Here is a 111,979-nt window from a genome sequence, read left to right as displayed (position 1 = left end):
TTCGCAAATCGCCTCCGGCCACGGGGGAGTAGGGCGCGATCAAAGGCGCCAAGATCGCCACGAGGACCAGCAGGATGACAATGGCAAGGCCAAGGACCGCAAGCGGATTCTTCGTAAAGGCTCGCCAGCCGAGATAGCCGCGTCCAAGACGCGCCTGCCAGCGGGAGGCGGGCTCGGAGGAGAGAAGCCAGGCCTGGAGCCCGGATGGTTGGGGAAGGGGAGGGGCGCCGGCCATTAGCGGGTCCTCGGATCGAGCAGACGATAAAGCAGGTCGGACACGAGATTGAGCAGCACGAAGACGGTGCCGATCACGATTGTTCCGCCGAGAACGGCGTTCATGTCCGCATTCTGCAGGGAGTTGGTGATGTACTGGCCAAGACCTGGCCACGCGAAGACCGTCTCGGTGAGAACGGAGCCTTCGAGCAGGTTGGCATAGGAGAGCGCAATCACCGTGATGAGAGGCACCGCCGCATTGCGCAGAGCATGACGCCAGATCACCCGAAATTCCGACAATCCTTTGACCCGTGCGGCGATCACGTATTCCTGCGCGAGCTCGTTGAGCATGAATGAACGCGTCATGCGGCTGATATATGCCAGCGAGAAGTAGCCGAGCAGGCAGGCGGGAAGAAGCACGTGCGAGACCGCATCCCAGAATGCATCCATCTGGCCCTGCAGAAGGGTATCGATGAGGACGATGCCTGTGACGGGGGTATAGAGATAGGAATAAGTGACATCGATGCGTCCGGGACCCGCAACCCACCCGAGCTTCGCATAGAAGAACAGAAGGCCCATGAGGCCGAGCCAGAAAATAGGGATGGAATAGCCGACGAGACCCAGGAAGCGGACGACCTGATCGATGAGCGTTCCACGTCTCACGGCTGCCAGAACACCGAGCGGAATGCCGATGAGGGTGCCGATGATGGTACCGAGGGTCGCCAGTTCAAGGGTCGCCGGGAACACATTGGCAATATCCGTCATCACCGGATTGGTCGTGAGAACGGAATTGCCGAAATCACCCGTCACCGCTTTCTTCACGTAGATGGCGAATTGTTCGATGAGCGGCTTGTCGAGGCCGAGTTCAGCGCGCGCTCGCTCATAGACCTGCGGCGGAGCCCGATCGCCCACGATGGCGATGACCGGATCGATGGGAACCACGCGCCCGATAAAGAACGTGACGGCGATAAGCCCCAGGAGTGTCGTCACCAGAACGACGACGAACTGAGCGGCTCTCTTAAGGAAGGAGCGGAGAGCACTTGCGTGCTCTCCGCCCCGGCTTGTGACTGCAGAAACCATTTCGGCGTCAGTTCTTCTTTGTCTGAGACACGTCGTTGTCGCTGAAGGACGGACCGAGGATGAAGTTCTGCACGTTCTTGCGAACGGCTGCGACCTCGGTCTGCTGCAGGAAGATCACGAACGGGCCATCGTCAAGCACAGCCTTCTGGAGTTCCTTGTACATCTCCGCGCGCTTCTCCGCGTCACGCTCCATGACAGCCGCGCGGGTCTTGGCCGTCAGCGGGCCGGGATCCCACGCATTGCGCCATGCCAGCGGCTTGGCCTTCGCGTTGTCGGAGTTGTCGTCATTGGCCGCGAAGGTGTCGGCGTTGGAGTTCGGATCCTGATAGTCGGAGCCCCAGTTGCCGATATAGATATCGTGCTGGCGGGCACGGTACTTCGTCAGAGCCTGCTTGCTGTCCATCGGAAGGATCTCAAGCTTGATGCCGGCTTGCGCGAAGGTCGACTGCATGGCCTGAGCAATGCCGGTGATTTCCGCGGTCGAGCGCGTGTCCATGGTGACGGAGAAGCCGTCCTTCAGGCCGGCCTTGGCAAGAAGCTCCTTCGCCTTGGCGACGTCGAGCTTATACGGATTGGTGGTCGTGGCGCCGAGGAAGCCCTTGGGCAGGAAGTTCTGGTGCACGACACCCTTGTACTTCATGATCGTGTCGGCGATGGCGGCATAATCCACCAGGTACTTGAGGGCCTGCCGGACCTCAGGCTTCGCCAGATTGGGGTTCTTCTGGTTCAGGCCGAGATAATAGACCGTTCCTTTCGGGGCGCTCTGAATCTTGACGTCCGGGTTCTTGGCGACCGCATCGATCTCTTCCGGGTTCAAGCTACGGGCCACGTCGATGTCGCCCTTCTCGAGCAGAAGACGCTGGCTCGCCGTTTCCTTGATGTGGCGGAAAATGACGCGGGCGAGAGGCGTCTTCTTCTCGTAGTTCGGGTTGCGCTCGAGAACGATAACCTCGTTCGCCTTCCAGTCGCGCATGATGTACGGGCCGGAGCCGGCGTAATGGGTCTTCAGCCAGTTGTAACCGTAATCGCTGTCCTTCTCGTTCTGCACGAGGAGCTTCTTGTCGACGATGGAGGCGACGGAATTGCCCAGGCAGTAAAGAACGAGCGTCGGAGCGTAGGGTTTATCCACCTCGATGGTGAGCTCGAGCGGGCCCGTCTGCTTGATCTTGTCCTTCACGTTGTCCTTCGTCAGGCCGAACTGACCCAGGATGAAGGCGGGAGACTTATCGAGAGCAACCGCCCGTTGAAGCGAGTAGACGGCGTCTTCCGCGGTGATCGGGTTGCCCGAAGCGAACTTCCTGTTCGGGCGGAGCTTGAACGTATAGGTCTTGCCGTCGTCGGAGACGGTCCAGGATTCTGCCGCCTGCCCGGAAATCTTGGAGACGTCCGTGATGTCGTACTGGATCAGGCGCTCATAGGTGTTGCCAAGGATCTCAGACGCGCTGAGCTCGAACACTTCGGCCGGATCCAGCGAGATGATGTCGTCGCTTTGCCAAGCCTGAACCAAAGTGTCCGGAGGTGTCGCGGCCTTCACGGCGGTGAAGGAGGTCGCCATGGCAGTGACCATGGCGGCCGAGAGGATGAATTTGGGGAGACGTTTCATTAGCCAATTCCCTTGCGGCGCTGTTTTGCACCTGTTGTGCCGAATTTAAGAATGCAGATCAGAACGGCGCTGTCGAGTCCACCAACTGGTTTTGAAGTGGTAAACGCTGCGCACCATGCTCAATGGACAGGCAGCCTGTCAATGCGACTTGGCCTTGGGCCTTATTCTGTGGCAAAGGCGAATAGCCTTTACGTTTGGATGAAACACCGTGTCAGAAGAAGCCAAGAAATCCGGCGCCAATTCCATGTGGGGTGGTCGCTTCTCGTCCTCGCCCAGCGCTCTCATGGAAGCCATCAATGCTTCCATCGATTTCGACAAGCGTCTGGCTTCGGAAGATATTCAGGGCTCCATCGCCCACAGCTCTATGCTGGCGCGGCAGGGGATCATCGCGGAAAGTGACCGTGACGCGATCCACCAAGGTCTGCAGCGGGTGCTTGGGGAAATCGAATCCGGTTCCTTTACCTACTCCACGGCGCTTGAAGACATTCATATGAATGTGGAAAGCAGGCTCAGGGAAATCGTCGGCGATCCGGCCGCCCGGCTGCACACGGCTCGGAGCCGCAATGACCAGGTGGCCGCCGATGTGCGCCTCTGGGTACGCAACGCGCACGACCGGGCCGACGAGCAGATCACCAATCTGATCAAGGCGCTCCTCGACAAGGCCGAGCCTCATGCCGCCACGGTGATGCCGGGCTTCACCCACCTTCAGGGCGCTCAGCCCGTAACGTTCGGTCATCATCTCATGGCCTATGTGGAGATGTTCGGGCGTGACCGCGGGCGCTTCAGGGACTCACGCGCCCGGCTGAACGAATGCCCGCTCGGCGCTGGAGCCCTCGCGGGTACCTCATTCCCGATCGATCGACACATGACCGCCAAGGCTCTGGGCTTCGACGGGCCGACCCGCAACTCCCTGGATTCCGTTTCGGACCGGGACAGCTTGCTCGAGTTCATGTCGGCCGCCGCCATCTGCGCGATGCACCTGTCCAGGCTGGCCGAGGAAATCGTGATCTGGATGTCGGCGCCCTTCGGCTTCGTGCGCCTCCCGGACCGCTGGACGACGGGCTCCAGCATGATGCCGCAAAAGCGCAATCCCGATGCCGCGGAGCTCGTTCGCGGCAAGACCGGGCGGATCTTCGGCTCGCTCATGAGCCTGCTCACGGTCATGAAGGGGCTTCCGCTCGCCTACGCCAAGGACACTCAGGAGGACAAGGAACCGCTCTTCGACGCGGCCGACACCCTGGAGCTCGTTCTTGCCGCCATGACCGGCATGGTTCAGGACCTGGAGCCCGTGCCGGCGCGCATGGCGGCAGTCGCCGGCGCCGGGTATTCGACCGCGACGGACCTTGCCGACTGGCTCGTGCGGAGCCTGAATATTCCTTTCCGGGACGCGCACCACATCACGGGCCGGATCGTGTCGGAGGCGGAAAAGCGCGGAAGCCCGCTGGAAGACCTGCCCCTCGACGTCATGCAGGCCATCGAACCGCGCATCCATCAAGACATCTACGATGTGCTCAGCGTCGAGAATTCCGTGCGCTCGCGAACGAGTTTCGGCGGCACATCGCCGGCGCGGGTCTCGGAACAGATCGCCTGGTGGCGTGAGAGAGCGTAGGGCGGGACGGAAAACCCATTTCGATGAATGGCTTAGCGGCCGCAAGCGCGGCCGCTCTGCGGAGCCCTTGATAGCGGTCGGGTGAGCCTCCATATTGATGTCAGCGCCTGGAAGCAGGTGCCTGAGTGCCGCATCTGCGGGCTCAAATCAAACGAAGTGCCTCTTCAACTCTGGGCTTCGAATATGTCGCGTCAATCGCCCTTTGGGCATCCGTTTCTTCTGGGCTTCGACGAGATCGAGCAGGCGCTCGATCGGGTCGCAAAGGCCGCGGGAGATGGGTATCCTCCTTATAATATCGAGCGTTTGGCACGCACCGCGCAGGATCCCGAGCGCCTCCGCATCACCCTGGCCGTTGCGGGATTTACCCGGGATCAGCTTGAGGTGACGCTGGAGGAAAACCAGCTCGTCATCCGGGGGCGACAGATCGAAGACAAGGCGAGACACTTCCTGCATCGCGGCATTGCCGCCAGACAGTTCCAAAGGGCATTTCTCCTCGCCGATGGCATGGAGGTGCTGGGGGCTGACCTGTCCAATGGGCTTCTGTCGATCGATCTCGCCCGGCCCGAGCCGGAACGGATCATCCGTAAGATCGACATCAGCGCTCCGGACAAGGTGTAACGGCATCCGCCAAGGAGAAGTTCTCATGAACAACAACTTCAAGATCTTGAACGACGGGCTCCTGGACAAAGCCGAACTGGCCGCTCTGGGTGAGGGCGAGATGGCCTATGTCAAGCCCGTCCTGTCGGACGACATCGTCCGGCTTTTCCCCCAGGCCCCTGAAATTCAGCCCGGTCTGCAGCTTTTCGCGCTTCTGTCCGCCAGCGGCGAGCCGATCGTCCTGACCGATACCCGCGATGCGGCAGTGGCCAATGCCTGGGCTCACGACCTTGAGACGGTGAGCCTTCATTAAGGCTCACTTTCCACTCCTTCAGCTCATCGCCTCGATAGCCCGGATCAGGCGTTCCAGGTCTTCCGGCCGCGACAATCGGTGATCGCCGTCATTGATCAACGTAAGGGAGACGCTGTCGCCCGGCAGATGCTCCACCAGCTTCAAAGCGTGGCTCCAAGGTACATCCGGATCCTCCATGCCCTGCAGGATATGAACCGGGCATCCCGCGCGGATGGGAGAACCGAACAGCAGGTGGTTGCGCCCGTCCTCGATCAAGCGCTTCGTGATCGGATAGGGATCGGGAGAATAGGCAGATGGCAGGAAATAGCTGCCCTTGACCTCGAGCGCCTGACGAATCTCCTCGGGAAATCGGTCCCACATCAGTCGCTCCGTGAAGTCCACCGCGGGCGCGATCAGAACCATCCCGACAGGCGCAAGCTCAGGGCGCGTTCGCAACAGTTCGCGGGCTGCCAGAAGGGCTATCCATCCCCCCATGGACGAGCCGACGAATAGGGGCCGGGCGCTCAGGAACCGCCCGAGGACGGCAAGGGTGTCCTCAAGCCATTGGGATATGGTCGCTTCTGCGAATTCGCCGCCGGAAGCGCCATGGCCGCTGTAGTCGAAACGCAGGAAAGACCGCCCCGTTCTTTCGGCCCAGGCATCCAGCGCCTCGGCCTTCATGGAGCGCATTTCGGACTTGAAGCCCCCGAGCCAAACCACGGGTGTCCCCTTGCCGCTGCGCGAAAGAACGGCAATCTGACGCGTATCCGCAGCGGTCCCGACGGCGACGGCTTGTTGCATGGTTAACTCATCCTCAACTGCTTTAAAGCAACGTTCAGTCGATTTCCTGGAGAAGGCTCTTACATCGGTGAATTTTTCAAAGCGAGCCAGCGGAGGAGCTCCGTTCCCGTCGTCCAACGTTCATCCGCTGGCGGGACGGACGATCCTCCAGATCATTCCCGAGCTTGAGGCCGGCGGCGCCGAACGGACCACGGTCGACGTTGCCGAGGGCTTGGCCCATGTCGGGGCCAAAGCACTCGTGGCCACCGAGGGAGGGCGGCTGGTCGGGGAGCTGCAAGCCAAGGGCGGAATTTGGATTCCCTTTCCGGCGGCGACGAAAAATCCTTTCTCCATGCTGATCAATGTGAGGAGGCTCGCGCGGATCTGCCACCAGGAGCGGGTGGCGTTGGTTCATGCTCGCTCCCGCGCTCCGGCCTGGGTGGCCCTCGGCGCCGCGCGATCTCTCAACATTCCCTTCGTGACCACCTATCATGGCAGCTATGCCGGGCGCTCGTCCGTCAAGGTTCTCTACAACTCCGTCATGGCGCGCGGAGACGCGGTGATCGCCAACTCCCACTATACGGGCGATCTTATCCGTTCTCTCTACCCTCAAGCCGGCGACCGTATCAGGGTCATTCACAGAGGAACGGATTTCACGACTTTCTCGCCTTCGGCCGTATCTCCGGAACGGGTGGAGAATCTCAGGAAGGCCTGGAACGTCTCGCCCCATGAGCGCATGGTTCTTCTGGCGGCCAGGTTGACGGGCTGGAAAGGCCAAAGGGTCCTCATCGAGGCGGCCGCCAAGCTGCGCGATGCGGGCCTCGCCGACGTGACCTATATCCTGGCGGGTGATCCGCAGGGCCGCGATTCCTATGTCAAGGAGCTCGACGGCCTGATCGAATCCCGCAAGCTTACCGGAATCGTGCGCCGGGTCGGCCATTGCACGGACATGCCGGCCGCCTTTCTGGCCGCATCCGTCGTGACCGTGCCTTCGACGGAGCCGGAAGCCTTCGGCCGATCCGCCGTGGAGGCTCAGGCCATGGGGACCCCCGTTGTGGTGTCCGATCTCGGGGCTGTTCCGGAAACGGTTCTCTCGCCGCCATCGGTTCTGCCGCAGGAGCGAACGGGATGGCGGATTGTGCCGGGAGACGCCGATGCCCTCGCCGACGCCCTCGGAGCGGCTCTGGCTTTGGGCGCGAGTGCCCGAATCGCGCTCGGGACCCGGGCAAGAAGCCATGTGGAGCAGCATTTTTCCCTCGAACGGATGGTGTCGAGCACCCTTGATGTCTATTCCGCCCTCCTGGAGGGCCAATTCCCGCGCAGAACAAGTTGACTTCCCGCGCGTTTGCGCGAAATGTCAGAGCATTCGCGGTGCCGTGAGAGAGTCGGGGAGGGCAGGTTGCCCTACGGCTGCTTTCGGGCCGCATAACAGGAGATACGAGCCATTCGCAGACCAATGAGACCTATGCCGGTTCCGCAGAAGGACGGACCGCGCGCCAACCGGGACATTCGCGGCGTTCGCGAAGTGCAACTGATCGACGACACCGGCCAGAATCGCGGCGTCATGCCGTTCTTCGATGCCCTGCGCATCGCAGAGGATGCGGGCCTGGACCTTGTCGAGATTGCACCGAACTCAGCCCCGCCCGTCTGCAAAATTCTCGATTACGGCAAGCACCGCTTCCTCGAGCAGAAGAAGGCGGCCGAAGCCCGCAAGAAGCAGAAGACAGTCGAAGTCAAGGAAATCAAGCTCCGCCCGGGCATCGATGACCATGATTACGACGTCAAGATGAAAGCCATGAAGGGCTTCTTCGAGGAAGGCAACAAGGTCAAGATTACCTTGCGCTTCCGCGGCCGCGAAATGGCCCACCAGGATCTCGGCCTTAAGGTTCTCGACCGCGTGAAGTCCGATGTAGGCGAACTCGCCAAAGTCGAGATGGAGCCCAATTTCGAGGGCCGCCAGGTCGTCATGGTGCTGGCCCCGCGCTGATCGGCCCATGGCCTTCGCGGGCTCGAAATGCCTTTAAGTGCTTTTGGCCGTCGCATCGTCGACGGCCATTGCTTTTTTGCCCGCCCTCTGCCATAAGCCCCCCTTCATCGAACCGCCCGGCTGTTAGGGCTGCCGTGGCGGTTCGTTTTGCTCAATGCAGCAATGACAAGGCTTCCAAGGCGGTTCGCCGCGTGGAGGCTTGACCAAAGGAGAGCCAAATGCCCAAGCTGAAGACGAAATCGAGCGCCAAGAAGCGCTTTAAGATCACTGGCACCGGCAAGGTCGTTTACGCCCAGGCCGGCAAGCGCCACGGGATGATCAAGCGGACCAACAAGCAGATCCGCAACCTGCGCGGCACCACCACCCTGTTCGCGGGTGATGCCTACAACGTGAAGAAGTACTTCCTGCCCAACGGCTAAGGCGGTCTTCCACATCCCGGATTTTGAAGGAGTTTCTTAAATGGCCCGCGTCAAACGGGGCGTAACCGCCCACGCCAAGCACAAAAAGGTTTTCAAGGCTGCCAAAGGTTTCTACGGCCGCCGCAAGAACACGATCCGCATCGCCAAGCAGGCGGTCGAGAAGAGCATGCAGTATGCTTATCGCGACCGTAAGAACAAGAAGCGCACGTTCCGCGCTCTCTGGATTCAGCGCCTGAATGCGGCGGTTCGCGAGCACGGCCTGACCTATTCCCGATTTATCGACGGTCTCGGCAAGGCTGGGATCGAGATCGATCGCAAGGTTCTGTCCGAAATGGCCATCCACGAGCCGGCGGCATTCGCCGCTTATGTGGAGCGCGCCAAGGCTTCGCTGCCGCAGCAGCAGGCCGCCTAAACGACGACCTGGCTCCGGCGCGGCTGGTTTTCCCCCAGCCGCGCCGCCATCTCCCGCCACCGAGACCCTCCGCAACGATGGCCCAGAGGCCGTCGATCGGCATTTCGCGGCTCGGACGGCTTGACGGTTCCCGCGCCGCGCATCACTCAAGCGCTTGAAATCTGGCAAGGGACCGATGACCGATCTCAACGAACTCGAACGTGACCTGCTTTCCCAGGTCGAGGCCGCCGGCGACGAGGCGGCCGTGGAAGTCGTGCGCGTGGCTGCGCTCGGCAAGAAGGGCTCTGTTTCCGATCTGCTGAAAACGCTCGGAACGATGACGCCGGAGGAGCGCAAGGAGCGCGGTCCGCTGATCAACGGTCTCCGCGACCGGGTGCAGAGCGCCATCGCGGCCCGCAAGGACGTTCTGGCCGAGGCTGCGCTCGATGCGCGCCTTGTCGCCGAGCGGGTGGACGTGACCCTTCCGGTGCAGGAAAGCCCGGAGGCCCGTGGCCGGATTCACCCCATCAGTCAGGTCATCGAGGAACTGACGGCGATCTTCGCCGACATGGGGTTCTCCGTGGCCGAAGGTCCGGATATCGAGACCGACTACCTGAATTTCACCGCCCTGAATTTCCCCGTCGGTCATCCGGCCCGGGAGATGCACGATACGTTCTTCCTCGCTCCCGATGAAAATGGCGAGCGGAAGGTGCTTCGCACCCATACGTCCCCGGTGCAGATCCGCACCATGACGTCTCAGAAGCCGCCGATCCGGGTGATCATCCCCGGCCGGACCTATCGTCACGACTCGGACCAGACCCACACCCCGATGTTCCATCAGGTGGAAGGCCTCGTCATCGACCGTCAGGCCAACATCGCGCACATGAAGTGGATCCTGGAAGAGTTCTGCAAGGCCTTCTTCGAGGTCGAGCAGGTAAAGATGCGCTTCCGCCCGTCGTTCTTCCCCTTCACCGAGCCGTCGGCGGAGGTCGATATCCAGTGTTCGCGCAAGGGCGGAGAAATCCGCTTCGGCGAGGGCGAGGATTGGCTCGAGATCCTCGGCTGCGGCATGGTTCATCCGAACGTGCTGCGCAATTGCGGGCTCGATCCCGATGAGTACCAGGGCTTCGCATGGGGCATGGGGATCGACCGCATCGCCATGCTGAAATACGGCATGCCCGATCTTCGTCCCTTCTTCGAGGCGGACGTGCGCTGGCTCAATCACTATGGCTTCCGTCCCCTCGACATCCCGTCCCTCGTCAGCGGTTTGACATCGTAAAAGGAGAGCACCCATGAAATTCACTCTCTCCTGGCTGAAGGATCACCTGGACACGGCCGCCTCCCTGGACGAGATCGTCGAGACGCTCACGCGCATCGGCCTCGAAGTGGAAGGGGTCGAGGACAAGGCGAAGAGCTTGGCGCCTTACAAGGTGGCCTACGTGATCTCGGCCGAGCAGCACCCGAATGCCGATCGCCTGCGCGTCTGCATGGTCGATACGGGTGAGGGAGCGCCCATTCAGGTTGTTTGCGGCGCCCCGAATGCCCGCACCGGCATGAAGAGCGTCTTCGCCCCCCCCGGAACCTACATTCCGGGAAAGAACATCACCCTCGGCGTCGGCACCATCCGTGGGGTCGAGAGCAAGGGAATGCTGTGCTCGGCCGCGGAACTCGAGATCTCGGACGACCACGACGGCATCATCGATCTGCCGGCGGACGCGCCGGTCGGCGAAGCCTACGCGGCCTATGCGAAACTTGACGATCCGGTCATTGAGATCAATCTGACGCCCAATCGACCCGATTGCACGTCGATCTACGGGATCGCCCGCGATCTGGCGGCGGCGGGTCTCGGCACTCTCAAGGCCGAGCCGATCGCGCCTATCCGCGGAACGGGGCCCACGCCCGTTTCGGTGACCCTCGATTTCAGTGCGGATGACCGGAAACTCTGCCCCTTCTTCGGGCTTCGCCTCGTGCGCGGCATCAAGAATGGTCCTTCGCCCGACTGGATGCAGCGTCGCCTGCTGGCGATCGGTCTGCGGCCGATCAATGCGCTGGTCGACATTACCAACTACCTGACCTTCGACCGGGGCCGTCCGCTCCACGTGTTCGATGCGCGCAAGGTCAAGGGCCACCTCACCGTCCGCCGCGCGAAGGAGGGGGAAGAGGTTCTGGCCCTCGACGGGCGTACCTACAAGCTTGATTCGGCAAATGTCGTGATCGCCGATGACAACGGCGTCGAGTCCATCGGCGGCATCATGGGTGGCGAGCACTCGGGCTGTGACGAGAACACCACCGACGTGCTCATCGAATCGGCCCTTTGGGATCCGCTCAATATTGCCCAGACCGGCCGGAAGCTCGGGATCATCACGGATGCCCGCTATCGCTTCGAACGGGGCGTCGACCCGGCCTTCACCTTGCCGGGCCTGGATCTCGCCACGCACATGGTCCTTCAGCTGTGCGGTGGGGAAGCCTGCGAGGCAATGGTTGCCGGACAGGCGCCCGATCCCCGGCGGACCATCACGTTCCCGTGGTCCGAAGTGCCACGCCTGTCGGGACTCGACGTGAAGCCCGCCGAGGCACGGCAGATCCTGGAGAAACTCGGGTTCCAGGTGGAAGGCGAGGGCGATGCCGTATCGGTCGTCCCGCCGTCCTGGCGCCCCGATATCGAGGGCAAGGCGGATCTGGTCGAGGAGGTCATCCGCATTGCCGGGCTCGACCGCATCGCGCCGCAGCCTCTGCCGCGTCTCGAGGCTGCCGTCGCCAAGCCGATTCTGACCCTGATTCAGAAGCGCACGATCCTGGCCCGCCGTGCCCTGGCGGTGCGCGGCTTGGTGGAAGCCGTTACCTGGTCGTTCATCGGAAAGGGCGAGGCCGAGCTGTTCGGTGGAGGCGACGGAAGCCTGGCCCTTGCAAACCCGATCGCGGCGGACCTGTCGGACATGCGGCCCAGCTTGTTGCCGGGTCTGCTGAAGGCGGCCCAGCGGAATGCCGATCGCGGTTTCGGCGATGTGGCTCTTTTCGAGATCGGCCAGACCTTTGCGTCCGATGCGCCGGAGGGGCAGGCCGTCAAGGCCGCTGCCGTCCGCAGAGGAACGGCCCGGGCCGAGGGTATCGGCCGCCATTGGAACGGCGGCGCCACATCGGTCGATGTGTTCGACGCCAAAGCCGACGCCATGGCTCTGCTGTCGGCCCTCGGTATCCCGGCGGGCGGACTTCAGGTCGTGCCGGGGGGACCATCCTGGTTCCATCCCGGCCGGTCGGGGACCCTCCAGTTCGGCCCGAAGAACATCGTTGGTGTCTTTGGCGAGATCCACCCGAAGATCCTGAAGGCTCTCGACCTGAAGGGGCCGCTGGCGGCGTTCGAGCTCAATCTGAACGTTCTGCCGCCTCCGAAGGCCAAGGCCACCAAGATGAAGGCGAAGCTGACGCTGCCGGACTTCCAGCCGATCAGCCGCGACTTCGCCTTCGTGGTGGGGCGCGATGTGGCCGCCGGCGACATCGTCAAGTCGGCTCAGGCGGCTGAACGCCAGCTGATCACCGGCGTCAATGTCTTCGACATCTATGAAGGGCCCGGGATCGATGGCGACAAGAAGTCGGTCGCGATTGCCGTGACCCTCCAGCCGACGGAAAAGACCCTGACGGACAGCGAAATCGAGGCCATCTCGGCCAAGATCATCGCCGAAGTCGGAAAGAAGACCGGCGCTGTGCTGCGCAGCTGATCAGCCTGAACTCACCCTCTCCCGTTCGCGGGGGAGGGTCCTTGGGGCTTTGTTCCGTTCAGCGGATTGGTTTCGTCCCACCCATAGCAGATCGTGTCGAACCGCATGGCGCGGGCATCGACCATGAGCAGGCGCCCCACGAGGCTGTCTCCGAAATCCACGATCTCGCGCATCACCTCCATGGCCATCAGGCTGCCCATGACCCCGGCGAGTGCGCCCAGGATACCGGCTTCCGCGCAGGTCGGGACTGCTCCGGGAGGGGGCGGGGCGGGGAACAGGCAACGATAGGTGGGATTGGGCTTGCCGTCCGGGCCGGTCTCATGAGCCCGGATCGTCGTCAGCGAACCGTCGAATTGGCCGAGTGCCGCAGTCACCAGTGGCTTTCCTTCCGCATAGCAGGCGTCCGACACCGCGTAGCGGGTCTCGAAGTTGTCCGATCCATCGGCCACGATGTCGTAGGACGCAACGAGATCGCGGGCGTTCTCGCCCGTTATCCTAACGGAATGACGGTCGACGACGACATGGGGGTTGAGATGACGGACCGCTCTGGCGGCACTTTCGACCTTGAGCTCATCCACATTCGGCGTGCCGTGAATGACCTGACGCTGCAGATTCGACAGGGACACCCGGTCGTCATCGACGATGCCGATCCTGCCGATGCCGGCGGCGGCGAGATACTGGATCAAAGGCGCGCCCAGCCCGCCGGCGCCGATGACCAGGACACTGGCGGCCTTGAGCTTCATCTGCCCCGGGCCGCCCACGTCCCGAAGGACCAGATGGCGGGCGTAGCGGTCGATTTCGTCCGGGGTCAGCGACATGGGTGCGACCTTATAGACATCTCCCCCGCTATCAACCATTCCTTGTACGAAAGATGACAGGCTGCTTGACAGGATGCTTGGCGGCATGGCCCATCCCATGCCATCGTCAATCCGCAACCGGGTAACAGCCCGGGTGAAACAGGGAACTATGCCGATGACAGCAACCAAACTTGGCCTCGCGCTCGCGGGCCTCGCTCTTTCCGCCTCGGTGGCTTTCGCGCAGGATGCGTTCAAGCCGGCCGTTGTTTACGACCTCGGCGGCAAGTTCGATAAATCCTTCAATGAAGGCGTCCATATGGGAGCCGAGAAGTACAAGAAGGATACCGGGACGGATTACCGCGATTTCGAGCCCCAGAACGATGCTCAGCGGGAGCAGGCCCTGCGCCGCTTCGCCCGCGACGGCTACTCGCCCATCGTTGCAGTGGGCTTCAGCCAGGAATCGGCGCTGAAGAAGGTTGCCGACGAATTCCCGAAGACCAAGTTCGCCATCATCGACGCCGTGGTCGAGAAGCCGAATGTGGAATCCATCGTTTTCAAGGAGCATGAAGGCTCGTTCCTGGTTGGCCTGCTGGCCGCCAAGGCATCCAAGTCCGGCAAGGTCGGCTTTGTCGGCGGCATGGACATTCCGCTCATCCGCAAGTTCGCCTGCGGTTACGTCCAGGGCGCGAAATACGCCAACAAGGATGCGGAAGTGTTCCAGAACATGACCGGCACCACGGGCGCGGCCTGGGCCGATCCGGTGAAGGGCGGAGAGCTCGCAAAGAGCCAGATCGATCGTGGCGCCGACGTGATTTATCACGCGGCCGGCGGCACCGGCATCGGTGTGCTTCGCGCGACCGCCGATGCCGGCAAGCTCGGGATCGGTGTCGATTCAAACCAGAACGGCCTGCATCCGGGCAAGATCCTGACCTCGATGGTCAAGCGTGTGGACGTTGCGACCTACAACGTCTTCGATCAGACCAAGAAGAACAGCTTCAAGCCTGGCGTTGCAGTGCTCGGCCTCAAGGAAGACGGGGTCGCCTGGGCGCTCGACGACAACAACAAATCTCTCATCACCGCCGACATGAAGGCCGCGGCCGACAAGGCTGCCGCCGATATCAAGTCCGGCACCATCCAGGTCCATGACTACATGGCCGATTCCAAGTGCCCGATGTGACAAGCAAGACTTGTCATTCTGCGGCGACGCCATAACGTTGAAAGGGATCCGGGCCGGGAAACTTCGGCCCAGGATCCCTTTCTCCTTGTTTCGACCAGCGAGGGATGACGTCCGAGCTTTCTGATGAATTCAGCCATTCAGCTTATTGCGATCGACAAACGCTTCGGCGCGGTTCACGCCAACAAGGACGTCAATCTCGACATCGAGCGTGGGACGATCCATGGGATCGTCGGAGAGAACGGCGCGGGCAAATCGACGCTCATGTCGATCCTGTACGGCTTCTATGAAGCCGATTCCGGCGAAGTCCGCGTCGGCGGACATCCCGTATCCATCCGCTCGCCGGCCGACGCCATCCGTGTCGGCATCGGAATGGTCCACCAGCATTTCATGCTGGTGGAGACGCTCTCCGTGGTCGAGAACGTCATGCTGGGTGCCGAGGGCGGAGCCTTGCTCCGCAAGGGCGAGGCGAAGGTCAGGGCCGAGCTTGCGCGGCTGTCGCGCGACTACGGATTGCAGATCGACTTGGATGCCGTTGTCGGCGATCTGTCGGTTGGCCTGCAGCAGCGCGTCGAAATTCTGAAGGCGCTTTATCGCGGCGCCGATATTCTCATTCTCGATGAACCGACGGCCGTGCTCACCCCCGCGGAGGCGGATGCTCTCTTCGAGCTTCTGAGGGCTCTGAAGGCACAAGGCAAAACCGTCATCCTCATCACGCACAAGCTGCGCGAGATCATGGCAGCGACCGATCGTGTCTCGGTGATGCGCCGCGGCGAGATGGTGGCGACACTCGCGACCGAAACCACGTCGCCGCCCGAGCTGGCGGAGCTCATGGTCGGGCGGCGCGTCCTGCTGCGCGTCGAAAAAGCGGAGCGTAAGCCGGGCGCTCCCCTTCTCCAGGTCCATGACCTGTCGGTGGTGGACGCGCGCGGAGTTCTTCGCGTCGCCAACGCGTCATTCACGATTCATGCGGGCGAGATCGTGGGGATCGCGGGCGTTTCGGGCAATGGGCAGAGCGAACTCCTGGAGGCTCTTGCGGGGATGCGGCGGCCGGTGCTCGGAAGCATGCGGCTCGATGGGCAGGAGATCGCCTTCAGCGAGCACAATCCGCATCGCATGCGCCAATTGGGGCTCCTTCATGTGCCGGAGGATCGCTTGCGCATGGGCCTGGTGCCGGCTTTCCCGGCGTTCGAAAGCGCTATTCTCGGCTTCAGCGATGAGGTCGCCCTTGGACGAGGCCCTATCCTCGATCACGACCGCATGATCGCGGACCTGACGGATAAGATGAAGCAATACGATGTGCGCCCTCCGGCGCCGCGGCTGAAGACATCGAAATTCTCGGGAGGCAATCAGCAGAAGATCGTGCTGGCGCGCGAGATCGAGCGCAAGCCCAAGGTTCTCCTCGTCGGCCAACCGACGCGGGGTGTCGACATCGGGGCGATCGAGTTCATCCATCGGCGGTTGATCGCCCTGCGCGACGAAGGTGTCGGCATTCTCCTGGTTTCGGTGGAGCTTGATGAAATCATGAATTTGTCGGACCGAATTCTGACCATGTGCGGCGGCCATATCACGGGCGAGCGCAGGGCATCGGAAACCAACGAGCGGGATCTCGGCCTTCTCATGGCCGGCGTGACGGACGAGGCCGCGTGATGCAACCCCGTTTGTCCCTTGTCACTCTTGGCGTGTCGGATGTCGCGAAGTCGCGGGCCTTTTACGAGGCCTGGGGCTGGAAGGCGTCCTCGGCCAGCCAGCCTCAGGTAACGTTCTTCCAGGCCAACGGCCTTGCGCTTGCTCTCTTCGGTCGTGCCGATCTTGCAAAGGACGCGGGGGTGAACGATCAGCCGACAGGTTTTGCAGCCATCACACTTGCCTACAACGCTCGCTCGAAAGCTGAGGCGGATGCGGTGTATGACTGCGCGATCGCCGCAGGAGCAAAGCCGGTCAAGCCGCTGCAGGATGTGTTCTGGGGCGGCTATTCCGGATACTTTGCCGATCCAGACGGCCATCTTTGGGAAGTTGCCTGGAATCCATTTTTCCCTCTCGATGAGCAGGGTCATCTTTTCCTGCCGGATAGCCTGACGTGAGCGCGCCGATCGACTTGCCCAAGTGGGCTGATACCATCCTGGTGCCCGCCGTATCGGTGGTGGCCGCCTTTCTCGTTGCCGGGCTTGTGGTCCTGGGCATCGGCGAGAATCCCCTGACGGCCACACGCCTGTTGTTGCAGGGGAGCCTCGGGACCGGCGAGGGACTTGGCTTTACGCTGTTTTACATGACCGACTTCATCTTTGTCGGTCTTGCCGTGGCGGTCGCCTATCATGCCGGGCTGTTCAATATCGGCGGAGAAGGGCAGGCGACGCTGGCGGGCTTGGGCATCGCTCTCGTGCTCAACAACCTCACGTTCCTGCCAGGCTTTCTTCTGATCCCGCTCGGCATCCTCGGCGCGGCAGCCTTCGGCGCGGCGTGGGCCGCGGTTCCGGGCTACCTGCAGGCCAAGCGCGGCAGCCATATCGTGATCACGACGATCATGTTCAACTGGCTCGCGAGCGTGCTGATCGTCTATCTCCTAGTGAATGTCCTGCGTGCGCCGCAGAACATGAATCCGGAAACGCCGGCATTCCCGCCGCAATCCCATATCCCGTTCATGCATGAAGCCTTTGCGGCTTTCGGGATCGAGATACCATCATCCCAACTCAACCTCACACTGCTTCTGGCGCTTGCGGCAGCCTATGGCGTGTGGCTTCTCATCTACCGCTCCAGGCTCGGCTATGCGATCCGCGTGGTCGGTTCCAATCCGACGGCCGCCGTCTATGCGGGCATTTCTCCCGCGCGCATTATCGTGATCGCCATGGTTCTGTCAGGTGCGCTGGCGGGCGGCCTCGCGGTCAACGAGCTGATGGGCTACCAGCATCGTCTGTTGCTCGAGTTCACCTCCGGCTACGGCTTCGTCGGCATCGCGGTCGCGCTGATGGGGCGCGCGCACCCGGTGGGCATTATTCTCGCATCGCTGCTGTTCGGAATTCTCTACCAGGGCGGCGCCGAGCTCGCCTTCGAGCAGCCGGCCATCACCCGCGACATGGTGGTCGTCATCGGAGGCATCATCATTCTGTTCGCCGGTGCGCTGGATGGCCTGTTCCGGCGCCTTGTCGCCCGGGTGATGCTGCGTCCAACGCTCGCAAAGGCTTGACCATGAATCCCGGTGATCTCGTCACACTTTTCGATTCCAGCCTGCGCCTCTCGATCCCGCTTCTCGCGGCGTGCCTCGCCGGGCTGTGGTCCGAGAAGTCGGGCGTGGTCGATATCGGCCTCGAAGGCAAAATGCTCGTGGCCGCCTTCGCGGCGGCAGCGGCCGCCTATGCGTTCAACTCCGCCTGGATCGGTCTTCTGGCCGGCATCGCGGCATCCGTGATCTTCGCCCTCATCCATGGTTTTGCGGCCATCAGCCAGCGGGGAAACCAGATCGTCTCGGGAGTCGCCATCAACATGCTGGCGGCCGGCCTGACGGCTATCGTCGGAAATGCATGGTACGGGCAGGGCGGGCGCACACCACCCCTCGAAGGCGATCAGCGGTTTGCGGATGTGCTCTTCGGCCATTCGGTCCTGGTCTATCTGGCACTGCTCGCCGTGCCGGTGACGTGGTTCGTTCTCGGCCGAACCCGTTTCGGACTTCGGTTGCGGGCCGTGGGCGAAAATCCCGCCGCGGTGGATACGGCTGGTATTTCGGTTGCAGGGCTGCGTTACACGGCCGTCGTGATCGCAGGTGCCTTGTGCGGGATTGCGGGTGCCTATTTGTCCGTCGGGCAATCCGCAGGGTTCCTGCCCAACATGACAGCCGGTAAAGGCTTCATTGCGCTCGCGGCTCTGATCTTCGCCAAATGGCGCGCGTGGCCGGCCCTTGGAGCATGCTTCCTGTTCGGGCTTCTGGAGGCGATTTCCATTCGCCTGCAAGGTATTGCGCTTCCGGGACTTGGTGAGGTGCCCGTGCAAGCCATCCAGGCACTACCCTATCTCATGACGGTGATCCTGCTCGCCGGGGTGATCGGAACGGCCATCCCGCCTCGGGCCTCGGGCGTGCCTTATGTGAAGGAGCGGTGAAATGGCCTCCCTCGATGAACTCTTCTCCGCCGCAAGAGCCATCCAGCAGAAGGCATATGCGCCATATTCCCGCTTCAAGGTAGGGGCGGCGATCATGACGCCCTCCGGGCAGATCTTCGCAGGCTGCAACGTAGAGAATGCGGCCTATCCGATCGGCACCTGTGCGGAGGCTGGAGCCATTGCGGCCATGGTGGCGGCCGGTGAAAGCCGCATCGCCGCCATTGTGGTCATGGGAGAGGGAGAAAGTCTCGTGACGCCCTGCGGAGGATGTCGCCAGCGCATTCGCGAATTTGCTTCCCCCGAGACCCCAATCCATGTTGCGGGTCCCGAAGGAATTCGCAAAAGCTTCACGCTCGATGTGCTTTTGCCCTTTTCCTTCGGCCCCGAGAATCTCACTGCGCGATAGAATGATGACACACCTGGATATTCAAGAAGCCGTTGCATGCGTGCGAGCAGGAGGAGTCGAAGGACCGTTCGATGCAGCCATCGTGCTCGGTACAGGGTTGGGTTCGCTCGTCGATGAACTGACGGATGTGGTGAGCCTGCCCTATGCGGATATTCCGCTTTTCCCGAGAAGCGGCGTTTCCGGTCACGCGGGGCGTCTTGTTGCGGGAACGCTCGAAGGGAAGCGCGTTTTGCTTTTCCAGGGTCGGGCGCACTATTATGAGACAGGGGATGCCGGAGCCATGCGGGCTCCGATCGCACTGGTGAAGGAACTCGGTGTTCCAGTTTTGGTGCTGACGAATGCTGCCGGATCCGTTCGTGCTCATATCCGTCCAGGAAATCTTGTGGCCATTGGTGATCATCTCAACCTGTCGGGCTCCAACCCGCTCCTGCGCGATCATACGGAGCAGCGCTTCGTCTCGCTGACCGGCGCTTATGACGCACCATTGCGTCAAACACTTCAGAAAGCAGCCGGCAAGGCCGGCATCGAGCTGCCTGAAGGCGTCTACGCATGGCTCTCGGGGCCGAGCTTCGAGACTCCCGCCGAGATTCGCATGGTGCAGATCCTGGGTGGAGACCTCGTCGGAATGTCGACGGTGCCGGAAGTCATCCTCGCGCGCTATTACGGTCTCAAGGTTGCAGCCGTCTCCGTCGTGACCAACCTTGCGGCGGGCATTGAAGGGGCTTCGCCTTCGCACCAGGAAACGAAGGATACGGCGGCCGAGGCTTCCGAGAAATTCAAGCGTCTCATTCGCGGCTTTGTTGCGGAGCTTACCGATGTCTGATGTCACTCTTGCTCAACGCGCCCTGCGCAGTCTCGATCTGACGGACCTGACCGACAATTGCACGGATCAGGCCATCGATACCCTCTGCGCCAGGGCGACCGACCCCCGCGGGCCGGTTGCCGCCGTTTGCGTCTGGCCGCAATTCGTCGTGCGCGCACGTGAGGCGCTGAGGGGATCTCCGGTCCGGATCGCAACGGTGGTGAATTTTCCCAGCGGGGGCGAAGACGTAGAACGCGTGACGGACGATGTGCGCGAGGCTTTGAGCGACGGCGCCAACGAAATCGACTTGGTTCTTCCCTATGAGGCTTTGCGCCGCGGCGATATCGCCGTTGCCACCGAAATGGTCGAGGCTGTGCGCGACGTGGTCGATCAGGGGCGATTGCTCAAGGTCATTCTCGAAACGGGTGTGCTGTCCGATCCGGCTTTGATCGAGGCGGCAAGCCGTCTGGCCATCGATGCCGGTGCCGATTTCATCAAGACGTCGACGGGAAAAACGCCCCTGTCCGCGACACCGGAGGCGGCCGAGATCATGCTCGGCGCCATCAAGGCATCCGGACGTTCCGTCGGCCTGAAGCCGTCGGGCGGTATTCGCAGTGTCGCCGACGCCAAGATCTATCTCGACCTTGCGGATCGGATCATGGGGCCGGACTGGGCCACGCCGAAGACGTTTCGTATCGGTGCGAGCAGTGTTTTCGACGCTCTGATTGCAGCCATCGAAGGACGCGCCGGCAGCGCCGCCGTCGGAGCCTATTGATATGTCTCTTCTGCCTCAGGAAATCATTCGTCGTAAACGTGACGGCGGCGCTCTCGATTCCGAGCATATCCACGATTTCATCGAAGGAATGACCTCTGGAAGGGTAACGGAAGGCCAAGCGGCGTCGTTTGCCATGGCGATCTTCTTTCGCGGCCTTTCCGTCAAGGAGCGCGTGGCGCTCACACGCGCGATGATGCAGTCCGGCGAAGTTCTCGCATGGGACCTGCCGGGGCCCGTGCTCGACAAGCATTCGACGGGCGGTGTCGGTGACACGATCAGTCTTGCGCTCGCGCCTGCCGTGGCCGCGTGCGGCGGCTATGTTCCGATGATTTCCGGCCGTGGCCTCGGGCATACGGGCGGTACGCTCGACAAGCTCGATTCCATTCCGGGCTATGTGTCCCAACCCGATATCGAGACCTTCCGGCGTGTCACCCGGGAGATCGGCTGCGCGATCATCGGTCAGACGGCGGATCTCGCGCCGGCCGACAAGCGGCTCTATTCCATCCGTGACGTGACGGCGACGGTGGAATCCGTCGATCTTATTACGGCCTCCATCCTGTCGAAGAAACTCGCGGCGGGGCTTCAGGGGCTCGTCATGGACGTGAAATGCGGTTCAGGAGCCTTCATGGACAATCCTGCCGATGCACGGGCATTGGCGGAAAGCCTCGTGCTCGTTGCAAATGGTGCGGGCTTGCCGACAAGCGCGCTTCTCACGGACATGAATGAATCGCTTGCATCCGCGGCCGGGAACGCCGTCGAGATTGCGTACATCGCGGACTACCTGACCGGCAGGCGCCGGGAACCGCGCTTCCATGACATCAATGTCGCACTCTGCGCCGAGATGCTCGTTCTCGGAAAGATCGTCGACAATCTGGCGGAGGCGCGTGCACGTGTCGAGCAGGCCATCTCTTCCGGCAAGGCCGCGGAGATCTTCGCACGGATGGTGGTTGCGCTGGGCGGGCCGGCCGATCTGCTGGAGCGTCCTGACAAGTATCTGTCCAAAGCCCCTGTCATTCGCGCGATCCACGCGGAAAAGGCCGGGATCGTGCAGCGCGTTGCGACGCGCGATGTCGGCATCGCGGTGGTTGCCCTCGGGGGCGGGCGCACCCGTCCGCAGGATCCCGTTGATCACGCAGTAGGGCTGACGAACTTGGCGGGCATCGGAGATGCCGTCGATCACGATCATCCGCTCGCCATTGTCCATGCGCAAACGGAAGAAGCGGCCCAGGCGGCCGAGCGGGCTGTGCATGCTGCCTATACGATTGGGGATAGCGCACCACATCCCGGACACCTGATTCTCGAGCGCATTGGAGTGCCGACGTGACCTTGCTCGTTGCCCTGACATGGGATCCAAAACCATGGGTCGACCGGTTCGAGCTTCATCTGCCGGAATATCCTGTTGCCGTGCTCGGAAACGAGTTCGACCGGAGCGCCGTGCGCTACGTGGCAACCTGGGGGCCGAAGCCAGGGAGCCTCTCCGATCTGCCGGCGCTCGAAGCGATCTTCTCGCTGGGAGCCGGCGTGGATCACCTGATGGGATATCCCAACCTTCCCGACGTGCCGATCGTGCGGGTTTCGCAGGATGACCTCACGCATCGCATGAGCGAGTACGTCGTGATGCACTGCCTGCTGCATCTGCGTGATCAGCGCCGTTACGATGCGGCCCAGCGTGCCAAGCAATGGGATGCGGATCGCACTCCTCCGATTGCCGGCGATGTGCGTGTGGGCGTCATGGGTTTCGGTGTTCTGGGACAGGACGCGGCCCGTAAGCTGCAACTCATGGGCTTTGATGTCGCCGGCTGGAGCCGTACGCCGAAAACAGTTCAGGGCTTCGAGATCTTTTCCGGGCCTGAGGGCCTCGAAAAGTTTCTCGCCCGCACGGATATCCTGGTCAGCCTCATGCCTCTGACGCCTGAGACCAGAGGGATCCTGAACGCTTCTCTCTTCGCGAAGCTCGCGCGGGACGGGCAGCTCGGCGGACCGATCCTGATCAACGTGGGCCGCGGCGGATTGCAGGTGGAAAGCGACATTCTCGCCGCTCTGGATCGCGGCATTCTGAAAGCTGCAACTCTCGACGTGTTTCAGGTCGAGCCGCTGCCGACGGATTCCCCGCTCTGGACACATCCTCGCGTCACCGTGACGCCTCACAACTCAGCCGTCAGCGATCCGGACAAGACGGCGCGTTACATTGCGCAGCAGATACGTCGGCATGAGGCCGGTGAGCCTTTCCAGAACATCGTGGAGCGCTCTCGCGGCTATTGAAGACAGGCCGAGCGGTCGGACGCCCGCGGCACCGACCTCGGCATCGCTGCGGTGATCGGCGCTCCTATCGCGACAGGCGCTTGATGGCGCTGATCGGTCCATAGCTCGTGCGGCGGATCCGTTCTTCCGCGACGGAGAGGGGCTCCACGGTCACGGTCATGGTGTGCCCGGTCGCATGAAGCAGATGCGTTTCATCCGTCATCAGACCAACATGGCCTTTCCAGAATATCAGATCGCCGCGTCGCAGGCCTGACAGATCGGGCAGGATGGCGACCGGGGTTCCGAGCTGCTCCTGCATGTCGCTGTCCCGCGGCGCCTTGATGCCGGCAGCGGTCAACGCCGTCTGTGCAAGGCCGGAGCAATCGAGCCCGAGACTCGTCTTGCCGCCCCACAGATAGGGCGTGTGAAGAAGCCGCTCCGCGACAGCGACGTAGTCGGCATCCCATTCACCGAGGGTGCGGAGATGGGCACCGAAGACGAAGCCGCCTGTGGCCAGCCGGGCGTAATCCCCTTCAAAACCCGACACGGCGACCTTGGCGTTGAGGGTGAGCCATGTCTCGTGAGGCTGCTTCAGGTTGGGACCAGGATAAACGAAGGTACGGACGGCGCTCACCCGGTGGGTAGGCTCCGCTCCCTGCGGTCCCAGGTCGGCGCTGCGGACATAACCCACGTAACCGTCGTCGTGCAGCTGGACCCAGGCCCACCCTTCATGCTCGTCATAAACCGTGACGCCTTCGCCCCAGATCGCCTGAGTGTCGACCGGCGCGTCAGGGGAGGGATTGCGATGCACGGCGGTGCAGGAGGCCAGGACGCGCCGCGCCGTTCCGGCGGAAAATCGCTCCGCGTCCACTTGGCCGCGCAGCTTCTCGTCGGCCAGGTCGGCCCGCACGGGGGTGATGCGGCGGTCGAAGGTCATAGGGGCAGTTCCTTTGCACGGGCGATGATCATGTCTCCTAGCCGCTCCACGGCCAGAGCGCCAGCAACCGTGCGCTGGATGACCACGTTGCGCCGATCGGCCTCATCCCTGCGGCGGGAAACCAGGTCGAGCTTGCCCATGGTGTCGAGGGCACGGGTAATGACAGGCTTGGTGACCTGCAGCTTTCTGGCCAGGCCTCGGACCGTGTGGGGCGGCGGTTCGAGATAGATGGTCAGGAGGATGGCGATCTGCCTGGAGGAGAGATCGCTGCCTTCGTGCACGAGGTCCAGGTGAACGTCGTGCCAGAGCTTGAGGGATTGGATCGCACGCAACTCGACCGGCATCGCTGCACCCATCGTTTCGGAGGCGGATTATTCGGCCTCGAACCGACGGGTGCAACGCCATTCTGGCGGTATGCTTTAGGAAGCGTAGCGCTTCTTCAGCAGCGCATACATCAGGCGGGCCGCCTGGACCTCGGCGCCTTCGGGCCGGCCCGGACGCGTCGTGTTGTTCCAGGCGAAGATGTCGAAGTGCACCCAGGCCTTCGCGGCAGCCACGAAGCGGCTCAGGAAAAGCGCTGCCGTCACGGATCCGGCCATCGGCCCGCCCGTGTTGTTCATGTCCGCATATTTTGAATCGAGCTGGCTGTGGTAGGGCTGCCAGAGAGGCATGCGCCAGACCGGATCGTTCACGGCCTCTCCCTGCTGCGCAATGTCGACCGCAAGGGCATCGTCATGCGTATAGAAGGGAGGCAGATCCGGTCCGAGCGCTACGCGGGCGGCACCCGTGAGAGTGGCGAAATCCACCACCAGATCAGGGTTCTCCTCATCGGCCAACGCCAGAGCGTCCGCCAGAATGAGCCGGCCTTCCGCATCCGTGTTGCCGATCTCGACCGTCAGCCCCTTACGGCTGTGAAGGATGTCGCCGGGTCGGAATGCATTGGCGGAGATCGCGTTCTCGACGGCGGGAATCAGCACCCGCAGGCGCACCGGGAGCTTGGCTCCCATGATCATGTCGGCGAGGGCGAGCGCGGCGGCCGAGCCGCCCATGTCCTTGCGCATCATCAGCATGGAGGAAGCGGGCTTGATGTCGAGGCCGCCGGTGTCGAAGGCCACACCCTTGCCGACAAGGGTAATGCGCGGAGCGTCAGCCTTGCCCCAGGTGAAATCGATCAGGCGCGGCGGCGTCGCCGAGGCGCGCCCGACCGCGTGAATCATGGGAAAGTTCTGCGTCAGCAGATCGTCGCCGACGATGCTCGTGAAAGCAGCGCCATGCTTCTCCGCGATCTTGCGCGCGGCTTCCTCGATTCCATCCGGTCCCAGGTCGCTCGTCGGGGTGTTGATGAGGTCGCGACTCGTGGCGACCGCCTCCGCAATGCGCGAAACCTCGTCTCCGTCGACGCCGCGAGGAAGAGCAAGGCGAACCGCTTTATGCGAGCGCTTGCGGTAGCGGTCGAATGAATAAGCTCCCAGGAGCCAGGCCAGAGTGGCAAGCGCCGGATCGGCGGCGTCCGTCTCGAACCGATAGGTTCCCTCAGGCAGGATCGACACGAGCTTGCCGGGCAGGAAGGGATCGCCGCGCTTGGCGTCCGTCCCATCGAGGCCAAACGCAACCCCGAGGATCTTGCCGTCCGGGTCCGGGAGGAAGCAGTGGGTTCCAGCCTTCGCCTCGAACCCTTGCGATGCCGCGAAGGCTTGCGCCTGAGCCGGAAGCTGCGCGGCGACAGCAGGCCAGCTTTTGTCGTTCACCAACCAGATCGGGAGGGACGGGGTGTCGGATGCGACGAGCAGAGGATGAGGCATGAAGGGAAATCTCTGAAGGAGAAGCTTTAAGACGAGGAAAGGATTATCGGGCACCCATGAGCGGGGTGCCAGTCCCGGTGGAGCAGACCACGTCGTCGCCGATGCATGCCTGATCGGCGGCATGAGACGGAGGGACGCTGTCCCGCGGTCACGGTGGCGCGCTTGCCGTCACAGGGACCGGACATGTCTGACGATCCGGAAAAGGCCCGCGATCAAAGCGTTTCTCGACGTCTTCGCTTCCGCGGCAACGCCATGGCGGGCCAAGGCCCGGATATACAGTTCGGCGCGCTGCGCGTCGGCCAGAATGGTCACTTTGGAAGGGCGTGGTGACTGCGCGAGGGCGCTGTTGACTTCATCGCCCGTCAGCAGACCCGAAAGGTAAGGGCCGAGAAGGTTCGTCTCCATGCGTCCGGAGACGACGGCGGCGCGAGCCTCGAAGAGCAGGTGCAGGAGCCCCGCAGGTTGTCCTTTGTCCGGATTGTTCCGCTCCGCCGCATCAAGACCCAGATCGAACCCGCGCGGATCCTCCGGTTCCGTGGCCGGCCGACCGATCATCGAATGCTCGCGTAGGAGGGCGTACATTTCCCCCGTCATCGAGGTGGCGAAGCGCTCGATGCGGCCGCCCTTCATGACGATCCACTTGGGATGGGTGCCGGCCGCGCAGACGATCCCATCGTCAACGCCGGATCCGAGGGCCAGCGTTTCCTCCCCCCGCATGACATCCGCCGCCCCCGGCGCGGGCTCGCAGAACAGGCCGGGCACGATGTGTCCCTGGCGGCCGTCGCTCAGATCGACCGGGATCATGGCCTTGGCGATCTCGGCCGGGCCCGCCGGACAGGACGCATAGGGCGCCACAACCCAGCCTTCGCGGCTCCCGACCATTCCCACGAGCAGAACCGGTGCGTCGGGCTCAGCCCTGAGCCAATGTCCGCACCGGTCGAGAAAGACGTTCCGGTGCTGGCCCGCCTCGAGGACCGACACGCCTTCATCGGACGACACGGTGTCGAGAACGGTCTCATTCTCGACCAGATAGGCGCGGAAGCGGGTCGTTCCCCAGTCGGCGACGATGAAGCGCAAAGCCTGAATCCGTTCGTGAAAGTTGCCCGGCGAATGATCCTCAGCGCGTGCCGTACATGCGGTCGCCCGCATCCCCGAGGCCGGGAATGATGTAGCCGTGATCGTTCAGGTGATCGTCGATGGATGCCGTCCAGATATGCACATCGGGATGCGCACCGCGCAGCTTCTCGATCCCTTCGGGCGCAGCGAGCAGACAGACGAAGCGCAGATCCTTCGCGCCTCTTTCCTTGAGGCGATCGATGGCCGCGACCGCCGAATTGGCGGTTGCCAGCATCGGGTCGAGCACCAGCACCAGACGGTCGGCGAGGTCAGACGGGGCCTTGAAATAATATTCCACCGCCTGGAGCGACTCCGGATCGCGATAAAGGCCGATATGCGCTACGCGGGCGGCGGGAACGAGGGTCAGCATACCGTCCAAAAAGCCCACGCCCGCCCGCAGGATGGGGGCCAGAACAAGCTTCTTGCCGGCGATCTGAACGCCTTCCATCGTGGTGAGCGGAGTCTCGATCTCGATCCGCTCCACCGGCAGGTCGCGGGTAATCTCGTAGCAGAGAAGCATTCCGATTTCATTGAGGAGTTGGCGAAACCCCTTTGTGGAACGTTCCTTCTCGCGCATGAGCGTCAGCTTGTGCTGGACAAGCGGGTGATCGACTACGGTAACGCCCTGCATGCTGTGTACGCCCTTTATCGTTTTATGCTCGTTCATCTAAAACACCGTTCCGTCGCTGATGATGGTCAGAGGGGGCGAACTGTCGCCACGCCGCTCCTTAGCCAATCTGCGTCCTGTCGCCCAGGTGCCGCCTTCAAGCACTTTGGCGAGCGGGAAGTCCTGCGCCTCCAAACCTAGCGCCCGTCGGATGGGTTCGGCAATCCGGTCGAGCAGGGCAACCGTCAGGGCTCGCCATTCCACCACAAGGGTGGAATCAACCGGGTGCGGCCGAGCCGCTTCGCCCGGATCCTTCAACGCCAGAACACCGGAATCCAGGAAAAGGCCGCCATTGCGATATTCCGGCAGGCCTGTCAGGCCATCGATTTCGATGACCGAAAAGCCTGCCCATTCGAGTGGCTCGATGAGCGAGTAGCTCAGCCATTGAGACAGCTTATGGAACGGAATCAGCCCTTTCGTGGCATCGTGTGCCTCGACGAGGGGGTGATGCCACGTATCGCCGAGATCGATGCCTCCCAGCTTGATGCGTCCCGGCCAGATAGGGCCAAGATAAGTCAGGAGCGCGTCCAGAATGGCGGTAGCCTTAATCCGGCCGTCATCATCCGCGGTTGCTGCGATCACGTCGAAGAGCCCGCCCGGGCGCGGGTCATCGTGCTGGCCGAAAATATCGGGATTGGTCGCAACTGTTCTTCCTAGGCGGTTGAGAAGCGCCGCGCGTCCTTCGAGGCCCACCAGAGGGTTGCTGCCGGAAACCTGGAAACCTTCTCCGAGATCTTCGGCCGTAAGACCGACGAGGACGTCGGCATCGACCCGGAAGGGATCGTCGGCACGACTGGAGAAGATCCCGCTCACGAACATGTCGAAGCTTGCCACGGCGAGGCCCTCGGAACGGGCGAAGACGTCTCCCGTACGGCCTTCCTCGTAGCGCCATTGGGGCCCGGCACCGGCGTCGAGCAGGACCGACACGATGGCAAGATCGAACGCGGCGCGCGCCATCTGCTCCGCATCGCTCCATGTGGCGCTATGCATGACCGCATCCCACCGGTCATGCCCTCCCGCGGAGAAGTGCCGCCACCGGGCGTGAAACGGAATCTCGAGGGACGGATAGGCTTCGCGGATCGTCGTTACCACCGCATCGGCGCAGGCCTCCAGCCTGCCGAGATCGACGGTGAAGTGTTGAAGTTTTCCTGCAAGCCCGTGCTCGAGGATCTGGTGCGAACGCTCGCGAACGGCGGCAGCGTGCAGAAGGCTTCGGGCGGCGTCCGTTTCGGGGGACAAAGGCGGCTGATCCGTCACGCAGGACTCCAATGCTCCTTGAGGGGGGAGCCATAGCATAAGTGCGGATCCGGCGACGTCCTGTCACCGGACCAATTGCGGAGAAGGTTAAGGCCGAGGGCCCCTCGCGTTTGTGGGACACGCATCAGAAGCGTTCAAGATCACGCCCCTTGACCTGCTCGAGACTGGAGGAGTCGGGTGCACCCTCCGGTGTGTAGTAGCCGGCGGCTTTCTTGGCTTCCAGCTCCACCTGCGCGTCGGGCGGGACCAGTTCCGCCGGAATGGGCACGCGCTCCACGACCTCGATCCCCGAACCGGTGATGGCATCATACTTCATGTTGGACATGGACATCAGCCGGTCGATGCGACGGATGCCCAGCCAATGCAGAACATCGGGCATGAGCTGCTGGAAGCGCGCGTCCTGGACGCCCGCCACACACTCGGTTCTCTCGAAATAGGTTGCGGCGGAGTCGCCGCCTTCCTGGCGCTTGCGCGCATTGTAGACGAGGAACTTCGTCACCTCGCCCAAGGCCCTGCCTTCCTTGCGGTTATAGGCGATCACGCCCACACCCCCGCTCTGCGCCTCGCGCACGCATTCCTCGATCCCGTGCGCGAGATAAGGCCGACAGGTGCAGATGTCGGAGCCGAAGACGTCCGAACCGTTGCATTCGTCGTGCACGCGGCAGGCGATCCGGCGCTTCGGATCGCCAAGTCCGCTCACATCGCCGATGACGTAAACCGTGATGTTCCCGATGGGCGGGAGAAAGATGCTCATGTCCGGCCGCGTCACCAGTTCCGGGTACATGCCCCCGGTCTGCTCGAACAGGGTGCGCCGCAGCTCGCCTTCGGAGCAGCCGAAGCGGGCTGCGACGCCCGGCAGATACCACACCGGATCGACGGCGATCTTCGTGACGGAAATGTCGCCCGAAGCATGCAGGACGCCGCCATCCGCTTCGAGCCGCTTCGCCCCCATGGCCGACAGGATCTCGGGCATGTTGAGCCGCGCCTTCGTGATGGCGATCGTCGGACGAATGTCGACGCCGCCCGCGATCTCCTCGTGAAAGACCTGTCCGACCATGTGGCCCCAGGGATCGAGGGACACGATCTGGCCGGGCTCCGACCACTGCGGATGGGGACCGATTTCCGCCGTCGGATGCGTGTTGTGCAGGTCCGGGCGGGTGAGGGGGTTGAGGGCGCGGGCCGAGATGGCGAGAGCCCGGTAGAGCGAATAGGAGCCGCCATGGGCGCCGATCACGTTGCGGTCGGCCGGATTGGTGACCGAACCGATGATCGGTCCACGCTCGCGCGGGTCGGCCGCCCCCCAGTGGATCGGTCGGCGGAAGGTCGCCGCGTTCGGTTCAGGATGGGATGTCAACCGGATATGGGTCGAACGATTGGGTGAGTTCATATGACCTTCCACGCGAAAACGGGAAGGCACCCCAAGGATCTTTCGACGGATCGCTCGGAGAGCCTCCTTACGATCCCTACGAGACTGATCTAAAGTTACGGCGCCGTCAACGGCTGAGAATGCCCTGCGTCACGAATCCCCTTTGCGGCGTCTAAAGCCAGGAATCGCCGCGGCCGAGATGGCTGACGCCGAGATGGGTCAGGACCGTTGCGCCGATGTCCGCAAAGCTCTCGCGCCTCCCGAGGGGATCTTTCGGAATGGCGGGGCCGAAGCAGAGAATCGGGATGTGCTCCCGGGTGTGATCGGTGCCCTGCCAGGACGGATCGTTGCCATGGTCGGCGGTGATGATCACGAGATCGCCGGGTTGCAGGATCGCCTCGATCTCCGGAATGCGGCGATCGAACGCCTCCAGGGCGGCCGCATAGCCTGGAATGTCGCGGCGGTGGCCGTATTCGCTGTCGAAATCCACCAGATTGGCGAACACGAAGCCGCCGTCCGGCAGATACTTCATGGCGCTGAGGGCCGCGCTCAGGCATGCATCGTTCCCGTGCGGCTTGAGTTCTTCGCCCGTATTGCGATGGGCGAAGATGTCGCCGATCTTGCCGACCGTCACGACGGTCCTGCCGGCCTTGGTGAGGGTGTCCAGAATGGTGTCCGAGGGAGGCAGGGTCGCAAAGTCCTTGCGATTGCCGGTGCGCTTGAAGCCTGTCTCCGGCGTCCCGACGAAGGGACGGGCGATCACGCGGCCGATCCGATAGGGATCGCAGAGGGCGCGGACCAGGCGGCACAGGTCGTAGAGTCGCTCCAAGCCGAAGCTTTCCTCGTGGGCTGCGATCTGAAGCACGCTGTCGACCGACGTATAGCAGATCGGCTTGCCGGTTCGCACATGCTCGGCGCCGTATTCGTCGATGATCACGGTTCCCGAGGCATGCTTGTTGCCGAGGATGCCGGGAAGGTTGCCTTGTTCGATGATGGCGTCCGTGAGCGTCTTGGGGAAGGTCGGCTCCACGTTGGGGAAGTAGCCCCAGTCGAAATCCACCGGAACGCCGGCGATCTCCCAGTGTCCGGAAGGCGTGTCCTTGCCCTTCGACGTCTCGACCCCGAAGCCCCAGGCGCCCTTCGGTTCGCCCTGCGGAGCAAGGTCCGGCGGCATCCGTCCGGTCGAGGCTTCGCAGGCGAGACCAAGACCGAGCGATGCCAGATACGGGAGTTGCAGAGCGCCTTCCCGCAGGCCCGGGCGATCCCCGCGCCCCGCGGCGCAGGCCTCGGCGATGTGACCGACCGTGTCGGCGCCTTCATCGCCGTAAGCAGGCGCATCTTCCGCGCCGCCGATACCGACGGAATCGAGCACGATGACAAGGGCACGGGACATGGGAAATCCTTCAGAGCGTAGAGATCACGCGTGATACGTCATAGGGGCGGCCGACGCGACCCATCAATGCGAATGATCACCATGATCGTGAGCATGGTCATGAGCGTGATCGTGGGCCTTGGACGGTTCGTCGAGGGGGCATCCGGGATCGTGATGATGGCCGTCCCCCGACTTGATTTCGATTTGAAGCGTCGCATGGCCGATGCCGAAGCGCTTCTTCAATTCTCTTTGCGTCTCGGCGAGGAACCGGTCGCCGGGGTGACCGCCCGGCATCACGAGATGTACCGTGAGGGCTGTCTCGGTGGTGCTCATGGCCCAGACATGGAGATGATGCACGCGTGCGACGCCCGGCAGGGTTTCCAGCGTCTTCTGCACCTCAGGCACGGAAATCCCGCTCGGCACGCCCTGAAGGGAGAGGGTCACCGATTGACGAAGCAGATCCCATGTCGTCCAGACGATCACGAGGGCGATGATGAGGCTGATGAACGGGTCGATCCAAGTCGCTCCCGTCCAGAGGATGATGGCACCGGCCAGCACGACGCCGAGAGACACGGCGGCATCCGCGACCATGTGGAGAAAGGCGCCGCGAATGTTGATGTCGCCCTTGCTGCCGCTCATGAAAAGATAGGCGGTGAATCCATTGACCAGAATGCCGATGCCCGCGACCACCATGACGGTTCCGGCCGCGACCGGCGCCGGCTCGATGAGTCGCCGGATCGACTCCCACACGATGCCGCCGGTCGCGACCAGAAGCAGCAGTGCGTTCGCGAGCGCCGCCAGGATGGAGCTTGAGCGCAGGCCATAGGTGAACCGCTCCGTGCGGCTGCGCTTGGCCAGCAGGGCCGCGCCCCAGGCGATGGCGAGGCCCAGCACGTCGCTCAGGTTATGGCCGGCATCCGACAGAAGGGCCATGGAGCCCGCCAGGAATCCGTAAGCGGCTTCAATGCCCACGAAGCCGAGGTTCAGGATGATGCCGACCACGAAGGCGCGGCCGTGGCTTACTCCATGGGAGTGCCCATGACCATGGCTATGTCCGTGGTGGGAATGACCGGCGGAATGGTGATGGCTGTGCATGGTGTCACTCGCGGACCGCGTTCAGGCTGTCCGCTTCCAGATTGAAGGCGGCGGCGAAGAGAGCCCGGGTATAATCCGTTTGGGGACGGCTGAAAATCGCCTCAGCCGCTCCCTCTTCGACAACCTTGCCGTTCTGCATGACGATGACGTGGTTGGCGAGGGCCCGCACGACCTTGAGGTCGTGGCTGATGAACATGTAGGCGAGATTGCGCCGTTTCTGGAGATCGCGCAGCAGCTCGACGATCTGTGCCTGCACCGACATGTCGAGAGCCGAGGTCGGCTCGTCCAGCATGATGAAGCGCGGCTCCAGGGCCACGGCCCGCGCGATGGCGATGCGTTGACGCTGCCCCCCGGAAAACTCATGCGGATAGCGATCCATGGTGGCGGGGTCGATCCCCACATCGGCAAGCGCGCGGGCGACGACCGCCCGACGGTCATCGTAGGACAGGCCGCGGTTCTGGACGAGAAGGCCTTCTTCCACGATTTCCGCCACCGAGAGACGGGGGGACAGGGAGCCGTAGGGATCCTGGAAGACCACCTGCAGATCCTTGCGCATGGGCCGGATCTCCCGTGATCCGAGAGTGTCGATGCGGTTGCCGAGGAAGACCACCGGACCCTCCGACGAGACGAGACGCAGAATGGCAAGACCCAGCGTGGTCTTGCCGGATCCGGATTCGCCGACCACGCCCACGGTCTCGCCCTGGCGGACACGGACGGAGATTCCGTCCACGGCCTTCACGTGTCCCACGGTCTTTCGCATGAAGCCGCGCTTGATCGGAAACCACACCTTGATGGGTCCGGCTTCGACGATGGTCGGTGCGTCGGTCGCAACGGGATTGGCGCGGCCTTTGGGCTCGGCCGCGAGGAGCTTTTGCGTATAGGGGTGCTGCGGGTTCCGGAAGACCTCCGCGACCGTGCCGTGCTCGACAATCCGGCCCTTGAGCATGACGCACACGCGATCCGCCACTTTCCGCACGATGCCGAGATCGTGGGTGATGAAAAGCATGGCCATGTTGAGCCGTCCCTTGAGCTCCGCAAGCAGCTTCAGGATCTGCGCCTGCACCGTGACGTCGAGGGCGGTCGTCGGCTCGTCGGCGATCAGGAGATCCGGCTCGTTGGCAAGGCTCATGGCGATCATCACGCGCTGGCGCTGACCGCCCGAGAGCTGGTGCGGATAGGCATTGAGACGGCTCTCCGCATCGCGAAGGCCGACGAGGGAGAGAAGCTCGAGGGTCCGCGTGCGCGCGGCGCGATCCGACAGACCGCGGTGGAGCTTTAGAATCTCGCCGATCTGCCGCTCGATGGTGTGCAGCGGATTGAGCGAGGTCATCGGCTCCTGAAACACCATGGTGATGTCGTTGCCGCGAACGCGGCGCATCGCATTCTCGTCGGCGGTGAGGAGATCCTGCCCTTTGAACAGGATCCGCCCCGATGGGTGAGAGGCCGCCGGGTAGGGCAGGAGTTTCAGGACCGACAGGGCGGAGACGGATTTACCCGACCCGGATTCGCCCACCAGCGCGACCGTCTCGCCCGCCTTGATGTCGAAGGACACATGATCGACGGCCAGCATCTCGCGCCCGTCCTGACGGAACGCGACAGACAGATCCTGAACGGAGAGAAGCGGTTCTGTCATTGGAAGGTCTTTCGCGGATCGAAAGCATCGCGCACCGCCTCGCCGACGAAGATCAGCAGGCTCAGCATCAGGGCAATCACGAAAAAGCCGGTCAACCCGAGCCATGGCGCCTGCAGGTTCGCTTTTCCCTGAGCCAGCATCTCGCCGAGGGAGGGAGAGCCTGGCGGCAGGCCGAAGCCCAGGAAATCGAGCGATGTGAGCGTCGTGATGGAGCCGTTGAGGATGAACGGCAGGAAGGTCAGCGTCGCCACCATGGCGTTGGGGAGCAGATGCTTGAACATGATCGTCACGTTCGACAGCCCAAGCGCTCTTGCGGCGCGCACGTATTCGAAGTTGCGGGCCCGCAGGAACTCGGCCCGCACCACGCCGACGAGCGACACCCAGGAGAAGAGCAGAAGGATGCCGAGAAGCACGAAGAAGCTCGGTGTGATGATCGCCGAAATGATGATGAGGAGATACAAGGCCGGTATCGCGGTCCAGACCTCGATGAAGCGCTGAAAGAGCAGATCGACCCAACCGCCGAAATAGCCCTGGATCGCGCCCGCCAGAACGCCGATCACCGATGAGATCCCGGCGAGGATCAGGCCGAACAGGACGGAGATCCGGAAGCCGTAGATCAGCCGTGCCACGACATCTCGGCCTTGGTCGTCGGTGCCGAGCCAGTTCCACTCGATGTCGCGGCATCCCGTGCCGCCGGTGCGCTCGGCGATCGGACGGCACTGCTCGTCGGTCAGCATCCAAGTGGGGGGCGCGGGCGCCGGGACCGGAAGGTCCAGATTATGCGTGTTGTAGGAGAAATGAACCGGTGCCCAGAGCGCCCAGCCGTTCTCGGCGATTTCCTTGGCGATCACGGGATCGCGATAGTCGGTCTGTGCGAGGAAGCCGCCGAACTTCTCTTCCGGGTACTCGACGAAGACGGGATAAAGCAGCTCGCCCTTGTAGGAGACGAGGAGGGGTTTGTCGTTCGCGATGAACTCCGCGAACAGGCTCAGGACAAACAGGACCATGAAGATCCAGAAAGACCAATAGCCGCGTCTGTTGGCTTTGAAGTTCTGGAAGCGACGGCGGTTGAGGGGCGACAGGCGGATGAAGCCTTCCCGCGGCAGCGGCGGGGCAACCGGGGCATTCGCGGCCGGAGAGGCGACAGGAACGTTCTCGTTCATCTCACACCTCTCGCGTTTCGAAATCGATGCGCGGGTCGATCCACGTGTAGGTCAGATCGGAAATCAGATTCACCGCAAGTCCTACGAGGGAAAAGATGTAGAGATTCGCGAAGACCACTGGATAATCGCGGTTGACGATCGACTCGAAGGAGAGAAGCCCGAGACCGTCGAGGGAGAAGATCGTCTCGATGAGCAGCGCGCCGGCGAAGAACGCACCGATGAAGGCGCCTGGAAAGCCGGCGATCACGATGAGCATCGCATTGCGGAAGACATGGCCGTAGAGCACCTGCCTCTCGGACAATCCTTTCATGCGCGCCGTCAGCACGTACTGCTTGCGGATCTCGTCGAGGAACGAGTTCTTGGTCAGCAATGTCGAGGTGGCGAAGGCGCCGAGGGCCATGGCGGTGATCGGCAGGGCGATGTGCCAGAAGTAGTCGACGATCTTTCCACCGACGGACAACTGATCCCAGTTCTCAGAGGTCAGGCCGCGCAACGGAAAGATCTGCCAGAACGATCCGCCGGCGAAGAGAACGATCAGAAGGATCGCAAAGAGGAATCCCGGGATCGCATAGCCGACGATCACGACGCCGGACGTCCAGATATCGAACGCGGTACCATCCTTCACGGCCTTGCGGATCCCGAGAGGAATCGAGATCGCGTAGGACAGCACGGTCATCCAGAGGCCGAGGCTGACGGAAACCGGGAGCTTCTCCTTGATGAGCTGCAACACGGAAATGTCGCGGAAATAGCTCTTGCCGAAATCGAAACGGCTATAATCCCACAGCATCTTGAGAAAGCGCTCGGGAGCGGGTTTGTCGAAGCCGAACTGCACTTCGAGCTGCTTGATGAATTGCGGATCGAGGCCCTGCGCTCCGCGATAGCGCGAGGATGTTTCGCCGCCGCCGGTATTCTGTCCGCCGGAGAAATCGCTTCCTCCACCGGAAATCCGCGACGTGGCTCCGGAATCCTGTCCCTGAAGCTGGGCGATGACGCGCTCCACCGGACCGCCGGGAGCGAATTGCACAATGACGAAGGAAATCAACATGATGCCGAGCAGCGTCGGAATCATGAGAAGAATGCGGCGTGCGATATAGGCGAGCATCAGGCGCCCCCCTGCCGCCGGCCGATGCGGCCAAGATGGGTGTCACCGAAAGCAGACGCGTATTTCAATCCATATCCTAACGTGCGGTCGAATCCGATGTGTGCCGCCCAGATGGCGGCCAATCCCGCGAGAAGCGGCTCCCGGACGAGGAACCAGCATCCCGCAAGGAGGGCGGGCGCAATGGTAGAATGAAGCGCGTTGTAGAGGATAGCCCCCTTCTGAGGACCTGCGAGATACCCGATGAGCCCGAGATCGGGGGCCAGAAACAGGACGACGAAGAGCCACCAGGACAGTCCGGTCAGGCCGAAACCGATCGTTGCCAGAAGGAAAAGGGCCGCGCCTTCGAGGCGAAGGATCTGGCGGGGGGCGCCCCGAACCGCTGCTACGCTTCCAACGGCGGTCAAGCCTAGCCTCTCCCGATCCGCCGAGCCTTTTCGGCGTCGTACCACCATGTTCCGGGCGCGCCCGAGCCCAGCCGGGGCTTCGTCTCCGGGCGAGAGAACATGTCCCAGTAGGCGACCCATGTGGTCGGCTTGAACCACATGGGCACCCAGTAATGGTTCGCGCGCAGAACGCGGTCGAGGGCGCGACAGGCGATCACGAGCTCCTGCCGGGTATCGGCCGACCCGATGATGTCCACGAGGGCATCGACGGCCGGGTTGGCGATCCCCGCAATGTTGTAGGAGCCGGGTGCCTTGCCGGCTTCGGACCCATACACGACCCTGAGTGAATCTCCCGGCGTCGCCGAGCCCGATAGGGCGCGGGACGCCATGTCGAAGTCATAGGCTTCCATCCGGCGCTGATACTGGGCGGCATCCACGATGCGCGATTGCGCATTGATGCCCAGACGCTTCAGATTGGCCTGAAACGGCTGCGTATGGGGCTGCAAGGCCGCCTGAAAGTCCAGAAACTCGATCGTGAAGGGCTGGCCGTTCGGCAGCTTGAGCACGCCGCCGTCCCGCTTGCATCCAGCCTCGCGCAGGAGTTCGTCGGCCCGGCGCAGCAGGCGGCGATCCTGTCCCGAGCCGTCCGAACCCGGCGGTGTGTAGGGCTCGCCGAAAACGGACGACGGAAGCTTGTCACGGAAGGGTTCGAGGAGCGCGATTTCCTCGGGAGAGGGCATGCCGCTCGCCTTCATGTCCGAGTTTTCGAAATAGGAGGTGAGGCGCTCGTAAGCGCCATACATGATGTTGGTGTTCGTCCATTCGAAATCGAAGGCGAGCCCGATGGCTTCCCGAATGCGGGGATCCTTGAAGGCATCGCGGCGCGTGTTGAAGTACCATCCCTGAATCGCCGAAGGAGCGTCGTTCGGGATCTCCTCCTTTTTCACGCGGCCTTCACGGATCGCGGGAAAATCGTAACCGGTCGCCCAGGTGCGGGACGTGAATTCCTCGTTGAAGTTCAGCGTTCCGTTCTTGAACGCCTCGAAGGCCACGACGCGGTCGCGGAAATACTCGTAACGGATGCGGTCGAAGTTGTTCTGCCCGACATTGACCGGCAAGTCTTTCGCCCAGTAATCCGCCACGCGCTCGAACTCGATGAAACGGCCCTGCTCGAAATGTCCGACCTTGTACGGACCCGATCCGAGCGGCGGCTCCAGGGTGGAGGCTTCGAAATTCCTGTCCTTCCAGTAAGCCTGGGAAAAGATCGGCAGCCCGCCGATCACGAGGTGCAGGTCCCGGTTGCGCTTCGGAGCGAGCTGGACGCGCAGAACGCCGTCGCTTTCCGCCTCCGCGCTTTCCAGTTGGGTCAGGAGGAGACGAAAGGTCGGATGCCCTTTCTCCTTGAGGATATTGAAGGAGAAGGCGGCGTCCCTGGCCGTCAGCGGAGAGCCGTCGTGAAACCGCGCCTCCGGCCGGAGCAGGAAACGATAGGTGCGCTTGTCATCGGACACGCGCACGGCGCGGGCGACAAGACCATAGAGAGCGTCGGGCTCGTCGCCCGAGCCCGCCATGAGGCTGTCGAAGGTTCCGGTCATTCCGGCCGCGCCGTCCCCTTGGAGGACATAGACGTTCAGCGTGTTGAACGTGTCGAAGTTCTGGTTGCCGACGCCCTGCTTGATCTGGATCGCCAGCGTTCCGCCCTTCGGGGCATGCGGGTTCACGTAGTCGAAATGCTTGAAGTCCGGCGGATACTTGAGATCGCCGAAGCTGGACAAGCCGTGCTGTTCGACACCGTCCGATGGAGCCTCGCCCGATTGCGCGAAACCCGATCCGGATCGGGACGTGAGAAACGCAGCCGCGGCGCTGCCGAGCAGAACGGTTCTGCGCGTGGGTGTGGTCATCGCACCGCTCCCGTCTTGGCGGCCTTCGCCGCGTCGAACCACCAGATCGTCGGGAATGCGGACGCGCCGTAGCGGGGCATCGTCTCCGGGCGGCTGAACCGATCCCACCGGGCCGTGCGCTGCTTGCCATAAGTCCATTGAGGGACGACGTAGTCATGGGCAAGAAGCACCCGGTCCAGCGCCTTCGTGGCCGCAACCAGTTCCTCGCGGTCCTTGGCGAAGATCACGCGGTCGATCAGGGCGTCGACACCGGGATCGCTGATGCCCGGGAGATTGCGCGATCCTTCCCGCCGGGCCGCCTGGGAGCCCCAGAACTCGCGCTGCTCGTTTCCGGGCGATTGCGACTGCACCCAGATGCCGCCGGCGATGTCGAAGTCGAAGGAGCGGGTGCGGTTGACGTACTGAACATCGTCCACGATACGCACCGTCGTGACGATGCCGAGGCGGTCGAGAGAAGCCTTGTAGGGGAGATAGACCCGCTCGTCGTTCGGGGTGTCGCCGAGGAGCTCCACTGTCAGCGTCTCTCCCTTGGCGTTGACGCGGCGGCGATCCTTCAGCTCCCAGCCGGCTTCCCGCAGCAGACGGTCCGCTTCGCGAAGGTTGGCACGCACCGCATCGGTCGTGTCGCTCACCGGATTTTTGTAGGGCGTGGTGAAGACTTCGGCCGGAATCTTGTCCTTGATCGATTCCAGGATCGCGCGTTCCTTCTCCTCGGGCAAACCCGAAGAAGCGAGATCGAGACCCTGGAAATAGCTTCCGATCCGCTCGTATTGGCCGGAGAAAATCGTTCGGTTGATCTCCTCGAACGGAAACGCGAGGTTGAATGCGCGCCGGACGCGCTGATCCTTGAATTTGTCGCGGCGCAGATTGAGCACGAAGGCCTGCATCACGCCGGATGTCCGGTTCGGAAATTCCTCCAGAATGACCTTGCCCTGCTGGCGCGCCGGAAAATCGTAGCCCGTCGCCCAGTTGCGGGCGCTGTTCTCGACCCGGAAGTCGATCCGGTCGCCCTTGAAGGCTTCCAGCAGAACGGTGGCGTCGCGATAGTATTCGTAACGGACCTCGTCGAAGTTGTTCTGGCCGACATTCACGTTCACGCCGGCGCCCCAATAATCCTTCACCCGTTCATAGGTCGAATTGCGGCCTGCATCGAAGCTCTTGAGCCGGTAGGGCCCGGAGCCGAGCGGCGGCTCAAGGCCCGTCTGCGTGATGTCCCGCTTGCGTCCGTCAGGCGTCGTGCCTTCCCACCAATGCTTGGGAAGAATGAGAAGCTGGCCCATGATCTGCGGCAGCTCGCGGTTGCCCTTCTCGTCGAACACGAACCGGATCTCCCGCTCGCCCAGCTTTTCCGCCTTCTCGACGTTCTTGTAGTAGAACGCGTAGGTCGGGCTGTTGGCTTTCAGGACCTCGAACGAAAAGATCACGTCGTCGGCGGTGACGGGCTTGCCGTCGTTCCATTTCGCCTCGGGACGGAGCCGGAACGTCACCGACGAGTAATCCTCCGGATAGGAGAACGCCTCGGCCAGGAGCCCATAGGTGGCGCTCGGCTCATCCAGGGAAGAGGTCACCAGGGTCTCGTAGACGAGCCCCAGTCCGGCCTCCGGCGAGCCCTTCACGCCCGCCACGGCGATGTTGAAGCTGTCAAAGGTCCCCTGAACGCCGAAACGCACGAGGCCACCCTTGGGGGCGTTCGGGTTCACATAGTCGAAATGCTTGAAATCAGGAGGGTATTTCGGCTCGCCCAGCAGGGCCGCTCCGTGTCTCCAGGGAGCCTCCTGTGCCAAGACGGTCGAGAATGACAGGCAGGCGAGCAGGCTCAGCAGGATGGGACGGATCACAAGGCACTCCTGAGTGTGAGGCGTCTTTCACAAGTCGATACATTTTTGTCCACAATGGGACGAGTGCAAGGGCACCCGGCCAAAACAAAAGCCGGGCTTGGAGCCCGGCTTTGGAGAAAAATAATCGGCAGGTCGGAATTACTGGGCGGCCGGGAACGCGACCGGACTGTCCGAAAGCGACCGGAGATAAGCCAGAATATCGGCGCGCTCCTCGGGCTTGGCGATGCCCGCGAAGGCCATCAGCGTGCCGGGCACGTACTGCTTCGGGTTGTTGATGAAGTGGTCGAGATCTTCATAGGTCCAGTTGCCGCCCTTGGCTTTCAGGGCGCCGGAATAGTTGAAGCCCTCATGCGAGGCGACCGGGCGGCCCACGACGCCGAAGAGATCCGGGCCGACCTTGTTCGGTCCGCCCTTCTCGAAGCTGTGGCAGGCCTGGCACTTCTTCGCCGCGGCTTGGCCCTTCGCCGGATCGGCTTTCGCCAGGAGAACCGGAAGGGGCTGGGCTGCGGCGGCCGGAGCTGCTGCGCCGCCGCCTGCGGTCTCCTCGGGAGCCGGAAGATCATAGCCCGGAACGGCGGGCCTCTTCGGCGAGAACACGCCGCTGGCGATGACATTGACGCCGACCACGAAGAGCAGCGTCCCAAAAACGGCGCCCGCGATCTTATTGGTCTCGATATTCATGAATCAGGCTCTCCTCGCCTTAACCTGCGGCGGAACCGGCGCGACGAAACGTAAAGGCGCGCGGGCGGGGTGCCCGCGACCGTGGCGTTGCTTAGCCGCAGAGATGGGGGTTTGACAATGGGGTTCAGCGGCTTTTGACCGGTCTCGTGGTCGCATGGCCGTCAATTCTGTGTCCCGGCGCTTTTTCCCGCCCGGCCCCGGGGCCCATGACAAAGCGGAGCGGCCTTGCTAAGGACCCCCATCACTGGCCCCGAACGTATCATGTCCGATCCCATTGTCCTGATTCCCGCCCGCCTTTCCGCAACACGATTGCCCAACAAGCCTCTTGCCGACATCGGCGGAGAACCGATGATCGTCCATGTGTGGAGGCGCGCCATGGAGGCGCAGATCGGTCCCGTGGCCATCGCAACCGATGCCGAGACCATCGCGGAGGCCGTCACGAAGGCCGGCGGCCTCGCGGTCATGACCCGCGCCGATCACGCGTCAGGATCCGACCGGATCTTCGAGGCTGTGGAAAAGATCGACCCCGAGGGCCGTCATGACGTGGTGGTCAACGTCCAGGGCGACCTGCCGACCATCGATCCCGCCGCCGTCGCCGCCTCGGTCGCGCCTCTGTCCGACAGTTCCGTCGACATCGCGACCCTCGTGGCGGTCATCGACCGGGAGGAGGAGCGCACGAACCCCCACGTGGTGAAGATGATCGGCAGCGAAGTCGCGCCGGATCATTTCAGAGCGCTCTACTTTACCCGCGCGACCGCCCCGTACGGAGACGGTCCGCTCTACCACCACATCGGGCTCTACGCGTATCGCCGCAAGGCCCTGCAGCGGTTCGTGGGATTGTCCCCTTCGACCCTGGAGAAGCGGGAAAAGCTGGAGCAGCTTCGCGCGATCGAGGCGGGCATGCGCATCGACGCCGTGGTCGTGGACGATGTCCCGCTCGGCGTCGACACTTTCGAGGACCTTGAACGCGCGCGCGTCATCATCGCGGGCCGGAGATCATCATGAACAAGATCATTTCGTTCCAGGGAGAGCCGGGAGCCAATTCGCACATCGCCTGCGAGGAGGTGTATCCCGATTGGACGGTTCTGCCGTGCCCGACCTTCGAGGATGCCTTCGCGGCCGTTAACGAGGGGCAGGCGGGTCTCGGGATGATCCCCATCGAGAACTCCATCGCCGGTCGCGTGGCGGATATCCATCACCTCTTGCCGACGTCCGGGCTGCACATCGTCGGCGAGCATTTCCTGCCCATCCATTTCCAGCTCATGAGCCTGCCGGAGGCCGATCTCGGCACCATCAAGAGCGTGCACAGCCATGTGCACGCGCTCGGCCAATGCCGGAAGATCATCCGCAAGCTCGGACTGAAGGCCCATGTGGCCGGCGATACCGCCGGCTCCGCCCGCGAGGTCGCGGAGTGGAAGGACAGAACGCGGGCGTCCCTCGCGCCGCGCATGGCCGCCAAGATCTACGGCTTGAAGATCCTGGCCGAGGACGTGGAGGACGAGGCCCACAACACCACGCGTTTCGTGATCCTGTCCAAGACGCCGCAATGGGCGCCCGCGGAAAGCGGCCCCGTCGTCACCAGCTTCGTGTTCCGGGTCCGCAATATTCCGGCGGCTCTCTACAAGGCGCTCGGCGGGTTCGCGACAAACGGCATCAACATGACGAAGCTGGAAAGCTACATGCTGGAAGGCGATTTCACCGCCACGCAATTCTATGCCGAGGTGGATGGTCACCCGGACGATGCCAACCTCAAGCGCGCGCTCGAGGAGCTCGACTTCTTCTCCCGCGAGTTGCGCATTCTCGGGGTCTACCCCGCCAGTCCCTTCCGCGAGAAGGTCAGGGAAGCGGCCGAGTAATCTCGATGACGACCTATCGAATCGAGCCTGCGACGGAAGCGGATGCCGAGGCCATCGCGCAGGTGCATGTGCAGGGTTGGCGCGAAACCTACAAGGACTTCCTCAATCCCGCCTCGCTCGCCGGGCTATCGGTCGAGGATCGGACACGCATGTGGCGGGGCATGCTCAAGGCTCCTCATCCGCAATCCCTGATCCTGGTCGGGCGGGACGGCGACGGCGAGATCGTGGGGTTCGGGCAGGGCGGACCGGCCCGGTCGCAGGAACCCGTGCCGTTGGATACCGCTGCAGAAATCTACGCGCTCTACCTCCTCGACAAGGTCAAGCGGCAAGGTCTCGGGCGCCGTCTCATGGCAGGTCTCTTCGACCATCTCCGGCGGCAGAATTTTTCTTCCGCGGGGCTTTGGGTCCTCAAGGACAACCAGTCCGCGCGGCAATTCTACGAGCGGCTCGGCGGCACGCCCGGCCCGGAACAGATGCTGGATCTGCGCGGGCAGAGCGTCATCGAGATCGCCTACAGGTTCGAGCCGATCCCGGCGCTGTCCTGAGGCTCATTCGCTCATCCATTGCCGCAGAAGGTGATGGGCGATGGCGATGGGCGAGGGAGCCGCAAACTCCTCATGCGTTCCCTCCAGCATGCGCCGCACGTCGTCGCGTGAGAACCAGCGGGCGTCTTCCAGTTCGGCCGTATCGAAGACGATCTCGTCCGTCTCCGCCTCGCCGGCGCAGCCGATCATGATGGACGAGGGGAAGGGCCATGGCTGGGACGCGAGATAACGGACCTGTCCGACCCGGATGCCGGCCTCCTCGAACACCTCGCGGCGCACTGCGTCCTCGATGGTTTCCCCCGGTTCGAGAAAACCCGCCAGGCAGGAATAGGTCTTCGCCGCGAAGCGGGCCTGACGACCCAGAAGGCACTTGTCGCCCCGGGTGATCCGCATGATCACCACCGGGTCGGTCCGGGGAAAGTGCTGGGCGCTGCATTCGGGACAGTCCCGGCGAAATCCCGCCTGGGCGTGACGGGTCGGTGATCCGCAATTGGCGCAGAAGCGGTGGCGCGCGTGCCAGTCGAGCAAGGATTTCGCCATGGCGAGGGTGCCCAGCTCTTCGGGTGGAACGAGGCCGCCGACGGCAACGGCCCTGAGATTCTCGACCTTGAAACCGGCATCGTCCTGGAACAGGGAAGCGGCCTCGGGCGATGCCAGGGTCGCGATCACCGGTTTCTCATGGAGAAAGCCGAGAAAGACCTGCTCGTGGTGGTTTTCGAGCCGGCCGAGCACGGAGGCCGGCAGGAAACCGGTTCCCGGATCGCCGGCCTTCAGGACCGGCAGGTCGCCGGCCACGAGCACGATCAGCGCGTCGGGGTCTTGTGCGTGGCGCGAGAGGGCCTCCGGATCGTGCTCGACGCTGTGGCGAACGAGCCGGTTAACGTTGTAGGCGATCGAAGGCGTCATGGAGCAATCTCGTTCGTTCAGGCGGCGGCGAAAAGGGCTGAGGCGCGCTCGATCAGGGCCGTGACCGCATGGGCGGGGTAGGGCGTCTTCGTGCCGTGCCCCCAGACGGGACCGGGCCAGGCCGGGTCGGAGCGATAACGTCCGATCACGTGCACATGGAGCTGCGTCACGATGTTCCCCAGCGCCCCGACATTTACTTTGTCGGGCTTGGAGAGTTCCATCATGACCCGCGTGGCGATTCGGATTTCGTCCATGAGCTGGACGGCCTGCTCGTCCGTAAGGTCGGTGAACTCGCTCACGTCCGGCACACGGGGAACGAGAACGAACCACGGAAAGCGGGCATCGTTCAAAAGCAGAACGGACGACAGGGGGAGATCGCCGATCGGGATCGTGTCGCCATCGAGACGGGAATCGAGCTGGAAGGTCATGGCTCCCTCTCTACCCGAGCTTCCTGCCTCGTGCCTATCCCGTCCGGCATGATCCCGGGCCAAATCGGCCATGTCGCCGGTTTCAAGGATGCCAACGGAGGTGCGACAAAGTTCTCATTTTGTTCTTGACGGGCGGGACAAGCTGAGCTATATCGTTTCATAGATCAGGTCCTGACGAGGGGCGCACTCGCGAGGCGTCGCAAGAGCGGGACCGGACACGGTCCCGTCGGTGCGGTCACGCAGCCGCACCGGATGGGAGGCCCAGGATGCTGGGCGGGTTGTCGGGATCGGTCGCAGGCCCCCGTCGCACGAGACGGATCCCGCCTGCGGCGATACCTGAGCCTTGCCTCTCCTGTCCGCCTAAAAGAACCGTGCGCGAAGAGGCCTCCCGGCTCTTCCCTTCACCATCACCATCGAGCCGGGCTGCCCGACGCGCCACCCTCGATCGCTTCCCCTCCGGGCCGCCCAGCCCGGAGGACATGGCCCCATGCCGTGATGCGCTCCGCCGTGATGGCTCCGCTGTCATTCCGGGGCGAGCCGCGCGAGAGCCCGGAACCCAGAACCGCTAACGATCCCGGACAAGGAGCCATGGCAGCCGCGCACCCTTCCACAAACCTCAGCGGTTCTGGGTTCCGGGCCCGGCCCGCAGGGCCGTCCCGGAATGACGGGGGTGCTCTATCGTCCCGATCCGCTGCGCGTCCCCGCAATGACGGCGGGTCTACCGTTGCTCTGCATGGCACCATCGGCTCCCTGGACGGAGCCCCTCAGGCCCCGCGAAAACCCCCATCCCCGTTACCCACAGGCAGGGTTGGTCCCTGCGTCCATCGGAGGCGGGCAAAGCCGTCATCTCGGCTTGCGTTCGCTGGCCGAAAACCCCATATAGGCATCGGGAGGTTGGCGAGGGACGTCTCACTCGCCAACCGGGTCAGATCCGGAAGGAAGCAGCCCTAACGAGACCGAACGGGTCTTCGTCCAGCCTCCCACCCTGACGCTTGCAGGAGCGTCTCCTGTCGCTTACCCAATCTTGCAGCCCATGGACGAAACCACAGCTGGCACGCCCCTGAACGACGAGCCGGCTTTGCCGGGCTTTCCGCCTGCGCCCGTCCCGGCTTCCTCCGGAACATCCGCTTACCGGGTTCTGGCCCGCAAATACCGTCCGCGCACCTTCGACGACCTGATCGGCCAGGAGGCGATGGTTCGCACCCTGTCGAACGCGTTCGAGACCGGCCGCATTCCGCAGGCCTGGATGCTCACGGGCGTTCGCGGCGTCGGCAAGACGACCACGGCCCGCATTCTGGCTCGGGGCCTCAACTATCAGACCGCCGACGGCGCGGGCGGGCCGACCATTCACATGCCGACGCTCGGCGTTCATTGCGAAGCGATCATGGAATCGCGGCATGTGGACGTTTTGGAGATGGATGCCGCGTCTCATACGGGCATCGACGATGTTCGGCAGATCATCGACGGCATCCGCTACTCGCCGGTCTCGGCCCGTTACAAGGTCTACATCATCGACGAGGTGCACATGCTCTCGGAGAAGGCGTTCAACGCCTTCCTGAAGACCCTCGAAGAGCCGCCGCCCCATGCGAAATTCATCTTTGCGACGACCGAGATCCGCAAAGTTCCGGTGACGATCCTGTCCCGCTGCCAGCGCTTCGACCTGCGCCGCATCGATGCGGACAAGCTCGTGGCGCATCTCGGGCGGATCTGCGACGCGGAAGAGGTGAGGGCGGATGCGGAGGCCCTCGCGGCGATTGCCCGCGCCGCGGAAGGCTCGGCGCGCGATTCGCTGTCGCTCCTCGATCAGGCCATTGCCCACGGAGCCGGAACCGTCAGGGCCGAAACCGTTCGCGACATGCTCGGTCTCGCGGACCGGACTCAGGTGATCGACCTGTTCGAAGCTGTCATGCGCGGCGACATCCCGGCAGCCTTCGAAGGGCTGCGGGGCCAGTACGATGCCGGCGCGGACCCCGCCGTGGTGCTCTCCGATCTCGCGGCCTTCTCGCATGTGGTCACCCGCCTCAAGCTGATTCCCGAGGCCGCGAAGGATCCGTCCCTCTCCGAAGCCGAGCGGAGCCGCGGCCTCGACTTCGCCCAGAAGCTTCCCGTCCGGGCCCTGTCCCGCGCTTGGCAGATCCTGCTGAAGGGAATCCCCGAGGTGCAAGCCTCCAACCGGCCCATCGCGGCCGCCGAAATGGTCCTGGTGCGCCTGGCCTATGCGGCGGATCTGCCGACCCCAGACGAGGCTCTGCGTGCCCTGAAGAACGGCTCGCCCCTGCCGGCGGGCGGCCCGGCTCCGTCCGGCGCGCGCCCGACCCCGCCATCCTCGTCGGGAAACATGGCGCTCGCGTCCTCGCAGCCCCGACCGCAGCCTCGCCCGGAACCGCAAGGGGCCGCGCCCGCTCTCCGGCTCCGGCGCTTCGAGGACGTGGTCGCCATGGCGGGCGAGCGGCGGGAGATCGTCCTGAAGTCGGCGCTCGAGCGGGATGTCCGCCTCGTGCGTTTCGAGGAGGGCAGCATCGAGCTCAGCCTCTCCGAAGGCGGCAGCCGCACCATCGCCAACGATCTGGCCCGCGCGCTCCAGCAATGGACCGGCCAGCGCTGGATGGTGGCCCTCTCCTCCGAGGAAGGGGCGCCCACGCTCCGCGAGCAGGCCCTGGCCGCCGAGCGCGAGCGCAAGGAGGGAGCCGCGAACCATCCCCTCGTCCAGGCGGTTCTGGCCAAGTTCCCCGGCGCGCAGATCGTGAACGTGATCGAGCGCCAGAAGGGGGAGGACGAAGCCGCCCCGGATGCGGAAACCGAAATTCTCGGCGAGGACGATGCCTTGGCCGCACACGAAACAGAAGCTGACGACGATCTGAACTGAGGAGACCGTCATGAAGGACATCATGGGATTGATGAAGCAGGCCCAGGCGATGCAGCAGAAGCTGCAGGACGCTCAGGCTGAGCTCGACACCGTCGAGGTTGAGGGCACCGCCGGCGGCGGCGTCGTGACCGTGAAGGTATCCGGCAAGGGAGCCTTGAAGGCGATCAGCATCGATCCTTCCCTCCTCAACGCCGACGAGAAGGAAATTCTCGAAGACCTCATCGTCGCCGCCATGAACGATGCCCGCGGCAAGGCCGACCGGGCCGCCCAGGAGCGGATGGCGGAGCTGACCAAGGGTCTGCCGCTCCCGCCCGGGATGAAGCTGTTTTAAGGAATTCCGATGGCCCAGAACGTTGCCGGCCCCGAGATCGAGCGTCTCATCCAGCTCCTGGCTCGCCTGCCGGGCCTGGGGCCGCGCTCGGCCCGGCGCGCCGCGCTGCACCTGATCAAGAAGCGGGATACGCTGCTCAACCCGTTGAGCGACGCCATGCGCGTCGCCAACGAGCGCATCGTCGTGTGCTCGTCGTGCGGCAACGTGGATACGTCGGACCCGTGCACGATCTGCCGGGATGCCCGTCGCGATGCATCGATCCTCGTGGTGGTGGAAGACGTGTCGGATCTCTGGGCGCTGGAACGCTCGGGTGCGATCAATGCGCGCTACCATGTGCTCGGCGGGGTGCTGTCCCCCCTCGACGGCGTGCGGCCCGAACATCTCAATCTGGACCGCCTCGTCGCCCGTGCCTCGGAGCCGGCCGTCGCGGAGATCATCCTGGCGCTCAATGCGACGGTGGACGGCCAGACGACGGCTCATTACATCACCGAGCTCCTCGCTCACCTGCCGGTGAAGGTGACCAAGCTCGCGCATGGCGTACCGGTGGGAGGCGAGCTCGATTATCTCGACGAAGGCACGCTCTCGGCGGCGATCCGGCAACGGACGAGTTTTTGACAGGATGCGTGGCGGGGCCGGAACCATCAGGTGACAGGCCCGGCCGCCGTTGCTAATCAGGCTGCCGGTCATTTCCTTTAAAGCCTCCGAGCCATCCCATGTCCCATACCGATCTCGCCCGTACCATCGATGCCGCCTGGGAGGACCGGGCGAATGTGAGCCCTGCCACCAGGGGGCCTGTCCGCGAGGCCGTGGAGCAGGCCATGGAGCTGCTCGATTCCGGCAGGGCCCGCGTCGCCGAGAAGGATTCCGGCGATTGGCAGGTGCATCAATGGCTGAAGAAGGCGGTTCTGTTGTCCTTCCGACTGAACGACATGGAAGTCGTCAAGGGCGGTCCGGGCGAAGCGACCTGGTGGGACAAGGTGCCCTCGAAGTTCGCCGGGTGGGGCGAGAATCGCTTCCGTGAGGCGGGCTTCCGGGCCGTTCCCAACTGCACCGTCCGTCGCGGCGCCTTCATCGCGCCCGGCGTCGTCCTGATGCCGTCCTTCGTCAATCTCGGCGCCTATGTGGGCGAGGGCACGATGGTGGACACCTGGGCAACCGTCGGCTCCTGCGCGCAGATCGGCAAGAACGTGCATCTCTCCGGCGGCGTCGGCATCGGCGGCGTTCTGGAGCCGCTGCAAGCCAATCCCACCATCATCGAGGACAACTGCTTCATCGGCGCCCGATCCGAAGTGGTGGAAGGCGTCGTGGTCGGCGAGGGGTCCGTCCTGTCGATGGGCGTGTTCCTGTCCGCTTCCACGAAGATCATCGACCGGAACACCGGCGAGGTGTTCGTCGGCCGTGTTCCGCCCTATTCGGTGGTGGTTCCCGGATCCCTTCCGGGCAAGCCGCTCCCCGACGGCACCCCCGGCCCATCGCTCTACTGCGCCGTGATCGTGAAGCGCGTCGACGCGCAAACCCGGGCGAAGACGGGCATCAACGAATTGTTGCGGGACTGAGCGGACGACAGCCCGTTCAACGGGTTGTAAAATCATGTCGGCCGGGCGGGCCCGGCTTCAGGACCCGCCGTTGCGTTCTCTCGGCCGCTCTCCTGCCGCGAAGCGATCCGTTGCGGCAATGATACTCCCGATCATGCCGGGATCCCGCGCGTCATGCCCGGCATCGCCGATGAGGATCAGTTCGCTGCCCGGCCAGTTCCGATGGAGCCGCCAGGGGGTCAGGAGCGGGCCTCCGATATCCAGGCGGCCATGGATGAGCACTCCGGGAATTCCCGCGAGACGGTCGATGTTCCGCAGCAGGATGCCGTCCTCAAGCCACCCCCTATGGCGCCAATAGTGCGTTACCATCCGCGCGAAGCCCAAACGGAATGCCGGGTCGTCGTAGCGCGGATGAGGCTTGTCGTCCGCATGCACCGCGACAAGCGCGATTTCCCAGTCGCACCAGTCCCGCGCTGCCTTGTGATGAACGACCGGGTCCGGATGCATGAGGAGGCGATGATAGGCCTCGACGAGACTTCCTTCCCGATCCATTTCGGGAACACCGTCCCGGAAGCGCCGCCATGGTTCGGGAAAGAAGATGCCGACGCCGCGGGTAATCCAGTCGATCTCCCAAGCCGTTGTCGTGGCGATGCTGAACAGCACCATTTCGCTCACGCGTTCCGGATGCTGCTCGGCATAGGCAAGCGCAAGGGTCGAGCCCCAGGATCCACCCAGCACCAGCCATCTGTCGATGTCGAGATGGTCCCGCAGTCGCTCGATATCGGCGAGCAGATGAGGCGTGGTGTTTGTCGAAAGATCGATGTCCGGCGCGCTCGCATGCGGCGTGCTTCGCCCGCTCCCGCGCTGATCGAACAGGAACAGAATAATGCGGAACGCATCGGGATCGAAGGACCGCCGTGCGTTCGCGGTGCAGCCGGAACCCGGGCCGCCGTGGAGAACGAGGGCAGGCTTTCCATTCGGATTTCCGCACATCTCCCAATACACCCGATGCCCGTCTCCGACGTCGAGCATACCGGAATCGTAAGGATCCAGGTGAGGATACAGGTCGGTCATGAACATGTGCGCCGCGTCCCACGACAGGGCCGTCAACCAGGCCGTCAACGGGTCCGCCCTTGAGACTTTGGAGGAAACTGCGCGCCAAGCTTACATTGAATGCTGGCACAAAAGAAGCAAATCGGTATGGTCCCGGCCTGTACGCCATTACCTGTCGTTGTGACCCTATGTTCGATACCTCGCCGCTATCTCTCGCCCAGTCCCTCCTCCGCTGCCCGTCCGTGACCCCCGCAGAGGGCGGAGCGCTCGCGCTGATCGAAAGCGTCCTTCGCGAGGCAGGCTTCGAAGTGCATCGACCGATCTTTTCCGAGCCTGGCACGCCTGATGTGGAAAATCTCTACGCCCGCTACGGCAGCGGCAAACCTTACCTTCTTTTCGCGGGTCACACCGATGTGGTGCCTCCGGGGGACGCGAGCCGTTGGCGTCACGACCCGTTCGGCGGCGTGATCGACGGCGGCGAACTGCACGGGCGCGGCGCCGTCGACATGAAGGGCGGCGTTGCGTGCATGATGGCGGCGGCCCTCGCCTTCATTCGTGAGCGGCCGGATTTCGGCGGCTCCATCGGCTTTCTCATCACCGGGGACGAAGAGGGGCCCGCCATCAACGGAACCGTGAAACTTCTTGAATGGGCCAAGGCGAGGGGAGAGCGTTTCGACGCCTGTATCCTGGGCGAGCCGACAAACCCGAACCAGCTCGGCGACATGATCAAGATCGGCCGCCGCGGCTCCCTCACGGGGCACGTGGTCGTCGAAGGCAAGCAGGGGCATGTGGCCTACCCTCATCTGGCGGATAATCCGATCCCGAGCCTCCTGCGTTTGGTCAGCGCGCTGATCGGCAAGCCTCTCGATCACGGAACCGAACATTTCGATGCGTCAAACCTCGAAATTACGACGGTCGATGTCGGCAACCCGGCGGCCAATGTGATTCCGGCGAGTGCGCGGGCCACCTTCAACATTCGCTTCAACGATCGCTGGACGCCGGAAAGCCTGGAAGCGGAAATCGCAGACCGACTCCGTGAGGCGGCCGGGAACCATGTGCGCTATACGCTGACGATGGAGCCAACCAACGCGGTCGCGTTCCTGACCGAGCCGAACGATTTCGTGGGGTTCATCGCCAAGGCGATCGAAGCCGAGACCGGGATCAAGCCGAAGCTGTCGACGACCGGCGGGACATCGGACGCTCGCTTCATCGTTCGGGATTGTCCCGTGGTCGAGTTCGGGCTGGTCGGTCAGACCATGCATCAGATCGACGAGCGCGTCGCCGTGGCCGATCTCGACAGGCTCGCTTCGATCTACCGCAAGGTCCTCGACGCCTATTTCCCAAGCTGACACCCAAGCTGACATCGTTGAGACGCAGCCATGTCCGAGCATGCCGCACCTGACGAGCCGATAGGTCTCAAAGCCTATTCGTCCTTTGCCGACCGCTATTCTGCCCTCGCGCCGACGAAACCCCATAACGGGCTCTACGAACGCCCCGCGACCATGGCGTTGCTCGGCGAGGTCCGGGGCATGCGCATCCTTGATGCGGCCTGCGGTCCAGGGATCGGCAGTGCCCTGATGACTGAACAGGGCGCAATCGTTCATGGCTTCGACGTGACGCCCAAAATGGTCGAGCTCGCACGGGAGCGCTGCGCCGGTTCATCCGCCGAGTTTCGAATCGCGGACCTGGCGAAGCCACTCGACTGGCTGGGGGATGCGCTCTTCGACAAAGTGCTCTGTGCGCTGGCTCTCGATTACGTGATGGAGCTCGGGCCGGTCCTGCGGGAATTCCACCGCGTCGCACGGGCTGGCGGAACGCTGGTCTTCTCGATGGCCCATCCCATGAGCGACTGGATGAACGAGGACATCCGAGGTACCGGCACTTACTACGAACGCTCAAGGTTCGGCATGTACTGGAGCGGCTTCGGAGAGCCTGCACCCTATGTGGAGGCCTATCGCAGGCCGCTTGCCGAGATTCTCAACGCTCTCACCGAGGCCGGCTGGACGCTCGATCGAGTCGTCGAACCGCGTCCCCTTCCGGAGATGAAGGCGGTTTCGGAGCGCATCTACAACCAACTCGCGAAGACGCCGCAGTTCATCTGCATCAGGGCGAAACGCTAAGATCGGGCCATCCTGACTTGCCTGGCGGAGCTTGGCCTTATCCGACGAAAGTCGGTTCGTGTCGGAACGTTCGTGGGGCTGGCAGGTTTTCGTGGGCAATCCTCCTCCTGGAGCCCGCCCATGATCGTGACCGCCGACGAAGTCAATCGCTCGTTCAAAGGCGCGCTCGACCTGCTCAACAGCAGGGTTGAAGGCCTGAGGGCTTTCGACATGAGCGAGCGGGGTTTCTGGCGCTCCTTCGCGGCGCTCTGGCTGACGCTTCCGGCCTATATCGTTTCCATTGCCATCGAACGGCTGCGTCTCGGATTGCTGAGCCCGAACCACCCGCTGCTCGACAGCTTTCAGATCGACGTGGTTGTCGCCCTCGGGCAGTTGGCGAGCTTCCTGGCGCTTCCGATCGTGATGATCTGGGGAACGCGGCAGCTGCGTCTCACCCACCGTTATGTTCCGTTCGTCATCGTCATGAACTGGATCAACGTCATCGCCATGCTGGTGATGTCCGTTCCCTACATGCTTCTGCTGCTCGGATGGGCGACGCCTCCTCTGGCGGGTCTCTTCAGCCTGGCGTTCTTCGTCATCGTATTGCGCGCGCAATGGTTTGCCACGAAGGCAACCCTGGGGCTTCCCGGCCTGGCAGCATTCGGGATCGTGACGTTGGGCGTGACGCTCAACAGCCTGATCGACACCCTTATGCGCGCGCTGCTGACTTAATCCGGATAGTCGACGCCGATCAGATAGAGGCCCATGGAAGGAGCCATGGGGCCGCAGCGGGTTCGGTCGCGTGCGTCGAGGGCGGCACGCACCTCCGCCACCGACCATCGGCCGGCGCCGGCCCGCTCGAGGGTTCCGACCATGGAGCGCACCTGATGGTGCAGAAATGAACGCGCCGAGGCGAAAATTCTGATCTCGTCGCCTGCCCGTTCCACGTCGAGTCGGTCCAGGGTGCGGATTGGGCTGTTGGCCTGGCACTCGGCCGCCCGGAAGGTCGTGAAATCATGGCGGCCGGTCAAGGACTGGGCAGCCTCGTGCATGATGGCGGCGTCGAGCGGCCACGCCACATGCCATGCCCGGTTGATCTCGAGGGCCGGCGGAGAGCGGCGGTTGAGAATGCGATAGACGTAATGCCGCCTGATGGCGGAAAGCCGGGCATGGAACGTGTCCGGGACCTGTTTTGCCGCCAGGATGGTAACCGGCGCGGGCTTCAGGTGGGCGTTGGTGGCATCTCGTACCGTGTCCTCGCGCCAGTCTTTGGCGAGGTCCACATGAATCACCTGATGGGTCGCATGAACACCGGAATCGGTGCGGCCGGCGCAATGAATGCGCACCGGGCCGCCTGCGAAGCGAGCGATGGCTTCCTCGACGGCCTGCTGGACGGAGAGGCCGTTCGTTTGATGCTGCCAGCCCGTGAAGGGCGTGCCGTCATATTCGACGACGAGCTTGTAGCGAGGCATCTCAAGTCAGTCCCGCAAAAGCAGGAGCATAATCCACGTGCCCCCGCGCCGCTTGCCCTTTATCGCTCAAGATGAGCGCCTGCAGGTAGGGGCCGTCATAGGGGGTTGTGAATGCCTTGGCGTTCCCGGCTTCAAATCCGAAGTCGCCATAATAGCCCGGCTCGCCGAGGACCAGGATCACGTCCGCACCGTCATCGGCCAAGCGCTGAAGCCCGTCTTCGACCAAGGCAGCGCCGATTCCCTGCCTTTGGACAGACGGCAGAACAGCCAAAGGAGCGAGCGCAAAGGCTTTTAGATCGGGTTTGTCGGCAAGAGCCAGGGGCGAGAAAGCGATGTGTCCGACGACGACCCGGTCCCGACACGCAACGAGGGACAGGGACAAATCGCTGTCGCGGCGTAGTTTGTCGACGAGCGCCGCCTCGGCATGGCCCCGAAAGGCTGCCTCATGGAGAGCATGGATCGCAGCCCGATCCTCCTGCTCTTCCGCCCGGATCCGCAGGTCGGGCGTCATGGGAGAATGGATCCTGCGGCGAGCCGGACACCACGCAGGAACTCGTCGGCGCCCATGGGGCCTTTGCCGGCCCGCTGGACTTGCAGGAGCCGGATGGCTCCCTGACCGCAGGCGACCAGTCCCTTGTCGTCCAAGAGGGTGCCCGGTGCCCCCTGGCCGTCGGACAGGGTGGTGCGGAGAACCTTGACCCGTTCCATTCCCTTGCCGAAATCCGCCGCGAAAAAGCTGCCGGGGAAGGGAGAAAGGCCGCGGACATGATCGTGAACGTTCTGGGCGGATTTCGTCCAGTCGATCCGGGCTTCGTCGTTCGCCAGCTTGTGAGCGTAGGTGACGCCTCGATCAGGCTGAGGCGTGAAATTCAGGCCGCCTCGGGACAAAGCGGCGAGGGCCCTGACCATGAGATCGGCGCCAAGGCCCATCAGCTTGTCGTGTAGTTCACCGGCGGTCATTTCCGCCGTGATCGCGACCCGCTCGGCCATTCCCACCGGGCCGGTGTCGAGCCCTTCCTCCATCTTCATGACGGCGACGCCGGTTTCCTTATCTCCCGCCATGATGGCCCGCTGGATGGGAGCCGCCCCCCGCCACCGGGGCAGGAGGGAGGCGTGGAGGTTCAGGCATCCGAGAGCCGTGCCGTCGAGGATCGGGCGCGGGAGGATCATCCCATAGGCGACCACCACCGCCACGTCGGCCTCATGGGACCGGAAGATCTCGGAGGCTTCTTCGGTTCGAAGGGTCTTGGGCGTGAGAACCGGCAGGCCGAACCGCTCCGCCATCCGGTGAACCGGCGATGGGCGCAGCTCCATGCCACGGCCCGCGGCCGCAGGAGCCCGGGTGTAAACGGCGGCGACCTCGTGGCCCTGTCCGACGATTTCGGACAGCGTCGGGACCGCGAAGTCGGGCGTGCCCATGAAAACGACCCGGAGGCTCATGCGCCGCTCGCCTCGCGCTTTGCGGCCTTCTTGAATTTCGTCATGACCCGGTCCCGCTTGAGCTTGGACAGGTGATCGATGAACAGAACGCCGTTCAAGTGGTCGATCTCGTGCTGGACGCAGGTCGCCATCAGGTCCCGGGCCTCCTGCTCGATGGTCTGCCCGTCGAGGTCCATATAGCGGAATTTCACCCGGTCCGGCCGCTCGACCTCCTCGTAATATTCGGGGATCGACAAGCAGCCCTCCTCATAGGTCCGCTTTTCCTCGGAGGTCCAGACGATCTCGGGATTGAGGAGGACGAGAGGCTGCCGCTCGGTCTCCGATTTGGACACATCCATGGTGACCATGCGGAGGGGGACGCCGATCTGGATGGCTGCGAGGCCGACGCCCGGAGCGTCGTACATGGTTTCGAGCATGTCCGCAGCCAGAGTCCGAATCTCGTCCGTGATCTCCTTCACGGGCTCGGAAACGAGGCGGAGCTTAGGATCGGGAAGAATTACGAGAGGTCTTATGGTCATGATGGGCGGGAGATAAGCGGTTGCACCGGGATGGTCAAATCGTTCGTCTTATGTTCGGATAAATTCGTCAACCGGAACCTCGTCCCATGCGTGATCCCGTTCTCCTGTTCGGCTCCTATGCCATACCCTTCGGGCAATTGATGACCGGGATCGCGGCTTCCTGCCTCGTCCTTCTCGCGGTTCTGTTCGTCCTCCTCCTGCGCAGCCGACGGGACAGAGCCTTCGAGGCGGCGATTGCCGCGGAACGGGCGCGGGAGATGGACGACAAGATGGCTGAGCTGACCCGTATCCAGGCGGAGATGACCGGGAGGATGCAGACGATCGCCGAGGTCTTCGGCTCCCGGCAGAGCGACTTCGTGCGCCTGATCTCCGAGCGCATCGATGGCCTCCAGCATCGCGTCGGACAAGGACTGGAAGCCACAACGCGCCATCAGACGGAAAACCTCTCGAAGCTCAACGAGCGTCTTGCGGTCATCGACGCGGCCCAAAGGAACCTGAAGGATCTCACCGGTGAGATCGTGGGCCTCAAGGATGTTCTGTCGAACAAGCAAAGCCGTGGCGCCTATGGACAGGGACGCATGGAAGCGATCATTCGCGACGGGCTGCCGGGCGGCGCCTTCGAGTTCCAGCCGACTTTGTCGAACAGGACACGGCCCGACTGCCTCGTGAGGCTCCCCGGGGACGCCCGGGGTCTCGTTGTCGATGCCAAGTTCCCCCTGGAAGGGTTCACGGTGTTTCGCAACGCCAGGGACGAGGAGGGGAGGGCGAAGGCCGCTGCCCGCGTCCGCAACGACATGCTGGTCCATGTGAAGGACATCGCCGAGAAGTATCTCATTCCCGGGGAGACTCAGGACATCGCCATGATGTTCGTCCCGGCCGAATCGATCTACGCGGACCTTTCCGAGCATTTCGAGGATATCGTCCAGAAGGCTCACCGGGCACGGGTCGTCATCGTTTCGCCATCACTCCTCGCACTTGCCATCCAGGTCATGCAATCTCTCGTGCGAGATGCACGTATTCGCGAAGAAGCCCATGTGATCCAGGTTGAGGTTCAAAAGCTCCTGGAAGACGTGGAGCGCCTCGACGGGCGGGTCGCCAAGCTTGATGCCCATTTCCGCCAGGCACAGGACGATGTCTCGCAAATCCGGATTTCGACCGAGAAGATCGTCAAGCGTGGCCAGAAGATCGAGACCCTCGAGTTCGAACAGGCGGACAGCTCCGCCCGGGCCGAATGGCTTCGCCTCCATGCTCCAAGCCTGCGTGCCGTGGAATGACAGCTATGGCTCCGATCTGACCTTCCTTGGCCGCCTTATGAATTCCCACTGGCGATCCGGGAACTGCCGAAGCAGCGCGACGTTCTTGAACCGTCAGCCGAAACTTCGGCCAGCTCCGCATGCTGGCTTTTCCAACTAAAGGATGCGCACTATGGGTCTCTTGTCGAAGGACATCAAGACACTGGATGATCTCTTCATCCATACGCTGCAGGACATCTATTACGCCGAGCAGCAGATCACGAAGGCGCTGCCGGAGATGATCTCGAAAGCAAGCGATCCTCAGCTGAAGCAGGCGTTTCAGACCCACCTGGGCGAGACTGAGCAGCAGGTGAAGATGGTGGAGCAGGTCTTCCGCATGCACGGCCACGATCCGAAGGGCGTGACCTGCCCGGCCATCGACGGGATTATCGACGAAGCCCAGGATATCGCCGGCGATATCGACGATCCGCAGGTCTTGGATGCTGCTCTTCTCGCGGCCGCACAGGCCGTGGAGCATTACGAGATTACACGCTACGGAACGCTGGTGGCCTGGGCCAAGCAGCTTGGCCGCGAGGATTGCGCTCAGGTGCTGCACCAGATCATGGAGCAGGAACGCGCCACCGATCAGAAGCTCTCCCGCATTGCCGAGAGCAAGATCAACACCAAAGCGGCCTGATCAGAACTCAATCGCAACAGAAAAGGCGACCTAATGGTCGCCTTTTCCTTTTCGAGACGATGCGGGTGCTTTCTCAGATGATTTTGAAGTCGTCGATAGTCATCTTGAGGCTCTTCTTGAGGGTGGCGATTTCCATTGCCTTGCCCTTACCCGAGCCGTCGGCATCGTAATACAATATGCCCTTCTTGTTGTCGTAGATCAGATAGTCGTTCTTGTCCTTGGCTTTGGTGCCAATGGTGAAGAACGCCTTGTTGAGCTTGCCCGGCTTCAGTTCGGTGCCCTTGCCGAGCTTCTTGAAGATGGCGTTGTCGAGCCAGATCGTATCGTCCTTCACGTTAAAGTCGGCGATCTTGTCGAGGTTGGTCTTCTTATTGAGGGCCGCATCAAAGATGAAGATGTCCTTCCCCGTGCCGCCGGTCAGAACATCCGTTCCAAATCCTCCCCAAAGCTTGTCATTGCCTGCGGCGCCGTTCATCACGTCGTTGCCGTTCTGGCCCTTGAGAGTATTCGAAGCTGCGTTGCCCGTGATACGGTTCGCGGATGCGCTTCCTGTCAGGTTGAGCGCCGCGGAGCCTAAGGCCTGGAGTACTTCCACTTCCGCATCCGCTGAGAGCGTGAACGTCGCGCTCGCCTGCACCGTATCGACGCCATTGCCTGCAGCGTCAGTGACGATATCGAAGGAACTATCGACCAGATAGGTGTCGTTTCCGGCGCCGCCTTTCAGATGGTCTGCGCCGATTCCGCCGTCCAAGAAATCGTTACCGCCTTCGCCTTCTAAGGAGTCGTCGCCGGCGCCGCCATAGAGGGCATCGCTGTCATTGCCAGCTTCGTGAATGCTGTCGTTGCCCTCTCCGCCATAGACCGTATCGGCGCCGGTTGCGCCATAGAGTTGATCGCGTCCGCTGCCGCCATCGAGAATGTTGCTCCCGTCATTGCCGAACATCGTGTTGTCCAGGCTGTTGCCTGTCCCGCTGATGTTGCCGCCGGCGTTTTCAAGGGCGAGATATTCCACATTGGAGGCGAGAGTGTAGCTGATTTTGGAAATGACGCGATCGAAGGTGCCGCCATTGGCATCTTCAGTGACGACGTCGTCCTTGGAATCGACGAAGTAAAGATCGTTGTCCGCGCCGCCGATCATGACGTCGGCGCCGGTGCCGCCAATGAGCATGTCCTCGCCTTTGCCGCCTTCGAGGCGATCACCGCCTCCGCCGCCGTCGAGGGTGTCATTTCCCTCGTCGCCCTTGAACGTATTGGCGCCGCCGTTGCCGGTCATCTGGTTGTTCAGCGCATTGCCGCTGGCGTCGAAATCTCTCGTTCCCGTGACCAGCAGATTTTCGAAATTGTCTTTCAGAGTATACGTGTTGGGCGCGAAGACATCGGTGATCTTGATGGTGTCCCGCCCTTCGTCGGTTGCTTCAGTGATGTCGTCATTGACGTCGATAACGTAGGTGTCGTCCCCCTTGCCGCCACTGAGCGCGTCGGCGCCGGCCTTGCCGTCCAGGATATTGTTCCCGTCATTGCCAAGGATCGTGTTGGAAAGCGCGTTTCCGGTTCCGCCGATGTTGTCAAAACCGACCAAGGTTAGATTCTCGACATTGACCAGCCCTTCTAGGGAAAAGTCGATAAACGCCTTCACGGTATCGGTTCCCTGATTGTCCAATTCCGTGATCAGGTCCAAGGGATTGTCGACAACGTAGACATCGTCGCCTTCGCCGCCCTTCAGATCATCCTCGCCGAAGCCTCCGTCGAGAGTGTCGTCGCCTTTTCCGCCGTCCAGGATATTGCTTTCGGCATTGCCGATCAGACGATTGTTATAATCGTTGCCGGTTGCCGTCTGACCCACCATCAGCTCGATGTTCTCGATTTCCGTTCCCACGAGAGAATAGTCGAAGAGAACAAAGACCGTGTCGTCCCCACTATTGGCGGCTTCGATGACGGTATCTTTGGCGTCATTGAGATAGTAGACGTCGTTGCCGAGCCCGCCGATCATGATGTCTGCGCCGTCGCCGCCATCCAGGGTATCATGGCCCTTGCCGCCATCGAGAATGTTGTCGAGGTCATTCCCGTAGATCTGGTTATCCCCGTCGTTTCCTATGGCGTTAAGCGCCGTGCCATCGAGGAGAACATGTTCCACATTGGCGTAGTCGTTCAGGTCTATGTCGATAAAGGAGATAATGGCGTCATCGCCTTCGTCGGCGAGTTCCGTAATGACTGTCTCGGCTGCGCGAAGGACGTAGAGGTCGTCGCCCTTGCCTCCGATCAGGGTATCCTTGCCTTCCTGCCCGTCCAGCGCGTTGTCCGTGTCATTCCCGGTCAGGAGGTTGTCCAAGGCATTGCCGATGATGCTGGCATCGATATCAGTGGCAGAAAGGGTGTAGTTCTGCTCCTGGGCCGTGAGAGTGTAAGTATTGGAGACGGGGTCGTAGGTAGCCACTGAGGTCTCTCCTTGAGGGAAAGCTCACAGGCTAATCTATATAATATATCGTATCAATAGAGGCCGCTGCTTATTATTTTTGAGCCTTCCGGCACAGCAGCTTCCTCAAACGGACGGCAGCACGCCTTCCCCGAGAAAGCTCGCAAGATCATCCGTGATGTGGTCGATGTGAACCGCCCGTACGGCTTCCTGCTCGAACTCCTCACGGAAAGGATCGGCGGTTTTGGGAACGACCAGGGTCGTCCTCATGCCCAAGTCGTGGGGAACGATCAGGTTCTTGGCAATGTCCTCGAACATCGCGGCCCGCGTCGGCTCAACCGCATGCTTCTCAAGAAAGCTCTCATAGGCGCGCCGGTCGGGCTTTGGAACGAAATTGGCGGCTGCGATGTCGAACACGTCCTCGAAGTGATCGAGGATCCCGATCTTCCGGGCCACGTTCTCCGCGTGCTTGCGGGAGCCGTTGGTCAGGATCAGCTTCCGCCCGGGAAGCTTCTCGATGGCCGCGCCCAGGCGCTCGTCGAGGGCAATGTCGGTATGGTCGATGTCGTGGGCGAAATCGAGGAAATCGTAAGGATCGATATTATATTCATCGATCAGCGCCCGAAGGGTCGTGCCGTACTTGTGGTAGAAATACTTCTGCAAAGCCCGCGCCGAGAGCCCGTCGATCCCGAAAAGCTCGGCGATATAAAGAGTGATCCGCTCGTCCACCTGCGGCCAGATGCGGGAGGTGTGCGGGTAGAGGGTATTGTCGAGATCGAAGATCCAGGTATCGACATGCGAGAAGCTTCGCGCATCGGGCAGGGGCAGGATCTCGTCGGCCGGTAAAGCTTTCATGGCACCCAAAGATGGCAATGGGGCCGATATGGCCCCATTCCTGTCATATAGGCACAGAAGTGCCCGATTTGAAGAGTCCCTTTAGCCCCGGCGGATCAGCGTCCCGGCACCGTGATCCGTGAAGAGCTCCAGCAGGACGGCGTGCGGAACCTTCCCGTCCAGGATGACGACAGCCTCCACGCCCCGCTCGAGGGCGTAGATGCAGGTCTCGATCTTGGGGATCATGCCGTCCGTGATGGTGCCGTCGGCGATCAGGCGACGGCAATCATCGATGGTCATCTCGGGAATCAGGTTCTTGTTCTTGTCGAGAACCCCGGGCACGTCGGTCAGAAGCAACAGGCGCTTCGCCATCATCGCGCCGGCGATGGCTCCGGCGAAAGTATCGGCATTCACGTTGTACGTCTGCCCGTCACGCCCGACCGCCACCGGCGCCAGGACAGGAATCAGCTCTGCGCTGAGAACCTGGTCCAGAACGGCCCGGTTGACGTTTTCCGGCTCTCCCACGAAGCCGAGATCCACGACCTTCTCGATATTGGAATCGGGATCGACGGCGGTGCGGGTCACCTTGCGGGCGGTGACCATGTTGCCGTCCTTGCCGCAGAGGCCCACGGCCTTGCCGCCTTCCGCCCCGATCCAGCCGACGATCTGCTTGTTGATGGAACCCGCCAGGACCATCTCGACCACCTCGACCGTTGCCTGGTCGGTGACCCGGAGGCCGGCCTTGAACTCGGATTTGATCCCGAGCTTGTCGAGCATCTTGCCGATCTGAGGTCCGCCGCCATGGACGACGATGGGCTTGATGCCCGATTGTTCGAGCAGAACCACATCCTCGGCAAAGTCCTCGGCGGCCGCTCGGTCGCCCATGGCGTGGCCGCCATACTTGATCACCACGACCTCCTGGTCATAGCGCTGCATATGCGGGAGAGCCTGCACCAGCACTTCGGCTTGCACATGGACGTCAGGCAGCTGCTGGGCTGCAGGATTGGAATTGGACATGAAGGGCCCCGGCGCGAGAATGAACGGAACGGCGAGGGTTCTAGCCGAACCGGGAGGCTGTGGAAACAGCCAGTTCAGGATCTTTGGCGAAGAAGGCCAGACACCCCGGCAAGGAGCCACCCGATCATCAGAAGGATGCCCCCGGTCGGTGCTGCCAAGGGTGCCAGCGCCATTCCGGCGAACGCGCGGCGGGTGAGATCGCCACAAAACAGGGCGAGCCCCAGCAGGAGCACATAGCCCGAAAGCCGGGCAACCCGTTGATTCAGCAAGCCGCTCGCCGCCAGGGCCGACAAGGCGAGCAGGGCAGGGGCGTGAGCCAGGAGGAACTGGGATGCGGTCTGCAGATTGCCGCCTCCCGTCACATGGGCGGCTGCTGCCGCAAGGGCGACCCCCAGGCATCCGGCCAGGGCCGCCGCGACCGTGAGAAGCCGGTCGGCGAGGGTCATAGGGCCCCTCGTTCATCCAGAAGGCGGGCAATCTCGGCTCGCAGCTCCGCGATGCCGCCGCCCGTGCGGCTCGATGTCGGCATGATCACCGGAAAGGCCGCGGCGCGCTTGGCGATCTTTCCGGCCGTATCGGTCAGTCTCTTTTCGATCTCCCCCGGCTTCAGCTCGTCCGCCTTCGTCAGGACGATCTGGTAGGAGACGGCGGCCTTGTCCAAGGTTTCAAGGACGTTCTCGTCGACCGGCTTGATTCCGTGCCGGGCATCGATGAGCACATAGACCCGCGCAAGGCTGGCCCGCCCCCGCAGGTAATCGTGAATCAGCTGAGTCCAGGCCTGCACCTTCTCCTTCTCGACCGCCGCATAGCCATAGCCGGGCATGTCCACGAGCTGGAAGCGGCCGCCGATCTGGAAGAAGTTGAGTTGCTGGGTCCGGCCCGGCGTATGCGACGTCCGCGCAAGGGTATTCCGACCCGTCAGCGCGTTCACGAGGCTCGACTTGCCGACATTCGAGCGCCCCGCGAAGGCGATTTCGACCTGCCCCATGGGCGGCAGGTTCTTGAGGGAGTTGGCCGCCCACTTGAAGTCCGCTTCGCCGGCAAAGAGCTTGCGGCCGACTTCGAGGTATGGATCTGTTTCTGGTGCCGTCGTGTGTGTCATGACCCCTTATCGATGCTCAGGCGCTATTCTTCAAGACACGTCTGCCGCGCGCTCTTCCCAGAATGGCTCAGTCTTCCTCAACCGAAGTGCGGCAGCCTTGGCCCGTTTCAGGAGCTTTTTCATGCGTCCCTTGGTTCGATGGGATCCCATGGCATAGCCGGGGAAAAGCTCTTTCGCGACAACGAGGTCGTTCATCTTGCCCAGGTCATCCTGAAGATCCTCAAGAACGCTCAGGATCTCTCGCTGACGCTGCTCCGCTTGTTCACCCACGAATGTGGATGTGAAGAACTCAAGGCCGTAGCGCAGTTCCTTGATCCTGATGCGGAGCCTGTGGCGCTTTCCATCGCTCATGTCGCCGAGTTCGCCTGAAGTCTTGCGGATTTTCACCCAGCGGTTCTCAAGTTCCCGTGCGGCTCGGTCCACAGCCAGAAGCTCCCTCGCCGCAACGAGGCGGGCTTTCCTGCGCGCATGCCAGCGGCCCGCCTCGATCCAGGCCGCGAGACCGAGGATGGCACGCATGAAGCGAGGCTTTTCAAAGGTGCGGAGGAGAGACTTGTAGGCCTTGGCCCGCTGCCTTTCGGCTTCGTCGAGAGCGCGTCTGCCCCATCCTTCGTCCGAGTTCTTCAGGGCATCGGCATAAACATCGATATCGCGGACATGGCCAAGCTTCTTGCCGATCCACCGCACCCGCTCGATGACCGCCTTGCTCTCGCGGTCGTCGAGCATGTCCTCGAAGAAGGAGATGGCAGCCTTGAGCCGTCTCACACCGACCCGCATCTGATGCAGGGAGGCCGGGCTGCGGGTGCGGCGCAGGATTTCCTCATTCCGGATGATCTGAGACAAACAGGACCTGGCGATCACCCGGAACGCTTCCGGGCTGGTCATTCCAGGCTCCACGACCACCTGATGAGCTTTGACGGCACCCGTATGGGGTGTCTCGATTAGCCGATAGCCGCGCTCGGATTTCGTCGTCATGGAGAGACGCAGGCGCGCATGTTCTTGAAGCTCCGAGGCGATGGAGAACAGGGCCGCCGCATCTCCGCGCTTCAGCTCAAGTTCGACTTCCGCAAACGGAAAATTGCGTGACCCCGCCCTGGCCTCCGCCTGATCAAGACAGGCCTCGATGAGAGTGTCACCCTTTTCCAGACGAAACACCCGTCGATTCGTTTCGAGCACGAAGACCGGTTTCAGCTCATCGTGAGAGGCAATTTTTGCGAGAAAATCCGCCAGAGGAGTCGTGGCGACGGCTTCAAGATCGAGATCGGGACCATCGACCGTCCATTCCCATTCTCCGCGGTTCAGGGCGAGGCTTTGCCCATCGCTGTCGGTCTTGAGCGTTTGAACGAAGCGCCCGGTCCGTTCCCGGATGCGAAGCGAGAGTCCCGCTCCCCGCAAGGCCATGTCGGGCGTGTCGAAATAGGTCGCCTGCAGGGTCCCGCTTTGATCGGTTGAGGCTGATGCGTTCGCCAGAGCGGGATGCCGGAGGACATCCTCCAACATGCCCGCCGCAAGTTCGAGCTTGAGTTCGACCTCTCGCGGCCCCGAGGGAGTGTGGGCGGGCAGGGGAGGGTTAGGGGCAGCACTGTCCATGGCAGATCGCGATCGTTGCTTTTAGGAATCTAGGGCTCATCACCCCCCAGGAAATAGGGGCGCCCCCCACGATCCTGTCGGAGTGTCAGGGGGTCCGTTTCGTGTCTTGATGCTAACCGAGCATATTTCACTCTCGCAGCCAGGAGACCAGCATGAAGACAGATCCGGTCCGGATCCACTCCGTTGAGGTCCTGTCGGACGATTGGGCCGTTCTGAAGAAAGTGACCTTCGACTACACGCGCCGGGATGGACGGGTGGAGCGCCAGACCCGCCAGACCTACGATCGCGGCAACGGCGCCGTCATCCTGCCCTACGATCCGGATCGCGGCAGGGTTCTGTTGATCCGTCAGTTTCGGTTGCCCGCTTATGTGAGCGGCCATCCGGCTCCCTTGATCGAAGCATGCGCCGGGCTTCTCGACAACAATGATCCGGAGACCTGCATCCGCCACGAGGCGGAGGAGGAGCTCGGCTATCGTCTTCGCGACCCGCAACGGGTGTTCCAGGCCTTCATGAGCCCTGGCAGCGTAACGGAACAGCTCGTCTTCTTCGTGGCCCGTTACGCGCCCCACGACCGCATCGGCGATGGAGGAGGGGCCGCGGATGAGGGGGAAGATATCGAAGTGCTCGAGCCTACCCTTGATGAGGCCTTGCTGATGATCGACCGGGGTGGAATCATCGATGGCAAGACGATCATGCTGCTTCAGCACATGAAGCTGAAGGGCCTGATGCGGGCGTGAGCGACGAGGAGCCGCTCAGGCGGCTTCTCTCAGGGCATCGAGATCCGCGCCGCGGATGGCGTTCAGATTGCGGGTGATCTTCTCGGGAGGCCAGTCCCACCACCTGATATCCAGGAGGACCTGGATGATCTCGTCGGAGAACCGTTTGCGAATGAGCCTCGCCGGGTTCCCGCCGACAACGGCATAGGGCGGCACGTCACCCGTCACGACCGCCTTGGAGGCAACGATGGCACCATCGCCGATCGTGACGCCCGGCATGATGGTGGCGTCCTGCCCGATCCAGACGTCGTTTCCAATGACCGTATCGCCTTTGAGCCCGACCTCGATCGTCGTCCAGTCGAAGCCTTCCTCCCAGCCGTTCCCGAAGATGTTGAACGGATAGGTCGAAAAGCCCGTCATGGCATGATTGGCGCCGTTCATGATGAACGTCGTGCCCATGGCGATCGCGCAGAACCTGCCGATCACCAATTTGTCGCCGATGAAATCATAATGGTGCTGGACGCAGCGCTCCACGAAGCGCTCAGGGCCGTGCGGATCGTCGTAGTAGCTGTATTCCCCCACGACGATGTTGGGTTGGTCCACGAAGGCCTTCAGAAAGCCGACCCGCGGCTGACCCGCCATCGGATGTGGATTCAGGGGATCGGGACCGGTCGGCATTCACATTAACTCCATCAAAAAAGAACCCCGGGTTTGGGGCCCGGGGATCGTGTCGTCTTCAATTCCTTCCGCACCGTCAGCCCTTTGCGGGGGCCTTCTTGCTGAAGGTGCTGCGAAGATTGTGCACCAGTTCGATCCTGACGCCGTTCTTCTTCATGATGAAGGCCTGCTGAGTCACCGAGAGGAGGTTGTTCCAGGCCCAGTAGATCACGAGACCCGCCGGGAAGGAGCCCAGCATGAACGTGAAGATCACGGGCATCCAGGCGAAAACTTGCTTTTGTACCGGATCCGGCGGCTCGGGATTCATCTTCATCTGCAGCCACATGGTCACACCCATGATCAGCGGCCAGGCGCCAAGCATGAGGAAGTGGCCGATCACCGGCACGGCGCCCGGGTTGTACGGAATGAGGCCGAAGAGGTTGAACACCGATGTCGGATCGGGCGCGGCAAGGTCGCGGATCCAGCCGAAGAAGGGCGCATGGCGCATTTCGATGGTGACGAAGAGCACCTTATAGAGCGCGAAGAAGACCGGAATCTGGATCAGCACGGGCCAGCAGCCCGCCACCGGATTGATCTTCTCCTTGCGGTAGAGCTCCATTAGCGCCTGCTGCTGCTTCACCTTGTCGTCCGCGTAGCGCTCGCGGATCGAAGCCATCTCAGGCTGAACGGCCTTCATCTTCGCCATGGAGGCGTAGGATTTGCTGGCAAGCGGGAAGAACAACGCCTTCAGGATGACGGTGACGAGCAGGATCGCCACGCCGAAGTTGCCGAAGAGCTTGTAGAAAAAGTCCAGGACCTTGAAGAGCGGCTTGGTGATGAAATAGAACCAGCCCCAGTCGATCAGGAGATCGAAGTTCTTGATCTTCAGGTTGTTCGCATACTGATCGACGGTCGCCACTTCCTTGGCGCCTGCGAAGATCCGCTGGGTCATCTCGGCGGTGGCGCCGGGCTGCACGGTCTGCGCGACACCCAGGACATTGGCCTGATAGGTCGGTCCATTGGGATCCTGGCGAACCGTGAAGGACCCTTGATAGCTCTGTCCCTGATCGGGGATCACGGCTGCGGCCCAGTACTTGTCCGTGATGCCCACGAACCCGCCGGTCACGTTATCCCACATCCGCCCGACCACGTTCTGGCCGGCCACGGGGTTTTCCTTGTCGAGCTTGGCGTAGGTATATTCCTGCAGGCCCTGGTCGCCCAGGACACCGATCATGCCCTCATGGAGCACGTAGTAGCCGAGGGTGGTCGGCCTGCCATGGCGGGACACGAGGCTATAGGGATGCAGCGTCACGGGATCCGAGCCGCGGTTCTCCACGCTGTCCTTGACCGTGAACATGAACTTGTCGTCGACGGACAGGACCCGGCGGAAGATCTGCCCTTTGCCGTTATCCCAGGAAAGGGTCACGGGGCTCGATGGGGTCAGCTTGTCCTTGTCGGCCGTCCAGACGGTGTTCGGGCCGGGGACGGCGTCGGGCTGCGCCCCGACCCAGCCGAATTCCGCGTAATAGGGATTCTGGCTGCCCGTAGGCGAAAGCAGCACGATGTTGGGGCTCTTGGGATCCACCGTCTCGTGGTAGGTCCGCAGGGAGACGTCGTCGACCCGTGCGCCGCGCAGATTGATGGAGCCAATGATGGCGGGGGTCTCGATCGGGAGGCGCGGCGAGCGGGCGAGCGCGGCTTCGCGGGATTCGACCACAGGCGCTCCGGGCGTTGCCGGAACCGTTCCGGGAACCGGAGCGGCCGGCCCTCCCGCCTGGCTCGGTGTCGGAGCCGCCGGGTTGGTCTGCGCGGATTGTTGAGCGGTCTGGGCCGCCTGGCGATGCTTTTCAGCCTCCGGCGCCGCGAAGAAGTACTGCCAGCCAATCAAAATCGCCATCGACAGCACGATGGCGACGATGAGGTTTTTGTTCTCATTACGCATGGGTATGTCCGCGACGCTCGCCGTTGGGAGGTGAGGAGGTAGGGCGGCCCTCGGGCCGCGCCGTTTTCGGCTTGGTGACGACGCGCAGCGCCCGCCGAAGATCGTCAAGAAGCTGATCGTAATCAGCGGTGAGGATGTCGCGCCGTCCGATCACCACGATATCGGCATGGATCTCGGCATAATCCAGACCTGCGACGCGGCATGCGGTTCTCAGCCGCCGCTTGATCCGGTTCCGCTCGGTTGCATGACCGACTCGCTTGGTGACCGTCAGGCCGATCCTGAGGCGGTTGCTGTCGCCGCTAAGCTCAGCGTCGTTCCGCAGGCGGCCCTGGACCGTCATCCGCTCCGTATGAAAGCGGCGGCCAGAGGCCGCCGCAACGAAATCAGATCGTTTCGTCAGGCGCCCGACCGAACTTGCGCGAGGGTCGCGCATCGGTCTGCCCTGAGAGCCAGGTTACGCCGAAAGGCGCTTGCGGCCATGGGCGCGACGAGCGGCAATGACCTTGCGGCCACCCTTGGTCGCCATGCGCGCACGGAAGCCATGGCGGCGCTTGCGAACGAGCTTGCTCGGTTGATACGTCCTTTTCACGGCTCATCTCCGGTCGAATGGGGCAGCGGTGCTCGAAGGCTCGCGCCCGTCTGGATTTGTGGGGAAACCCCGAAACTGTCTCGAAAAAACGATCAGCGCCCGAAATGAGCGCCGTCAGCTTGCGGGCTTATGACGGAAGGGCGGCGTAAAGTCAACGCTCGTCCAGGGCGCTTGGCCGGCAATTCGCCCCTCACGAGGAAGTGAGCGTCATTTGGGCTTGGCGCCTCGCCACTCTAAATGGATGAAGGAACAAGGGTGACAATGTGGCCGTCGAAGAACAGCAGCAAGAAGTGAAGGGTCCCGGTGCGTCCCTATGGCGTTTCCTCCCCCTCGGATTGGTCCTGATCGCTGCGGGGGCTTTCTTTGCTTTCGGTCTGCACCATGCCCTCAGCCTTGACAGCTTGGTCCGCCATTATGACGCGGTCCGGCATTTTGTGGACGAGCGCCGCCTTGCGGCGTTCGGGGTCTATATCCTGGCATATATCGGCATCACCACCTTATCCATTCCGGCTTCCGCCTTCCTGTCGACGCTGGGGGGGTATCTTTTCGGGTGGGCGTTCGGCGGCATCATCGCCGCCGTATCGGCCACGGTTGGAGCAACCAACATCTTTCTGATCGCCCGAACCTCCCTGGGTGAGGTGCTGCGCCGCTGGGCGGGCGCCCGGATCCAGGCCCTGGCCAAGGGCTTCAACCGCAATGCGTTCTCTTATGTGCTGTTTCTCCGCATCCTGCCGGTCATGCCCTTCTGGGTCACCAATCTGGCCGCGGCGGTCTTCGGCGTGCGGCTCAAGACCTTCATCCTGGCGACGCAGCTCGGCATGCTCCCCACCGCATTCGCCTTCGCGGTCGCCGGGTCGGGACTGGATCATGTGATTGACCAGGAAAATGAAATCCTTCAGCAGTGTCTGGCGACCGGCCGGGGCGACTGTCGCGTTTCCCTGAGCCTTCAAGACCTTCTCACCGCCGAATTGATGATAGCCTTGGGCGTATTGAGTATCCTGGCTCTGTTTCCCATCCTGTTTCGATGGTGGCGGAGCCGGACCGTAAAGGAGCGAGCGTGACTTCGACAAAGAAGCCCGATCAGAAAAGGGCCGCGTTGAGACCGGATGTGTGCGTCATCGGGAGCGATCCCGCAGGATTGTCCGTTGCCGCCATGGCGACCGCGTTCGGCGCGTCGGTGGTGCTCGTCGGTCACGACAGGGAGACCTATCGGCTCCCGGCCGGGACCCTTCAGGCACAGGCCCTGCGCGCCGCCGCCGATCAGGCATTCGGTGGTCGCCATGCCGGCCGCTTCGGAATCGGCCTGGGACAGGAGCCGGATATCGCGTTTGAAGCCGTCCGGGCCCATGTCCAGGACGTGCTTCGATCCGCTGCTCCCATGAACGCTCTGGAGCGATACAGGGCCATGGGCGTCCGGGTGCTCGAAGGCGGAGCCGAGTTCGTCGACCGGGCCGTCCTCGCAGCCGGGGGCGAACTCGTCAGGGCCCGCCGGTTCGTCCTTGCGACCGGCTCCCGGTCGTCGATTCCCGGTATTCCGGGTCTGGAGGCCATTCCCTACCTGACATGCGACACCCCGCTGGATCGCACGACACTACCAAGCCACCTCATCGTTCTCGGAGACGGTCCCGTTGCGGTCGAGGCGGCACAGGCCTATCGCCGCCTGGGGGCGCAGGTCACTCTCATCGGCGCCAGTGCCCGCATCCTCGAAGACGAAGATCCCGAAATGGCGGCCGTGGTCGACCGAACGCTCCGCTCGGAGGGCGTCGTCATCCGAACGGGCATGATTCTCGACCGAATCGAGAAGCGGGGCGATGCGGCCTTTGCGGCGGTTGTGAAGAATGGCGAGTCTGAAGAGACTTTGGAGGCAAGCCATCTCCTGGTTGCGGCAGGACGCTCTCCGAACCTCGAAGGATTCGGCCTCGACAAGGCTCGGATCAAGGCCGATTCCACGGGGATCCAGGTGGATCGCGGCCTGCGCACCGCGAATGCGCGAATTTATGCGATCGGGACCTGCGTCCGCGGCCATGCGGGCTCACCAGTTCAGGAAACGGACCATCATGCGGGACTTGTCGTCCGCAATATCCTGTTCCGGCTCCCGGTTCATTTGGAAGCAATCCCGATCCCGCGCATCGTCCGAACCGCCCCGGAGCTGGCAGCCATCGGGATGGCCGAGGAAGAGGCTCGCGCCCGATACGGACATATCCGCATCCTGCGATCCCCGTTTTCCGACAATGGCCGGGCGCGCGCGGAACGGGACATGGCCGGGCATGTCAAAGCGGTCGTTACGCCCAATGGGCGGATTCTCGGGTGTACGATCGTGGGCCCGCGGGCCGGGGATCTGATCGTGCCTTGGGGCCTGGCCATGACCAAGGGCCTGAAGGTCGGGGATCTCGCGGGGCTTGTCTATCCGCATCTGACGTTGTCGGAAGCCACGAAAACTGCCGCAGTGGAATTTCTGAAGCCCTCGGCGCAGAATCCATGGCTCAGACGTCTGGCCGGTCTCGTCGGCCGCCTGGGGTAAAGGACAGGATGAGAGCTGAGCGACCGCATTTCCTCAAAGGGGGAATCCTCAGGCGTTTCGGCCTTTCCGCGCGCCTGCTCCTTCTGACGATTCTCTTCGTCATGATTGCGGAAGTGCTGATTTACGTCCCGTCGGTCGCCAATTTCCGGCTCACCTGGCTCAATGATCGTCTCGCGGCGGCGCAAATCGCCGCAATGGTGCTGGATGCGGCGCCGGATCAGAACCCCGCGGGCGATCTGGAAATGCGGATTCTTTCCGGAGTAGGGGCCAAGGCCATCGCCATCCGGGGTGGGGGGCGTCGAAGCCTCCTCGCCACGGGAGACATGCCTTCCGAGGTCGACAAGACCGTGGACCTGCGCAGCGTGACATGGGTACAGAGCATCCGGGACGCCTTCGACCTCATGGTCAATCCTCCCACCCATCCCGTCCGCATCATCGGCTCGGGCATGGGGGTCGAGTTTGTCGAAATCCTTCTCGACACCAAGCCTCTGCGGAATGCGATGCTGATCTTCTCGCGCAATATCCTGCTGGTGTCGCTGTTCATTTCCGGCCTGACCGCGTGTCTGGTGTATTTCGCCCTTCAATGGGTGATCGTGCGTCCCGTGCGCCGCCTGACAGGCAACATCGCCGAATTCTCCAGAAATCCGGAGGATGCGTCCCGCGTGATCCAGCCAACCGACCGCGCTGACGAAATCGGTCTGGCGGAGCAGGCGCTCGCACGCATGGAAACAACGCTCGCCGACGAGCTCCGACAGAAGCGGCGGCTCGCCGAGCTTGGGCTCGCGGTAAGCAAGATCAATCACGAGCTGCGCAACATGTTGACGACGGCCCAGCTCCTGACGGACCGGCTGGACCGCGTGAACGACGAGCGGGTCCAGAATATCGCTCCGCGTTTGATCTCGACGCTGGGGCGCGCGATCGCCTTTTGCGAGGCGACACTCGCCTATGGACGGGCGACGGAACGTCTGCCGCAGCGCCAACTGATTCCCCTGGAGCCGATGGTCGAGGATCTCGCGCATCTGACCGATCTTGCTCCCGAGAAGGGAATCGCTTTCGAACGGCATGTGCCCGAAGGGCTCGTGATCGATGCGGATCCCGATCAGCTTTCCCGAATTCTGGTGAATCTGGTCCGGAACGCCGTTCAGGCGCTGAGCCAGGCCGGATCCTTCGAAGGCTCTCCGCGAATCGCCGTGAGTGCGATCAGGGAGGGGAATGCCGTCGTCATCGACGTGAAGGACAACGGCCCGGGAATTCCGGAACGTGTCCGTGCGGATCTCTTCTCGCCTTTCCAAGGTTCGGCTCGAAAAGGTGGGACGGGCCTCGGGCTGGCCATCACGGCCGAGCTGGTCCACCTCCATGGGGGCACTATTTCCCTGGCGGAGAGTAACACCGGCACATGTTTCCGCGTGCAGATCCCCGACCGGCAGGCTGCGTGAAAAAATTTTGATTCATGGGCGCAGCTTCGTGAGAAAGAGGCTTGCCAACCCGGTTCGAACACTTTAATTCAGCCGTCCTCCGGACAACGCTGCTTCTTGCAAGCGGCGACCGAGTAGGCGCCCGTAGCTCAGCTGGATAGAGCACCAGACTACGAATCTGGGGGTCAGAGGTTCGAATCCTTTCGGGCGCGCCATTCTTATGAAGAATCTTCGATCAGCATTGCGCTGCTTTGAGGAGAGACTATCCTCGGAGCCCGGTCGTAAGGCTCGGGTGCCGGGGCTGACATATCCTGTTCGGCTTGGGGCCATAGCTCAGTTGGGAGAGCGCTTGAATGGCATTCAAGAGGTCGGCGGTTCGATTCCGCCTGGCTCCACCAACCGAAGAGGAATGACGGAGCGTGCGGGTGTAGCTCAGGGGTAGAGCACAACCTTGCCAAGGTTGGGGTCGAGGGTTCGAATCCCTTCGCCCGCTCCAAACATCGATGCGCGGGCGTAGCTCAGTCGGTTAGAGTGCCGGCCTGTCACGCCGGAGGTCGCGGGTTCGAGCCCCGTCGCCCGCGCCAGTCGATCCCTTGGATTCCCCTTAAAGCGTCCGATTTCCACAGCAATCGATTTGCCTGCGCAACCTTAGCTACGTCTGCGCGTTTCCTGTGAGCTACCGGACACGGGGAACACATCACATGAGTATCATCTGGACAATCATCATCGGCTTCGTGGCTGGCGTTATCGCCAAGCTCATCATGCCCGGACGGAACGAGCCGTCGGGCTTCATCCTCACGACTATCCTCGGCATCGTCGGGGCTTTCGTGGCCACTTACCTGGGTCAGGCTCTCGGCTGGTATCGGGCGGATGAGGGCGCTGGCTTCATCGGCGCCGTCGTCGGCGCGATCATCGTCCTCTTCATCTGGGGTCTGATCGCCGGCCGCAGCCGCTCCACCTCGACGTACTGAGTTTTCAGTTCAAGGCGTCAAACAAACGGGCTGCAAGATCGTCTTGCAGCCCGTTTTCGCATGCGCATTCTCAGCCGAGGCGCGGCGTCGAGCCATCGGGGCCGAACAGGGCGCCCTTGACGGGGCAGCTGCCGACATAACCGCGCCATGCGAGATAAGAGCCGCCCAGAAGAGCGGCGACATTCAGGAGCGGATTGGGACGAGGCTTCGCGCCTGCCGCGGCCAGCCCGAGCCCCGCCACGATATAGGCAGCCCGTTCCATGGTCGTGAGATTCTGTTCGTCGGAAGTCGCATTCGCCACGTTCATCTCCTTTGGGAAAACCGTAACCGCAACGCGACGCTCTGCGCGGGAGTTCCAGTTCCGTGAATCTTGGGGAGACTGGAAATGAGCGGGAACCACCTACCTTGGCTGTCGTTGAGTCCACGCTCAACGATAGGGAGTTTGTCATCATGCCGAGCAAGGAAAAGACTTTGAACGATTTGTTCCTTCATACCCTGAAGGACGTCTATTACGCTGAAAAGCAGATCCTGAAGGCGCTGCCCAGGATGGCCAAGAACGCCGAGTCCGAAGAGTTGAAGCAGGCTTTCGAAACCCATCGCGACGAGACCGAAGGGCAGATCGAGCGCTTGGAACAGATTTTTAAGCTGATCGGCAAGCCGGCCCGTGGCGTCCAATGCGAAGCCATCAACGGGATCATCGAAGAAGGTAAGGAAGTCATGGAAGACTTCGCTGACAGCGAAGCTCTGGATGCCGGAATTCTTGCCGCCGCTCAGGCTGTTGAGCACTATGAAATCACCCGCTACGGCACCCTGAAGACCTGGGCCATGGAACTTGGCATGCAGGACGCAGCGAGATTGCTCGAACAGAACCTCGCCGAGGAAAAGAAGACCGACGAGCTCCTGACGAAGCTCGCCGAAGCTCGCGTCAACACCAAGGCTGCGTAAGCAATCCTTCCCTATCTCTATAGTCTGTCCCTTCCCCCCGCACAGGCGGGGAAGGGACCAGATGCGTCAGTGACTGGCCCGTTGGACCGGTTGGTCACCGGCGGTCAGGATCAGCCTCAGATCTCCGGACGGGTCGACTTCCAAGGACGTCTTCAAGATTTTCGGGTTCTCCAGAAGATGGAGAAACGCCAGAACGCGCAAGCGCGATATCGGAGAGAGGCCTTCGATGACCTTCAAAATACTGGCGCTGACAGCCATGGTCATCTCCTCCTGAACAAAGGCCCCGTAGGCTTGGTCGTTAGGCTGCCGCATAAGGCACCTGTGGGAGAGACGGAAAGGACAGGCCCTGCCTGACGAGGTAGGGGCCCTGCAGGCCGGCGAGGCGACGAAGATGGGCAAGGCTGTCGGACGAGACGGAAATCGAGACGGCCACGCACGCCTGATCCTCGACCATGACGGGCAGACCGAGGGGCCTGATCTTGAAGCCGGCCTGATGCCAGCGCGGAAGCCACCACATTTCGACGACGGCCGAGACTTCCGTAATGCCCTCATCGAGACAGAACTGTTGAAAGGCGGCCAACAGGCGGCAATCGGTCCTGCCCATCCGACGTTGCCGCACCACGAAGTAGCGGGTGCATTCAAGGACGTGGTGGCCGCGAAGGATGCGTCCGTGAACCAGCTGCGGAAACGCTTCGCTGATCATATGCGGCAGCATCGTCGGGTAGAGCCTGAGGCCTCCGACGACACGGTCTCCTTCAAGGGCAAGAAGATATGTCGCGTTGTCGTTATCGTAAGCGTCGATGTCGCGGCCGTCGCCACGGTCGAGCGCCCGCCATCCCCTTTCTTTCACGAAGACCTCGTGCCGGGCCTGGAAGTACGTATCGAGGATCGTACGGTAGGATGATCTGTTCTCTGCAGTAATGACGTGAACCGTTGTCATGTCGGGTGATCTCCGGTGATGAGGATCACTGTCCACGGCAAACGACGGATGCCTATTGTAGGAAATTACAGGTGCCGTTACGGCAGGCGAACCATCAGAGATGAATGAAGCGGTGCTGCAGAGCCCGCACGACCGCATGAGTCTTGTTGACGGCGCTCAGCTTGTGACAGGCGCTGGCGATATGAGCCGTGATGGTCCGTTCGGTGACCCCCATGATGATGCTGGTGTCCAGGGCGGACTTGCCGGCTGCCGCCCAGCGCAGGGCTTCCCGCTCCCGTGCCGTTAAAGGGTTGTCCGTTTGCGGCGGGGAGAGGATCTGGCGAGCACGCTCGAACGCGTACATGGCCATGAGATGGATGGCCGGTTTGGTTTGGGGGCTCAGGTCCAGCGCCCTTCCGCTCATCGACAGGCAGGCTTCGTACCCGTTCAAGCCATGGATGGGCAGGCAATAGCCCTCTCGCATGCCGAACTCGCCTGCCCGGATCATCACCTCGGCGGCTCTCGGCTCCTCGCGAGGATGATAGGGCGCCTCCGACCATTCGAAGGGTTGAACGGTCTGGCGGCAAAGACGGATGACCGGATCGTACCGGTCATAACCTTGGCTGGTGTATATCCGGTACCATTCCAGCGGCCATTTCTTGAGAAGGACGAGCCGCTCGATCCGCTGCTCCGGGTGAGGCAGTCCGGTGATGATGAAATTCTCGAAGCCGAACCGGGAGAAGGATCGCTCCATGGCATCGATGACGCCCTGAGGAGCCGTCAAGAGCTCCAGGCTTTCGATGAAAGCGAAGGCTTCCTTTGCGTAATCAGTGCGGTCGCCGAGCACGGGACATCCTCCAGAACTTACTCAACTATGAGGTGAAAGACGAGTCTATTCAACTTTTGGTTTGAGAGTCGGTCGAAGCCCGCTATGCTCGCGCCATCGCTGGAGGTCCCCGTGCAGAAGAAGTCGCCTGGTCCAATCGACAAGCATATCGGCAATCGTGTCCGCCTTCGGCGCATCACGGTAGGCATGAGCCAGGAAAAGCTCGGCGATGCTCTCGGCCTGACGTTTCAGCAGGTCCAGAAATACGAAAAGGGAACCAATCGCATCGGGGCGAGCCGACTTCTCGCCATCGGTCAGATCCTCGGCGTCGGAATAGAGTTCTTCTTCGAGGGGTTGCCGGAAATCGGTCCAGGTGGAACTTCGGGAGAAGGACTGATGAACGAGTTCATGCTGGTGCCCGAAAGCGAGCGTCTGGTCCGCAGCTTCTTGCGCCTCCAGGATGGCGAGGCCCGCAGGAAGGTTGCCGATCTGGTGGATTGGCTGGCCTCGTCGCGCTGAGGCCGGAGCGGCGATCAGGCTCGCGCCTCTCCGACATCGTCGGCCATCGTTGCGCCGCGTTCTCCCAAAGGCTTGGCGGGCCCGACGGTTGTATCATGGGCGGTCTGATGCTCGATCTCCGCGTTGATCTCGGCGCCCACGAGGACGACCCAGAGAGAAAGATAGATCCACATCATGACGCCGATGATGGCGCCGAGGGAGCCATAGGTCGCCGAATAGTTGGCCCAGCTGGAAAGATACCAGGAAAACAGGATCGAGAAGAGCAGCCAGATCACGGCGGCGATGAATGAGCCCGGCGTAATCCAGCTCCATTGAGCGATCCGGCGGCTCGGACCGTACCGATAGAGGATCGCGAGGCCGAACAGGGCAACGCCGAACATCAGCATCGCCGGCAGAAACGTGATCAGCAGTTCGCCCGCAAATCCGAGATGAAGGAAACGCACCACCAACGGAATGCCGACGATGAGGTTGATGAGGACGGCGAAAAAGATGACGGCGCCGACGGTAAAGCAGAGAGAGATGAAAAGGAGCCTGAAGAAGCTTCGTTTTTCCGTCTCGTCATAGGCCACGTTGAGGGCTCCGAACAGAGCACGCATGCCGCTGTTGGCGCTCCATAGGGCCAAGACTATGCCCCCCGCGAAACTCAAGCTCAGGGTGCTGGCGCGGTTGCTGATCAGGCGCTGAAGCTCCCCGCCGAGCAGGTCGATCATGGCCGCAGGAACGTACCCCCTCATGTCGGCCAGATGCTCGCCGATGGTGAGCGGATCGGCGACGAGCCCATAAAGCGACACAAGCGCCGCCAAGGCCGGAAACAGCGAGAGAAGAATAAAGAAGGCGGTCCCGGCGGCGACCGTCCCGACCTTGTCTTCGATAATCTCGTCCCAGAGGCGCAGGAGGATGTCTTTCCATCCTAGCCATGGAATCTGGAAGGGGCCCCTGGCGTCCCGGCCGCGGCCGCGCTCACGGGCTCTCAGATGGTTCACGCGCTCCGAAACGACCTCGCTCATGCAATCCTCTGAAGCAAACTTGTCTTTAGGAAAGCAACGCTGTCAGGAACGAAAATGTTGCGCTCGTCCCAATGCGAAAGGCCCCGCTTCGCGGGCCTCTCGAGGTTCATCGGAACCTGCGGCGTTTCAAGGGGTTACTTCCTCGCGATCGGAAGAGGATACCATGAGCGTGGGACAGCAAAGCAGCGACACCAACCGCCGAAATCAGGGCGAAGACGAGAACTGGGATACGCTGAAGAACGATGTGGGCGACATTGCCGACGCCGCCGTCGAGCAAGGGTGGCATTTCATCGACGCGGCCCGGGAGCAGGCAACGGATTATGCGGACCGTCGCAAGAGCGACGTGGCTCAGTCGGTGGCCGATTTTGCGACCTCCCTGCGCGAGTCGACCCGCTCGTTCGACAGCCGTCCCAACATTCAGGCCGTGGTCGACAGTGCGGCTGAAGGGCTTGAGCACCTTGCGGATTCGATCCGCGACCGCAGCTTTGCCGACATTTTCAACGACGTGGAGAACGTTGCCCGCCAGAGGCCCGCGACCGTGGCGGCCGTGTCCGTGGCGATCGGTTTCCTGGCGGCGCGCTTCATCAAAAGCACCGCCGAGGATCTCCGGGAGGATGCTTATGTGACGCCTCGCTCCCAAGGCACGAAGCGTGGTGCGCGCCGGAATCAGGCTTCGCAATCTCGCAACGGCAATGCGACCACTTGATGGAGGCGGCCGTGCCCGATCGTGAATATCAGACTATTCAAGGACTTGTTGTCGAAGCGATCCGCGACAGCAGCGAGTTGGCGCAAAAGGAATTCGCCCTTTTCCGCACCGAGCTATCCGGCAATATCCGGACGCTCTTCATCGGTATCGCGATGATCGTCGTTGCGGCGATCTTCGCCATCGCTGCGGTGATGCTGTTCACCGACGCGCTGGTGAAGTGGCTCGCGACGGTAGTCGATTCCGAAGCGCTCGCCGCACTCATCGTGGGCGGGGTTATGGCCATCATCGCCATCGGGCTGGGGCTCTACGCCCGTCATGCCATGTCCCTTTCCGCGCTCGCGCCGCAGAGGACCGTGCGCTCGATCAAACGTGACGCCGAAGTTCTTTCGGAAAGGGTTGCTGGATGACGCAAAGCATAGAAGAGCTTGAAAGAGACATCGAGCAAAGCCGCGCCAAGCTCGATCTGACCATCGATCAGCTTCAAAACAAGCTGTCCGTCTCAGGTGTGGTCGACGACATGCTGGGTACAGCCCGCAACGGGCGTTACGCGCCGGCCTTCGATCATGTGCTGGCGACGATCCGACGGAATCCCGTGCCTGTCATGCTGATCGCGGCGGGCGTGGGTCTGCTGTTCCATCGCATGAGCCGCAAGCCGAGGGTTCGCACCCATGTGCGCGTGGTCGTGGACGAGACCATCCCGATCTACCCGGACGAGCCTCATCTCTACGAACGTGGCGCGTCCACCTTGCAATCCCCGCAAGACGACCTGGTCCGCCCCCGTACCGATATGCGCATCTGAGTTCAAAAGGAGATTTTTTATGGCTGATCCGAAGAATGAAACTGGCAAGTCGCCGTCACAGCAGAAGAGCGGTGGTGCGGACCAAACGTCCGGCGCCAAGATCTCTGCCGGAACGTCCGTCGGCAATGTGGGCGAGTCGCCGATGCCTCACGCGCAGAACGCCCAAACCGGAGCGCAGAACGGCAGCAAGCCTGCACAAAGCTCGACCCTTGCTTCTCATACGTCCCAACCCCTAGGCGGTCGCGGTTCCGACAACCGCACGCAGCAGCAGGGTAATCAGGCTTCGGCCTCGTCGGGCAGCGAGAGCGGCAAGACGCAACAGGCTACCGAGAAGGTCCGCGAGGTCGCCGATCAGGCCCGCCAGCGCGCCGGTGACGCCTATGAGGCCGCTTCCGAATGGGCTCAGGATACCTATGAACGAGCCTCCGACTGGGCATCCGACCGTTATCAGTCGCAGCAAGGACGCTTGCGGGATGTCCGCAGCCGCTCCGCGAAACAGTTCGGGCAGGCCCGCAACGGCATCCAGAACTACGTTTCGGAGAATCCGATGGTCGTCGGCTTGGTAGGCTTGGCGGCCGGGCTGTTGCTCGGCGCTCTCCTGCCACGGACGCGCCGGGAGAACGAGGTTTTCGGCGAATGGGCAGACGAAGTCCGAAACCAAGGTCTGCGCTACGCTCGAACCGCAACGGAACGGGGTAGGGAATACGTGGAAGAAGCATTCAGCGGCGATGAGGAGCAGTTCAGCCGGCATGAAAGCGAGTTCCGGCCGGACCGTCCTGGCGCAAACTCTCACTGAAATCCCTAAAATTCATGATGAAAGCGCCGGCCTCAGGCCGGCGCTTTTCGTTTGGGTCGGCTTGTGAGGAACGGCAGTGCAAAAAACAACGGCCACGGCGAGGTGATGCGCGTACATCCGGCGTCATCACTTCGGCATCGTGACCGTATCCGGCGTCAGAATTCCCGCCGGTTGAAGAATAGATAGGCAGTCGATGTGACGGTTTCAAGTCATGTCGCTCCGCATACGGACAGAGTTGCGACGAAAATGCGTTCTTTACCATGACTTTAATAGCCGGCTCCAAGGAGGCCCGGATGCGGAACTTCGGCTCCATTGGCCTGTTCTCTCTGTGTTCTCGGGCGATGAAGAGTGCAATTCAGGTCTTTTTTGCTGACGGTCGTGCCATGAGCTGATGTGAAGGAGCGGGGGCTTGCGTGTTCTGATTTTGGAGGATGATCCCCTTATCGCGCTGGATCTTCAGGCAATTCTTGAGGACAATTCCCATGAAATCGTCGGGATTTATGGTTCTGTCCGAGCGATCAGGGAGCATCTGCAAGATCCTTTCGATTGCGCCTTGCTGGATATCGACGTCGCGGATGGGAAAAGCTTCGGGGTCGCTGCCGATCTGCTCGAGAGGCGCATCCCTTTTTCCTTCGTGTCCGCTTCCCTCCCGAGAGATATTCCACGGATACTCGAAGCCGTGCCGTTTATTCCTAAGCCTTTCGAGGAAGAGGCCGTCCTTCGCTTGGTCGAAGAAATGGTCGTTTCTTAGAAAATGCTTGGCTTGTTGAAGGAAATGGCCGTGAGAGGCGCGTCGAGCCCAAGGGGTGGGCTCAAGTGTGTCCACGTTTTCATGGAACCGTCCGCCACGCCGTGCGTTGAGAAGCGTCGAGTCGCGAGTTGCAGTAGATGATCGAGGATCAGTCCACAGTTCTTTTAGTAGAAGACGAGCCTCTCATCCGCCTCTTCATTTCAGACCTCCTGGAGGAAGCTGGTTTCAAGGTCGTCGAGGCTGCGAACTCAACGGAAGCTCTCACGATCTTCGAGGCTGGCCTGACGGTCGACATTCTCCTCACCGATGTGGATATGCCCTTCGGCTGCAATGGCTTCGAGCTTGCGCGACAGGTTTACGACCGCTGGCGCGAAACCGAGATTCTCATCATGTCGGGCCGCCAATGGCCGTCGCAGGGCGATCTGCCCCCTGGAGCGGCCTTCCTGGCGAAGCCCTGCCCGAACGAGGCTATCGTCTCCCACGTCATTTCCGCTGCGGAACGCGCCAGAAGAATCCAGGGCGGAGCGAAAAATCCGCGATCCTTCAGGGATTTACCGGCAAACGTCGTTCCGTTCTCGAAAACAGGTTGATGCTTGCCAAAACGGTCTTGCTGACTGCTTGGAGCAAACATAAGCTCTGCGACCACTGGCCATCTGACCGGCATATCGCTTCAGCCCGGCCGATGGACACTTTACAGACCCTTTCACGGCTGCGAAGGGTTTATCCCTACCTACCCTCGGAGGAATCCATGCCGACTAAGACGACAGACGGAAAAGCCGGTGCGAAGAAGCCTGCGGCCAAAAAGGCGGCCGGGTCCAAGCCCAATGCTCTTCAGCAGCCTCTGCAGCCCTCTAAGGAGCTGGCGGCCGTTGTCGGCTCGAACCCGCTGCCGCGCGGTGAAGTCGTGAGCAAGATGTGGGACTACATCAAGAAGAACAACCTGCAGAATCCCGAGAACAAGCGCGAGATTCTGGCGGACGACAAGCTTCAGCCGATCTTCGGCAAGAGCAAGGTCACCATGTTCGAGATGAACAAGCACATCGCCCAGCACTTGAAATAATCTCCGTGCCGCTTCAGGAATCCTGCCGCCATTGTGCGAGCGGCAGGATATCCGGCTTTTCCCCTGGAGCCTTCGCCCAGGGATCGACCGCCCACTCCCGATGGCTTTGCTTTTCCGCGATCACGGCTGTCGTGTGCGGGTAGCGCCCATCGAGGAAGATGCCCCGTGACTGGGGACGTTCGACCTCGTGATAGGCGAGAAGGCCGTAGCTTTCCAGGACGAGAAGCAGGCTCGTGGTGTTGGCCGTTTCGTCTACGCAATCCATCTGACCACTGATCCCGGCCTCCGAGGGGGGCGACTTCGGCACGTCCGGAGGGCTGCCGATGCGACTCGTCAGATAGGACGTGTAGAGCCTGATCACCTCACCGAGAGCCCGGCGTTCCGTATCCGGCGAAGCTTTAGCCGATCTGAGGATCGCGCTTGCCCGGTGAAGCAGGGACGGGTCGACCGCGACCGCCGTCCTCCTTGTGCAGCCATAGCCATGGCAGGCGATGATCCGGTCCCTCAAGGGCGGGACATAGCCCTGTTCCAGGTACCACGCTTGCGGCTCCTGTCCGGCCAGGGCAGGGCCGGGAGACATGGCCAGAAGGAGGGGGAGGGATGCGGAAAAGAGGTGTAGCGTCCACTTCATAATCTGGGTACCTATCAGCCAAGCCGCCTCGCGCTCAGGCAACCCGAGCCATATGGTTTTTAGGATCTTTGCCGGCGCAGACCAGGGGATGGCCGTTCCAGTGCTGTCGAGGATTCCATGTCGCGCATCATTTTCCTGAATGGTTCATTTCTCCCGCCGGAAGAGGCCAAGGTCCCGATCATGGACCGTGGCTTCCTGTTCGCCGACGGGATTTATGAGGGTGTCGGCGTCCTGGATGGCCGGCTGATCGACAACGACGCTCATCTGGAGCGCCTGGAAAGATCCCTTCGCGAGATTCGCATCGCGAATCCCTATTCCCGCAGCGAATGGACGCGTCTAGAGCAGGAACTTGTTGCACGCAACAATCTAACGGAAGGGTTCCTGTATCTGCAGGTGACCCGCGGCGTGGCCGAGCGCGATTTCTTCTTCCCTCAGGAAGGCGCTCCGACGGTGATGATGTTCACCCAGGCCAAGTCCATCGCGGATGCGCCTGCCGCCCGGAACGGTATCGCCGTGATCACAGTGCCCGACCAACGCTGGGAACGCCGCGATATCAAGTCGATCGGCCTTCTGGCTCAGGTTCTCGCCAAGCAGGCGGCCAAGGAGGCGGGGGCGCAGGAAGCCTGGATGGTCGAGGACGGTTATGTGACCGAAGGCGGCTCGTCGAGCGCCTTCATCGTCACGAAGGCAGGCAGCATCGTGGTGCGCCCCCTGTCCAACGCGATCCTGCCCGGGATCACCCGCCAGTCCATGCTGCGCCTGTCCAAGGAAGAGGGAGTTTCCCTCGAGGAGCGGCGTTTCACGGTCGAGGAAGCTTACGATGCCGCCGAGGCGTTCCTGACCAGCGCGTCGAACTTCGTGGTTCCGATCGTGTCGATCGACGGACGCCAGATCGGGAATGGTAAGCCGGGGCCGATTACCCAGAAGCTGCGTGATCTCTATCTCCAGATGGCGCGCCAGCCCGCCCTTGCGGCGGAATAGCCGGTTCCGAACCTCTGCTTCAAAGGCCCGTTCCCTTTGAAAGGAGCGGACTCATGAAGCGATTGCTGGTTCTCGCAGTCTTGACCGCCGGTGGCATCGCCGGCGCGTCGGCTCAGGTTCCTGCTCAGCCCCAGGCGCCCAATATGCCGGCGCCGAAGGACATGCCGGCCGAAAAGGTCCGGCCGGCGGATCCGTCCGAGACGGGGTCGACAGGCACCTTGAGCGATAAGCTTGAGAAGAGCGACGGCGTGATCCGGCCGCCGGCAACGGCGACACCGGACATGACCATCCCGGCACCGGTGCCGGATCCCGGCACCACGCGGGTCATCCCCCCTCCGGGAAGCCCCGGAGGCAATCAGAGCGTCATCCCCAAATAGCTTGGTCAGCCAGTCCGCTTGCGCCGATTGGTCTTGGACTGGTTGGACTTAGCCTGATCGGGCTTGGGCTGATTGGGCTTAGGTTGATCCGTCTTGGGTTGATCGGTTTTAGCCGGCTGGCTGTTCCCGCCCGTCACGATCTGGTTGGCAAGTTCCGTGATCTTGGCGCGCAGCTCGTCGTTCTGCGCGCTGCCAGGAGCGGTGCCATTCGGACCTGCCGCACCTTCGGACCGCCCGGCCAAAGCGACGATCTGCGCGGCTTTCTCGTCCCTCTCGGCTTCGAGCTCACGGATTCTCTGCTCGAGAATCAGGCCGCGCTCCTGTTCGGCCGTGAGGCCCTTGGCGAGCTCGGCGAGACGCTTTCGCTCGTCGGAAAGTTCGCTGTGACGCTCGTTGAGCGCTCGCTCGAAATCATTGCCCCGCGCCGTTTGCGTCATGAGACGTGTTTCGAGATCGGAGATCGTAATTCTCTTCACGTCCAGTTCGCTGAGCGCGGCGGTGAGGCGCGCATCGGCGTCGCCATAGGCCGTGTCGCGCTCCGCGAGTCTTTGCTCGGCCTGCTGAACGGCCGCCTTGGTTCGAGCCAGCTCAGCCTGTGACGCATCGAGCTCCCGGCGCGTATTCGACAGTTCGTCGAGGGTGGCGCGGTGGGCGGTTTCCAACGCCGCGAGGGTTTCCCGTGTGCCGGACAGCGAGGTCCGGGTTCGGGCCAGATCTTCCTCCGTCGCCGTCAGCTTGTCCTGCGTTGCCTTGAGCTCGGTGTCGCGGGTGGCAATGACGCCGTCACGGGCCGCGATGGTATCTTCCAGCTCTTGAATGCGGACGGCGCGGCGGCCGAGCTCTTCCATGCTCTGGTGCTTGACCGCCTGCGCTTCCTCGGCCTTGCGCTCGATCCGCCGCTGCAGAACGGCAAATTCCGCCCGCAAATGATCCTTTTCGGCGGTCAGCTCCTCGATCGACATGGGAAAGAGAGCTTCGACCCGGCGGCGGGCGAGCCGCTCCGCGCGGGTGTTGATGGCCGGAATGATGAGGAGCGCAATCAGGGTTGCAGCCAGAAACCCCAGCGCGAAAATCATAAGTGTCTCGACCACGCGGACTCAAACTCCAAGATGCCTGACCGGAAACGCTCAAGCACCTTGTCTTGTGCCCGCGCGGCTTGCCAGAGCTTTGTTCAGGCTCTGGATAAGCCTTTCTAGCGCAGTCTAAAAGGGATTCCAGGTCGGTTCGGGGGTGAACTTCAGATAACCCATGTTGACGCCAAGGCGGGCGCCGACCCCGGTGCGGATCGGCACCACGACCATCTCGTCGGCCGCAGCCGCCGAAATGCCGAAGCCGCCGATCAGATAGGCCGATCCGTCGAGGCCGACGAAGCGCTTGTACAGGGCGTTGATGGCCGGAAGATTATAAACCAGCATCATCGTGCGGGCACCTTCGCCGCCCACGTCGAAGCCCAGGGACGGACCTTGCCAGAAAATGCGGCGCTCGCCCACATTGCGGGTGAAGAGCTTGCCCTCGCCATAGCGAAGGCCGCCGAAGAAGGCCCCCGAGGCTTCCTGGCCGAGAATATAGCCGTTCGGCTCGCCCCAGCGCCGCACCGCCTCTTCCACGGCCAACGCGAGCCCGCGGGAGGCCGATCCGAAGAACTGGTGTCCCGATTGAACGAGGTCGTTCGAATTATAGGAGTTCGGCGCGTTGGGGGCGGGGTAGTTGGTGCGGGTCACCTGGCGGGACGCCTGGGCGGATGCACCCGAGGCGGACAACCCGACGAGAGCGGCCATAGCGGCTGCCAGCAGAAAGCGGTATCGCGAGCCCATGAGCAATCTCCTCGCTTGAGACGTCGGAGCTGTCGCTCCGACAGGACGTGGACAATCCGGCCTTGGACCGGGTTAACCCGCCCGGAAAGGCCATCTTGAGCACGGACGGTGGATCACTCTAAGGCGATAACCCTAACAATCTCTCTACAACCCGGCTTGCCCATGGCGCATCGGCGCGTGGGACATCCGGGCGCTCCGCGGATCCGCCGTCGCTGTCCAACGACCGGAAATGTCAGCAGGAAACGGGCAGGGCCAGGCGGGGAGCCAGCGTGACGTCGCCAAGCGCCGCGAAGGGGCCGTTGCGATAGTTCCGGTCCCGGTGACCATAGGTCAGTTTCGTGCCGCCCGGGCCGATCACGCGTCCGCCCGCGCAGGACAGGATGTGGTCGCCCGCCGCGGTGTCCCACTCCATGGTAGGCCCGCATCGCACGTAGATATCCGCCTCTCCGGAGGCGATGAGGCAGAATTTGAGGGCCGACGACGCCGTGCGCCGCGTGCCGATCGAGAGAGATTCCAGGCATTTCTCCGTGGCATTGTCCCCGTGGCGCCGGCTGACGAGGGCGACGAGGCTCTGCTCGGGGGCCTGTCTGGTCTCCACCGGACGCCAGTCGATCTCGGCATCCGGCGCGTCAGGAACGGTGCCGGTTTCCGCCTGGGTCCCGGCGATCCAGATACGCCCCATTGCCGGGGCGGCGACGACGGCCGCGATGGGACGCTGGTCACGGACCAGGGCGATGTTGACGCTGTATTCTCCGGTCCCATGGATAAAATCGCCGGTGCCGTCGAGAGGGTCCACCAGGAAAAAATAGCGCCCAGCCTCGGTCTGGTTCGCCGATTCTTCGGCAATCACCGGAATGCCAGGCCAAGCCCGGTTGAGATGCTTGATGATCAGCTCTTCGGCCGCGAGGTCGGCCATGGTGCTCGGGGTTCCGTCCTGCTTCACATAAGGGTCGAGCAGAGCATGCTCCATGCGCCGAAGAATCTGCCCCGCCTCGATGGCGATCACGGCCAATTGTCGCGCGACGGCATCGGTGTCGCTGTCAAGTTCCGTCATGGCTCCGGCCCGCTGCGCAGGGCTTGGGAATTCCTTTGCCCGCTTCTCAAAGAACTCATAGCCGGGTATCCCGGTTCACGTTCTCTTTCCTCTTCGGGGTTAAGCTTTGCAGAACGAAACCGAGTTATGCAAGCCTCACGCCGATTGTCGGTCTATCCGGAGCCCTTATGGCCACGATTTCTCTCGATTCGCTCGATCTCGCCGCTCTTCTCTGCTCGCGGGTCTGTCATGATGTGATTTCCCCGGTCGGGGCCATCGTCAACGGCCTTGAGGTCCTGGAGGACGACAACGACCAATCCATGCGTGAATTCGCCCTGGAGCTGATCGAGAAAAGCGCGAAGCAGGCATCGGCCCGCCTGCAGTTCGCCCGCCTTGCCTTCGGGGCCGCCGGGTCTGCGGGAGCCGCCATCGATCTCGGCGATGCGGAGCAGGTGGCACGCGGCCTCTTTCAGGACGACAAGATTTCCTTTGCATGGTCCGCTCCCCGGCTCCTGTTTCCAAAGAACCGGGTGAAGCTGCTGCTCAACCTGATCATGATCGCCATCAACGCCATTCCGCGCGGCGGGTCGATATCGGCCAGCGTGTCGGGCGATACGGAGAAATGCGAGTTCATCATTCGCTCGAAGGGACTCAACGCACGTATCCCGGCCCATGCCGAGGCTCTTCTGGCGGGGGAATCCGAAACCGGGACGGTCGATGCGCACGGCATCCAGATCTATTATGCCGGGATGATCGCGCGCGCTTCCGGCATGACGACGGCTTTCAGCATCGACGGCGACGAGGTCACCCTGCGGGCGACGTCGGCATAGGGGTCCTGGCGGCTTCCGTTTCAAGCCAGGCGCAGAAGGCCTGCGCCTTGCGGCTTCGTTGCGGACGACGGACGGCGACATAATCCATCCCGCTCGGAATGAACCCGAAGGGCGCCACGAGCCGCCCGGCCTGGATGTCGTCGATCACCAGCTGCCAGGGAGCGATCCCTATCCCTAAGCCGGCGGTCGCCGCTTCGAGCATGTAGTAGAAATGCTCGTACTCCGTTCCCGACAGATCGACCCTGGCGCCGCCGGCGGCGCGCGCCAGCCAATCCGGCCAGGCGTATCGGCGGGTGACCGTGTGGAGCAGCGGAGCGCCTTTGAGATCGCCGGGATCCTTGAGACCAAGGCGTGCCGCAAGGGCAGGGGCCAGCACGGGCCCGACGGACTCGGCAAAGAGCGGCGTGGTCGCGGCCTCCGACGGCATGAGGTGATCGGTGAGGCGGATCGCGACCTCGTAGCGATGGCGCGCGAAGTCGACCGGCGCGTAAGAGGCCGAGAGCCGTACCTCGATATCCGGATGAGCCTCCTGAAACCGATAAAGACGCGGGATCAGCCAGCGCATGCTGAACGTTCCGGTGCACGAAACGTCGAGTGCGCCGTTCTCCTCGTCCGCCACGGCGCGAACGCCGAATTCCAGATGGTCGAAGCCGGCGGTGAGGTGGGTGACCAGCGTGCGTCCCGCATCCGTCAGGCGCAAGGCATTCTTCGGACCTTCGAACAGGCGAACGCCGAGAACCTCCTCGAGATGGCGCACTTGGCGGCTGATGGCGCCATGGGTGACGGCCAGCTCCTCCGCCGCAAGGGTCATGCGGCCCAGCCGAGCTGCGGCTTCAAAAGCGGCGAGGGCGTTCAAGGAAGGGAGGCGGCGACTGGCCATGTGAGAAAAATGCACATCGTTCGTTAGATCATATCGATTATCGAGCCTCCGGTGCCGTGACACAAGGGACGCCGCATGACGGTTCTTGAAGGCCGCAAGCGGAACCGAACATCACGCGACGCGAGGGAGAAAAGCGTGGAGCCAGTCGTCTTTGGGGCTGTGTTGCTGGCTGCCGCCATGCATGCCGGATGGAACGCCGTGGTGAAGGTCGGGCTCGACCGGCTGTCGTCCATGACGTTGCTGGCGCTTTCATCGGCCTTGATCTGCGCCGCGCTGCTTCCGTTCTTTCCGCTCCCCGCCGTCGCATCGCTGCCTTGGCTGATCGCGTCCGCGCTGATCCATACGGGCTATAAGCTCACCTTGGTCAAGGCCTATGAACATGGGGATCTGTCACAGGTCTATCCGTTGGCCCGCGGCACGGCTCCTTTGATCGTCGCGGTCGCCAGCACGGCGTTTCTCGGTGAGACGGTGACGCTCGCGAAGCTGGCCGCGATCCTTCTGATCGGCTTCGGAGTTTGCATCATGTCCTTCCGTCATGGAGCGGCAGACCGGATCCCCCTGAAAGCGCTTGGGTTCGCTCTCGCGACAGCGGCCTTCACGGCTTCCTACACCCTGGTCGATGGTCTTGGGGCGAGGATATCCGGTTCCGCGTCCGGATATATCATCGGTCTCAGCATCGTCGATGGAATCTGCACCTGCGCCTGCGTGTTCGCCTTGCGCGGAACCAAAATCCTCAAGCGCCTGGCGCCGGCATGGCGCAGCGGCCTGACCGCAGGCGCCATGTCCCTCGCGTCCTACTGGATCGCGATCTGGGCCTTCACGCAAGCACCCATCGCGCTTGTTGCTGCCCTTAGGGAATCGAGCGTGCTCTTCGCGGTTCTGTTCGCCGTTCTCTTCCTCAAGGAAAGAGCAGGTCCCGTGCGTATCGCCGCTGCCGGGATGATCGCGTGCGGCGTGATCGTGATGCGGCTCTGAAGCTCTGTGGTCAGCCTTTGTAGGCGACCAGGATCGCTCCTGCGGCGATCAGCACGATCCCTGCCCAGTTCCATCCGGTCAGGCGCTCCCCGAGAAACACGACGCCGAACAGCGCCACCAGCACGACGCTGAGTTTGTCGATCGGCGCGACACGCGCCGCGTCACCAAGTTTGAGAGCGCGGAAGTAGCACAACCACGAGGCGCCCGTCGCAAGCCCCGACAGGAGCAGAAACACATAGGACTTCGCCGAGACGGAACTCCAGGATTGCCACTGGCCCGTGACGATCAGGATCGCGCCGAGCACGATGAGAATCACGACCGTCCGAATGAAGGTGGCGAAGTCCGAACCGATTCCCTCGATGCCGATCTTGGCGAAGACCGCCGTCAGCGCTGCGGAAGCCGCCGAGAGCAATGCCCAGAATTGCCATGACGCCATCATCGAGCGCATGCGGATTACTCCTGTCCCTTGCGTGCGCGACTATAACAAAAAAGCCCGGCGGATGCCGGGCTTTTCGATGCTTTGAAGCGTGATCTTAAACGGCGATCCGCTCGTCCGATTCACTTGGTTCGCGCAGCACGTAGCCACGGCCCCAAACGGTCTCGATGTAGTTCTTGCCTTGAGAGGCGTTGGCGAGCTTCTTGCGCAGCTTGCAGATGAAGACGTCGATGATCTTCAGCTCCGGCTCGTCCATTCCGCCATAGAGATGGTTGAGGAACATCTCTTTCGTCAGGGTCGTGCCCTTACGCAACGAAAGGAGTTCCAGCATCTGGTATTCCTTGCCCGTCAGGTGAACGCGCGCACCACCCACCTCGACGGTCTTCGTATCGAGGTTCACCACCAGATCGCCGGTGGTGATCACCGATTGCGCATGGCCCTTGGAACGACGCACGATCGCATGAATGCGGGCGACAAGCTCGTCCTTGTGGAAGGGCTTCGTCAGGTAGTCGTCGGCGCCGAAGCCCAGGCCTTTCACCTTGTCGTCGGTGCCGGCCATGCCGGAGAGAATCAGGATCGGGGTCTTGACCTTGGCGACGCGAAGCGTGCGCAGCACCTCGTAGCCCGACATGTCGGGAAGGTTCAGGTCCAGAAGAATGATATCGTAGTCGTAGAGCTTGCCGAGATCGACGCCCTCTTCGCCGAGATCCGTCGCGTAGACGTTGAAATTCTCGGATTTCAGCATCAGCTCGATGCTCTGCGCAGTTGCGCTGTCGTCTTCGATAAGAAGTACGCGCATGTTTATTCCCCAGCCCTTGCCCTTGGGTTAATGACAAGCCGGTGGCTGCCCACCCGCCACAGGGCCTGTGGCGGATGCCCTCTTGAACTGATTCGAAACGCTAGTTCAGAATGGTTAACAAACCCTGATTCAGACATGCAAGCGCTTAACGACTTGGTTCTTCCCCTATGTCGTTCCGGGCCGCTGACATGTGTGGTTTGAGGCTCCATTCCAAACCGTTCCGTCCGACTGAAACTCTTTGCTTTTCGGGGCTTTACGCCCCGGCCATGCGATCGACCCTAAGGAGACTCGCTGTGACGAACCCAGTGTTAACGAGTTCGGTAAACGAAAGGTTGATGGCGCCGGGCCTGTGGATAGATTGCTGCCTGAGTGACATATCTCACTGCAACCTTTCCTGAGGATTTCCTCGGCGGCGGTAAGGAAAGGTCAACTTCCATGCGTGATGGTAAATCGCGTCCGGGGGATAACTGAGCGATCCACCGGGCACGTGAAACAGCGACGTGTGGAGTTGAATCAAGATGAAGTCGCGGGATACGCTCATCCGCCTCAAGCGCTTTCAGGTCGACGAGAAACGTCGGAAGGTGGCGCAGATCGAGATGATGATCGCTGAGTTCGACCGCATGGCGGTGGATCTCGATCGTGAAATCGCGGCGGAGGAGCACAAAGCCGGGATCTCCGATCCGAACCACTTCGCCTATCCGACCTATGCCCGTGCTGCGGCGCAGCGCCGGGACAACCTACGCCAATCGGTCCAGAATCTTCATGTTCAGCTCGACGACGCCAAGGCGGAGCTTGGCGAAGCGTTCGAGGATCTGAAGCGTGCGGAAAGCCTCGAGGACCGGGAGCGTACCGGTGATCCGGTGCGTGACGGTGCCGTCATCCAGGCCGCTCAGCCAAGAGCCATGCGCGCCTCGGCCTGACATCCTCTTTCCCTTCTCCCATTCCATCGGCGCGCCCAACGGTGCGCCTTTTCTTTGGCCGGGATCAAACCTTGCCAAGCACCGGAACGTGGGACCCGGCATCGCGCGGCAGATGGCCCGTGAGGCGTGGGTCGTCCGCCACTTCGAGCGCCCGCTTGTAGGGCTCGAACCCGGCACGTCGATAGAACGACAGGGCACCGGGATGATCCAGGGAACAGGTATGGACGAAAAGCCGGTCGACCGGCTTTTCGAAAGCTCTGCGGATCGCCTCCCGGATCAGGAAGCGCCCCGCGCCTTGGCCGATCGTTCCGGGCACGAGGCCGAGGAAGACCAGCTCCGCTTCGCCTGGCGTACGAAAGTCGAGTTCCAAGAGTCCGATATCGGCGGTTCCGTCGCTGAGCGCATAGGCCTCGACCTGCGAATTCCCGATCACCGCCTGGAGATCGTCTGCCGACATGACGGCCCGGCTGAACCAGAGCCAGGGCTCTCCGATGCGCCGGAACAGCGCGCGGTATCGCTCCGTATCGCCGGTCAGGCGCTGCAAATTCCATGGCGCCGCTTCATCCGGTCCGGGAATGGATGGGGGCCGGTGCATCCGGAGATAGGTCACGACGGCCGCGATCTTTCCCTCGGGCAGGTCAGTATAGCCGTTGAGGTTCAATGCCATGGAGGAGGCTGCCGTCATTCTGCGACCATGTCCTGAAAAAGCTGCGTTACGGAACGGTTTCCCATGGTCGGGACGCGAGGGCAACGGGGAGGCCGCCCTGGGAGCTTTCCTCCACGTAGCCGTTGCCGCCGGGGGCCAGCGGCAAGCCGTCCGACGGGCTCCGATCTTGCCACGGAGCGAGCTTCGGGAAAGAGAGCCGTTCTACACCGTCCGGTCAAAAGTCTTTCGTGGGTGTTCCGCGCCGAAATAGCACCGGGCCGCGACCGACTTCCCCCTTGCGGGGCAAAGGCTTGTAGGGCACACAGAGATCAAGAGCGAAGGAGCCGTCCGCCTCCATGAAAAATGTGCGTGAGTTCGTTTGGCCCCTGATCGGGCTTCTGGCGGTTGGCATTTCGGGTTGGCTTCTTTACCGCGAGCTTCGCGGCCTGTCCCTCGATGATGTCTGGGAAAGCCTGAAGGCGGTGCCCAATCATCGCTACCTGTTGGCGGGCCTCTCGACGCTGGTCGCCTACGGGGCGTTGGCCTGGTACGACCGGATCGCCCTCCTGCACCTTGGCGTGCGGCATATCTCCTGGCTCTTCGTCTCCATCACGTCCTTCACCACCTACGCCCTGTCCCACAATATCGGCGCTTCGGTTTTCTCCGGCGCGGTGGTCCGCTATCGGGCCTATTCGTCGAAGGGCTTGAGCGCCGCTCAGATCGCCGTGCTCGTGGCCCTGTGCTCCTTCACGTTCGGCTTAGGGACGATCCTGCTGGGCGGAATCGTCCTGACGGTTGATCCGACCCTTCTCCACCGGCTCGAGGATCTTCTCCCCGCTGTCCTGACCAATCCGGCGACGGCTCGGACGGTCGGCTTCATCCTTCTGGGCCTCGTGGCGCTTTATGTGGCGGGGTCCATCCTGCACCTTCCCCCGCTCGTGATCCGGAAGGCCAAGATCGAATATCCGCGTCCGGCGATCCTCTGGCGCCAGCTCATGGCGGCACCTCTCGAGCTCCTGGGAGCGGCCGGGATCATCTTCTTCGTTCTTCCGGCCCATGGGGAGCCGAGCTTCATCGTCGTGCTGGCCGTTTTCCTGGCGTCCTTCTCGGCGGCCCTGGTCAGCCATGCCCCCGGAGGCCTCGGAGTCTTCGAGCTCGTCTTCCTGACGGCGATGCCGGACATTCCAAAACCCGATGTGCTGGCGGCATTGATCGTTTTCCGCGTCTTCTACCTCCTGATCCCCTTCGCGTTGTCGTTGATCGTGGTGCTCCTGTTCGAGCGAGCCCGCTTGGCGCAGGCCTGGCGGGGACGAGGCGCCCCGGGCGGCGGATCGCTGCCGCCATCCCCCTTGGTCTGATTCCTCCGTGTCCACGCGCTGGCGACGCCTGGGGTTCGGGCTTTCGACCCTTCTGGGGCTGAAAGAGCGCGGTTTCTTCATCCCTTACCGCTACGCCGCCGGTGTCGAGGCGCAGGGTTATCCGGCGCTGCGGCCTTTGTTCGAAGAGGCCGGAGGCCGTTTCTCCGCCCTTCTCGACGATATCGAGACCTATTCGCCGGAGCTGCGGCGGATCGCGGACGGCGGGGGACCGGCCCGGTTCGATCAGGACTGGTTTCCCCGGCTCGACGCCGCTGCAGCCTACGCCATGATCCGGACCACCAAGCCCGGGCGTATTCTCGAGGTGGGATCGGGCCATTCCACGCGCTTCATGGCCCAGGCGGTCCGGGATGGCGGCCTGCCGACCCGGATCACCTGCATAGACCCGGCTCCCCGCGCAAACCTGGGCCGGCTCGATGTCATGCACAAGCCGGTTCTGCTGAAGGATGCCGATCCTGGCCTCTTCGCCGAGCTGGACCGGGGCGACGTGCTCTTCATCGACTCAAGTCATATCGCGATGCCGGGCACCGACGTGGACCGGCTCTTCCTGGATGTGTTGCCCCGGCTCGCGGAAGGAACCCTGGTCCATGTCCATGACATCACCTTGCCCGACGCGTATCCGGAAGAGTGGTCATGGCGGGGATACAACGAGCAGCTCCTGGCCGGAGCGCTCCTCCAGGGGGGAGCCTACGAGCTGGTTTTCTCAAGCCATTTCGTGGCCCGAACCATGCGGCCCGAGGGGCGCGGCGGCATTCTCTCGGACATTGCCGTTCCGCCCGGCGCCTTGGAGACCAGCCTTTGGCTGCGAAAGCGCCGGTTCGGCTGAGACCCTCAGCAGGCTGCCTCGTGTCTGAGCTGCCCAGGCTCCGGAATGCGGAATCCAGCCTCCGCATACTCGTTCAGCTTGTTCCGGAGGGTGCGAATCGAGATGGCTAGGATCTTGGCCGCATGGGTCCGATTGCCCTGGCAATAACCCAGCGTCGCGAGAATGAGGTGTCGCTCGACGTCGGCCACGGTCTGGCCGATCTCGATCGTGTGCAAACCCAAGGATCCGCCGGGAGCCGAAGCAAGGCTCATCGCCGGGGAGGGAACACGCGAGGGCGAGACATCGAGGATTTGTGGCACGGATGGAACCTGCTGAAGCAATGGGGCCTGAGCACGATGTCCGAGGATGGTTAGGAATCGCTTAACAGCCCTGCGAGGACCCATCCGACGCAAAAAGGGCGCAGCTTGGCGGCCGCGCCCCTGAGACGACTGGATTGAAGACAACTGGATTGCCTTACTGGCGATAGTGTTGGATACGCGTGGTCCGCAATCCGGCAAGTCCATGCTGATCGATGGACAGCTGCCAGCTGAGAAACTCTTCCGTCGTCAGCGTGTAGCGCTGGCAGGCCTCCTCGAGGCTCAGGAGACCGCCGCGAACGGCGGCAACAACCTCGGCCTTGCGGCGGATGACCCAGCGGCGGGTGCTGGACGGCGGAAGATCGGCAATCGTCAAGGGACTACCGTCGGGCCCGATGACATACTTGACCCTCGGGCGGTGGGGTTCGGTCATGATACGCTCACACAAAAATTCAACGACCTTGTCGAGGGTGACCTTAAGCGCCCCCGCTTAATGTTTTCCTAAGCGCACCAGTATGATCGAAGAAGGCGCCCCAATCCGGCCATAAGGGTTAACGAGCCGTGACGTTTCGAGCTCGCCGGCGCTCTGGAAGATTGGCGCTTCAATCGCTATAGAAGAGTTTTGGCCCCTCCGTACGCCGCCTTGAACGGCGCCTCGGGATGGAACAGATGCTCAACTCACTCGATCTCCCCCGCGATCCGTCGCAGACGCGCGTCGTGGTTGCCATGTCCGGTGGCGTGGATTCCTCGGTCGTTGCCGCTCTCCTCAAGAAGGAGGGCTACGACGTTCTCGGGATCACGCTCCAGCTTTACGATCACGGCGCCGCCGCTCATCGGAAAGGCGCCTGCTGCGCCGGCCAGGACATCTACGATGCCCGCCGGGTGGCGGAGGCCATCGGCATTCCTCATTACGTGCTCGATTACGAGGCTCGCTTCCGCGAGGCGGTGATCGACCGCTTCACCCAGAGCTATCTCGCCGGTGAGACGCCGATCCCGTGTGTGGAGTGCAACCGCTCCATCAAGTTCCGCGATCTGCTCGAAACCGCGCAGGAGCTTGGAGCCGATGTGCTGGCAACGGGACATTACGTGGCCAGCCGCGCTCTGCCCGATGGGCGACGGGCGCTTCACCGGGCGGCCGACCCGGACCGGGATCAGAGCTATTTCCTGTATGCGACGACGCCGGAGCAGCTGAACATGCTTCGGTTTCCGTTGGGGGAGTTGCCGAAGGACAAGACCCGGGCCCTGGCTCGCGAGTTCGGCCTCACCGTGGCGGAAAAGGCCGACAGCCAGGATATCTGCTTCGTCACGCAGGGACGCTACAGCGACGTTATCGAGCGGCTGAAGCCCGGGGCGGTGCAGGGGGGCGACATCGTCCATGTGGACGGGCGCGTCCTTGGTCGTCACGACGGCATCATTCATTACACCGTGGGGCAGCGGAAGGGGCTCGGCATTTCAACCGGGGAGCCTCTGTATGTGGTGCGCCTCGAGGCCAAGGAGGCACGGGTGGTCGTCGGCCCCCGGGAAGCCCTGGCGACGCGCCTGATTCGGATCTCCGATGTGAACTGGCTCGGCGACCTGCCTCTGGAGCGGGTCGGGGAGAAGGGCGTCGAGGTGGCGGTGCGGGTCCGCTCCACCCGCGAGCCGCGCCCGGCCATCCTGCGCGTTGACGGAACCGGCACTACTGTCGAGCTGTTATCGGCGGAAGATGGGGTGTCTCCCGGTCAAGCTTGTGTCATCTATGAGAGCGATGCTCCCCGGGCACGTGTGCTGGGCGGGGGCACCATCGCTCGAACGACAGCTGAGGTCGCCCCCGCCGCGGCCTGAGGCTTCCCCACTGAAGGACGCTCCATGACGGATGCCCCCACGACGGCCCTGATGCGCAAGGCTTATGCGCGCTGGGCCCCGATCTACGATGTTGTCTACGACAAGCTGACGGAGCCGGCCGCGAGGGCCGCCGTGAACGCGGCCGTGGCCTGCGGTCCGCGTGTTCTCGAGGCCGGGGTCGGCACGGGCCTGTCGCTGGGGTATTATCCAAGCCATGCCGAGGTTTACGGGGTCGATCTCTCGGAGGACATGCTGCGCCGGGCCCAGGACAAGGTCGACCGGCGACACCTCACCCACGTGAAAAGCCTCCAGGTCATGGATGTGACCCGTCTCGGTTTTCCCGACGAGAGCTTTGACGCCGTAACGGCTCAGTTCATCATCACCCTCGTGCCGGAGCCTGAGGTCGCCCTGTCCGAGTTCGCCCGCGTGCTGAAGCCCGGCGGCGAAATCGTGCTCGCCAATCATTTCGGCCAGCCCTCCGGCCCCATCGCAACCCTTGAGGAGCTCGCTTCGCCCGTCGCGAAGGCGATCGGCTGGAGTTCCGCCTTCAAGGCGTCTCGGGTCGAGGCGTGGGCCCGGGCCACGGGGCGCATGGAAGTGGTCGAGCTCAAGGCGCTCTTCCCGGTCGGATTTTTCAAGTTGATGAGAATCCGCAAAAGAGGCTGACGACTGCCTGATCGTAAGTCGAAGGCGGCTCTTTGGAGGCAATTCATACCGCTTCGCTTGCTATTTCTTCTACCCGTCCCTAGATTCATCTTATCGTTGTTTGGCCGGATCTCTGGGCCCCGCCGCGTTTTATGAAAGCGCGCGTTCAGTCTTCTTCCCAAAAATCGAAAAACCGGGCAGGTTGCGCTCTCTGGCGCAGCCTGTGTGCCTTCATGCCAGAAAGACCTGAAAATGCTCCAAGGAACCGTCAAATTCTACAACGAACACAAAGGCTACGGCTTCATTCAGCCGGATGACGGCGGAAAAGACGTCTTTGTCCATGCCACGGCCCTTGAGCGAGCCGGCATGCGCGGCCTCGTCGAAGGCCAGAAGGTCAGCTTCGAGATCGAGACCGATCGCCGTTCGGGCAAGCAATCCGCCGGAAACCTTCAGTCCGTCTGAGACGAGGCTTTTGCCATATCTTCGCAGGAGGCTGGGGTCTCCTGCCGGCCGAGGGGCGTCGAGAAACAGGACGAAATGCAATTCCGCTTCATTCCCGAGCCGGTGGGCCAGAACCATTGGACCGCCGGTTTTACCCTTTCCCGGGTCTGGGCCAGGGAAGCCGGCGACGAGCGAGAGGTCAGCCATCTGCTGGACCGTTCCTATCTTTATCAATCGTCCCGCGAGCTGCGGTGGCATCTCGCCTACCGTTTTGGACTTGCCGCGCAGGCGATTGAGCTGACTTCCGAAGTCTGAGCCCTATCTAGATCCTCAGCTCGCTTCTCTTAGAAAGTCGATCCCATGCGTATCTTCATGTTCGTTTCCCAATCCCGGGATGAGCTTCATGCCTTTGCCGGGGATGAATCCGGCAGCAAGCTGCCGGAGAAGTACGGCCCCTGGGGACTGACCGGTACGCTTCAGTCCCGCCAGTCGCCGCCGCACAACTTCTCCCGTCGCGTGATCGAGCAGGCGATCTCGTCGGAGGGCTTCCAGCTCTGGCGCACCAAGCCCAAGGGCTGAGCGCCATAGTGGACAAAAGCACACCCTGCCTCTCGCCGGCGCGCGGTTTCGGTCGCTCAAAGGAGGGGTTGGGTTCGTCCGCGTAAATCTGCGCCGAAACCGCGTACTCTTCCTTGACAGACAAGCCGAACCCTCCCTATATCGCGCCTGTCTGACGCGGGGATATTTCCCCGTTCCTGGGGCGGAGTAGCTCAGTTGGTCAGAGCAGAGGAATCATAATCCTTGTGTCGGGGGTTCAAATCCCTCCTCCGCTACCACTAATGACATAAGTCATTGAAATTGAAGATGAATTTAGCGCTATTATTCCCTTTGCGGTAGCGCCTTCAGCTCAAGAAACCCAATGATCTCAAGAACTGCACCTCATCAGCGGCTAGCCGACGGTCGATGACTGACCGTACTCATTCGCGGTCAAACGTAAGCAGCTGGCGTTCGCTTCCCAAGCATGGATAAGTCGCGGTGACCTCGCTGTGTGAGCAAACTCCACTTTCGTCGCGAATGCCTGCTTTTGACCCATAGTTGCCCTTCAGGAGGTTTGGTGTTGCGTTATTTCCTGTCGGGATCTGAGGGTTTCACCTGATAGGCATTCTCGGGGGCGCGGCTACACTCAAACGTCCTTCGACACCCGCAGGGCCTGGGGAAGTTTGATGAAGCGGATCATTTTGGCAGCTCTTGCTTATCTGACCGTCACGGCAACGGCACTCGCCCAGGCGCCACCCCCTGGTTCCTCGACTGACCGCCAGATCCAGCGCCGCGGCGTCGACGCGGTGATCTGGGGCATGCCGGCGGTCAACACCGACCTGATGCGTCAGGAAATGCTGACCAAAACGCCCGGCAAGGTAAACCAGGTCATCTATTGGGGCCGCCCGCTCGACTGGCGCAACCAGACGCTCACTCCCAATCCGGACGTCATCTACTTCATGGTGTTCTTCGATACCAAGGAGGTCGGTCCCGTTGTCCTAGAGATACCGCCGGGAGACGCCAGCGCGTCGCTGACCGGCAATATCATGACCGAGTGGCAGGTCGCCCTCGAGGATGTCGGCCTGCTTGGCATCGACAGGGGAGCGGGCGGAAAGTTCGTGATCCTGCCGCCGGACTTCAAGGGAAGCATCCCACCTGGCTACACGGCACTACCCTCCGACACGTACGGCAACTATGCGCTCCTGCGCTCGAACATGAAGAGCCACTCCGAGACTGATGTAGCGGCATCGATCGCCTACGGCAGGCGCGTGAAGGTCTACCCGCTTTCGGCCGGAGCCAACCCGCCGGAGACGGTCTTCACCGACGTGAAAGACGTCACTTACGACAGCACGATCCGCTACGATGCGAGCTTCTTCACCAATCTCAATCGCGTCGTGCAGGCCGAGCCCTGGATCGAGCGCGACCGCGCGATGATCGACCAGATCCGCACAATCGGCATTGAGAAGGGCAAGCCTTTCGCACCGAGCGAGGCGACGCAGAAGATCCTCACCGCGGCTATCGGTGAGGCAAAGGACACCCTGGAGCAACGCTACGACGCCGGCTTCCCGCCGTACTTCCCGAACAGTCGCTGGACCTATCCAACCCTGCAAGAGGCCATCGAGGGGCAGGGTACGGGCTATGCAGACCGCGACAAGTACGCGGTCGATGCACGGGCACTGCTCTACACCTACGGCTATATCGCCATCAAACGCCCGGGCACGGCGCAGTTCTACCTGATTTCCATCCGCGACAAGGACGGCAATGGCTTCGATGGCAGCAAGACCTACCGCTTACGTGTGCCGCCGAACGCGCCGGTGCAGCAGTACTGGTCTGTCACCGCCTACGACCGCCAGACCCATGCGCTCATCAAGGGCGTGGACCGCGCCAGCCGCGCCTCGAACAGCGCCGAGGTGCAGAAGAATGCCGATGGCTCCATCGACGTCTGGTTCGGGCCAAAGGCTTTGGCTGGCAGAGAAGCCAACTGGATACCAACAGATCCGCAGCACGGTTTCGAGCTGATGTTCCGGGTCTATGGCCCGAACAAGGAATTCTTTGACAAGGCCTGGGTGCTGCCGGACGTGGAGAAGGTCGCGGCACAATAACCGCACCGAGCTCTGACGGATACCCCAATCGATGGAATGCTAGGAGTGGGGTATGCACGTTCGGCAATTTCTGAAGGCAGGCGTCCCGGGTGCCCTGTTGCTGGCTTGCCCGATAGCATACGCCTTGGCCCAAACGCCGCCGACCCAAGCCTCCTTGGTCACGCCCTCACCGACCTGGGCGCAGGCGATGCCGCCGGGGCCGGACACGCGGGTGAAGATCACCGAGGCCTACGCTCGGCATGTGGCCCGCGACGCTTTCTTCTGGGCCTGGCCGATGGTCAACCTCTACAACAAGCGGCGCGGTGCGGAACAATCGACCGAACTCGCCTACACCGGACCGGTCCCGGCCGCGCCGCTCAACCGGCTCGCCATGCTCACCGACTACGTCGACCCGGATGAGCGCCTCGTCGCCTGCCCGAACCAGGATGTCGCCTATGGCGTCGGCTCGCTGGGCCTGGAACAGACGCCCGTCGTGATCCAGGTGCCGGACGTCGGCGACCGCTTCTGGGTGTATCAAGCTGTCGACCTGCGCACGGACGGATTCGTTCGCCTCGGCAAGATGTACGGCACCACGCCCGGCTTCTACCTGCTCGTCGGGCCAAACTGGCAGGGAGAGGTGCCCAAGGGCATCGCCGCGGTGTTCCGATCCCCGAGCAACACCGCTCTGGTGGCGCCCCGCATCTTCCTCGACGACACGGCCGAGGACCGGAAGGCGATCCAGCCCGTCCTGCGCCAGATCCTGATGTACCCGCTCGCCGAGTACGACGGTATAATGAAGAGCATCGACTGGAGCACGATCAAGCGTCTGCCGAATGCCGCCACTGGCGAGCAGGAGGTGAAGTGGGTGCCGCCCGAGTCCTTCGTCGACACGCTGCCGGCCGTGCTGGCTGACGCCCCGCCGCTGCCCGGGGAGGAGGCGCGCTACGCCCAGGTGCTCGCGGTGCTGGCAGCCGCCAGGGACAACCCGCGCTTGAAGCAGGCCATGATAGAAGGAGCGAAGGAGGCGGATGAGACGCTGGTGGCGCCGCTGTTCGAGTTCCGCAACTATGGCCAGCAGCTCTCGCACCACTGGAGCACGATCTCGAACGAGGCCGCCTTTGGCACCGACTACTTCACCCGCACGGCGGTGGCGAAATCGAACATCCTCGTGAACGCCCCCAACGAGACGAAATACTATTACCAGAATCTCGATGCGGAGGGCCGGCGGCTCAACGGCGCCAACCGCTACACGGTGACGTTCCCGAAGGACCAGACGCCGCCGGTCAACGGTTTCTGGTCGCTGACGCTCTACAACGAGCACCACTTCTTCTCGCCAAACGCGATTAACCGCTACTCGCTTGGGACCAAGAACAAGGATCTGAAGCTGGCTGCGGACGGGTCTCTCACGCTCTATATCCAGGCGGACGAGCCCGCGGATCCGGTCCAGCGGGCCAACTGGCTTCCTGCGCCCAAGGGCGGCGACTTCTCACTCTATGTACGGGCTTACTGGCCGAAGACTGCGATCATCGATGGGTCGTGGACACCGCCGGCCGTACAACAGGTGAAATGACAACCTCAGTGGCGGAAGGTCAGGAAATGGCACTAAGCGGACGCTGCCTGTAATCCCGGGTGGGGCCGAAAGAGCGTAACTGGAACCATATAGATGACTGTTGGCGGTTGACGGTAGTGGTCCTCAGCCACCAATATCGCCTAAATTCCCGACATTGTGACAAGTCCGGTCGGCGACAGGTGCTCGCGTCGCGTATTGGCGCGCGAGGCTGCATTTATCGGAGTTCGCCTTTATGGACCGGAGGCAGCCGGGCTCTCGTTTCGAAGGCCTTAACCGGCCATCGTGACGATCAATGGTCCGTTTCGGGTTGCGACAACCGTATGTTCGTACTGAACGGTCGGGGCCTTGGGGCTGCTGTAGAGCGTCCAGGGATCATCGCCGTCCTCGGCCCACTCCGCGCCGAAGGACAGGAATGGTTCGACGGTGAACACCAGGCCGTCGCTCATGATGCGGCGTTCGGAGGCGTCGGGCCACGTGGCGATTTCCGTCGGCTCCTCGTGAAGCGACAAGCCGACACCGTGACTGGCGAGATTCCTGACGAGACTGTAGCCGTTTTTCCGCGCAAAACTCCCGATGGCCTCGCCGATGCCGGCAATCGGCTTGCCGGCTCCAACTTGCCGCAGGCCCGTCCACATGGCGCGCCGGCCATCCCTGCAAAGACGCTCGATCGACCGGGTGACGGGCGGAACGGCGAATGACGCCCCCGTATCCGCGAAGAAGCCGTTCTTCTCGGCCGAGACATCGATGTTGACCAGGTCGCCACGCGCGATCCGCCGGGCGCCCGGGATGCCATGGGCGATCTCCTCGTTCACGCTGATGCAGGTCGCCCCAGGAAAGGCGTAGGCCAGCTCCGGGGCCGGACGTGCCCCGGCTGCTTCCAGGAGCTTTCGCCCGATCTGGTCGAGTTCAAGGGTGGTCATGCCCGGCTCGAGGGCCTTCCCCATCGCCTCGAGGGTATGGGCGACGATCCGCCCGATCTCTTTCAGGCGGCTGAGGTCGTCGTCGTTTGAAATCGTCATGCCAGGCTCTTCCGAAAGCCGGGACATAGCGCTTCTGGGCGCGGCTGACAAACGGAGGCGAGAGCGCACGCCGAAATACGATAAGGCCCTTCAGGGAGCGAATGGCGTGACGGGGCAGGGCGGGGCAGGGCGGGGCAGGGCAGGGAGCGCCCTTGCGGCAGCCCATGCCACGGTCGACGCTTGCGCCTCCGAAAGAACGTCATTGGAACCGGGAGAGAAGGGGCGAGGATTGAGGCATCGTCGTCCCGCTGGCGGTCGGTCCCCCTGTTTGGGTCCTGTCGGACGGTACAGAGCCCACCTGAAGCGAGCATCTGCGAGACGACCGCTATGGACGCGTGGTTTCGCGTTTCGGCAACTTTTAGGCGCATTGCCGTGGGGTCTTGTTATTTTTAGTTGAAATAAATCTACAATCGCGACAAGTAGAACTTCCTACGAACTCTGCAAATTTTCCCAATGGACTTTGTGCAGAATGCAAAGATGCCGAGTTTTCGGCCTCGGCTTTAGCCATGGTTAACGGCCATGGACCTTGCGGCAACCGGGCCCGTCCATTGAGTCAGCCGCCTCAAGATCGTCAAAACCTCCCCCGAATACGCCCGGAATCTGAATTTCGTGATGCGTCCCCTCCGTACGAAGAGCTTTGCAGGAAGCATAAACTGCTTAATGATATGTAATCTCGTATCATATGCCTGAAGTGGGTATCACGACGGCATGAAGTGTGGCGGCACAAGCCAAGGGGACGTCAAATGAACAAGCCGGTCTTCGATAAGTCGCTTTCTATCGAAACAACCGACATCGGTAACTTGCTCGACGACACGCTCGTCGGTGCCGCTGCAGCAAGTGTGCTTCCTTCTTCGGATCCGGCTGACGCGCCGACGGCTGCGGATCAAGCGCATGAACCGGTTCCGGCATCAAGGCTGATCCAGGACGATAAGAATGGGCGTCGTTCGATCGAGGTCCTTGAAGCGTCCACTCACGTTCATGATCATAGAAATGAGGAGGTAACGAGTGCTCAACAGCATAAGGCTGTCATTGATGTTTCTCTTGAGGCTGAGGCATCCTCTAGCTATGCGGGCATAGACCATGAGGGCGCCTATTTGGCTATGGCGCCCGAAAGCGATGCTATCATTGCTGAGGTTGAAGGATTTTCGATTGCAGGTTCGCATCCTTCCGATGCCACTTTTGATGCAATTTCCGTCGGGACTGCATCCCCAGCAAGGCAAGGCGCTACGTCAAGTGATCAAGCATTGACGGCGTCGAGTTCCAATAAAGCTGCTGCAAGCGGCACGCCTGTACCTCTTGCAGCGTATTACTATGAAGGCAGAGACGATCCTAACAATCCAGACAATATTGATCTGACGCAGTTTGCTGGTTTTGCCGTGCGTGCAGATCTGCGGGCAGGAGACGATATTGTTAAGGCCGGCGGAACCGGAAAAGCAACCATCTATGGTGGCGAAGGCAATGATTACATTTATGGTCGCTTTTCAGCTGACGGTGGTGATGAGTATCATGGCGACGGCGGCTTCGATACGGTCGATTTCAGCCATTTGCCACTTAATTCAAGTTACGCGATGCTGTTCGACGGGTTCAGCGCATTCATTGGCAGTTATGCAAATATATATCCCGACATAGAAAAAATCATCGGTTTGAATAGCTCTGCAGACCGTGGAGATACGTTCTATCTTGACGGGATTTGGGCTACCCTTAAGAAATCATGGCATTGGGCTGGACTTGCAGGCAGTGATAATCTCCAGAGTGGACTCGGGGATGATACACTCGACGGCGGAAATGATGCGGATGTCCTACAAGGCGGGGAGGGAAATGACTGGTTGTATGGAAGTTTAGCTGAGGATAACGCCGGAGATGTTTTGTGGGGTGGGACTGGTGATGACTGGCTTGTAGGTGGCTTTGGGGACATCCTACTTGGTGGAGACGGCCAGGATACTCTTGAGGGTGGATGGGTCTCTTATGTTGATTTCACATACACTAAGAATATCCACAACATACATGATTTCAGTTTTACATATAAAGGTCCCATCATCGATCGAACGATTGATCTAATCAATAAAACGGCGACGGACGGGAATTATACCGACACTTTAAAGAACGTCTGGCAAATCTCCACAGGTGGAGGCAACGATACCTTCAAGGCGGCCAACTACAGCGTTTGGTTCGATGGTGGCGATGGCAACGATAATTTCTATACGGGCGCCGGCAACGACACCGTGTATGGCGGTTTCGGCTACGATATCTTCTATGGCTCTGCTGGCAACGATCGGTTCGATGCTGGATCAGATTCTGGTGCCGTTGACTACATCTCCCTGGCTGGATACGTAAACGTCGATCTCGGTGCAGGCACCGTCGCCAAGTCAATTGGCGGTGGCGATTCTCTTGTGAACATCAATTTTGCACAGGGAACCAATAGCAGAGATACGATTATCGGAAACTCGGTAGCCAACCATATTTGGGGCGCCGATGGGAACGACACTCTCGCTGGTATGATCGGGAGCGATACGCTTGAGGGCGGAATCGGGGACGATTCTCTCGATGGGGGCAGTGAGAACGACACCTTAATTGGTGGCGAAGGTAACGACCGCCTTTATGGTGGTACCGGTATCGACTCAATGGACGGCGGCACCGGTGACGATGAGTACTGGGTCAATAGTGATAAAGATGTCATCACTGAAAGCGTAGGGGGAGCCCTCGGCGGTATCGACAAGGTTTATACCTCAGTCAGCCTTACACTGGGTGCGAACGTCGAATATGCCTACGCAGATCCGGGTACAGCGCCGATTAACCTGACCGGAAATTCGCTTGACAATTTCCTGCAGGGCAATAGCGGCGTTAATTCTCTTAATGGAGGAGCTGGCGCCGATACTATGATCGGCGGCCTCGGTAATGATATCTATTATGTCGATAATTTGAGCGACGACCCACGTGAGTTTAATCTGACGTCCGAGGGCTGGGACACTGCCTATATCTCCGTCAAAGACTTCGATGGACGGAAGCTCGCCAATATCGAAGACGTCCAATGGTTGAATGGCGGCAGCGTCGACTATGGGCCCAACAAGCCCGTAGAGGTCGCCAACACCTTCAAGCCCATCGATGAAATGAAGACCGGTCCTGCCGGCCGTGTCCAGGCAACCGATGTTGACAGTCTTGGCGGTCCGCTCAAGTACGAAATCCTCAGCCATCAAGACAAGTTCCGGGTCGATGATGACGGCTGGATCTACTTGACCACCGCAATCAACTTCGAAGGTCAGACACCGGGCCTCATTACAGGCACAGATGGCAGGAAGTATTTCGAGGTTCAGGTTCGTGCCATTGAAACCGCGAGCGCGAAGATTCCATCCGACATCACGACGGTCCGCGTCTATATCAATGACGTGAACGAAGCGCCGACCAGCCTTGTCTACAGCGGGCCTTATCGCGTCAAAGAGACCGACATTCCTGGTTACGTCATCAGCATCAATCCATCTGTAACGGACCCGGACACGACACCGCAGGGCTTCACGTATCAATTGCTGGATCTGCAGGGCAACGTTCTCGGCTCTGATGCCATGTTCGTGGTGGATCCTACAACGGGTGTCCTCAAGAGGGGCAACGGCACCATCCCGGATGTTACCTCCTCGACAGAGTACAAGTTCTTCGTGCGGGTAACGGATAAGGGCAACCTCTCCTACACCACGCCGCAGCCGGTCTCGATCTGGGTGGACCCGGTTGAAAATCAGAGGCCGAATCCGCCGCAACTCCAGGGAGACGTTTCGCCCGTTGCCGAAAACACGATCGGCTCCGCCGTCGCGACGGTTCTGGCGAGCGACGACAACAACGGTGGCCCGCTCCGTTACGAGATCTTGACCAACGGTGAGTTCTTCGAGGTCGACAACAACGGCAACATCAAGGTCAAGGCGGCTCTGAACTATGAGGCGCTGGATGTCGACAAGGACGGCAACCACTACATCATGCTCGAAGTCCGTGCTTACGAGCGTGATGGCGGACTTGTCTCCGACGCCACCCCGATCAAGGTGATCGTCACGGACGTCAACGAAGTGCCGGTCCTCACGCTCGACCGCTCGGGGCCCACCACGCTTCATGCCGGTGCCACGGAAGCAGGCGTGACGATCGTCGACGCGGACGTGACGGATCCGGACAACCCGATGGGGCCTTACGGGACGAATAAGTTCAAGTTTGCCGACACCAATGGCCCGAAAGATGGAAGCGGTCTTTTCCAGATCGACGAAGACACGGGCGTCATTACGACCGTCGGCAAGATTGGGCGCGATGTCCCGTCCCAAACCATTACGCTTCAGGTGATCGCCGTCGATGCGACGGACGGAACCGTTCGGTCGGTGGTCAAGACCTATCAGGTCGTCATCGAAGGCGTCGGCGCGAACGATGATGAATATATCATCGATGAAGTTGGAAAGACCTTCGGCGAGGATCCGGATCCGATCCTGGGCGGATACGATGTCGCCACGGTAAAGATCACGGAGCACTACACCCTCGACGACGATGATGGCATCGAAGTGATGAAGGCTTGGGATGGGCTCGATTCCGGCATCAATGTCACGGGCAACAATCTCAACAACACGATCATCGGCGGCGATGCCAATGACACCCTCGACGGCGGCAGCGCTGGCAAGGACAACCTGAGCGGCGGCTTGGGCGACGACACCTATATCGTGTCGCGCCTCGACGGCATCACGATTGATGAAGTGGCCGACGCGACCGGCGGCAGTGACACCGTCAAGCTCGTCGGAGATGCATTCAAGGGCACGGGCTACGTTCTCGATGCCTTCCTCGAGAACCTTGACGCCAGTGGAACCACGGGCCAGATGACGCTCATCGGCAACGATGACGCCAACCTCATCATCGGTAACGCATCCAGCAACCTCCTCGCAGGCGAGGGCGGCAACGACACCCTCGATGGTGGTGCGGGAACCGACGCCGATGTCCTCGAAGGCGGAAGCGGTGACGATACCTATCGGATCCGTCATTCCGGCGACGCCATTGTCGAAGGCGCAGGCGACTTGTTCGACATCGCCGAGGTCTTCATTCACGATGAGTATCGCCTTGCCAAGAACGCGCAGGTCGAGGTCCTCCGGGCCGGCGATGGCTTTACCGAAGGCGTCCACCTGATCGGCAACAAATATTCGTCGACCATCCTTGGCAGTGGCACCACGAACGTCTCCGATACCCTCGACGGCGGCACCGGCGTCAGCATCGCTCACATCCTCAACGGTGGCGATGGAAACGATACCTATATTATCGTAAATGTCGGCGACGAAATCGCCGGAGAACTCGGCGACAACAATAATACGACGATCCACGGCTCCAACGACGTCGCGTACCTCTACAAAGGCCTTTATGCGACGGAAAAGGACCTTGAGGACGCCGTTGCTTATTACATGAGCAAGGGAATAGAAAAAGTCGACTTCCTGCCGGGCATGCCGGAAACGGAGGACAACAAGGCTCCGATCAATGCCCGTCTCGAAGGCGACGTGGTGATCGCGACCATCGCCGAGAACTCGCCGGGCCCTGACACGATTGTCGGCAAGGTTATCGCCGATGACGACGGGGACACAGCGAACCTCCGCTATGAGATGCTGGATCCGAATGATCTCTTCTTCATCGATCCCGATACCGGCCAGATCCATGTAAAGGAAGGGGCGCTTCTCGATCTGGAGGCCAAGGGCACGTACTTTGTCTATGTTCGTGCTGTCGAGAAGAGCGGAGACGAATTGCAATCCGCCTACCAGAAAATCACCATCAATCTCACCGACGAGAACGAGGCTGCGGACAATATCGTCTTCACCGGCGACAAGAATGTCTATGTCGGAAACGACGTCGGCACGGTGGTCGTCACCATGGCCGCCCATGATCCGGACATCATGAATGCGGACTATCGCAACAATCTCTTCCGCTTCAAGGACGGGCAGGGACCCAACAAACTGATCAGCGCCGACGGCCTGTTCTTCATCGATCAGGCAACCGGGCAGATCAAGGTCAACACCAAGCTCGCAGCCGCCAATGCCGGCCACCACGTCCTCCAAATCGAAGCCTATGATGCGGGGAATGGCGAGATCGTCAGCCAAGCCTTCCAATACGATGTCGTCGTCCAGTCGGACGTTGGCAATCAGGCGCCCAACAATGTCCACCTGACGTCAGGCGGAACGGAAATCACCTTCGCCGAAGACGTGGCCAGCCAGGCTTTCGGGCCGACGGTGGTGGCGTCCGACGATCACGACGTCGCCGATCTGCGTTACTTCATGGAGGACAGCGCGCTCTTCGAAATCGACGCCGTCAGCGGTCAGATCCACCTGAAGAACAACGTCCATCTCAACTATGAGGATGCCAGCGTCGATAAAACGACCGGCGCCCACTACTATGAAGTGGTCGTCCGTGCCCGTGACATGAACGGAGACGGCGCGTGGTCCGACCCGCAGGTCATTCGGATCAACGTCACGGATGTGAACGAAGGACCGGAGCATGTCACGGTCGAGACGAAGAATGCGGTCCACGTCGGCAATGACAAGGACGTCCTCGTGGCAATCGCCACGAACGACGACCCGGACGGCAAGGACTCGGGCTTCCTGAACAACCACTACAAGTTCGTCGATGGCGATTGGTTCGGCACTACGAGCAAGGACGGTCTTTTCACCATCAACGACAAGGGCGAAATCGTCCTCGCCCGCAAAGTGACCGCGGACGATGACTTCGTCCACACGCTCAAAGTGGTCGCATTCGATGACTCCGGTCACGCGAGTGCGGAGACGGCTTATACGGTGGACGTGGAGGCTGCAAGCAATACGCCTACAATAGATCTTTCTCAGACATTTGTTCGCGAGATGGCTGGCAGCGGCTCACTTGTTGGCCAGATAGTAGCAAACGCGACGGGGACATTGAAGATCAAGAAGGCCGATGGAACCTTCGGTAGTAATGATGGTATCTTTGCTATCGATGGCAATAAACTTGTCGTGATGAACGGTGCGAAAATTGATCGTGAACAGGCCTCCACGATGAAGGTCACGTTAACGGTCGACGACGGAGTGGATACAACTGTAGACCCGACGCAAGACTTCGTTATCACAGTTCGTGATTGGCAAGCTGAAAATGCGACCCTGGAACTACAGAGCGGCCATCTGGATGGAAAGGACACGTTGATTGGAGGAGCCGGTAAGGACATCCTGATTGGTGGAGGTGATAACGACAAGCTTTACGGCCGGGCAGGAAACGATACCCTCACCGGCGGCGATGGCAATGACATCTTCGTCTTCGATCGGTCTGTGAGCGCCACCAACAAAGACGTTATCACCGACTTCAGTAAGAACGCAGCTGGCAACAATGCAGACAAGATCTACGTGAGCAAATCTATCTTCAATCTCGCAGGGACTGCAGATAAGGAGCTCAGTGCTAACGCGTTCCTTAAGATGGGTTCAGGAACTAAAACTGCGCAGACGCGCTTCATATATAATGAGAGCACCGGCAAATTGTATTGGGATCAAGATGGTTCAGGTACAGTGGCTCAGGAAAAGGAGATCATCTCCTTTACCAATACGAAGCCTAGCCTGTCGGCAAGCGACCTCTGGGTGATTTAAAGCTTACTCTTCAGCCAAGGGCGATATCCATTGGTGATGATAGGTTCGCTAAAATTAGAAGCCATCGGGGCCATCCTCGGTGGCTTCTTTTTTCGGTGTGTCTTGCATTAAAGTTTCTATTTTTGCTGGTCTCCATGATTGCAAAGCAAATGGACCAATGCTAATTAGTTATGTTACATCGTGTCTTTATCTGTCTCATTAAAGAGGGGGCTATCATGGTTAACTATTGGAATCTTGACATTACTCCAGTTGCAGGGCTCACCAGCCAAGACGGTCCTGGTGAGATCAAGTTTCATGAGAGTATTCAGGCAGGCACCGTGATAGCCTACCTTTCAAATTTCAAACCAGGCGAGAATCTTGCTGGTCTCAGCTTTGTTGCTACGCCAAATTCAGCTGGTGACGATGGTGGTAATTTCGCTTTTCAGTATAATCAGGCAGCCAATCGGTGGGAAATCGTTCTTGCCCAAACTATAGACTATGAAAACTTGAATACATACGGCGAGTTTAATTTTACCGGAACCGGCTCTGCTGTAAACTATGAATACTCAGCTTATTTTTCCGCCATCGTTATGGATGCAAACGATAATCCCGAGGATATCGCTCTGACCAAAGCAGATGGTTCGGCTGGGCAGGTCATTATCAGCGAGAACACCGAAAACGGTACGAAAATCGGGAATCTGTCCGCGTTTGACGATGATGAATACGCCGAATTCAATGCCATGGGCTTTCTGAATTACCAGATCGTTAATGATCAAGGCCAGCCAATTACAAATGGCCCCTTTGAGATCGTAAAGATCGGCAACGACGAGAACGCTACGTTTGAGCTGCATGTCCGGGACAAGAGCCAGCTCCAGGTCGCTCAAGACACCGATTTCAAAGTTCGCGTGAAGGTTATCGATCCCGAAAGTGACGCAACATCTGGCTTCGCTTTCAAGGAGTTTACCGTAAAGGTCACGGCAACGCAGGACAATCAGCCTCCGCAGACGCCGACGGTGACGACGCCTGTCGTTCTGACCGAAGGCACCGGCCACCAAGTGGATACGGTAGCGACTGCAACCTCCAACGACGACGGAGTCGGCGGCACGAC

114 protein-coding genes, 5 tRNA genes, 1 other RNA gene and 1 pseudogene (1 of these 121 cut by a window edge) are annotated in these 111,979 nt (G+C 61.9%); 66 read left to right on the top strand and 55 right to left on the bottom strand.

The window, feature by feature from the left end; genetic code table 11:
• The 3 genes in view from nikC to LJD17_RS14475 are tightly spaced (at most 7 nt apart) and all read right to left on the bottom strand, a layout consistent with a single transcriptional unit that may run on beyond the window.
• Nucleotides 1-235, bottom strand: the 5' end (the start) of a protein-coding gene (gene nikC, locus LJD17_RS14485; protein WP_227384896.1) for a nickel transporter permease. Its footprint begins 698 nt before the window's first position; 235 of the gene's 933 nt are visible here — the first part of the coding sequence; it begins with the start codon at nt 233-235; the stop codon falls past the left edge of the window.
• A complete protein-coding gene (locus LJD17_RS14480; RefSeq protein WP_227384895.1) occupies nt 235-1,293 on the bottom strand; it encodes an ABC transporter permease in 1,059 nt (352 codons plus the stop codon). The genes nikC and LJD17_RS14480 overlap by 1 nt, the downstream gene beginning before the upstream one ends.
• Before the next feature lie 7 nt (nt 1,294-1,300).
• Nucleotides 1,301-2,896 (bottom strand): ABC transporter substrate-binding protein, encoded by a 1,596-nt coding sequence (locus LJD17_RS14475; RefSeq protein WP_227384894.1) that lies wholly within the window; start codon nt 2,894-2,896, stop codon nt 1,301-1,303.
• A gap of 208 nt (nt 2,897-3,104) precedes the next feature.
• Here LJD17_RS14475 and argH point away from each other — a divergent pair, with 208 nt between their 5' ends.
• The 3 genes from argH to LJD17_RS14460 all read left to right on the top strand — a co-directional run bounded on the left by argH (nt 3,105) and on the right by LJD17_RS14460 (nt 5,415).
• Nucleotides 3,105-4,505, top strand: a complete 1,401-nt coding sequence (argH, locus tag LJD17_RS14470; protein WP_406600813.1) for an argininosuccinate lyase — start codon at nt 3,105-3,107, stop codon at nt 4,503-4,505.
• A gap of 183 nt (nt 4,506-4,688) precedes the next feature.
• The gene (locus tag LJD17_RS14465) at nt 4,689-5,123 is read left to right on the top strand and encodes an Hsp20 family protein (protein WP_227384893.1); all 435 of its coding nucleotides are present in this window, start codon (nt 4,689-4,691) and stop codon (nt 5,121-5,123) included.
• 25 nt (nt 5,124-5,148) lie between these two features.
• Nucleotides 5,149-5,415, top strand: coding sequence for a BQ00720 family protein (locus LJD17_RS14460; protein ID WP_227384892.1), 267 nt, complete (start codon nt 5,149-5,151; stop codon nt 5,413-5,415).
• 18 nt (nt 5,416-5,433) lie between these two features.
• Here LJD17_RS14460 and LJD17_RS14455 read toward each other — a convergent pair whose 3' ends face one another.
• A complete protein-coding gene (locus tag LJD17_RS14455) occupies nt 5,434-6,195 on the bottom strand; it encodes an alpha/beta hydrolase (protein ID WP_227384891.1) in 762 nt (253 codons plus the stop codon).
• A 67-nt stretch (nt 6,196-6,262) separates the two neighbouring features.
• On the opposite strand from LJD17_RS14455, the gene LJD17_RS14450 reads away from it, so the two are divergent.
• The 6 genes from LJD17_RS14450 to pheT all read left to right on the top strand — a co-directional run bounded on the left by LJD17_RS14450 (nt 6,263) and on the right by pheT (nt 12,687).
• A complete protein-coding gene (locus LJD17_RS14450; protein ID WP_227384890.1) occupies nt 6,263-7,507 on the top strand; it encodes a glycosyltransferase family 4 protein in 1,245 nt (414 codons plus the stop codon).
• Nucleotides 7,508-7,639: 132 nt separating this feature from the next.
• Nucleotides 7,640-8,161 (top strand): translation initiation factor IF-3, encoded by a 522-nt coding sequence (gene infC / locus LJD17_RS14445; protein ID WP_227384889.1) that lies wholly within the window; start codon nt 7,640-7,642, stop codon nt 8,159-8,161.
• 218 nt (nt 8,162-8,379) lie between these two features.
• Nucleotides 8,380-8,580 carry a 50S ribosomal protein L35 gene (gene rpmI, locus LJD17_RS14440; protein ID WP_227384888.1) on the top strand — a complete coding sequence of 67 codons (201 nt, stop codon included), beginning with the start codon at nt 8,380-8,382 and terminating at the stop codon, nt 8,578-8,580.
• A gap of 40 nt (nt 8,581-8,620) precedes the next feature.
• Nucleotides 8,621-8,992, top strand: coding sequence for a 50S ribosomal protein L20 (gene rplT / locus LJD17_RS14435; protein ID WP_224312922.1), 372 nt, complete (start codon nt 8,621-8,623; stop codon nt 8,990-8,992).
• 175 nt (nt 8,993-9,167) lie between these two features.
• Nucleotides 9,168-10,250, top strand: a complete 1,083-nt coding sequence (gene pheS / locus LJD17_RS14430) for a phenylalanine--tRNA ligase subunit alpha (protein ID WP_227384887.1) — start codon at nt 9,168-9,170, stop codon at nt 10,248-10,250.
• A 13-nt stretch (nt 10,251-10,263) separates the two neighbouring features.
• Nucleotides 10,264-12,687 (top strand): phenylalanine--tRNA ligase subunit beta, encoded by a 2,424-nt coding sequence (pheT, locus tag LJD17_RS14425; RefSeq protein WP_227384886.1) that lies wholly within the window; start codon nt 10,264-10,266, stop codon nt 12,685-12,687.
• Between the two features lie 11 nt (nt 12,688-12,698).
• Here the strand turns inward: pheT and LJD17_RS14420 are convergent, their stop codons facing one another.
• Entirely contained in the window at nt 12,699-13,505 is an 807-nt protein-coding gene (locus LJD17_RS14420) for a HesA/MoeB/ThiF family protein (protein WP_227384885.1), read from the bottom strand.
• Between the two features lie 154 nt (nt 13,506-13,659).
• Between LJD17_RS14420 and LJD17_RS14415 the strand changes: the two genes are divergently transcribed.
• The 10 genes from LJD17_RS14415 (at nt 13,660) to LJD17_RS14370 (ending at nt 22,995) form a co-directional block, all read left to right on the top strand.
• Nucleotides 13,660-14,661: a BMP family lipoprotein gene (locus LJD17_RS14415; RefSeq protein WP_227384884.1), complete on the top strand. Its 1,002-nt coding sequence runs from the start codon at nt 13,660-13,662 to the stop codon at nt 14,659-14,661.
• Between the two features lie 123 nt (nt 14,662-14,784).
• A complete protein-coding gene (locus LJD17_RS14410; RefSeq protein ID WP_227384883.1) occupies nt 14,785-16,308 on the top strand; it encodes an ABC transporter ATP-binding protein in 1,524 nt (507 codons plus the stop codon).
• Complete coding sequence (locus tag LJD17_RS14405; RefSeq protein ID WP_227385202.1) at nt 16,308-16,742, top strand: VOC family protein; 435 nt, start codon at nt 16,308-16,310, stop codon at nt 16,740-16,742. The genes LJD17_RS14410 and LJD17_RS14405 overlap by 1 nt, the downstream gene beginning before the upstream one ends.
• A complete protein-coding gene (locus LJD17_RS14400) occupies nt 16,739-17,842 on the top strand; it encodes an ABC transporter permease (RefSeq protein ID WP_227384882.1) in 1,104 nt (367 codons plus the stop codon). The genes LJD17_RS14405 and LJD17_RS14400 overlap by 4 nt, the downstream gene beginning before the upstream one ends.
• 2 nt (nt 17,843-17,844) lie before the next feature.
• Nucleotides 17,845-18,750 (top strand): ABC transporter permease, encoded by a 906-nt coding sequence (locus LJD17_RS14395; protein ID WP_227384881.1) that lies wholly within the window; start codon nt 17,845-17,847, stop codon nt 18,748-18,750.
• A 1-nt stretch (nt 18,751) separates the two neighbouring features.
• Nucleotides 18,752-19,156: a cytidine deaminase gene (cdd, locus tag LJD17_RS14390; RefSeq protein ID WP_227384880.1), complete on the top strand. Its 405-nt coding sequence runs from the start codon at nt 18,752-18,754 to the stop codon at nt 19,154-19,156.
• Nucleotides 19,157-19,160: 4 nt separating this feature from the next.
• A complete protein-coding gene (locus LJD17_RS14385; protein ID WP_227385201.1) occupies nt 19,161-19,979 on the top strand; it encodes a purine-nucleoside phosphorylase in 819 nt (272 codons plus the stop codon).
• Nucleotides 19,972-20,733 (top strand): deoxyribose-phosphate aldolase, encoded by a 762-nt coding sequence (gene deoC, locus LJD17_RS14380; RefSeq protein WP_227384879.1) that lies wholly within the window; start codon nt 19,972-19,974, stop codon nt 20,731-20,733. The genes LJD17_RS14385 and deoC overlap by 8 nt, the downstream gene beginning before the upstream one ends.
• A 1-nt stretch (nt 20,734) precedes the next feature.
• A complete protein-coding gene (deoA, locus tag LJD17_RS14375; protein WP_227384878.1) occupies nt 20,735-22,057 on the top strand; it encodes a thymidine phosphorylase in 1,323 nt (440 codons plus the stop codon).
• Entirely contained in the window at nt 22,054-22,995 is a 942-nt protein-coding gene (locus tag LJD17_RS14370; RefSeq protein WP_227384877.1) for a 2-hydroxyacid dehydrogenase, read from the top strand. The genes deoA and LJD17_RS14370 overlap by 4 nt, the downstream gene beginning before the upstream one ends.
• Before the next feature lie 64 nt (nt 22,996-23,059).
• Here LJD17_RS14370 and LJD17_RS14365 read toward each other — a convergent pair whose 3' ends face one another.
• The 16 genes from LJD17_RS14365 to LJD17_RS14290 all read right to left on the bottom strand — a co-directional run bounded on the left by LJD17_RS14365 (nt 23,060) and on the right by LJD17_RS14290 (nt 41,287).
• Nucleotides 23,060-23,911: a C40 family peptidase gene (locus LJD17_RS14365; protein ID WP_227384876.1), complete on the bottom strand. Its 852-nt coding sequence runs from the start codon at nt 23,909-23,911 to the stop codon at nt 23,060-23,062.
• A complete protein-coding gene (locus tag LJD17_RS14360; RefSeq protein WP_227384875.1) occupies nt 23,908-24,255 on the bottom strand; it encodes a MarR family transcriptional regulator in 348 nt (115 codons plus the stop codon). Before LJD17_RS14360 ends, LJD17_RS14365 begins: the two co-directional genes overlap by 4 nt.
• 75 nt (nt 24,256-24,330) lie before the next feature.
• Nucleotides 24,331-25,713: a leucyl aminopeptidase family protein gene (locus tag LJD17_RS14355; RefSeq protein WP_227384874.1), complete on the bottom strand. Its 1,383-nt coding sequence runs from the start codon at nt 25,711-25,713 to the stop codon at nt 24,331-24,333.
• Nucleotides 25,714-25,881: 168 nt separating this feature from the next.
• The gene (locus tag LJD17_RS14350; RefSeq protein ID WP_227384873.1) at nt 25,882-26,790 is read right to left on the bottom strand and encodes a 2-dehydro-3-deoxygalactonokinase; all 909 of its coding nucleotides are present in this window, start codon (nt 26,788-26,790) and stop codon (nt 25,882-25,884) included.
• Between the two features lie 40 nt (nt 26,791-26,830).
• The gene (upp, locus tag LJD17_RS14345) at nt 26,831-27,460 is read right to left on the bottom strand and encodes a uracil phosphoribosyltransferase (protein ID WP_227385200.1); all 630 of its coding nucleotides are present in this window, start codon (nt 27,458-27,460) and stop codon (nt 26,831-26,833) included.
• 36 nt (nt 27,461-27,496) lie between these two features.
• Complete coding sequence (locus tag LJD17_RS14340; RefSeq protein ID WP_227384872.1) at nt 27,497-28,753, bottom strand: URC4/urg3 family protein; 1,257 nt, start codon at nt 28,751-28,753, stop codon at nt 27,497-27,499.
• A gap of 124 nt (nt 28,754-28,877) precedes the next feature.
• A complete protein-coding gene (locus tag LJD17_RS14335; RefSeq protein ID WP_227384871.1) occupies nt 28,878-30,140 on the bottom strand; it encodes a GTP cyclohydrolase II in 1,263 nt (420 codons plus the stop codon).
• 151 nt (nt 30,141-30,291) lie between these two features.
• Nucleotides 30,292-31,512, bottom strand: coding sequence for a phosphopentomutase (locus tag LJD17_RS14330; protein ID WP_227384870.1), 1,221 nt, complete (start codon nt 31,510-31,512; stop codon nt 30,292-30,294).
• Between the two features lie 63 nt (nt 31,513-31,575).
• Nucleotides 31,576-32,586 (bottom strand): cation diffusion facilitator family transporter, encoded by a 1,011-nt coding sequence (locus LJD17_RS14325; protein ID WP_227384869.1) that lies wholly within the window; start codon nt 32,584-32,586, stop codon nt 31,576-31,578.
• Between the two features lie 4 nt (nt 32,587-32,590).
• Nucleotides 32,591-34,219 (bottom strand): ABC transporter ATP-binding protein, encoded by a 1,629-nt coding sequence (locus LJD17_RS14320; RefSeq protein WP_227384868.1) that lies wholly within the window; start codon nt 34,217-34,219, stop codon nt 32,591-32,593.
• Nucleotides 34,216-35,382, bottom strand: a complete 1,167-nt coding sequence (locus LJD17_RS14315) for an ABC transporter permease (RefSeq protein WP_227384867.1) — start codon at nt 35,380-35,382, stop codon at nt 34,216-34,218. The genes LJD17_RS14320 and LJD17_RS14315 overlap by 4 nt, the downstream gene beginning before the upstream one ends.
• Before the next feature lies 1 nt (nt 35,383).
• The gene (locus tag LJD17_RS14310) at nt 35,384-36,484 is read right to left on the bottom strand and encodes a microcin C ABC transporter permease YejB (RefSeq protein WP_227384866.1); all 1,101 of its coding nucleotides are present in this window, start codon (nt 36,482-36,484) and stop codon (nt 35,384-35,386) included.
• Entirely contained in the window at nt 36,484-36,888 is a 405-nt protein-coding gene (locus tag LJD17_RS14305) for a DUF4260 domain-containing protein (protein ID WP_227384865.1), read from the bottom strand. The genes LJD17_RS14310 and LJD17_RS14305 overlap by 1 nt, the downstream gene beginning before the upstream one ends.
• A 2-nt stretch (nt 36,889-36,890) precedes the next feature.
• The gene (locus tag LJD17_RS14300; RefSeq protein ID WP_227384864.1) at nt 36,891-38,768 is read right to left on the bottom strand and encodes an extracellular solute-binding protein; all 1,878 of its coding nucleotides are present in this window, start codon (nt 38,766-38,768) and stop codon (nt 36,891-36,893) included.
• Nucleotides 38,765-40,606, bottom strand: coding sequence for an extracellular solute-binding protein (locus LJD17_RS14295; protein ID WP_406600812.1), 1,842 nt, complete (start codon nt 40,604-40,606; stop codon nt 38,765-38,767). Before LJD17_RS14295 ends, LJD17_RS14300 begins: the two co-directional genes overlap by 4 nt.
• A 138-nt stretch (nt 40,607-40,744) precedes the next feature.
• On the bottom strand, nt 40,745-41,287 hold the full coding sequence (locus LJD17_RS14290) for a c-type cytochrome (RefSeq protein WP_227384863.1): 543 nt from the start codon (nt 41,285-41,287) through the stop codon (nt 40,745-40,747).
• 261 nt (nt 41,288-41,548) lie between these two features.
• Here LJD17_RS14290 and LJD17_RS14285 point away from each other — a divergent pair, with 261 nt between their 5' ends.
• The 3 genes from LJD17_RS14285 to LJD17_RS14275 are packed head-to-tail and all read left to right on the top strand — an operon-like array spanning nt 41,549 to nt 43,688.
• A complete protein-coding gene (locus LJD17_RS14285; protein WP_227384862.1) occupies nt 41,549-42,292 on the top strand; it encodes a 3-deoxy-manno-octulosonate cytidylyltransferase in 744 nt (247 codons plus the stop codon).
• Nucleotides 42,289-43,143 (top strand): prephenate dehydratase, encoded by an 855-nt coding sequence (locus LJD17_RS14280; protein WP_264478411.1) that lies wholly within the window; start codon nt 42,289-42,291, stop codon nt 43,141-43,143. The genes LJD17_RS14285 and LJD17_RS14280 overlap by 4 nt, the downstream gene beginning before the upstream one ends.
• A 5-nt stretch (nt 43,144-43,148) precedes the next feature.
• A complete protein-coding gene (locus tag LJD17_RS14275) occupies nt 43,149-43,688 on the top strand; it encodes a GNAT family N-acetyltransferase (protein ID WP_227384861.1) in 540 nt (179 codons plus the stop codon).
• 3 nt (nt 43,689-43,691) lie between these two features.
• Here the strand turns inward: LJD17_RS14275 and nudC are convergent, their stop codons facing one another.
• Nucleotides 43,692-44,594, bottom strand: coding sequence for an NAD(+) diphosphatase (gene nudC, locus LJD17_RS14270; protein WP_227384860.1), 903 nt, complete (start codon nt 44,592-44,594; stop codon nt 43,692-43,694).
• A gap of 17 nt (nt 44,595-44,611) precedes the next feature.
• Nucleotides 44,612-45,022, bottom strand: a complete 411-nt coding sequence (locus tag LJD17_RS14265; RefSeq protein WP_227384859.1) for an HIT family protein — start codon at nt 45,020-45,022, stop codon at nt 44,612-44,614.
• An 888-nt stretch (nt 45,023-45,910) separates the two neighbouring features.
• On the opposite strand from LJD17_RS14265, the gene ffs reads away from it, so the two are divergent.
• From ffs to dapD, 5 genes are all read left to right on the top strand, one after another.
• Nucleotides 45,911-46,007: signal recognition particle sRNA small type (gene ffs / locus LJD17_RS14260), an RNA gene on the top strand.
• Nucleotides 46,008-46,055: 48 nt separating this feature from the next.
• On the top strand, nt 46,056-47,888 hold the full coding sequence (locus LJD17_RS14255) for a DNA polymerase III subunit gamma/tau (protein ID WP_227384858.1): 1,833 nt from the start codon (nt 46,056-46,058) through the stop codon (nt 47,886-47,888).
• Nucleotides 47,889-47,898: 10 nt separating this feature from the next.
• Nucleotides 47,899-48,219 carry a YbaB/EbfC family nucleoid-associated protein gene (locus LJD17_RS14250; protein ID WP_227384857.1) on the top strand — a complete coding sequence of 107 codons (321 nt, stop codon included), beginning with the start codon at nt 47,899-47,901 and terminating at the stop codon, nt 48,217-48,219.
• Between the two features lie 9 nt (nt 48,220-48,228).
• On the top strand, nt 48,229-48,834 hold the full coding sequence (gene recR / locus LJD17_RS14245; RefSeq protein ID WP_227384856.1) for a recombination mediator RecR: 606 nt from the start codon (nt 48,229-48,231) through the stop codon (nt 48,832-48,834).
• A gap of 98 nt (nt 48,835-48,932) precedes the next feature.
• Nucleotides 48,933-49,775 carry a 2,3,4,5-tetrahydropyridine-2,6-dicarboxylate N-succinyltransferase gene (gene dapD / locus LJD17_RS14240; protein ID WP_227384855.1) on the top strand — a complete coding sequence of 281 codons (843 nt, stop codon included), beginning with the start codon at nt 48,933-48,935 and terminating at the stop codon, nt 49,773-49,775.
• A 57-nt stretch (nt 49,776-49,832) separates the two neighbouring features.
• On the opposite strand, the gene pip is transcribed toward dapD, so the two are convergent.
• On the bottom strand, nt 49,833-50,828 hold the full coding sequence (gene pip, locus LJD17_RS14235) for a prolyl aminopeptidase (protein WP_227385197.1): 996 nt from the start codon (nt 50,826-50,828) through the stop codon (nt 49,833-49,835).
• Between the two features lie 167 nt (nt 50,829-50,995).
• On the opposite strand from pip, the gene dapE reads away from it, so the two are divergent.
• The 3 genes from dapE to LJD17_RS14220 all read left to right on the top strand — a co-directional run bounded on the left by dapE (nt 50,996) and on the right by LJD17_RS14220 (nt 53,638).
• Nucleotides 50,996-52,156, top strand: a complete 1,161-nt coding sequence (dapE, locus tag LJD17_RS14230; protein WP_227384854.1) for a succinyl-diaminopimelate desuccinylase — start codon at nt 50,996-50,998, stop codon at nt 52,154-52,156.
• A 30-nt stretch (nt 52,157-52,186) separates the two neighbouring features.
• The gene (locus tag LJD17_RS14225; RefSeq protein ID WP_227384853.1) at nt 52,187-52,927 is read left to right on the top strand and encodes a class I SAM-dependent methyltransferase; all 741 of its coding nucleotides are present in this window, start codon (nt 52,187-52,189) and stop codon (nt 52,925-52,927) included.
• Nucleotides 52,928-53,047: 120 nt separating this feature from the next.
• Nucleotides 53,048-53,638, top strand: a complete 591-nt coding sequence (locus LJD17_RS14220; RefSeq protein ID WP_227384852.1) for an ABC transporter permease family protein — start codon at nt 53,048-53,050, stop codon at nt 53,636-53,638.
• Here the strand turns inward: LJD17_RS14220 and truA are convergent.
• The 4 genes from truA to def are packed head-to-tail and all read right to left on the bottom strand — an operon-like array spanning nt 53,635 to nt 56,336.
• On the bottom strand, nt 53,635-54,378 hold the full coding sequence (gene truA / locus LJD17_RS14215) for a tRNA pseudouridine(38-40) synthase TruA (RefSeq protein WP_227384851.1): 744 nt from the start codon (nt 54,376-54,378) through the stop codon (nt 53,635-53,637). The genes LJD17_RS14220 and truA overlap by 4 nt on opposite strands.
• Before the next feature lies 1 nt (nt 54,379).
• Nucleotides 54,380-54,889, bottom strand: a complete 510-nt coding sequence (locus LJD17_RS14210) for a GNAT family N-acetyltransferase (RefSeq protein ID WP_227384850.1) — start codon at nt 54,887-54,889, stop codon at nt 54,380-54,382.
• Nucleotides 54,886-55,818, bottom strand: coding sequence for a methionyl-tRNA formyltransferase (fmt, locus tag LJD17_RS14205; protein ID WP_227384849.1), 933 nt, complete (start codon nt 55,816-55,818; stop codon nt 54,886-54,888). The genes LJD17_RS14210 and fmt overlap by 4 nt, the downstream gene beginning before the upstream one ends.
• Nucleotides 55,815-56,336 carry a peptide deformylase gene (gene def, locus LJD17_RS14200; RefSeq protein WP_227384848.1) on the bottom strand — a complete coding sequence of 174 codons (522 nt, stop codon included), beginning with the start codon at nt 56,334-56,336 and terminating at the stop codon, nt 55,815-55,817. Before def ends, fmt begins: the two co-directional genes overlap by 4 nt.
• An 86-nt stretch (nt 56,337-56,422) precedes the next feature.
• On the opposite strand from def, the gene LJD17_RS14195 reads away from it, so the two are divergent.
• Nucleotides 56,423-57,610 carry a DNA recombination protein RmuC gene (locus LJD17_RS14195; RefSeq protein ID WP_227384847.1) on the top strand — a complete coding sequence of 396 codons (1,188 nt, stop codon included), beginning with the start codon at nt 56,423-56,425 and terminating at the stop codon, nt 57,608-57,610.
• A 151-nt stretch (nt 57,611-57,761) separates the two neighbouring features.
• Nucleotides 57,762-58,265: a YciE/YciF ferroxidase family protein gene (locus LJD17_RS14190; protein ID WP_227384846.1), complete on the top strand. Its 504-nt coding sequence runs from the start codon at nt 57,762-57,764 to the stop codon at nt 58,263-58,265.
• A gap of 73 nt (nt 58,266-58,338) precedes the next feature.
• On the opposite strand, the gene LJD17_RS14185 is transcribed toward LJD17_RS14190, so the two are convergent.
• The 6 genes from LJD17_RS14185 to LJD17_RS14160 form a co-directional block, all read right to left on the bottom strand.
• On the bottom strand, nt 58,339-60,699 hold the full coding sequence (locus LJD17_RS14185) for a calcium-binding protein (RefSeq protein WP_227384845.1): 2,361 nt from the start codon (nt 60,697-60,699) through the stop codon (nt 58,339-58,341).
• A gap of 105 nt (nt 60,700-60,804) precedes the next feature.
• The gene (locus LJD17_RS14180) at nt 60,805-61,533 is read right to left on the bottom strand and encodes a pyrimidine 5'-nucleotidase (RefSeq protein WP_227384844.1); all 729 of its coding nucleotides are present in this window, start codon (nt 61,531-61,533) and stop codon (nt 60,805-60,807) included.
• A gap of 81 nt (nt 61,534-61,614) precedes the next feature.
• Nucleotides 61,615-62,529 carry an acetylglutamate kinase gene (gene argB, locus LJD17_RS14175; protein ID WP_227384843.1) on the bottom strand — a complete coding sequence of 305 codons (915 nt, stop codon included), beginning with the start codon at nt 62,527-62,529 and terminating at the stop codon, nt 61,615-61,617.
• A gap of 74 nt (nt 62,530-62,603) precedes the next feature.
• Complete coding sequence (locus LJD17_RS14170; protein WP_227384842.1) at nt 62,604-62,975, bottom strand: DUF423 domain-containing protein; 372 nt, start codon at nt 62,973-62,975, stop codon at nt 62,604-62,606.
• Nucleotides 62,972-63,631 carry a ribosome biogenesis GTP-binding protein YihA/YsxC gene (gene yihA, locus LJD17_RS14165; RefSeq protein ID WP_227384841.1) on the bottom strand — a complete coding sequence of 220 codons (660 nt, stop codon included), beginning with the start codon at nt 63,629-63,631 and terminating at the stop codon, nt 62,972-62,974. The genes LJD17_RS14170 and yihA overlap by 4 nt, the downstream gene beginning before the upstream one ends.
• 30 nt (nt 63,632-63,661) lie before the next feature.
• Nucleotides 63,662-65,221 (bottom strand): CYTH and CHAD domain-containing protein, encoded by a 1,560-nt coding sequence (locus LJD17_RS14160; protein ID WP_227384840.1) that lies wholly within the window; start codon nt 65,219-65,221, stop codon nt 63,662-63,664.
• A 152-nt stretch (nt 65,222-65,373) separates the two neighbouring features.
• Between LJD17_RS14160 and LJD17_RS14155 the strand changes: the two genes are divergently transcribed.
• Nucleotides 65,374-65,958 (top strand): NUDIX domain-containing protein, encoded by a 585-nt coding sequence (locus LJD17_RS14155; protein WP_227384839.1) that lies wholly within the window; start codon nt 65,374-65,376, stop codon nt 65,956-65,958.
• Between the two features lie 15 nt (nt 65,959-65,973).
• On the opposite strand, the gene LJD17_RS14150 is transcribed toward LJD17_RS14155, so the two are convergent.
• From LJD17_RS14150 to rpmH, 4 genes are all read right to left on the bottom strand, one after another.
• Nucleotides 65,974-66,615: a CatB-related O-acetyltransferase gene (locus LJD17_RS14150; RefSeq protein ID WP_227384838.1), complete on the bottom strand. Its 642-nt coding sequence runs from the start codon at nt 66,613-66,615 to the stop codon at nt 65,974-65,976.
• Nucleotides 66,616-66,691: 76 nt separating this feature from the next.
• Nucleotides 66,692-68,536 (bottom strand): membrane protein insertase YidC, encoded by a 1,845-nt coding sequence (gene yidC / locus LJD17_RS14145; protein ID WP_227384837.1) that lies wholly within the window; start codon nt 68,534-68,536, stop codon nt 66,692-66,694.
• Nucleotides 68,529-68,969 (bottom strand): ribonuclease P protein component, encoded by a 441-nt coding sequence (gene rnpA / locus LJD17_RS14140; RefSeq protein WP_227384836.1) that lies wholly within the window; start codon nt 68,967-68,969, stop codon nt 68,529-68,531. The genes yidC and rnpA overlap by 8 nt, the downstream gene beginning before the upstream one ends.
• 21 nt (nt 68,970-68,990) lie before the next feature.
• Nucleotides 68,991-69,125, bottom strand: coding sequence for a 50S ribosomal protein L34 (gene rpmH, locus LJD17_RS14135; protein WP_027314822.1), 135 nt, complete (start codon nt 69,123-69,125; stop codon nt 68,991-68,993).
• 263 nt (nt 69,126-69,388) lie between these two features.
• On the opposite strand from rpmH, the gene LJD17_RS14130 reads away from it, so the two are divergent.
• The 8 genes from LJD17_RS14130 (at nt 69,389) to LJD17_RS14095 (ending at nt 74,032) form a co-directional block, all read left to right on the top strand.
• On the top strand, nt 69,389-70,186 hold the full coding sequence (locus LJD17_RS14130) for a TVP38/TMEM64 family protein (RefSeq protein ID WP_227384835.1): 798 nt from the start codon (nt 69,389-69,391) through the stop codon (nt 70,184-70,186).
• Nucleotides 70,183-71,646, top strand: coding sequence for a dihydrolipoyl dehydrogenase family protein (locus tag LJD17_RS14125; RefSeq protein ID WP_227384834.1), 1,464 nt, complete (start codon nt 70,183-70,185; stop codon nt 71,644-71,646). Before LJD17_RS14130 ends, LJD17_RS14125 begins: the two co-directional genes overlap by 4 nt.
• Nucleotides 71,647-71,654: 8 nt before the next feature.
• Nucleotides 71,655-73,082, top strand: coding sequence for a sensor histidine kinase (locus LJD17_RS14120; RefSeq protein WP_227384833.1), 1,428 nt, complete (start codon nt 71,655-71,657; stop codon nt 73,080-73,082).
• Nucleotides 73,083-73,199: 117 nt separating this feature from the next.
• Nucleotides 73,200-73,276, top strand: a tRNA-Arg gene (locus tag LJD17_RS14115).
• 107 nt (nt 73,277-73,383) lie between these two features.
• A tRNA-Ala gene (locus LJD17_RS14110) sits at nt 73,384-73,459 on the top strand.
• Between the two features lie 23 nt (nt 73,460-73,482).
• Nucleotides 73,483-73,557 (top strand) — tRNA-Gly (locus LJD17_RS14105).
• An 11-nt stretch (nt 73,558-73,568) separates the two neighbouring features.
• Nucleotides 73,569-73,645 (top strand) — tRNA-Asp (locus tag LJD17_RS14100).
• A 117-nt stretch (nt 73,646-73,762) separates the two neighbouring features.
• Nucleotides 73,763-74,032, top strand: coding sequence for a GlsB/YeaQ/YmgE family stress response membrane protein (locus LJD17_RS14095; RefSeq protein WP_227384832.1), 270 nt, complete (start codon nt 73,763-73,765; stop codon nt 74,030-74,032).
• 70 nt (nt 74,033-74,102) lie between these two features.
• Here the strand turns inward: LJD17_RS14095 and LJD17_RS14090 are convergent, their stop codons facing one another.
• Complete coding sequence (locus tag LJD17_RS14090) at nt 74,103-74,333, bottom strand: YgaP-like transmembrane domain (protein ID WP_406600811.1); 231 nt, start codon at nt 74,331-74,333, stop codon at nt 74,103-74,105.
• A 149-nt stretch (nt 74,334-74,482) separates the two neighbouring features.
• Between LJD17_RS14090 and LJD17_RS14085 the strand changes: the two genes are divergently transcribed.
• The gene (locus LJD17_RS14085; protein ID WP_227384831.1) at nt 74,483-74,977 is read left to right on the top strand and encodes a YciE/YciF ferroxidase family protein; all 495 of its coding nucleotides are present in this window, start codon (nt 74,483-74,485) and stop codon (nt 74,975-74,977) included.
• A 66-nt stretch (nt 74,978-75,043) separates the two neighbouring features.
• Here the strand turns inward: LJD17_RS14085 and LJD17_RS14080 are convergent, their stop codons facing one another.
• From LJD17_RS14080 to LJD17_RS14070, 3 genes are all read right to left on the bottom strand, one after another.
• The gene (locus tag LJD17_RS14080; RefSeq protein WP_227384830.1) at nt 75,044-75,235 is read right to left on the bottom strand and encodes a hypothetical protein; all 192 of its coding nucleotides are present in this window, start codon (nt 75,233-75,235) and stop codon (nt 75,044-75,046) included.
• A 40-nt stretch (nt 75,236-75,275) separates the two neighbouring features.
• Nucleotides 75,276-75,917 carry an acyl-homoserine-lactone synthase gene (locus LJD17_RS14075; RefSeq protein WP_227384829.1) on the bottom strand — a complete coding sequence of 214 codons (642 nt, stop codon included), beginning with the start codon at nt 75,915-75,917 and terminating at the stop codon, nt 75,276-75,278.
• A gap of 94 nt (nt 75,918-76,011) precedes the next feature.
• Nucleotides 76,012-76,743: a helix-turn-helix transcriptional regulator gene (locus tag LJD17_RS14070; RefSeq protein ID WP_227384828.1), complete on the bottom strand. Its 732-nt coding sequence runs from the start codon at nt 76,741-76,743 to the stop codon at nt 76,012-76,014.
• A gap of 111 nt (nt 76,744-76,854) precedes the next feature.
• Between LJD17_RS14070 and LJD17_RS14065 the strand changes: the two genes are divergently transcribed.
• Complete coding sequence (locus LJD17_RS14065) at nt 76,855-77,241, top strand: helix-turn-helix domain-containing protein (protein ID WP_227384827.1); 387 nt, start codon at nt 76,855-76,857, stop codon at nt 77,239-77,241.
• 14 nt (nt 77,242-77,255) lie between these two features.
• Here the strand turns inward: LJD17_RS14065 and LJD17_RS14060 are convergent, their stop codons facing one another.
• Complete coding sequence (locus tag LJD17_RS14060; RefSeq protein WP_227384826.1) at nt 77,256-78,248, bottom strand: YihY/virulence factor BrkB family protein; 993 nt, start codon at nt 78,246-78,248, stop codon at nt 77,256-77,258.
• Nucleotides 78,249-78,411: 163 nt separating this feature from the next.
• Between LJD17_RS14060 and LJD17_RS14055 the strand changes: the two genes are divergently transcribed.
• Genes LJD17_RS14055 through LJD17_RS14040 form a run of 4 tightly spaced genes read left to right on the top strand, consistent with a single transcriptional unit; the run spans nt 78,412 to nt 80,549 of the window.
• The gene (locus tag LJD17_RS14055; protein ID WP_227384825.1) at nt 78,412-78,954 is read left to right on the top strand and encodes a hypothetical protein; all 543 of its coding nucleotides are present in this window, start codon (nt 78,412-78,414) and stop codon (nt 78,952-78,954) included.
• Nucleotides 78,954-79,361, top strand: coding sequence for a phage holin family protein (locus LJD17_RS14050; protein ID WP_227385195.1), 408 nt, complete (start codon nt 78,954-78,956; stop codon nt 79,359-79,361). Before LJD17_RS14055 ends, LJD17_RS14050 begins: the two co-directional genes overlap by 1 nt.
• On the top strand, nt 79,358-79,753 hold the full coding sequence (locus tag LJD17_RS14045) for a DUF3618 domain-containing protein (RefSeq protein WP_227384824.1): 396 nt from the start codon (nt 79,358-79,360) through the stop codon (nt 79,751-79,753). The genes LJD17_RS14050 and LJD17_RS14045 overlap by 4 nt, the downstream gene beginning before the upstream one ends.
• A 19-nt stretch (nt 79,754-79,772) precedes the next feature.
• Entirely contained in the window at nt 79,773-80,549 is a 777-nt protein-coding gene (locus LJD17_RS14040) for a hypothetical protein (protein ID WP_227384823.1), read from the top strand.
• Between the two features lie 355 nt (nt 80,550-80,904).
• On the opposite strand, the gene LJD17_RS14035 is transcribed toward LJD17_RS14040, so the two are convergent.
• Complete coding sequence (locus LJD17_RS14035; protein WP_227384822.1) at nt 80,905-81,375, bottom strand: hypothetical protein; 471 nt, start codon at nt 81,373-81,375, stop codon at nt 80,905-80,907.
• 62 nt (nt 81,376-81,437) lie between these two features.
• Between LJD17_RS14035 and LJD17_RS14030 the strand changes: the two genes are divergently transcribed.
• Nucleotides 81,438-81,890, top strand: coding sequence for a response regulator (locus LJD17_RS14030; protein WP_227384821.1), 453 nt, complete (start codon nt 81,438-81,440; stop codon nt 81,888-81,890).
• Between the two features lie 158 nt (nt 81,891-82,048).
• Entirely contained in the window at nt 82,049-82,360 is a 312-nt protein-coding gene (locus LJD17_RS14025; RefSeq protein WP_227384820.1) for an SWIB/MDM2 domain-containing protein, read from the top strand.
• A gap of 13 nt (nt 82,361-82,373) precedes the next feature.
• Here LJD17_RS14025 and LJD17_RS14020 read toward each other — a convergent pair whose 3' ends face one another.
• On the bottom strand, nt 82,374-82,991 hold the full coding sequence (locus tag LJD17_RS14020) for a hypothetical protein (RefSeq protein ID WP_227384819.1): 618 nt from the start codon (nt 82,989-82,991) through the stop codon (nt 82,374-82,376).
• 117 nt (nt 82,992-83,108) lie between these two features.
• On the opposite strand from LJD17_RS14020, the gene LJD17_RS14015 reads away from it, so the two are divergent.
• Together LJD17_RS14015 and LJD17_RS14010 are read left to right on the top strand one after the other, a co-directional pair.
• Nucleotides 83,109-83,972 (top strand): D-amino-acid transaminase, encoded by an 864-nt coding sequence (locus LJD17_RS14015; RefSeq protein ID WP_227384818.1) that lies wholly within the window; start codon nt 83,109-83,111, stop codon nt 83,970-83,972.
• 53 nt (nt 83,973-84,025) lie between these two features.
• The gene (locus LJD17_RS14010) at nt 84,026-84,349 is read left to right on the top strand and encodes a hypothetical protein (protein ID WP_227384817.1); all 324 of its coding nucleotides are present in this window, start codon (nt 84,026-84,028) and stop codon (nt 84,347-84,349) included.
• Between the two features lie 5 nt (nt 84,350-84,354).
• On the opposite strand, the gene LJD17_RS14005 is transcribed toward LJD17_RS14010, so the two are convergent.
• The 3 genes from LJD17_RS14005 to cysQ form a co-directional block, all read right to left on the bottom strand.
• Nucleotides 84,355-85,440 carry a coiled-coil domain-containing protein gene (locus LJD17_RS14005; RefSeq protein WP_227384816.1) on the bottom strand — a complete coding sequence of 362 codons (1,086 nt, stop codon included), beginning with the start codon at nt 85,438-85,440 and terminating at the stop codon, nt 84,355-84,357.
• A 111-nt stretch (nt 85,441-85,551) separates the two neighbouring features.
• A complete protein-coding gene (locus LJD17_RS14000; protein ID WP_227384815.1) occupies nt 85,552-86,163 on the bottom strand; it encodes a DUF1134 domain-containing protein in 612 nt (203 codons plus the stop codon).
• A gap of 232 nt (nt 86,164-86,395) precedes the next feature.
• Nucleotides 86,396-87,217: a 3'(2'),5'-bisphosphate nucleotidase CysQ gene (gene cysQ, locus LJD17_RS13995; RefSeq protein WP_227384814.1), complete on the bottom strand. Its 822-nt coding sequence runs from the start codon at nt 87,215-87,217 to the stop codon at nt 86,396-86,398.
• A gap of 167 nt (nt 87,218-87,384) precedes the next feature.
• On the opposite strand from cysQ, the gene chpT reads away from it, so the two are divergent.
• The gene (gene chpT / locus LJD17_RS13990) at nt 87,385-88,026 is read left to right on the top strand and encodes a histidine phosphotransferase ChpT (protein WP_227384813.1); all 642 of its coding nucleotides are present in this window, start codon (nt 87,385-87,387) and stop codon (nt 88,024-88,026) included.
• Here chpT and LJD17_RS13985 read toward each other — a convergent pair.
• Entirely contained in the window at nt 88,001-88,906 is a 906-nt protein-coding gene (locus tag LJD17_RS13985) for a LysR substrate-binding domain-containing protein (RefSeq protein WP_227384812.1), read from the bottom strand. The genes chpT and LJD17_RS13985 overlap by 26 nt on opposite strands.
• A 135-nt stretch (nt 88,907-89,041) precedes the next feature.
• Between LJD17_RS13985 and LJD17_RS13980 the strand changes: the two genes are divergently transcribed.
• A complete protein-coding gene (locus LJD17_RS13980; protein ID WP_227384811.1) occupies nt 89,042-89,881 on the top strand; it encodes an EamA family transporter in 840 nt (279 codons plus the stop codon).
• A gap of 10 nt (nt 89,882-89,891) precedes the next feature.
• Here LJD17_RS13980 and LJD17_RS13975 read toward each other — a convergent pair whose 3' ends face one another.
• Both LJD17_RS13975 and ctrA read right to left on the bottom strand, forming a co-directional pair.
• Nucleotides 89,892-90,329: an EamA family transporter gene (locus tag LJD17_RS13975; RefSeq protein WP_227384810.1), complete on the bottom strand. Its 438-nt coding sequence runs from the start codon at nt 90,327-90,329 to the stop codon at nt 89,892-89,894.
• An 85-nt stretch (nt 90,330-90,414) separates the two neighbouring features.
• Nucleotides 90,415-91,116 (bottom strand): response regulator transcription factor CtrA, encoded by a 702-nt coding sequence (gene ctrA / locus LJD17_RS13970; protein ID WP_152587015.1) that lies wholly within the window; start codon nt 91,114-91,116, stop codon nt 90,415-90,417.
• Between the two features lie 518 nt (nt 91,117-91,634).
• Between ctrA and fliJ the strand changes: the two genes are divergently transcribed.
• Nucleotides 91,635-92,036: a flagellar export protein FliJ gene (gene fliJ / locus LJD17_RS13965; protein WP_227384809.1), complete on the top strand. Its 402-nt coding sequence runs from the start codon at nt 91,635-91,637 to the stop codon at nt 92,034-92,036.
• A gap of 64 nt (nt 92,037-92,100) precedes the next feature.
• On the opposite strand, the gene LJD17_RS13960 is transcribed toward fliJ, so the two are convergent.
• The gene (locus LJD17_RS13960; RefSeq protein ID WP_227384808.1) at nt 92,101-92,721 is read right to left on the bottom strand and encodes a GNAT family N-acetyltransferase; all 621 of its coding nucleotides are present in this window, start codon (nt 92,719-92,721) and stop codon (nt 92,101-92,103) included.
• Between the two features lie 317 nt (nt 92,722-93,038).
• On the opposite strand from LJD17_RS13960, the gene LJD17_RS13955 reads away from it, so the two are divergent.
• Nucleotides 93,039-94,040: a lysylphosphatidylglycerol synthase domain-containing protein gene (locus LJD17_RS13955; protein ID WP_227384807.1), complete on the top strand. Its 1,002-nt coding sequence runs from the start codon at nt 93,039-93,041 to the stop codon at nt 94,038-94,040.
• Between the two features lie 7 nt (nt 94,041-94,047).
• Nucleotides 94,048-94,884, top strand: coding sequence for a class I SAM-dependent methyltransferase (locus LJD17_RS13950; protein ID WP_227384806.1), 837 nt, complete (start codon nt 94,048-94,050; stop codon nt 94,882-94,884).
• A 5-nt stretch (nt 94,885-94,889) separates the two neighbouring features.
• Here the strand turns inward: LJD17_RS13950 and LJD17_RS13945 are convergent.
• Both LJD17_RS13945 and sciP read right to left on the bottom strand, forming a co-directional pair.
• Nucleotides 94,890-95,084, bottom strand: a pseudogene (locus LJD17_RS13945) (helix-turn-helix domain-containing protein); the annotation flags it as partial.
• 253 nt (nt 95,085-95,337) lie between these two features.
• Nucleotides 95,338-95,613, bottom strand: a complete 276-nt coding sequence (sciP, locus tag LJD17_RS13940; protein WP_109595385.1) for a CtrA inhibitor SciP — start codon at nt 95,611-95,613, stop codon at nt 95,338-95,340.
• Nucleotides 95,614-95,849: 236 nt separating this feature from the next.
• Between sciP and mnmA the strand changes: the two genes are divergently transcribed.
• The 8 genes from mnmA (at nt 95,850) to LJD17_RS13900 (ending at nt 102,278) form a co-directional block, all read left to right on the top strand.
• The gene (gene mnmA, locus LJD17_RS13935; protein ID WP_227384805.1) at nt 95,850-97,004 is read left to right on the top strand and encodes a tRNA 2-thiouridine(34) synthase MnmA; all 1,155 of its coding nucleotides are present in this window, start codon (nt 95,850-95,852) and stop codon (nt 97,002-97,004) included.
• Between the two features lie 24 nt (nt 97,005-97,028).
• Nucleotides 97,029-97,670, top strand: a complete 642-nt coding sequence (locus tag LJD17_RS13930; RefSeq protein ID WP_227384804.1) for a class I SAM-dependent methyltransferase — start codon at nt 97,029-97,031, stop codon at nt 97,668-97,670.
• 231 nt (nt 97,671-97,901) lie between these two features.
• The gene (locus LJD17_RS13925) at nt 97,902-98,111 is read left to right on the top strand and encodes a cold-shock protein (protein WP_227384803.1); all 210 of its coding nucleotides are present in this window, start codon (nt 97,902-97,904) and stop codon (nt 98,109-98,111) included.
• 75 nt (nt 98,112-98,186) lie between these two features.
• Entirely contained in the window at nt 98,187-98,405 is a 219-nt protein-coding gene (locus tag LJD17_RS13920) for a hypothetical protein (protein WP_227384802.1), read from the top strand.
• Nucleotides 98,406-98,450: 45 nt separating this feature from the next.
• The gene (locus LJD17_RS13915) at nt 98,451-98,669 is read left to right on the top strand and encodes a hypothetical protein (protein ID WP_227384801.1); all 219 of its coding nucleotides are present in this window, start codon (nt 98,451-98,453) and stop codon (nt 98,667-98,669) included.
• Between the two features lie 180 nt (nt 98,670-98,849).
• Nucleotides 98,850-98,926 (top strand) — tRNA-Met (locus LJD17_RS13910).
• 387 nt (nt 98,927-99,313) lie between these two features.
• Nucleotides 99,314-100,729, top strand: coding sequence for a DUF1254 domain-containing protein (locus LJD17_RS13905; protein WP_227384800.1), 1,416 nt, complete (start codon nt 99,314-99,316; stop codon nt 100,727-100,729).
• A 211-nt stretch (nt 100,730-100,940) separates the two neighbouring features.
• Nucleotides 100,941-102,278, top strand: a complete 1,338-nt coding sequence (locus LJD17_RS13900; RefSeq protein WP_227384799.1) for a DUF1254 domain-containing protein — start codon at nt 100,941-100,943, stop codon at nt 102,276-102,278.
• A 269-nt stretch (nt 102,279-102,547) separates the two neighbouring features.
• On the opposite strand, the gene map is transcribed toward LJD17_RS13900, so the two are convergent.
• The gene (gene map / locus LJD17_RS13895; protein ID WP_227384798.1) at nt 102,548-103,297 is read right to left on the bottom strand and encodes a type I methionyl aminopeptidase; all 750 of its coding nucleotides are present in this window, start codon (nt 103,295-103,297) and stop codon (nt 102,548-102,550) included.
• Nucleotides 103,298-104,040: 743 nt separating this feature from the next.
• Here map and LJD17_RS24075 point away from each other — a divergent pair.
• Together LJD17_RS24075 and LJD17_RS13880 are read left to right on the top strand one after the other, a co-directional pair.
• Nucleotides 104,041-110,892, top strand: coding sequence for a cadherin domain-containing protein (locus LJD17_RS24075; RefSeq protein ID WP_264478406.1), 6,852 nt, complete (start codon nt 104,041-104,043; stop codon nt 110,890-110,892).
• A gap of 215 nt (nt 110,893-111,107) precedes the next feature.
• A partial coding sequence (locus tag LJD17_RS13880; RefSeq protein ID WP_227384797.1) for a cadherin repeat domain-containing protein occupies nt 111,108-111,979 on the top strand: 872 nt, incomplete at its 3' end.

It is taken from the genome of Microvirga rosea (assembly GCF_020595095.1).
GTDB lineage: Bacteria > Pseudomonadota > Alphaproteobacteria > Rhizobiales > Beijerinckiaceae > Microvirga > Microvirga rosea.
Note: the sequence above shows the minus strand (reverse complement) of the source record. Positions and strands in the feature narration are given on the sequence as shown.

Bases quoted from the DNA above. Each gene is read 5' to 3' on its own strand.
- LJD17_RS14480 (WP_227384895.1), bottom strand. From the start codon at position 1,293: ATGGTTTCTGCAGTCACAAGCCGGGGCGGAGAGCACGCAAGTGCTCTC.
- LJD17_RS14475 (WP_227384894.1), bottom strand. From the start codon at position 2,896: ATGAAACGTCTCCCCAAATTCATCCTCTCGGCCGCCATGGTCACTGCC.
- LJD17_RS14465 (WP_227384893.1), top strand. From the start codon at position 4,689: ATGTCGCGTCAATCGCCCTTTGGGCATCCGTTTCTTCTGGGCTTCGAC.
- LJD17_RS14460 (WP_227384892.1), top strand. From the start codon at position 5,149: ATGAACAACAACTTCAAGATCTTGAACGACGGGCTCCTGGACAAAGCC.
- LJD17_RS14455 (WP_227384891.1), bottom strand. From the start codon at position 6,195: ATGCAACAAGCCGTCGCCGTCGGGACCGCTGCGGATACGCGTCAGATT.
- infC (WP_227384889.1), top strand. From the start codon at position 7,640: ATGCCGGTTCCGCAGAAGGACGGACCGCGCGCCAACCGGGACATTCGC.
- rpmI (WP_227384888.1), top strand. From the start codon at position 8,380: ATGCCCAAGCTGAAGACGAAATCGAGCGCCAAGAAGCGCTTTAAGATC.
- rplT (WP_224312922.1), top strand. From the start codon at position 8,621: ATGGCCCGCGTCAAACGGGGCGTAACCGCCCACGCCAAGCACAAAAAG.
- pheS (WP_227384887.1), top strand. From the start codon at position 9,168: ATGACCGATCTCAACGAACTCGAACGTGACCTGCTTTCCCAGGTCGAG.
- pheT (WP_227384886.1), top strand. From the start codon at position 10,264: ATGAAATTCACTCTCTCCTGGCTGAAGGATCACCTGGACACGGCCGCC.
- LJD17_RS14420 (WP_227384885.1), bottom strand. From the start codon at position 13,505: ATGTCGCTGACCCCGGACGAAATCGACCGCTACGCCCGCCATCTGGTC.
- LJD17_RS14415 (WP_227384884.1), top strand. From the start codon at position 13,660: ATGACAGCAACCAAACTTGGCCTCGCGCTCGCGGGCCTCGCTCTTTCC.
- LJD17_RS14410 (WP_227384883.1), top strand. From the start codon at position 14,785: ATGAATTCAGCCATTCAGCTTATTGCGATCGACAAACGCTTCGGCGCG.
- LJD17_RS14405 (WP_227385202.1), top strand. From the start codon at position 16,308: ATGCAACCCCGTTTGTCCCTTGTCACTCTTGGCGTGTCGGATGTCGCG.
- LJD17_RS14395 (WP_227384881.1), top strand. From the start codon at position 17,845: ATGAATCCCGGTGATCTCGTCACACTTTTCGATTCCAGCCTGCGCCTC.
- cdd (WP_227384880.1), top strand. From the start codon at position 18,752: ATGGCCTCCCTCGATGAACTCTTCTCCGCCGCAAGAGCCATCCAGCAG.
- LJD17_RS14385 (WP_227385201.1), top strand. From the start codon at position 19,161: ATGACACACCTGGATATTCAAGAAGCCGTTGCATGCGTGCGAGCAGGA.
- deoC (WP_227384879.1), top strand. From the start codon at position 19,972: ATGTCTGATGTCACTCTTGCTCAACGCGCCCTGCGCAGTCTCGATCTG.
- deoA (WP_227384878.1), top strand. From the start codon at position 20,735: ATGTCTCTTCTGCCTCAGGAAATCATTCGTCGTAAACGTGACGGCGGC.
- LJD17_RS14365 (WP_227384876.1), bottom strand. From the start codon at position 23,911: ATGACCTTCGACCGCCGCATCACCCCCGTGCGGGCCGACCTGGCCGAC.
- LJD17_RS14360 (WP_227384875.1), bottom strand. From the start codon at position 24,255: ATGCCGGTCGAGTTGCGTGCGATCCAATCCCTCAAGCTCTGGCACGAC.
- LJD17_RS14355 (WP_227384874.1), bottom strand. From the start codon at position 25,713: ATGCCTCATCCTCTGCTCGTCGCATCCGACACCCCGTCCCTCCCGATC.
- upp (WP_227385200.1), bottom strand. From the start codon at position 27,460: ATGCAGGGCGTTACCGTAGTCGATCACCCGCTTGTCCAGCACAAGCTG.
- LJD17_RS14335 (WP_227384871.1), bottom strand. From the start codon at position 30,140: ATGAACTCACCCAATCGTTCGACCCATATCCGGTTGACATCCCATCCT.
- LJD17_RS14330 (WP_227384870.1), bottom strand. From the start codon at position 31,512: ATGTCCCGTGCCCTTGTCATCGTGCTCGATTCCGTCGGTATCGGCGGC.
- LJD17_RS14325 (WP_227384869.1), bottom strand. From the start codon at position 32,586: ATGCACAGCCATCACCATTCCGCCGGTCATTCCCACCACGGACATAGC.
- LJD17_RS14320 (WP_227384868.1), bottom strand. From the start codon at position 34,219: ATGACAGAACCGCTTCTCTCCGTTCAGGATCTGTCTGTCGCGTTCCGT.
- LJD17_RS14315 (WP_227384867.1), bottom strand. From the start codon at position 35,382: ATGAACGAGAACGTTCCTGTCGCCTCTCCGGCCGCGAATGCCCCGGTT.
- LJD17_RS14310 (WP_227384866.1), bottom strand. From the start codon at position 36,484: ATGCTCGCCTATATCGCACGCCGCATTCTTCTCATGATTCCGACGCTG.
- LJD17_RS14300 (WP_227384864.1), bottom strand. From the start codon at position 38,768: ATGACCACACCCACGCGCAGAACCGTTCTGCTCGGCAGCGCCGCGGCT.
- LJD17_RS14290 (WP_227384863.1), bottom strand. From the start codon at position 41,287: ATGAATATCGAGACCAATAAGATCGCGGGCGCCGTTTTTGGGACGCTG.
- LJD17_RS14285 (WP_227384862.1), top strand. From the start codon at position 41,549: ATGTCCGATCCCATTGTCCTGATTCCCGCCCGCCTTTCCGCAACACGA.
- LJD17_RS14280 (WP_264478411.1), top strand. From the start codon at position 42,289: ATGAACAAGATCATTTCGTTCCAGGGAGAGCCGGGAGCCAATTCGCAC.
- LJD17_RS14275 (WP_227384861.1), top strand. From the start codon at position 43,149: ATGACGACCTATCGAATCGAGCCTGCGACGGAAGCGGATGCCGAGGCC.
- nudC (WP_227384860.1), bottom strand. From the start codon at position 44,594: ATGACGCCTTCGATCGCCTACAACGTTAACCGGCTCGTTCGCCACAGC.
- LJD17_RS14265 (WP_227384859.1), bottom strand. From the start codon at position 45,022: ATGACCTTCCAGCTCGATTCCCGTCTCGATGGCGACACGATCCCGATC.
- LJD17_RS14255 (WP_227384858.1), top strand. From the start codon at position 46,056: ATGGACGAAACCACAGCTGGCACGCCCCTGAACGACGAGCCGGCTTTG.
- LJD17_RS14250 (WP_227384857.1), top strand. From the start codon at position 47,899: ATGAAGGACATCATGGGATTGATGAAGCAGGCCCAGGCGATGCAGCAG.
- recR (WP_227384856.1), top strand. From the start codon at position 48,229: ATGGCCCAGAACGTTGCCGGCCCCGAGATCGAGCGTCTCATCCAGCTC.
- dapD (WP_227384855.1), top strand. From the start codon at position 48,933: ATGTCCCATACCGATCTCGCCCGTACCATCGATGCCGCCTGGGAGGAC.
- pip (WP_227385197.1), bottom strand. From the start codon at position 50,828: ATGACCGACCTGTATCCTCACCTGGATCCTTACGATTCCGGTATGCTC.
- dapE (WP_227384854.1), top strand. From the start codon at position 50,996: ATGTTCGATACCTCGCCGCTATCTCTCGCCCAGTCCCTCCTCCGCTGC.
- LJD17_RS14225 (WP_227384853.1), top strand. From the start codon at position 52,187: ATGTCCGAGCATGCCGCACCTGACGAGCCGATAGGTCTCAAAGCCTAT.
- LJD17_RS14220 (WP_227384852.1), top strand. From the start codon at position 53,048: ATGATCGTGACCGCCGACGAAGTCAATCGCTCGTTCAAAGGCGCGCTC.
- truA (WP_227384851.1), bottom strand. From the start codon at position 54,378: ATGCCTCGCTACAAGCTCGTCGTCGAATATGACGGCACGCCCTTCACG.
- LJD17_RS14210 (WP_227384850.1), bottom strand. From the start codon at position 54,889: ATGACGCCCGACCTGCGGATCCGGGCGGAAGAGCAGGAGGATCGGGCT.
- fmt (WP_227384849.1), bottom strand. From the start codon at position 55,818: ATGAGCCTCCGGGTCGTTTTCATGGGCACGCCCGACTTCGCGGTCCCG.
- def (WP_227384848.1), bottom strand. From the start codon at position 56,336: ATGACCATAAGACCTCTCGTAATTCTTCCCGATCCTAAGCTCCGCCTC.
- LJD17_RS14195 (WP_227384847.1), top strand. From the start codon at position 56,423: ATGCGTGATCCCGTTCTCCTGTTCGGCTCCTATGCCATACCCTTCGGG.
- LJD17_RS14190 (WP_227384846.1), top strand. From the start codon at position 57,762: ATGGGTCTCTTGTCGAAGGACATCAAGACACTGGATGATCTCTTCATC.
- LJD17_RS14180 (WP_227384844.1), bottom strand. From the start codon at position 61,533: ATGAAAGCTTTACCGGCCGACGAGATCCTGCCCCTGCCCGATGCGCGA.
- argB (WP_227384843.1), bottom strand. From the start codon at position 62,529: ATGTCCAATTCCAATCCTGCAGCCCAGCAGCTGCCTGACGTCCATGTG.
- LJD17_RS14170 (WP_227384842.1), bottom strand. From the start codon at position 62,975: ATGACCCTCGCCGACCGGCTTCTCACGGTCGCGGCGGCCCTGGCCGGA.
- yihA (WP_227384841.1), bottom strand. From the start codon at position 63,631: ATGACACACACGACGGCACCAGAAACAGATCCATACCTCGAAGTCGGC.
- LJD17_RS14160 (WP_227384840.1), bottom strand. From the start codon at position 65,221: ATGGACAGTGCTGCCCCTAACCCTCCCCTGCCCGCCCACACTCCCTCG.
- LJD17_RS14155 (WP_227384839.1), top strand. From the start codon at position 65,374: ATGAAGACAGATCCGGTCCGGATCCACTCCGTTGAGGTCCTGTCGGAC.
- LJD17_RS14150 (WP_227384838.1), bottom strand. From the start codon at position 66,615: ATGCCGACCGGTCCCGATCCCCTGAATCCACATCCGATGGCGGGTCAG.
- yidC (WP_227384837.1), bottom strand. From the start codon at position 68,536: ATGCGTAATGAGAACAAAAACCTCATCGTCGCCATCGTGCTGTCGATG.
- rnpA (WP_227384836.1), bottom strand. From the start codon at position 68,969: ATGCGCGACCCTCGCGCAAGTTCGGTCGGGCGCCTGACGAAACGATCT.
- LJD17_RS14120 (WP_227384833.1), top strand. From the start codon at position 71,655: ATGAGAGCTGAGCGACCGCATTTCCTCAAAGGGGGAATCCTCAGGCGT.
- LJD17_RS14095 (WP_227384832.1), top strand. From the start codon at position 73,763: ATGAGTATCATCTGGACAATCATCATCGGCTTCGTGGCTGGCGTTATC.
- LJD17_RS14085 (WP_227384831.1), top strand. From the start codon at position 74,483: ATGCCGAGCAAGGAAAAGACTTTGAACGATTTGTTCCTTCATACCCTG.
- LJD17_RS14080 (WP_227384830.1), bottom strand. From the start codon at position 75,235: ATGGCTGTCAGCGCCAGTATTTTGAAGGTCATCGAAGGCCTCTCTCCG.
- LJD17_RS14075 (WP_227384829.1), bottom strand. From the start codon at position 75,917: ATGACAACGGTTCACGTCATTACTGCAGAGAACAGATCATCCTACCGT.
- LJD17_RS14060 (WP_227384826.1), bottom strand. From the start codon at position 78,248: ATGAGCGAGGTCGTTTCGGAGCGCGTGAACCATCTGAGAGCCCGTGAG.
- LJD17_RS14055 (WP_227384825.1), top strand. From the start codon at position 78,412: ATGAGCGTGGGACAGCAAAGCAGCGACACCAACCGCCGAAATCAGGGC.
- LJD17_RS14050 (WP_227385195.1), top strand. From the start codon at position 78,954: ATGGAGGCGGCCGTGCCCGATCGTGAATATCAGACTATTCAAGGACTT.
- LJD17_RS14045 (WP_227384824.1), top strand. From the start codon at position 79,358: ATGACGCAAAGCATAGAAGAGCTTGAAAGAGACATCGAGCAAAGCCGC.
- LJD17_RS14040 (WP_227384823.1), top strand. From the start codon at position 79,773: ATGGCTGATCCGAAGAATGAAACTGGCAAGTCGCCGTCACAGCAGAAG.
- LJD17_RS14030 (WP_227384821.1), top strand. From the start codon at position 81,438: ATGATCGAGGATCAGTCCACAGTTCTTTTAGTAGAAGACGAGCCTCTC.
- LJD17_RS14025 (WP_227384820.1), top strand. From the start codon at position 82,049: ATGCCGACTAAGACGACAGACGGAAAAGCCGGTGCGAAGAAGCCTGCG.
- LJD17_RS14020 (WP_227384819.1), bottom strand. From the start codon at position 82,991: ATGAAGTGGACGCTACACCTCTTTTCCGCATCCCTCCCCCTCCTTCTG.
- LJD17_RS14015 (WP_227384818.1), top strand. From the start codon at position 83,109: ATGTCGCGCATCATTTTCCTGAATGGTTCATTTCTCCCGCCGGAAGAG.
- LJD17_RS14010 (WP_227384817.1), top strand. From the start codon at position 84,026: ATGAAGCGATTGCTGGTTCTCGCAGTCTTGACCGCCGGTGGCATCGCC.
- LJD17_RS14000 (WP_227384815.1), bottom strand. From the start codon at position 86,163: ATGGGCTCGCGATACCGCTTTCTGCTGGCAGCCGCTATGGCCGCTCTC.
- cysQ (WP_227384814.1), bottom strand. From the start codon at position 87,217: ATGACGGAACTTGACAGCGACACCGATGCCGTCGCGCGACAATTGGCC.
- chpT (WP_227384813.1), top strand. From the start codon at position 87,385: ATGGCCACGATTTCTCTCGATTCGCTCGATCTCGCCGCTCTTCTCTGC.
- LJD17_RS13985 (WP_227384812.1), bottom strand. From the start codon at position 88,906: ATGGCCAGTCGCCGCCTCCCTTCCTTGAACGCCCTCGCCGCTTTTGAA.
- LJD17_RS13975 (WP_227384810.1), bottom strand. From the start codon at position 90,329: ATGCGCTCGATGATGGCGTCATGGCAATTCTGGGCATTGCTCTCGGCG.
- ctrA (WP_152587015.1), bottom strand. From the start codon at position 91,116: ATGCGCGTACTTCTTATCGAAGACGACAGCGCAACTGCGCAGAGCATC.
- fliJ (WP_227384809.1), top strand. From the start codon at position 91,635: ATGAAGTCGCGGGATACGCTCATCCGCCTCAAGCGCTTTCAGGTCGAC.
- LJD17_RS13960 (WP_227384808.1), bottom strand. From the start codon at position 92,721: ATGACGGCAGCCTCCTCCATGGCATTGAACCTCAACGGCTATACTGAC.
- LJD17_RS13955 (WP_227384807.1), top strand. From the start codon at position 93,039: ATGAAAAATGTGCGTGAGTTCGTTTGGCCCCTGATCGGGCTTCTGGCG.
- sciP (WP_109595385.1), bottom strand. From the start codon at position 95,613: ATGACCGAACCCCACCGCCCGAGGGTCAAGTATGTCATCGGGCCCGAC.
- mnmA (WP_227384805.1), top strand. From the start codon at position 95,850: ATGCTCAACTCACTCGATCTCCCCCGCGATCCGTCGCAGACGCGCGTC.
- LJD17_RS13930 (WP_227384804.1), top strand. From the start codon at position 97,029: ATGACGGATGCCCCCACGACGGCCCTGATGCGCAAGGCTTATGCGCGC.
- LJD17_RS13925 (WP_227384803.1), top strand. From the start codon at position 97,902: ATGCTCCAAGGAACCGTCAAATTCTACAACGAACACAAAGGCTACGGC.
- LJD17_RS13920 (WP_227384802.1), top strand. From the start codon at position 98,187: ATGCAATTCCGCTTCATTCCCGAGCCGGTGGGCCAGAACCATTGGACC.
- LJD17_RS13915 (WP_227384801.1), top strand. From the start codon at position 98,451: ATGCGTATCTTCATGTTCGTTTCCCAATCCCGGGATGAGCTTCATGCC.
- LJD17_RS13905 (WP_227384800.1), top strand. From the start codon at position 99,314: ATGAAGCGGATCATTTTGGCAGCTCTTGCTTATCTGACCGTCACGGCA.
- map (WP_227384798.1), bottom strand. From the start codon at position 103,297: ATGACGATTTCAAACGACGACGACCTCAGCCGCCTGAAAGAGATCGGG.
- LJD17_RS24075 (WP_264478406.1), top strand. From the start codon at position 104,041: ATGAACAAGCCGGTCTTCGATAAGTCGCTTTCTATCGAAACAACCGAC.